Here is a 115,343-nt window from a genome sequence, read left to right as displayed (position 1 = left end):
GCTCGCGCCGGGCATGGGTCCCCGGCACATGACCCGTTTCGCGGACCACTGGTACGTGGCAGGGGAGCTCGACGGCACGGTCCGTGTCTACGACGACGCCTGGAACGAGGTGGCCGCGGCCCCGTCCAGCTCGGCGCCGGGTACGAACTATCCCTCCCACCTTGAGGTCTCCGGCGGGTTCCTCTACGTCGCCAACCGGGGCCCGGACACGGTCTCCGTCCTGTCCCCGCACACCCTGGAGCCGGTCGCCGAGGTCGCCTGCGGCGGGTCGTGGCCCAGGCACTTCGCCATCGCCGACAACCGGATGTACGTGGCCAACCAGCGTTCCGACGGCGTCGCCGTGCTGGTGCTCAAGGACGGCGTCCCGCAGCCCGACCCCGTGGTGTTCGCCACCGGGACCCCCGCGTGCGTGCTCACCCTGCCCTGAAAGTCGCCCTGAGACCGTCCTGAGGGGCCCTGGAACGTCCTGGGGCGTGTGCGGACCAAGATCCGGCCAAGTCCCCGGACGATCACGGACAGGCCTCCCCGGTGGGGAGGGTTCCCGTGATCATGCTGGATGTCATGTTCCGAGCGTTCACTCATCTGACGGTCACACTGGCTGTGATCACCACGGTCGCGGCGGTCGCCGGGTGCGCCCCGGCGACCGGCACCGTGTCCGGCACCGCGGCCGGCACCGTGTCTGGCACTGTGCCCGGCACTGCGTCCGGCACCGTGACCGTGGCCCCTGATCTCCCCGGCGCCCCGGCCGGTGGCGGGGCGCTGCCCGTGAAGGGCTCACCCGCGGCGGCCGGGGCGGCCCTGGAGGGCACGGCGCCCCCGGCGACGGCGACGGCGACGGCGACAGCGACGGCGACGGCGACGGAGCCGAACCCGACCGTGGCCGAGAACGCCAAGCCGGGCGACCCGCTCTGGCAGGCCACCCCCAGGGGCGGCGAGCACGAGATCGAGGGCTACGCCGACAAGGTGAGCGTGCTGCCCGGCCAGACCTTCCGGCTGCGCGTGTCCACCACGGCCGCCCACTACACCGCGACCGCCTTCAGGATGGGCTGGTACGGCGGCGCCGGGGCCAGGAGGGTCTGGCGGTCGGACAAGCTGCCGGGGACGGTCCAGGAGCCCGCCAGGACGATCCCCGGGACCCGCACGGTCACCGCGGCCCACTGGAGGCCCGGCCCGGTCGTCGACACCGCGGACTGGCCGGAGGGCTCCTACCTGATCCGCCTTGAGGCCTCGACCGGCGGCAGGCGGTTCGTCCCGATCACGGTGCGGTCGGCCTCGACCGAGGGACGCCTGGTCGTCGTCAACGGCGTCACCACCTGGCAGGCCTACAACCTCTGGGGCGGGCGCAGCCTCTACCAGGGGCCGGGCGGCTTCGAGGACAGGTCGACGGCCGTCAGCTTCGACCGTCCCTACGACACCTCGGGCGCCAGGCTGTTCCTCGACATGGAGCGCCCCGCGATCGAGGTGGCCGAGCACAGCGGAGCCCCGCTGGCCTACATCACCAGCCTCGAACTGGAGGACGACCCGCACATCCTCGACGGGGCCAGGGGGCTGGTCTCCCTCGGGCACGACGAGTACTGGTCGGCCGGCATGCGCCGTACGGTCGAGGACGCGCGGGACCAGGGCGTCAACCTCGCCTTCCTCGGCGCGAACGCCGTCTACTGGCGCATCCGCTTCGCCTCGACGCCGCTCGGCCCCAACCGCCTGGTCATCTGCCACAAGGACGGCAGGGTCGACCCGACCACCGACCGCTGGCGGGTGACCGAGCCGGAGAGCTCACTGACCGGCCCGATGTACACCTGCTTCCCGGCGGAGGCCACCTACGTGGTCCACACCCCCGACAGCTGGGTCTTCGAGGGGACCGGTGTACGGCGCGGCACCTCCTTCCCCGGCCTGGCGGGGGTGGAGACCGACGAGGTGCTGCCCACGATGCCGCTGCCGCGCCCGATGGAGGTCCTGTCCGTCTCCCCGGTCGACTGCAGCGGCAGGCCGACGACGGCGCACAGCGCCTACTACACCGCGCCGAGCGGCGCGGGCGTGTTCAGCACGGGCACGATGCGCTGGGTCTGCGCGATGCGCGGCTCCGCCTGCGGCCACGGCGTCACCGACCGGGCCGGGGCCTTCGTCCGCGCCGCGACGACGAACGTGCTGCGGGCCTTCGCCGAGGGCCCGGCGGCCCTCAGGCACCCGGCCAGGGACAACCTCGCCGCGCTCGGCCTGAACCCGGTACGGAGGGCCGGGGACCAGGTCCGGGACCGCGCCCGCGACGCCGCGAAGAACCGCGTGCCGATGAGCCGCTGGAAGCGCCACCGGGCCGGGCACCGCCCCGCCGCGCGCGGCGCCCGGCACGACCGGCACCGGTTCACACCCAGGAACGGGCACGGCCGACGGCCTTGAGCCAGCGGGCGTAGGCCGCCTCGGCGGCCTCGTGAGCCTTCTCGTCCCGCCCGGCGGGCTCGAAGCGCCGGTCCAGGGTCCACGTCTCGCGCAGCTCGTCCGCGCAGGACCAGACACCGGTGCCGAGCCCGGCCAGGAAGGCCGCCCCGAGCGCGGTGGTCTCCTGGACCGCGGGCCGTTCGACCGGCACACCGAGCTGGGCGGCCTGCGTCTCCATGAGCAGGTCGTTGCCGCTGGCCCCGCCGTCGGCCTTCAACGAGGGCATCAGCAGGCCCGCCGAGCCCGTCATGACCTCGACGACGTCGCGCACCTCGAACGCGATCGCCTCAAGCGTCGCCCTGGCCAGGTGGGCGGCGGTCGTGCCCCGGGTGAGGCCGAGGATCGCGCCCCGGGCGTCCGGGTCCCAGTACGGCGCGCCGAGCCCGGTCAGCGCGGGCACGAAGACCACGCCGCCGCTGTCGGGGACCGTACGGGCCAGCGCCTCCGACTCCGGCGCGTGGCCGATCAGCCCGAGCCCGTCGCGGAGCCACTGCACGGCGGCTCCGGTGACGAAGATCGAACCCTCCAGGGCGTAGGTGATCTCACCGGAGGGCGACTGCCACGCCACGGTCGTCAGCAGCCCCCCGCCCGGCCGTACCGGCTTGGAGCCGGTGTTGATCAGCACGAACGACCCCGTGCCGTAGGTGCACTTGACGTCGCCGGGGGAGAAGCACGCCTGACCGAACAGCGCCGCCTGCTGGTCGCCCGCCATGCCGCCGATCGGCAGGCGGAGACCGAGGAAGGAGTCCGGGTCGGTCACACCGATCACCCCGTGGTTGGGGACGATCTCCGGCAGGGCCTCGCGCGGCACCCCGAAGAACCCGCACAGCTCCGCCGACCACCCGCCGGCCTCCAGGTCGTACAGCAGCGTGCGGGAGGCGTTGGAGGCGTCGGTCACGTGCCGGGCGCCGCCGGTCAGCCGCGCGACCAGATAGGAGTCGACGGTGCCGACGACGGCCTCGCCGGACAGCACCCGCGCCCAGGAGCGGGGGTCGTTCTCGGCGATCCAGGTGAGCTTGGTCGCGGTGAAGTACGGGTCGAGCCGAAGCCCGGTCAACGCGCTGACGCGGGGCTCGTGCCCGGCCTGGCGCAGCCGCGCGCAGATCCCCGCGCTGCGGCGGTCCTGCCAGACGATCGCCGGGCGCGGCGCGGCGAGGGTGTCCGAATCCCACACCACCGCGGTCTCGCGCTGGTTGGTGATCCCCACACATGTCGGCCTCGTGCCCGTCCTCTCCAACGCCATACCACAGGCCGCCAGGGTCGCCCGCCAGATTTCCCCGGGATCGTGTTCGACCCATCCCGGTTCTGGGAAGTACTGAGGGAACTCCTGGTAGCCGCGGGAGTCGACCCGGCCGTCCTCGGTCACGACCAGCGCGGTGACCCCGGTCGTCCCGGCGTCGATGGCGAGAACCGACATATGAGGGACTCCTTCGATTTGGTCTAGACCATTGGCGTGTCGGCAGGCAGAATGCGTTGCGTCGGCGTCCGAAAATCCCTCGACCGCCGGCCGCGTCACCCCATTTAAGTCTGGCCGTCTTGCCTCGGAACCACCACCGGAGGATGCCATGCGTATTGGAGTGCTTACCGGGGGCGGCGACTGCCCCGGCCTCAACGCCGTTATCCGCGCCGCAGTGCGCAAGGGCGTGAGTGTCTACGGTCACGAGTTCGTCGGTTTCCGTGACGGGTGGCGAGGGCCGCTCGAAGGCGAGACCATGCCGTTGGACGTCCAGGCGGTCCGTGGCATCCTGCCACGCGGCGGGACGATCCTCGGCTCGTCGCGGACCAACCCGATCAAGATCGACGGCGGTGTCGAGCGAATCAAGGACAACCTCGCCGCCACCGGGGTCGACGCGCTCATCGCCATCGGCGGCGAGGACACCCTCGGCGTCGCCAAGCAGCTCTTCGACAAGGACGTCAACGTCGTCGGAGTGCCCAAGACCATCGACAACGACCTCAACGCGACCGACTACACCTTCGGCTTCGACACCGCGGTCAACATCGCGACCGAGGCGATCGACCGGCTGCACACCACCGCCGAGTCCCATCACCGTGCCCTGATCTGCGAGGTCATGGGCCGTCACGCGGGCTGGATCGCCCTGCACGCGGGCATGGCGGGCGGGGCGAACGTCATCCTCATCCCGGAGAAGCCCTTCGACATCGACCGGGTCTGCGCCTATGTGGAGTCACGCTTCAAGACCCGTTACGCGCCGATCATCGTGGTCGCGGAGGGCGCGCACCCGATCGAGGGGCAGATGACCCTGCAGGCGAACGAACTCGACTCCTTCGGGCACGTCCGCCTCGGCGGCATCGGCGAGATGCTCGCCAAGGAGATCGAGAAGCGCACCGGCAAGGAGGCCAGGACCACGGTCCTCGGGCACATCCAGCGCGGCGGCACACCCACGGCCTTCGACCGGGTGCTGGCCACCCGGTTCGGGCTGCACGCCATCGACGCGGTGCACGAGGGGCGCTTCGGGACCATGGTCGCGCTGCGCGGCACGGACGTGGTCACCGTCGGCCTCGACGAGGCGACCAGAGAGCTGAAGACCGTGCCGGTCAGCCGTTACGAGGAGGCCGAGGTCTTCTTCGGCTGACGGGCCGGGAAACCGGCGGGATCGACGGGCGGCGCACCGGTGACGGGGCGCCGCCCACGCCTTGTATCGGCCTGCAAACGTTCTGCAACCCCCCGGGCATACCGTCGGGCCGCGGATGCGCGACGATCCGCTACCTCTCCATGTACGGCTTGCGCCTCAGCAGCGGCCCGTCCGGGCGCAAGCCGTACATCACCTGTCCTGGGCGTCGAACAGGGAGGGACGTCGCTGCTCGGCGGGGGCGTTCTGCCCGGTGTTCTGCACGGTGTTCTGCGCGGCGGGGGCGCTCGCCGCGGTCGCGGTCGCGGCGTGACGCGCGGTGGTGCGGCGGTTCTCCAGCTGGGCCAGCAGTTCGGCGTCCGTACGCATCTCCTGCTCGGAGGGCGCCAGGATGACGGCGAGCAGCAGGCCCAGCGTCAGCAGGCTGACCGCTCCCAGGACCGGCAGCATGAAGTCGATGCCGCGCGCGCCGTCGACGGGCGTCAGGGAGATGCGGGGGCGCACCTCCATCGCGAACATCCCGACGTAGTGCATGCCGCACACCGCGACACCCATGATGAGGGCCGCGCCCGCGGTGGCGAGCGTCCCGTCCGTCTTGACGCTGAACCAGAGCGCCACGGTCGAGGCGACCATGGCGATGACGACCGACAGGGCGATCAGCGTCACGTCGTAGTAGACGGTCGCCGACATGTTCATCGCGGACACGCCGAGATAGTGCATCCCGGCCACGCCGACTCCGGTGACCATGCCGCTGACCACCAGCCGGGACGCGCTGTAGTTCTTCGAGGAGACCAGGAAGAGCCCGCCGCCGACGATGACGACCGCCAGGAGCATGGAGACGCTCGTCAGGAGCACGTCGTAGCGGATGGGGTTGCCGCCGACCGTGAAGCCCATCATGGCGACGAAGTGCATGACCCAGATGCCGGTGCCCCCGATGGAGAGGGCTCCTCCGACCAGCCAGCGCGCCCGCGCGGGCCCGGTCGCGGCCCGTGCCTTGGCGGTGAGCGCCAGGCCCAGCATGCACCCGATGGTCGAGACGATATAGGCCGCGATGGGGGTGACCAGGCCATATGAGAAGTGGTCTACGTGGGACATGTTCCAATTTCTGAGTCAGTGGGTGATTTGTTGGATTATGACAGTTGTTGGTCGTTGTGCGTAAAAGAGGGGGTTTCGTGGGAGAGAAGGGAGGGTTGCGGGTGGCGATAAGGTCCAGGAGTGACGGGGATAGAGGGTCCGTTCTGGCGGGTCATCGCGGTCTTCCGCGTCGCCTCCCTGGTCTACGCGGTCCTGTTGCTGCTGCGCGCGGGCGGATACGCCCACCCGGTGACCGGCTGGCTGGTGATCTGCGTCATGGCGCTGTGGAGCGCGGTGGCGACCTTCGCCTACTCCTCACCCGAACTGCGCGGCCGTACGCTGCTGGCCGCCGACATGGTCGTGACGCTCGGCTGCCTGCTGGCCACCCCGCTGGTCCAGGGCGCCTACCGGACGGGCAGCCTGCCGGTGACCGGCACCTGGATGGGCGGCGCCGTACTGGCCTGGGGCGTGTACGGCGGGCGCCGCGCCGGGGCGGTCGCGGCCCTGGTCGTCTCAGTGGCCGACCTGTGGCTGCACGACCTGCGCGGATCCGGTGTCGGCTTCGAGAACCTGCCGATCAACGGCAGCGTGCTGCTCTTCCTCGCCGGGGTCCTGGTGGGGCACGTCGCCCAGCTCGCCAGGAGGGCCGAGGCGCGCCTGCAACGGGCCATCGAGATCGAGGCCGCGGGGCGCGAGCGGGACAGGATCGCCAGGGACATCCACGACTCGGTGCTGCAGGTGCTGGCGCTGGTCCAGCGCAGGGGCCAGGAGATCGGCGGGGAGGCCGCCGAGCTGGGCAGGCTCGCGGGCGAGCAGGAGGCCGCGCTGCGCGAGCTCGTCAGGCTCCGCCCCGAGCCGCCCCGCGACGGCGTCGCCGACCTGCGCGTCCTGCTCCAGGCGTACGGCTCGGCCTCGGTGACCGTCTCGGTCCCCGCGACCCCCATGTCCCTGCCCGAGACCGTCGCGAGGGAGCTGGCCGCGGCGGTCGGCGCCGCCCTGGACAACGTGGCGGGGCACTGCGGCCCGCACGCCCCCGCCTGGGTCTTCGCCGAGAGTGACGACGGCCTGATCACCGTCACGGTCAGGGACGAGGGGCCGGGCATCCCCGCCGGACGCCTTGAGGAGGCCGCCGCGGCCGGGCGGCTCGGCGTCGCCCAGTCCATCAGGGGCCGCGTCACCGATTTGGGCGGCACGGTCACGATCATGTCGTCCCCCGGCGAGGGGACGGAGATCGAGATGTCCGTCCCCGTCCGGTCTAGGCTTGGCGGATGCGCGTGATGGTGGTTGACGACCACCCGATGTGGCGGGACGGCGTGGCCAGGGACCTCACCGAGGCGGGATACGAGGTCGTGGCGACGGTCGGCGAGGGCGCTCAGGCGCTCAGGGCCGCGGCCGCGGTCAGGCCCGAACTGGTCGTCCTCGACCTGCGGCTGCCGGACCTGTCCGGGGTCGAGGTGGCCAGGCGGCTGGCGGCGCACGACCCCCAGCCCCGCATCCTGGTGCTGTCGGCCAGCGGCGAGCAGGAGGACGTGCTTGAGGCGGTCAAGGCGGGAGCCTCCGGATACCTGCTCAAGTCGGCGAGCAGGCAGGAGTTCCTCGACGCGGTCAGCCGTACCGCGCAGGGCGACGCGGTCTTCACCCCGGGCCTGGCCGGGCTCGTGCTGGGGGAGTACCGCAGGCTGGCCGCCCAGCCGGTCCCCGCGGACGGCCCCCGGCTGACCGAGCGGGAGACGCAGGTGCTCCGCCTGGTCGCCAAGGGACTGTCCTACCGGCAGATCGCCGAGCGTCTGGTCCTGTCGCACAGGACCGTGCAGAACCACGTCCAGAACACCCTGAACAAGCTCCAGCTGCACAACCGGGCCCAGCTGATCCGTTACGCCATCGAGAGGGGGCTCGACGGTCCCGGGGGCGACTAAAGTGAGTTGTCTTTATCAGGTAACGCGCGACACTTGGCGTTGTGGCGCGGTCCTGAGGGCTCCCGCCGCGTGACGGCGGTGCCGTGCGCCCCTTTTCCCCTCGAAGTTCCACCGGAGGTTACGCCATGACGATGTCGGCCTTGGGCGAGCCCTGCGTTCTGCTCAAACTGGGCGAGGTCGTCCTCAAGGGAAACAACCGCGAGCTCTTCGAACGCACCCTGCAGTCCAACATCAAGGCCTCCGTCAAGGACCTGGACTTCAAGGTCGATCTGCGGCAGCGTCACGGAGTCATCGCGCTCTTCCTGCCGGAGGGCTCGGGGGTCGAACGGGCCGACGCGGTCGCCGAGCGCGTCGGGAACGTGCCCGGCCTGGTCTGGATCCACCGCGCGTGGCGGGTCGCCAAGGACCCCTCTGCGGTCACCAAGGCGGCGATCGAACTGCTCGCCGACCGGGAGGACGTCCGGCGGGGCGTCTCCTTCGCGGTCCGCTCACGCCGTCGCGACAAGCGCTTCCCGCTGACCTCGATGCAGCTCGACCGGACCGTGGGCGGCGAGCTCAACGACATCTACGGCCTGCCGGTCGACCTGAAGAACCCGCAGCTCGTGGTCTCCATCGAGGTCGACCGTGACGAGGTCTTCGTCTTCACCGGCGGGCAGCCGGGCCAGGGCGGGCTGCCGGTCGGCACCAGCGGCAGGGGCCTGGTGCTGATGTCCGGCGGCATCGACTCCCCGGTCGCGGCCTACCGGATGATGCGCCGGGGCCTGCGGGTGGACTTCCTGCACTTCTCCGGCATCCCGTTCACCACCTCGGAGTCGATCTACAAGGCGTACGCCCTGGCCAGGGCGCTGGACAAGTTCCAGGGCAGGTCCCGCCTGTGGGTCGTCCCCTTCGGCAAGGCCCAGCAGTCCATCAAGGCCTCGGGCCAGGAGCGGCTGGCGGTCATCTCCCAGCGGCGCCTGATGCTCAAGACCGCGGAGGAGGTCGCCCGCCGCCTCAGGGCCGGGGCGCTGGTCACCGGCGACTCGCTGGGGCAGGTCTCCTCCCAGACGCTGCAGAACATCACCGCCCAGGACGACGCGGTCGACATGCCGATCCTGCGCCCGCTCATCGGCCTCGACAAGACGGAGATCATGGCGGAGGCCCGCCGCATCGGCACCCTGCAGATCTCCGAGCTGCCCGACGAGGACTGCTGCACGCTCCTGGCGCCCCGCAGGGCGGAGACCGCCGCCAAGATCGCCGATCTGAAGCAGATCGAGCGGCGCCTGGACGCCGAGGAGCTCGCCGTGCAGCTGGCCGGTTCCCTGCAGGAGTACAAGCTGCAGGTGTGAGGCCTCAGACGGGCTTGAAGGGGTCGTGCTCCGTCAGGAGCTTCTCCAGCCGCGCCCGGTCGACGCGGCTGGTGACGTCGGTCAGTTCCTGACGGTCGCGCACGCACTTGGCCAGGGTGAAGGCCGAGGTGACGACGTACAGGACGCCGATGCCGAGGAAGGCGCGAACCCAGGCCTCGACCGGGAGGTAGGCGACTCCGATGGCGACCGCCGAGACGGAGACGCAGAAGGACAGGACCGACTGGATGTAGAAGGCGCCGGTGTGCCGTGGCTGGATCGTCTTGGTCATGCCCCAACGATCCCCGGCCGCCGGCCGTGACGCCTGGGTGTTCCTACTTAATTACCGGTGAGTACGATGCTACTGGCGAGTACGGCCCACGGGTCGGGCCGTACTCGCCGGTGGTCGTCAGGCGGTGGCGAGGGCGTCGCCGGTCGCCGTCTTGCCGAGCAGCGGGGGCAGGGCGCGCATCACCTCGGAGAGCTCCTCAAGATCACTCTGGACCAGTGCCTGCGGGCCGTCGCACAGGGCCAGCTCGGGCTGCGGGTGCACATCGATGATCACTCCGTCCGCCCCGACGGCGATGGCCGCGCGGGTCAGCGGGAGCACAAGGTCACGCCGTCCGCCCGAGTGGGACGGGTCGATGATGACCGGCAGGTGGGAAAGCCGCTGGGCCACCGGAACCGCGGAGACGTCAAGGGTGTTGCGGGTGGCCGTCTCGAAGGTGCGGATGCCGCGCTCGCACAGCACGATGTCGAGGTTGCCGCGCTGGGCGATGTACTCGGCCGCCATCAGCCACTCCTCGATGGTGGCGTTCATGCCGCGCTTGAGCATGACCGGCTTGCCGATCCCGCCGACCGCCTGCAGCAGCGCGAAGTTCTGCGCGTTGCGGGTGCCGATCTGCAACATGTCCGCGTAGGAGGCGACAAGTTCGACGTCGTGGGCGTCCACGACCTCGGTCACGATGGGCAGCCCGGTCTGCTCGCGCACGTCGGCGAGGATGCGCAGGCCCGCCTCGCCCAGCCCTTGGAAGGCGTAGGGGGAGGTGCGGGGCTTGTAGGCGCCACCGCGCAGCAGGGTCGCCCCCGCGGCCTTGGCCATGAGCGCCGCGTCGAGCGTCTGCTGCGGCGTCTCGACCGCGCACGGGCCGGCGATCAGGGTGACCAGGCCCGGCCCGATCGGCACGCCGCCGACCCTGACCGTGGAGCGCTCGGGGTGGTTGTCCCGGCTGACGAGCTTGTAGGGGGCCGTCACCCTCATCACCTCGGCGACTCCGCGCATGCCCTTCAGGTTGAGCGCGCCGAACTGCTCCACGTCGCCCACGAGGCCGATGATCGTACGGCTGACGCCACGGCTGACGAAGGCGTCGCCGCCCGCGGTGCCGATGATCTCCACGATCGCCTCGATGTCGCCCTGTGTGGCGTCGGGGCCCATGACGATGACCATGTCTCTCCTTCGCTGATCCGGTGGAAGTTCCGGGAAAACGAAAGGCCCCGAGTCCGTTGTCCGGACCCGGGGCCTTCACGTTCGCCTGGCTGTCTAGCGCAGCATCTGGAGGCGAACGGTCCGACCCACGGGTCCGTCGCCATACCAAAACCAGAACGCAGTACGCATCGCGGGCAATAGTAGCGCACCGCCGGGAGGCGACGGCGAGGGGCCGGGGAACCATGGCGGGCCCGTGAACGCCGGGTGACACCGGCGACGCGTTAGCGGGTGGCCGCCGCGAGGGCGGTGGACGCACGATGGCAGGATTGCCCCGAGTGATCGGGGCGCGACGGCGAGGGGAGTGATGGTGGAGCAGCCCGAACCTCCGGGGGAGGATGCGCGCCTGCCTCCCGGCCAGTACGTTCCCCGGGGCTATCCGGTGATCCACTACGGGAGGGTGCCCACCTTCCGGCCCGCCTCCTGGCGGCTGCAGGTGATGGGGGCCACGGCCTCCGGGGAGCCGCACGGCTTCACCTGGCCCGAGTTCTCCGAGCTGCCCCGCACCACCGTCGTCGCGGACTTCCACTGTGTCACCAAGTTCTCGGTCATGGGGAACGAGTGGCGCGGCGTCTCGGCCGCCACGCTGATGGAGCTGGTCCCTCCGGCCCCCGAGGTCAGGCACGTCATGATCTGGGCCGAGTACGGCTACAGCGCCAACGTGCGGATGAGCGACTTCGCCCGCGACCACACGCTGTTCGCCCTCGAACTCGGCGACAAGCCGATCACCCCGGAACGCGGCTTCCCCGTCCGCGCCCTGGTTCCCCACCTCTACGCCTGGAAGAGCGTCAAGTGGGTGCGCGCCATCGAGTACCTCGTGGAGGACAGGCGCGGCTTCTGGGAGGAGCGCGGTTACCACAACGTCGCCGATCCGTGGCGGGAGCAGCGCTACTCCTATCAGGAGGAACCGGGTGAAGGGCCGCCGTGATCGGCGTTCTTGCCTGATTGACAGGCGGGTTTGACTACGGTTTCCCGCATGTCGACCAGTGTCTGGGCGCTGCTCTGCGCCGTCAGGACTCTCCTGGGATTCGTTGTGCCGGGCCGTACCCCCGTCTTCCCCCGGCGCGCGGGCGGCTCACCGGACGAGGCCACCTTCGCGACCCTGCACGTCGCCGCGCTGGCGGCCCCCTCCCTGCGCGCGGGCCTGACGCGCGACTCGGCCCGCAAGACGATCAGGCACCTGCGCGCCCTGCTGGGCGCGGGCGCCATCGCGGTGACGGACGTGGACGGCGTGCTCGCCTGGGACGGCGAGGTGGACTGCCAGCGTGAGCACGCCCCGGGCCACGCCCGTGCGGTCCTGGCCTCGGGCAGGCCGCGTGTGGTGACCGGGCACGCCCTGTCCTGCGACGTCCCCGGATGCGCGATCAGAGGGGCGGTCGTCGTCCCGCTCACCGTGGACAGGCGGGTCGTCGGAGCGCTGGCCGCCTACGACTCGGCCGTCGGCCCCTCACTGGTCAGGACCGTCACCGAGGTCGCCCGCTGGGTGTCGTGCCAGCTCGAACTAGCCGAGCTGGACTCCTCACGGCGGCGTGCGATGGAGGCGGAGACCCGGGCCCTGCGGGCGCAGATCTCCCCGCACTTCATCTACAACTCGCTGACCACCATCGCCTCGTTCGTCCGCACGGACCCGGAGCGGGCCCGCGAGCTGCTGATGGACTTCGCCGACTTCACGAGATACGCCCTGCGCCGTGAGCGTGACTTCACCACCCTCGCCGACGAACTGCACTGCGTCGACCGCTACCTGCTGCTGGAGCGCGCCAGGTTCGGGGAACGGCTCCGTTTCACCGTCAGGGTGGCCCCGGAGGTGCTCTCGGTCCCGGTGCCGTTCCTGTGCCTGCAGCCGCTCGTCGAGAACGCCATCAAGCACGGCATGGGCGAGACCGGGGGGTGTGGTGAGGTGCGGGTGCTGGCCTCGGACGCGGGCTCAGAGGCGCACGTCAGCGTTGAGGACGACGGACTCGGCATGGACCCGGAACGGGCCAGGCTGCTGCTGGGCGACGACTCGCGGAACGAACGGGGTGAGGGCGGGATAGGTCTGGCCAACGTGGACGTACGGCTGCGCCACATCTACGGCGAGGACTACGGGCTCGTCGTGGAGACCGCGCCCGGCGCGGGCACCAAGGTGCGGCTGCGCCTTCCCAAGCTCTCCTGCCGGGCATAGCTAATTGTAGTCATCTCGTTACGCTAAGTTTCCTCTTCCCTTGCGGGAAGGCGGCCGTAGCGGGCAGCGTGGGGCCATGTTGAGAGTCCTGGCTGTCGACGACGAGGTCCCCGCGCTGGAGGAACTGGCCTACCTCCTGCGTCAGGACCCCCGCATCGAGCACGTCTTCACCGCCTCGGGAGGGGTGAACGCGCTGCAGGACATGGTCCAGATGATCGGGGCGGGCGAACGGCTCGACGGAGTCTTCCTCGACATCAGGATGCCCGGCCTCGACGGCCTCGACATGGCCCGTCTCATCGGCGGTTTCCCCAACCCGCCCCGGCTGGTGTTCGTCACGGCGCACGAGGACTGCGCCGTCCAGGCCTTCGAGCTTGAGGCGGTCGACTACCTCCTCAAGCCCGTCAGGCCCGACCGGCTGGCGGAGGCCGTACGGCGTCTCGAATGCGCCGCGCAGGCGTCGGAAGGACCGGAGATCGACGACGTCATCCCGGTCGAACTCGGTGGCAGGACCAGGTTCGTCCCCCAGCAGGCGGTCAGGTTCGCCAAGGCGAAGGGCGACTACGTGCGGCTGCACACCGTCGACGGCGACTACCTGGTGCGCATGTCGCTGGCCGCGCTCGAACGCCGCTGGGCCTCCTCCGGTTTCATACGTGTGCACCGCAGCACGCTGGTCTCCGCGCGGCACGTGAGCGAACTGCACTTCGACGGAGGCCGGGTGACACTGCGGGTGGGCGCGGAGACGCTGCCCGTCAGCCGCCGCCACACCCGCCGGGTCAGGGAGCGGCTCGTCCGTCAGCTCCAGGACCGTCCGGCCTCCCAGGGGACGCTCGGTTGATGTTTGTCAGGCGCTGCCTGACGGTATAGGCTCGCGGCGATGCTTGTCAGGGTTGGCCTGACAGCCATACGCGTGGAGGGCCGTATGCCCGTGACGTCTTTCGCCGAGCAGGAGATCCACTGCTCCTTCTGCGCCAAGCCGAAGACCGAGGTGGAGAAGGTGATCGCCGGTCCCGGCGTCTACATCTGCAACGAGTGCGTCGACCTCTGCGTCGCGATCCTCGCCGAGATCCGGACGTCCACGGCCGAGCAGGGCGAGCCGGAGAAGCCCGGCGAGGCCGGCGGGCGGGAGAAGCCGGAGGAGGAGGTCCCCGGCATCCCCTGGCCCGAGGGCATGACCGAGGAGGAGATCCTCGCCCACCTGCCCCGCGTCGCGGCGGCGAGCGCCAGGGTCGAGGGCGACCTGCGGGCCTGGATCGAACGGCTGCGCGGGCGCGGGGTCACCTGGGCCAGGATCGGTGCCGCCCTGGGCATGACGCGTCAGTCGGCCTGGGAGCGCTTCTCCGGCGAGGAGTGACCCCTCGCGGGCCGGGGTGGTCCGGCCGCGAGGTATCGTAATTGCGAAAATTCGCAATTACGTAGGTGTGTCCCCCCGGGTCGCGCCGCGATCGAAGGGATGACGTGAGTACGGCTTTCGCCGCGGCGATCAGAGAACGGGCGCGCCAGGCCTGGCAGGCCCTGCAGCAGGCCCGTGAGGACGACGACGTGCACGCCGGCCTGGCGGCCAAGAACGAGTGGGAGGACGTCCGGCGTCTGGCCCGCGAACACGGAGTGAGCCTCCTCCTCGGCCCCCAGGCCGAGGAGGAGGCGGACTCGTGATGTCGGTACCGCTGTACGAGGCCAAGGCGGAGCTGTTCCGGCTGCTGGGGCACCCGGTGCGCATCCGGGTGCTGGAACTGCTGCAGGACGGCCCCAGGCCGGTACGGCAACTGCTGGCCGAGATCGAGGTCGAGCCGACCGGCCTGTCCCAGCACCTGGCGGTGCTGCGCCGTTCCGGGCTGGTCACCGCGCAGCGCGAGGGCAGCACCGTGGTCTACGCGCTGGCCGGTGGGCGCGTCGCGGGCCTGCTGCGGGCGGCGCGCGAACTCCTGACGGAGAAGCTGACCGGGCAGAACGAACTGCTCGACGAACTGCTGCGGGACAGGGCGGGGAGCGGCACGTCGTGAACACGGTGGTTTCGCCGGGTGGCCGCCTGCGCGCGCTGCTGCCCGGCAGGGCGGACATGGCCGCGATGGCCCGCCGCCCGGGCAGGGACCTGCTGGCCGGGCTGACGGTGGCGATCGTGGCGCTGCCGCTGGCCCTCGGGTTCGGCATCTCCTCGGGACTCGGCGTGGCGGCCGGGCTGGCCACCGCGGTGATCGCGGGCACGGTCGCCGCGTTCTTCGGTGGATCCGGCCTGCAGGTGTCCGGCCCGACCGGGGCGATGACGGTGGTGCTGGTGCCGATCGTGCACGAGCACGGCGCCTCGGGAGTGCTGACCGTCGGCGTGATGGCCGGGCTGCTGCTGATCGCGCTGGCGCTGGCCCGTGCCGGACGGTACATGGCGCTGGTGCCCGCCCCGGTGGTCGAGGGCTTCACCCTCGGCATCGCCTGCGTGATCGGGCTCCAGCAGATCCCGGCGGCGCTCGGCGTCCCGACGCCCGAGGGGGAGAAGGTCACGGTCGTGGCCTGGCGGGCCGTGCTCGACTTCGCCGCCGACCCCGGGGGATGGGCCCCGGCGATCGCGGCCGGGGTGGTCGCGACGATGCTCGTGGGCGCCAGATGGCGGCCGACCGTCCCCTTCTCCCTGCTGGCCGTGGCGGGCGCGACCGTCGTGGTCGAGCTGACCGGGATCGAGGCGAGCCGGATCGGCGAACTGCCCGCCGGGCTTCCCGCCCCCTCACTGTCCTTCCTCGACCCCGCGGCCCTGGGGTCGCTCCTGGCCCCGGCCGTCGCGGTGGCCGCGCTGGCCGGGCTTGAGTCGCTGCTGTCGGCCGCGGTCGCCGACGGAATGAGCGTCAACCACCGGCACGACCCCGACCGGGAGCTGTTCGGGCAGGGACTGGCCAACGTGTTCGCGCCGATGTTCGGCGGCGTCCCGGCGACCGGCGCGATCGCCCGTACCGCCGTCAACGTCCGCTCGGGCGCCCGTTCGCGGCTGGCCGCGCTGGCGCACGCCGTGATCCTGGGCCTGATCGTGTTCACCGCCGCCGGGCTGGTCGCCAGGATCCCGCTGGCCGCGCTGGCCGGGGTGCTGCTGGCCACCGCGATCCGGATGGTCGAGGTCGGCTCGGTCGTCGCCATGCTGCGCTCGACCCGCGGCGACGCCGTGGTGCTGGCGCTGACCGCCGTCGCCACCCTGGCGCTCGACCTGGTTCAGGCGGTCATCCTCGGCCTGATCGTGGCCGGGGCACTGGCGCTGCGGGCCGTCGCCCGCGACGTCCGCCTTGAGGCCATGCCGCTGCGGCCCGACCTGCCCGGTGACCACACCGACGAGGAACACGCCCTGCTGGCCGAGCACATCGTCGCCTACCGCCTGGACGGGCCGCTGTTCTTCGCCGCGGCCCACCGTTTCCTGCTGCAGCTGTCGGAGGTCGCCGACGTCTCGGTGGTCATCCTGCGCATGTCCAGGGTCACCACCGTGGACGCCAGCGGCGCCCTGGTCCTGGCCGACGCCATCGGGCGGCTGCGACGGCGCGGCATCACCGTCTACGTCTCGGGCATCCGCGACGGCCACCACCAGCCGCTGAACGCCCTGGGTGTCATCGCGGACCTCGACGAGGCCGGACACGTCTTCGCCACCACCCCGCAGGCCATCGCCGCGGCCCGTGACCACCTCCATCGCACCGGGGTGCTGGCCGTAGGACCGGCCTGACCGGCCGGGGGAGGCGTCCCAAGGAGGGGCTACCGCTCGTCGTCCGGGCGCTGCCGCTCGTCGTCTCGGAACGCTCCGTACATCGACGACTACGCACCGTTAATCGCGCTGGTCAAAAAATGGTGAGTCGTCCTCGGAGCACCCCCTCTAGTGTTCCGTACGTCGGAGAGCCAAACCCGCGGCACCGGAGAGGGGGAGAGAGCCGAAAGGCTCGAGAACACCTGGTGCGCGGAAACCCGAGGTGACCTCCAAGCGCGGTCACCCATTGCCGGGCCCCCAACCGGGGGGAAGGGGGCCCGGCGGCCTCCGGTGTGACGGGACGCCCGCGCCGACCCGCGGGGGCGGGTCCGAGCGATCCGGTCACGCGCGGGGGCGGCCGGATTGCGGGCGGCGGCGTCCCGTCACACCCGGGGACCCGAGGGCACCGGTGCCCGGCGGAGACCCTTGAGCGTCTCGATGTCCTGGCGGGCGGCGGAACCGGGGGTCTCGACGCAGACCGGCACCCCCGCCACCACCGGATGACACAGCAGGTGACCGAAGGGCCGCACGCCGATGTGGCCCGTGCCGATGTTCGCGTGCCGGTCCTTCTTGGAACCGCACACGTCCATGGAGTCGTTGGCGTGGACCAGCCCCAGCCGTCCGGGGGCGAACCCGTGCAGGGCGTCGAGGGTCTCGGCGACCCCGGCGGCGGTGGACAGGTCGTGCCCGGCCGCGAAGGCATGACAGGTGTCCAGGCAGACACGGGCCCTCGGATGCCAGTCGAGGGCCGCGAGGTAGGGCTCCAGATCCTGGACGGTCGCGCAGAGCATCGCGCCCTGTCCCGCCATCGGCTCGAGCAACAGGTCCGGGCCGTCGTCCGGGATCTCGTCGAGCAGCGGGAGCAGACGCTCACGCAGCGTGCGCAGGGCCTTCTCACGGGGGTCGGTCACCGCGGACCCGGTGTGGACGACCACCCCCCGGGCGCCGATCGCCCGGGCCCGCCGGAGGCAGTGCCGTACGGTGTCCGCCGACCGGTCCAGAGTCTGCTGGTTGGGGGAACCCATGTTGACGAGGTAGGGCGCGTGCACGAAACACGGCATGCCGGACTCGCGCAACAGGGCGTCCTCGGCGGGGTCGCCCTCGGCGAGCGCCCAGCCGCGCGGATTGGTGACGAACACCTGGATCACCTCGGCGCCGATCTCCGAGGCCGCCCGCAGGCCGCCCGTGGCCAGGCCACCGGCGACGGAGACGTGTCCGCCGATGAGGGACACGGAACTCATGGTGGAGCCAGTCTAGGGGCGTCCCGTCCGGGGACTCGCACCCGTCACCCATGTCCCGGCGGCGTGGTGTGATGATGGGCGTCCAGCACGCGGAACGCGGCGCACGCCGTCGTCCGCCCGTTTTTCGCCGCAGGGGAGCAGGGTTGTCTCAGTCGCCGGGCCACGTCGTCGTCGCCCCGGACAAGTTCAAGGGGTCGCTGAGCGCGGCCGAGGTCGCCGCGCACGTGGCGAGGGGGCTCGGCCCCGGCGTCACCGTGGTCACGCTGCCGGTCGCGGACGGCGGCGACGGCACCGTCGAGGCCGTCGTCGCGGCCGGGTTCACCCGGGTGGAGATCCAGGTCGCGGGCCCCACGGGAGAGCCGGTGCGCGCCGCCTACGCCTGGCGGGAGGCCGCCCAGGGCGAGCCAGGGCCGACCGCGGTCGTCGAGCTGGCCGAGGCGTCCGGACTGCGCGTACTGCCCCGGCGGGGAGACGGCCCCGGCTTCGCGCCCCTCACCGCGACCACCCGCGGCACCGGCGAACTGGTCGCCGACGCCCTGCGGCGCGGAGCCCGCCGGATCGTGCTCGGCCTTGGCGGCAGCGCCTCGACCGACGGCGGGACGGGCATGATGCGGGCCCTCGGCGTCCGCTTCCTGGACGCGGAGGGAGCGGAACTGCCCGAAGGCGGCGCGGCCCTGCGCGAACTGGACAGGATCGACACCTCGGGGACCGTTCCCCTGGAGGGCGTCGAGTTCGTCGTCGCCTGTGACGTGGACAACCCCCTGCTCGGCCCGTACGGCGCCGCCGCCGTCTACGGCCCGCAGAAGGGCGCCGGTCCCGAGGAGGTGGAGCTGCTGGAACGGGCCCTGGCCAGGCTCGCCGCCGTCGCCACGCACACCCACGGCCTGGCCGGTGCCGTCGAGCACGACGGCGTCGTCCGCTCCATGGGCGTGGCGGGCATGCCGGGCGCGGGCGCGGCGGGTGGAACGGGCTTCGCGGCCCTGGCCTTCCTGCGTGCCGCCTTCAGGCCCGGCATCGAGTATCTGCTCGACCTGCTCGGCTTCGACCGGCGGCTCGACGGCGCCCGCCTCGTCATCACCGGCGAGGGCGCGCTGGACGAGCAGACCCTGCGCGGCAAGGCGCCCGCCGGGGTCGCCTCCGCGGCGGCGAAGGCGGGGGTGCCGGTCGTCGCGGTGTGCGGCCGGTGCGACCTCGGCGAGGAGGAGCTGAACGCCGCGGGCATCACGGCGGCCTATCCGCTCACCGCCGTCGAACCCGACCCGGCCGTGTGCCTGGCCGAGGCGGGTCCCCTGCTCGAACGGCTCGCGGAGACCGTCGCGCGCGAACGGCTCTGACCCCGCCCGCCCGGAGGCCTCTCAGCGTCCCCTCAGTGCCCCCTCAGCACCTCTTTCAGTGCCTCTTTCAGTGCCAGATGGTGACCTGGGTCCCGGACGGCACCTGCTGGCCGCCCGGCGGGCGCTGGGCCAGGACCCTGCCCCTGCCCAGCCCCTTGCGCACGGTCACCTTCATCCCTGCGGCGCGAAGCTCCTCGCGCGCCGCCTTGACGTCCTTGAACATCACGTTGGGGACGACGGCCAGGGGCTGGGCCACGTCTCCGCCGTCGTCTCCCGGCACGGAGTTGTTGATCTCCCAGGGCCAGTGCCACTGGGGGTTGTTGCACAGCGACACGGTGAGCCTGATGGTCGCGCCCGCGTCGATCTCCGCGTTCGGCTGCGGGTCCTGGGCGATGACCGTGCAGGGCTGGGCGGCGTCGGTCTGCTCGACGAACTCGGGCACGAAACCCGCGCCGCGCAGCAGGGCGTCGGCCTGGTCGCGGGGCATGCCCTTGAGATCAGGCGCGACCAGGCCCGCGCTCACCAGCAGGTCGATCTTGGTGCCCTCCTTGACCCGGTTGCCCACGGCGGGGACGGTCCGCATGACCTGCCCGCGGGGCACGGTGTTGCTGGGCTGCTTCTTGACGTCGTCGACGGTCAGCGTCACCCTCGCCAGGTCCGACCTCGCCTGGGCCTCGGTCATGCCGATCACGTTGGGCACCACGACCCGCTTGGGGCCGTCCGAGGGGAACAAGACGATCTTGGACTGCTTGTCCACCGTGGTGCCCGCGATCGGATCGGTCCTGATCACGTTGCCCTTCTGCACCTTCTCGTCGTTCTCCGGCTTGCCGATCTCGACGAGGAAGCCAAGAGCCCTGGCCTCGCTCTGGGCGACGTTGACGTTCTTGCCGGTGAGCACCGGGACGACGATCGTGGTGTTCTGGGAGAACAGCCAGCCGGTCACCCCGACCGCGATCACCATCACCACGGCCAGCGCGACGAGGTACCAGTTCGGCCGGAACCCCCTGCGCGCGGGCGCGGGCGGGCGCGGGTGCGGGTCGGCCGCGGGGCCGGTGAGCAGGTCACCCCGTGGCTGGATCAGCGTGTGGTTGACGCCTCCCGCCGCGGGGGCGGGGGGCTGACGGAACCCGGCGGCGGCCGTGTGCCCTCCGGTGGGCCCGGTCGGCTGCCCTCCCGCGTGCCCGGCCACGGGAGCGCTGTCCCTGGGCAGCGTCCGGTGCGCCTCGACCGCGGCGACCAGCAGCGCGGTCGCGTCCACGGGGCGCAGCGCGGGGTCGCGCGCCGTCGCCTGGGCCACCAGCGTGTCCAGCAGCGGCGGAATGTCCGGCAGCAGCGAGGAGGGCGCGGGCACGGTGTCGTGGACGTGCCGGTAGGCCACCGACATCGGCGTCTCACCCTCGTACGGCTGATGCCCCGTGACCAGCTCGAACAGCATGATCCCGGCGGAGTAGACGTCGCTGCGGGCGTCGGCGGAGCCGGAGGTCACCTGCTCGGGCGACATGTAGCCGATGGTGCCGATCATGACACCGGTGCGCGTCTGGTTCGTCGCCTCGATCGCGCGGGCCAGGCCGAAGTCCACGACCTTGACCCGCCCGTCGTCGGTGAGCAGCACGTTCTCCGGCTTGACGTCCCGGTGGATCATCCCGGCCTGGTGGGCGGCGCCCAGCGCGGCGAGGACCGGGATCATGACCTCCAGGGCCTCGCGGGCCGGCAGCCTGCCCCGCTCGCGGAGCACGTCGCGCAGGGTGCGCCCGGGGACGTACTCCATCGACAGGTAGACGTTGCCCCCGTCCGTGCCCTGGTCGAACACGTGCACCACGTTGGGGTGCGACAAACTCGCCACCGACTTGGCCTCGCCGATGAACCTGCGCACGAACGCGGGGTCCTCGGCGAGAGTGCGGTGCATCACCTTCACGGCGACCGTGCGGTCGAGCCGGACGTCCAGAGCCAGGTATACGGTCGCCATCCCGCCCCGGGCGATCCGGGACTCGACGCGGTAACGCCCGTCGAGGAGTTTCCCGACCAGGGGGTCCGTAAGCGTCGTGTCCACCCGGCAGAGTTTACGGGCGATTTGGCGCCCACAGGGTCGGCGTGTTCGAAACCGATGCGGAGAAGTTGACCGATCCCTAAGAAGTCATGGGGGATGAGGCCTCGGCGTACCTGCGGCGCGGGATACGGCCCGCGGCCCTGGCCGTACGGCCCGCGACGACCGCGGAGCGCATGGCGCGGGCCATCAGGTCGGGACGCCTCGCCCTGGTCACGGCGGTCGCGAGCAGGACGGCGTCACAGCCGAGCTCCATCGCCAGCGCCGCGTCGCTCGCGGTGCCGATCCCGGCGTCGAGGATCACCGGAACACCCGCCGCCTCCACGATGAGTTCGATGTTGTGCGGGTTCCTGACGCCCAGACCGGAACCGATCGGCGCGCCGAGCGGCATCACCGCCGCGCACCCGGCCTGTTCGAGCCTGCGGGCCAGGGCGGGGTCGTCACCGATGTAGGGCAGCACGACGAAGCCCTCGGCGACCAGCCGTTCGGCGGCGTCGAAGGTCTCGATGGGGTCGGGCAGCAGGGTGCGCTCGTCGGAGATGACCTCCAGCTTCACCCAGTTCGTCTCCAGGGCCTCCCTGGCCAGCCGCGCGGTCAGCACCGCCTCCCCCGCGGTGAAGCAGCCCGCGGTGTTCGGCAGGACCTTGATGCCGCGCCTGCGCAGCACGTCGAGCACCGAGCCCCGCGCGGACGGGTCCAGGCGCCGCATCGCGACCGTGGTCAGCTCGGTGCCCGAGGCGGCCAGCGCCTGTTCGAGGACGTCGAGCGAGGGGGCGCCCCCGGTGCCCATGATGAGCCGCGAGGAGAACTTCTCCCCGCCGATGACCAGGTCGTCGTCCGGGTTCGTCAGTGTGTCCTCAAGCATGTCCCTCAGCCTCCCTGCACCGCGGTGAGCACCTCGACCCGGTCGGCTTCGGCGAGCGTCGTGGAGTCCCACGCGCCGCGTGAGACCACCTCGTCGTTCACCGCGACGGCCACGCCGCTCCTGGCCTCGGTCAGCCGCTGTACGGCCAGCGCCACGGTCGCCCCCCTGGGCAGCTCGTGGGCGGTTCCGTTGATCGTCACGTTCATCGGTGCTCCTGGAAACGCAGTGGAGAGCAGATCGCCCGCAGTTCGTCCTCCTCGCCGGGTGGCGCGCCGGGGGAGTGCGCCTCGGACGAGGACGGTGGGAAGAGAAGGTCGGCGGTGAGCGGGGCGAGCAGGACGCCGCCTCTGTGGTGGCCGGTGGCCAGCGACAGACCGGCGGCGGCCGACGGCCCGACCAGCGGCAGGTTGTCCGGGGTGCCCGGACGCAGGCCCGCGACCACGTCGTGGACCTGGAGCTCGGTGACGCCGGGAACGAGCTCCCGCGCGTCGCGCAGCAGCTCCCACAGGCCTCCCGCGGTCACCCGGGTGTCGAAGCCCATCTCCTCCTGGGTCGCCCCGACGACCACCTCCCCGTCGCCGCGCGGCACCAGGTAGACGGGGGAGCCGTGCACCACGCCGCGCACGCACCGCCCCAGGATCGGGGCGGCCGAACGCAGCCGCATGATCTGTCCCTTGACCGGCCGCACCGGCGGCACCGCGTCGGGCGGCAGCCCCTCAAGGCCGCCCGACCAGGCGCCGGCGGCCAGGACCACCAGGTCCGCGCCGATGGTCTCGCCGGAGGCGAGCCGTACGCCGGTGACCCGCTCCGCGGCGTCGGTCGTGAGCCCGGCGACGCGGGAGCGGACCAGCGCGCCGCCGCGCCGCTGCAGCGCCGTCAGCAGCGCCTTGACGACCCTTCGCGGGTCGACCCAGGAGTCGCCGCCGGCCAGCAGGCCACCGCGCACCGACGGGGCGAGCATAGGCTCCAGGCGGCGGCACTCGCGGCCCGTGAGCCGTTCCGCGGGCAGGCCGAGCTTGTCGACGAAGGCGGCCAGCTCGTCGAGCGCGGCCAGATCGTCGGAGCCGAAGGCGACGTCGAGCGTCCCCAAGGCCCGGTAGTCCAGGTCGAGGCCGCCGTCCTCGGTCAGGTCGGCGGCGAAGGCGGGCCATCTGGCCAGGGAGGCCAGCCCGAGGCGCAGCAGGGGCTCCTCGGTGTAGGTCACCTCGCTGACCGGCGCCAGCATGCCCGCCGCCGCGTGCGAGGCCCCCGAGCCGGGGTCGGGGTCGGCCACGGCCACCCGTGACCCCCTCCTGGCCGCACGCCAGGCCACGGAGAGCCCGGCGACGCCTCCGCCGATGACGAGCACGTCGAAGTGGTGTGACATTCGTACCCTCCGCTCCCTTCGCCGGCATGACCCGGATCAGGTTCCTGGCGGTCGAGGGCCGCTGACGGTCACGCCGGGATCATCGCCGCCGGACGCGCGCCCCGTGCGCCGGCACGGTGTATCAGCACGTCAAATGGCCTTCGATGGTCCGCGTCGCCCCGTAGCCCTCCTCTCAGCCCGGTGCGCTCCGGGCTCCCGCGCGTCTGCTCGCTTCCACCTTAAGGGCTGTGGTGACGCCCTCACTGCGTTGGATGCGAGCTAAATACCGTTTTCGTTATCAAACAGCTAATGGCAGAGGATCGGGCAGGGCGCTTAGGCTCGTGAGTTGTGAATCATGTCGTGGTGGTTGGCGCCGGCCTGGCCGGCGTGCGCAGTGTCGAGGCGTTACGAGCCCGAGGGTTCGCCGGCACGATCACATTGATGGGCGAGGAGGCACACCGCCCCTACGACCGTCCCCCGCTGTCGAAGTCCGTCCTGCTGGGGGAGACGGACTCCACGGTCGTCGACTCCGATCTCGACGCGCTTGAGGTCGACTTCCGCCCGGGGGTGGCCGCGAAGGGACTGCGGCCGGGCGTGGTCGAGACCACCGAGGGCGAGGTGGCCTACGACGGACTGGTCATCGCCACCGGCGCCCGTCCCGTCCGGTTGCGCGGCGACGGCGAGCAGCACGTGCTTCGCACCATCGACGACGCGCTCGCCCTGCGCGAGCGGCTCGTCGCGGGCGTGCGCGTCGCCGTCATCGGGGCGGGCTGGATCGGCGCCGAGGTCGCCACCGCCGCCCACAGGGCGGGCTGCGAGGTGACCGTCGTCGAGGCGGCCGACCTGCCGCTCTCCCAGGCCCTGGGGGCCGTCGGCGGGCACACCGCCCGCTGGTACGAACAGGCGGGCGTCGAGCTGCGCCTGGGCGTCCAGGTCGCCTCCGTCGACCACGACGGGCTCACCCTGGCCGACGGTTCACGGGTCAGGGCGGACGTGGTCGTCACCGGCGTCGGCGTACGGCCCGCCGTCGAGTGGCTGGCGGGCTCCGGTGTCGAGCTGGACAACGGCGTCGTCACCGACGAGCACCTGCGCACCTCGCTGCCCGGGGTGGTCGCCGTCGGCGACTGCGCCGCCTGGTGGTCGCGCCGTTACGACCGTCGCCTGCGGGTGGAGCACTGGGACACCGCGCTGGGCGCCCCGGAGGTCGCGGTGGCCGCGCTCATGGGCGGCGACGCGGTCTACGACCCGGTGCCCTACTTCTGGTCGGAGCAGTTCGGCCACATGGTGCAGTACGCCGGGCACCACGACGACGGCAACGACGGCGAGCGCCTCGTCCTGCGCGGCGACCCGGAGGACGGCTCCAGGTGGGGGGCCTGCTGGGTCCGCGGCGACGGCAGGCTGGCCGCGGTCCTGGCGGTGAACCGCCCCCGCGACCTCCTGCAGGGGCGCCGTCTCATCGAGGGCGGCCAGCGGCTCGACGCCGTTCGCCTGGCCGATCCGGCGGTGGCGCTGCGCGACTGCACGGTCGCTTAACCTGCCCACCGGGTGTTTGGCGGAAGGCACGATGTGGTAGTGGTGGATTCGTGACGCTTTCTGTTGCGCAGATCGACCGGGAAACAGACCAACTGGTGGGCGAGTGGCTCACCTTGACCGAGGTCGCCAGGAGACTCAACCTCAGCGCCGGTCGCGCGAAGCAACTTCTCAAGGACCGCAAGCTCATCGGAGTGCGAAGGGGCGGGGGCGAGCCACAGGTTCCCGCCGCCTTCCTCGGCAAGGACGACGTGGTGAAGGGGCTGCCAGGCACGCTCACCGTGCTGCTCGACGCCGGATACGACGACGTCGAGTCGCTCCGGTGGCTCTTCACCCCAGACGAGACCCTCCCGGGGTCCCCGGTGGACGCGATAGTCGCGGGCCGCCACACCGAGGTCAAGAGACGTGCCCAGGCGCTCGCTTTCTGACGCCCGCCTCTACCTCTGCACCGACGGGCGCCGTGAGCGCGGAGACCTGGCCGACTTCCTCGACGCCGCCCTCGCGGGCGGGGTCGACATCGTCCAGCTACGTGAGAAGGGCCTTGAGGCCAGGGAGGAACTCGCCCTCCTTGAGGTCTTCCGCGAGGCCTGTGACCGCCACGGCAAGCTGCTCGCGGTCAACGACAGGGCCGACATCGCTCACGCCGCCCGTCCCGACGTGCTCCACCTCGGACAGGACGACCTGCCGGTGCGGGCCGCCCGCGACATCCTCGGCGACGACATCCTCATCGGGCGTTCCACTCACGCCCCGCAGGAGGCCTCAGCCGCGGCCGTCGAAGCGGGAGTCGACTACTTCTGCTGTGGTCCCATCTGGCCGACGCCGACCAAACCGGGAAGGCACGCCCCCGGCCCCGCGCTGCTCAGGCACGCCGCGGCGCTGGAGACGGAACGCCCCTGGTTCGGCATCGGCGGTGTCGACCTGTCCAACCTCGACGAGGTCATGTCGTACGGCGTGCGCCGGGTCGTGGTCGTGCGGGCCATCACCGAGGCGGACGACCCGAAGGCCGCCGCCGGGGAGTTCAGGCGGCGCCTGACCGCCGGGCTCACCTGATCCGCATCCGACCGGTCCGGGCCCGGTGGACGCCGGGCCCGGCCTCAGGTGCGACGTGACGTCGCGGCCACGGCCAGATCGGCCAGGGCCGTACGGGACCGCGGGGTGATCGGGGCGCCGTCGAGCGAGACGAGGGCGTGGTCGAGATATTCCTTGATCATGCTCTCGCACGCCGCCAGGGCCCCGGTCTCCTCGATGATCTGACGCAGCCTGGCGACCCCGGCGGCGTCCAGGTCGGGGTCGCCGAGCGTCTCCTCGACCGTCCTGGCCTGGAGCGGGGTGGCCACGGCCAGGGCACGGGCGACGAGCATCGTCCGCTTGCCCTCCCGCAGGTCGTCCCCGGCGGGCTTGCCCGTCTCCGCGGGGTCGCCGAACACGCCGAGGACGTCGTCGCGGAGCTGGAAGGCGATGCCGACGCTGCGGCCGTACTCCTCGCAGAGCCGGTCGATCCACGGCTCGACGCCCCGCGCGGCCAGCACCAGGCCGAGCCTGAGCGGCTGCTCGACGGAGTACTTGCCGCTCTTGAAGAGGGCGACCCGCAGCGCGCTGTCGAAGGTGTTCTCCTCGTGCGCCTGCTCCAGCAGGTCGAGGTACTGCCCGCACATCAGCTCGGTGCGCATGTGGTCGTGGATCCGCTGGGCAGCGGCCAGCGACTCCACGGGCAGCCCGCTGTTGCGCCACATCTCCCCGGACCAGATGAGCAGCAGGTTGCCGAGCAGGATGGCGGCGCCCTCGCCGAACTGCCCGGCGGAACCGCGCCAGCCCGCCTTCTCGTGCATCGCCTGGAACCTGCGGTGCGCCGACGGCATGCCCCTGCGCAGATCGCTGGCGTCCATGACGTCGTCGTGCACGAGGGCGCTGGCCTGGAGCAGCTCAAGGGAGGCCGCGGCGGTGAACAGCGCCGGATCGTCCTCACCGCCCGCGCCGTGCCAGCCCCAGTAGCAGAAGGCGGGCCGCAGCCGCTTGCCGCCCGCGAGGAACTCCTCGGCCGCGGTGAGCAGCGGGACCAGTTCGGGCGCGCCGACCAGGGGGCGCTGCCGGTCGACGAACTCCCTGAGGGATCGATCCACTTCGGAACGGATGGTGTCGAGAGCAGCCGCGGAAGGGGTCATACCCCGAGATTATCGGCCCGGAGGTGCGAGGTTATGCCCGCGGTGTCCCCGCCGGGGCCCGGCAGGAGGAAGGGTGTTGAACCGATCACGGTTGTGGCGCTCCGTCGGGCGGCCAGTACCCTAGGGGCATGGCTCTGGGTCGCTCGTCAGTCTTCCCCGAACGTGTGCCCACCGTCCGCGAGCTCCTCGCCGCCGGTGGCCGTTCGTTCTCGTTCGAGTTCTTCCCACCGAAGACGGACGAGGGGGAGCGTCAGCTCTGGCGGGCCATCCGGGAGCTTGAGGCCCTGCGGCCGACGTTCGTCTCGGTCACCTACGGCGCGGGCGGCGGCACCCGCGACCGGACGGTGGAGATCGTCGAGCGGCTCGCCCACGAGACGACGCTGACCCCGGTCGCCCACTTCACCGCCGTCAACCACTCCCTGCGTGAGCTGCGCCACCTGATCGGCAGGTTCGCCGGGGCGGGCGTGCGCAACATCCTCGCCGTGCGGGGCGACCCGCCCGGCGACGTGACGGGAGAGTGGATCCGCCACCCCGAGGGCGTGCAGTACGCCGAGGAGCTGGTCAGGCTCATCCGCCAGTCCGGCGACTTCTGCGTCGGCGTGGCCGCCTTCCCCTACAAGCACCCCAGGTCCACCTCCGTCGAGGCCGACACCGAGCACTTCGTGCGCAAGTGCCGGGCGGGCGCCGACTACGCGATCACGCAGATGTTCTTCCGCGCGGAGGACTATCTCAGGCTGCGCGACCGGGTGACCGCCCGTGGATGCGAGACCCCGATCATCCCCGGCATCATGCCCGTCACCCAGATGAGCACGATCGCCCGTTCCGAGCAGCTCTCCGGCGCGCCGTTCCCGCCCGAGGTCGCCGCCAGGTTCGAGGCCGTCGCCCACGACCCGGCCGCGGTGCGCGACCTGGGCATCGAGCACGCCGCCGAGCTGTGCCAGACCCTGCTCGACGAGGGCGCGCCCGGCATCCACTTCATCACCTTCAACCGGTCGAGCGCGACCCGCGAGGTCTTCCAGGCCCTCGACGTCACGACCGGGGCGGACGACCGGCTGGCGGTCTAGACGTACTGGGCCAGCGGGAGCGGGGTGCCCAGGATCGCGTAGCGCTCCTGGCCCCCCGGGAAGACGAACCCGGTCAGCAGGTCACCGAAGCCCAGGCTCCGGTAGAGATGACGTGCCGCCGTCTCCTGGTCACGGGTCGACAGTACGGCGGTGCGCTCCAGGCGCCCCGCGCACAGGCCGGTGACCATCGCCCGGCCCACGCCCTTGCCCTGGTAGTCGGGGTGGACGTGGACCTCGGCGAGTTCGAAGGCGTCGTCGAGCCACTCGCGGGTCCTGGCCTGGCCGTCGTGCTCGGTGATCGCCTGACGGACGACGCCGTGCCACCACTGGCCGGGTTCGCCGTGGAAGCCGTAGGCGAAGCCGACCGTCCTGCCGTCGGCGCGTTCGGCGAACAGGCAGGTGAACCGGGAGTAGGAGGCGTGGCCTCTCATGATCGCCCTTCGCCCGGTGAGCTGGTCGGCGGGCGGGAGCATCGCCGCGGTGTAGACGTCGAGGACCGCGTCGAGGCTCACGGCGAACTCCTCGGGGCCGACCCGTCGCAGTTCGATCACGCAACGCACCCTAGCAGGACGACCACCATGAGGATCTGAGAGGTTCGTCAGGGTTTGGCGGGTGTCCGCCTGGCGTTCAGCGCTCGACCTCGACCGGGGTCCCGCCGGTGACGCGGAGGAGTTCGGCGAAGGAGGTCGGGAAGACCGTGTGCGGGTGGCCGGCCGCGGCCCAGACCACCTCGTGCCTGTCGAGCCAGACGTCGACCAGGGTCCTGATCGGGGCGGGATGTCCCAGCGGGGCGACGCCGCCGATGACCTGACCGGTCGCCGCGCGGACGAAGTCGGGGGTCGCCCGCCGTACCCGCGCCGCGCCGACCTTCTCGGCGACCAGACCGGTGTCCACCCGGTGGGCACCGCTGGTCAGCACCAGGAGCGGCCGGTCGTCGGCGTCGAAGATCAGGCTGTTGGCGATGGCGCCGACCTCGCAGCCGAGCTGCGCCGCGGCGGTCGCCGCCGTCGGCGTCGCCTCGTCGAAGACGACGATCTCTCCGGTGACGCCGTGCTCTCTCAGAGCCGCGGCGACCTTCTCGATGTTGGGATGCAACTTTTCCGGCACCCGGTCACTCTAAACGGGTTGACCATCGATTACCTCTTCATAACCGTTGCCGGAGAGTGGATGGTTGGTGCGCTATGGTCCGTTGTTCGGGCTTGACTGACAGGAGGGGATGATGGTGATGGGGGTTGGAGGACGGCTCGGAGTGGCCGCCCTGGTGACGGCGGGGGCGATGCTGCTGGCCTCTCCCGGTGTCGCGAACGCTCAGGTCGTCACCTCCGCGGCGACCGCGGTCACGGCCCAGGCGGCGCCGGGGTTCGTCGCCCCCGGCCAGACGCTGAGGCTCGGGGCGAAGGGGACCGCGGTCAAGGCGCTGCAGACCAGGCTGCGGGAGCTGGGCTATCTGCCGGGCACGGCCGACGGGCGTTACGGCGGCACGACGCTGACCGCGCTGTGGGCCTTCCAGAAGATCAACGGCATCGCGCCGACCAGCACCGTGACCAGGAAGACCTGGAACGCTCTACAGAACCCCAGGTCGCCGAAGGTGCTGGTGCCCAACGGCAAGCCGACCAGGGTCGAGGTCAACCTCACCCAGCAGGTGATGACCCTGTACGTGGACGGCAGGGTGAAGCTGATCAGCCACATCTCCTCGGGCAGCGGGATTCCGTACTGCGAGACGGCCACCTGGGAGGGCAAGACCCAGAAGTTCTGCGGCAGCGCCCGCACGCCGACGGGCGACTACAAGACGACCTGGCGCAGGAACGGCTGGCACAGGTCATACCTTGGTCAGCTCTACAACCCGATCTTCTTCAACGGCGGTATCGCCCTGCACGGCGCACTCTCGGTGCCGTTGGCCCCGGCCTCCCACGGCTGTGTGCGGCTGCCGATGAACGTCGCCGCGGTCCTGCCCGGCATGCTCGGCACGGGAGTCCCGGTGCACGTCCGGGGCAGATTCGTTCGCTGACGGAGTGAACACGGTTCCTCGTGCCCCCGGTCCTTCAAGGGCCGGGGGCACGGTCGTTCCCAGGGTCGCCGCGGGGGCGCGGGAAAGGGCGCCGTGGCGGGCCCGTCTTGACGGCTGTTTCCCCGCCCTGTGAACACCGGGCCGTGTTCTCGTCATGGGGAACTCGTGGGCAACGCGGAACGCGCGGCGCCCACGACTCCCGGCCACCGAGATGCCGCAGAAAACCGCACAATGCTCAAACTCCACCTTGAACATTTAAAGCAGGCACAGGCCTATAAATCAGCCAATGCGACAGGGAAAGGGGTATGGAGGCGGCCGTGCGTCCGCTGGGTGAGGGAGGGAAGCCGGGGATGTCCGAAACCCCTTGGCCGTGACCGCCCCGGCTTGTCCGCGCGCGACCGGCGACTCTCCGGCGGTTCTTCCGGGGTGGGTGATTCGTATGGTTCCAGGCTGCCCGGTGGTGTCGAACTTTTGTTCGTGCGTTTACTTGACACTACCAGTGATCGAATTTATGTTCGATGTGATGACGTGGGGCTCGCGGTCCACGTCCAGGGTGGTTGGCCTTTCCGGGACCGTCGGCCACGGCGGCCCGGCCGGGCCGGGGCGGGCGGGGAGAGGGGAAGCTCCTCGTCCGGCCGCCCGGAGGATTTGTCGGTGGGGTCTGCGAGTGTTGACCTGACCGGCGGATTCGCCGGGAGCCGCTTGCGACCAAGGAGGCTGAAGCACATGACCCCTCGGCTCAGCGATTCCGATGGGCCCCGGCTCTCGTCCACGGTGCGGGCGCACCTGGCCGACGCGCGCGACTGTCTTGAGGAGGCGGGCGCCGCCCGGACCCCCGCAACCCGATACGTCGCCGCCCACCTGGCGGCGCTCAGAGCCGCGGCCGCGATCCTGGCCGCGCGGCCACGGCCCATGGACGGCCGCAGGCGCCGTCTGCGCAGCGCCTGGGAGCTGCTGCCCGAGGCCGAGCCCAGGCTGGCCGAGTGGGCCCCCTACTTCGAGACCAGCGCGACCAAACGGGCCGCCGCCGAGGCGGGCATGACCCGCATGGTCTCGGCGAGGGACGCCGAGGAGCTGATCTCCGAGGCCGAGCGGTTCGTCGTCACGGTGGAGACCCTCCTGGGCCTGCCCGCCCAGACCACCCTCCCGGCCCGCGTCCCTCTGGCCGGCTAGCGGCTCTAGGCCGCCGATGAGGCCAGCGGGCGGGCGGCGCGGTGGCGCAGCAGGAGCATGGCGGCGTCGTCGTTCAGCGGCTTGCCCACGTGACGCAGCAGGTCGGCGCGTAGCGCGTCGAGGGCCAGCTGCGGGTCGGAGCCGTTCAGCAGGTGCGCCCTGTCGGCCAGCGGATAGAACCGGCCCGTCCCGTCGCGCGCCTCGATGACCCCGTCGGTGTAGAAGAGCACCTGGTCACCGGGTTCGAAGCCGATCTGGTACGGCACGGCCTCGGCTCCCTTCAACGACGCCATGCCCAGCGGAAGGGCCTCGTCGGGCGGGTCGGCGAAGGAACGGCTGCCGTCGGCCGCCAGCACCATGGGCGGCGGATGACCGCAGTTGATGACGGTGATGGAGGTGCCCTCCTGCGCCTCGCCGAGATCGGTCAGGTCGGTGATCTCGGCGAGTACGGCGGTGACGAACTGCTCGCCCGACAGCTCCCGCGACAGCGCGTTCTCCAGGCGGGCCACGACGCCCTGCAGCTTGGCCTCGTCGTGGGCGGCCTCCCTGAAGGCGCCGAGCACCACGGCGGCGGTCTCGACGGCCTCCAGGCCCTTTCCCTGGACGTCTCCCACGATGATGCGCACCCCGTGCGGGGTGGTCACCACCTCGTACAGGTCGCCGCCGATGCGGGCCTCGGCCGTGGCGGAGGTGTAGGAGACGGCCACGCCGATCCCCGGCCCGGCGCGGCGCGGGACCGGCCGCAGCAGCACCCGCTGGGCGGCCTCCGCGACGGAGCGGACGTCGGCGAGCTGACGCTCGTGCCGCAGGCGTCCCGCGCTGGCCAGCACGCTGGCCACCGTGACACCGAGGATGGCGGCCATGGTGATGTTGGTGCGGGGCGTCCACAGGATGTCGTTGTAGACGCCGAGCGCCACGCACAGGGCCAGTGCGATGAGGCCGGAGACCGTGGTCCTGGCCAGGCCGCAGGCCACGCTGGCGAAGGCGGGGCCGAGGGCGAGCAGTGGCAGCAGCCCGGAGGTCGGCCCGGAGCCGAAGTCGATCAGCGCGACCAGGGCCATGACGACGAACGGCAGCAGCCTGAGCGTCTCCTGGGTCCTGGTCGCCCCGACGGAGGTCAGCAGCCGCAGGAACGCCCGGGTCTTGGTCGAGCCCAGGGCCGCCTTGAGTGAGGCGAGACGGCCTTCAGGGCGCGGTCGAGAGTGATCGTGACGATCCTCTCCCCGGGCCATGTCCACCACATCTCGTTAAATGCCATGTTTGCCTTTTCCTACCACAGCGATGGTGATCCGTGGCGGCGTGCGGGCCATGTTCTAACGAGAGAGGAAGACCACGGCTCGCGGGCACGCCCAGCCGCGCGTGCCCGCGACCGGACGGGTCGTCAGAAGGACTCGACGGCCCTGCGGGCCTCGGGGTCGAGCACACCCCAGGTGATGAGTTCCTCGGTGAGCTCACTGGGGGACTTGTCGTAGATCACGGCCAGGGAGCGCAGGTCCTCCTGACGGATGGACAGCACCTTGCCGTTGTAGTCACCACGCTGGCTCTGGATGGTGGCGGCGTAACGAGCCAGCGCACCCGCCTTCTCCTTGGGCAGCTGGGCAAGACGCTCAAGGTCGATCACAAGCTTCGGCGTGGGGCCAAGAGGGCTCGGCGCGCTGCCCCCGGGCAGGAGCTCATTGACCGGAACCCCGTAGAAGTCGGCCAGCTCGGCCAGCTTCTGCACCGTGACCGCACGGTCCCCACGCTCGTAGGAGCCGACGACAACGGCCTTCCAACGACCGCGGGACTTCTCTTCGACTCCGTGCAGGGACAGGCCCTGCTGAGTGCGAATCGCGCGGAGTCTTGCACCCAGCGACTTGGCGTATTCAGACGGCATCGTGTGGCCCCCCGGCTCGGTTATGTACTGCTTTCAGTTGATTGTCCTCCCTCGCAACTTATGCCCCAACCACCGGGTTGGCCTGGGGTAGGCACCTTCGGTGACTGATGCGTCGGGGTTTACCCGATAACGCCGCGAGGTGTGGTTACGGACAGTGACGGTAAAGCTGTGGGCGCCTAAGGTCAAGCTGATTGGAAAAAAGATGTCGAATCCGATCCGATGTGGTCCGCCTCAAACGCCGTGCTTGTCCCATGGCGGATAGTGAATCATCACCGTTTCCCGCGCCGTCCGGCGGACCCTCGCTTCCCGGCGGGACTCCTGGGCACCATCATCACCGGACAGGGGGCCGAACGTATGATCTTCAGCGAGACGTCGCCGGGGAAGACCCGCCGCAGGGGCCCGGTCTCGCTGGAGGCGCAGATCAACATCGCCCCCTCGCAGTCGGTGCCCGCCAGCGCGGCGGCCACGTCCCTGCCCTCAAGCACCTCCACGTCGACCCGGACGTCGTCGTGCCCCCGGACGATCTCGTCGAGGTCGGCGGTGACCTTCTCCCTGATCCTGGCGAGCATCTCGGCCTCGACCCCGCCCCGCCGTCCCCCGCCCAGCACGAGGGTGACCAGGCGCAGCGGGACGTCCATCCGCCCGGCCAGCTCGAAGGCCTGCCGTACGGCCTCGTCGGAGGCGGGGTCGCGGCGGTAGGCCACGGTCAGCCTCCGCAGGGCCGGCGGATGGCTCTCGGCGTACCCGCGGGGCGCGAGGGCGACGGGCACGGGGGAGGTGTGCAGGAGCTGGTCGGCGGTGCTGCCGACCCGGATGCGGCCCTTACCGCCGCCGGGGGCGGGGCCGATGACCACCGCGTCGGCCTCCAGCCGCCCGGCGAGCTGGACCAGCCCCCTGCCGCTGCCCCGGTGGCCGTGGGAGACGAAGTCGACCGGCACGTCCCGCACGCCGGCCAGCAGCTCGCGGGCCTGCTCCAGGACGGTCTGCGCCTGCGCGGCCACGTAGGCGCGCCACTCGGCGTCGATCTTCCCCGGTCCCGGGGTCGGCCAGGTGGGCACGTGGACGTGGGCGACGGTCAGCCGGGCCCCGGCCCGCCGGGCCAGCAGTACGGCCAGCGCCAGCCCGTCCTGGCCCCGGCCACCGGGGACGAATCCGGCGAGGATGTGCTCGATCTTCATCGGACGCTCCTGCTGAGGCGTGAGTGGCGGTAGCCGTACAGGAAGTAGGCGAGCAGGCCGACGGTCATCCAGATCGCGAAGGCGAGCCAGGTGACCCCGGCGAGCCCCAGCATCACCACCACGCAGAAGATCACCCCGAGGACCGGTGTCAGCGGGAAGAACGGGGTCCTGAAGCTGCGCGGCAGGTCCGGCCGGGTGTAGCGCAGCACCAGCACGCCGACGTTGACGATGGCGAAGGCGAACAGGGTCCCGATGCTGGTGGCCTCGGCGAGCTGGCCGAGCGGGATGAACCCGGCCAGCAGGGAGACGAACGCGGCGACGATGATCGTGTTCGCGACCGGGACCTGGCGGCGTGGATCGATCCGTTCGAAGATCCTCGGCAGCAGGCCGTCGCGGGACATCGCGAACAGGATGCGGGTCTGGCCGTACAGCACGGTCAGCACGACGCTGGCGATGGCGATGACCGCGCCGAAGGAGATGATCAGGCCCGCCCAGGTCGAGCCGGTCGCGCGGTCGGCGATCAGGGCGAGACTGGCCTCGGTCGTGTCCGGGTCGAACCGCTGCCACGGCATGGCGCCGACGGCGGTCAGCGCGACCAGTACGTAGACGACCGTGACGATGAGCAGGGACAGCAGGATCGCCAGCGGCAGGTCGCGCTTGGGGTTCCTCGCCTCCTCACCGGCGGTCGAGGCGGCGTCGAAGCCGATGTAGGAGAAGAAGACCTGCGAGGCGGCGGCGGTGATCCCGGCGACGCCCAGCGGGGCGAAGGGGGTCAGGTTGCCGCTCTCGAAGGCGGTGAAGGCCACGACGCAGAAGAACGCCAGCACCGCGATCTTGATCAGCACGAAGACCGCGTTCGCGGCCGCGCTCTCCGAGGCGCCGCGCAGCAGCAGCCAGGTGGCCAGCAGGACGATCAGGACCGCGGTGACGTTGACCACCCCTCCCTGGTCGCCGGGGGAGTGGGTGACGGCGGCGGGCAGCTGCCAGCCGAACAGGTCACGGAGGAAGTGGTTGAGGTACTCGCCCCAGCCGACCGCGACCGCCGCGACGGAGACGGCGTACTCCAGCATCAGGCACCAGCCGCACACCCAGGCGACCAGCTCGCCCAGCGTCGCGTAGGCGTAGGAGTAGGAGGAGCCGGAGACCGGGATGGTCCCGGCCAGCTCGGCGTAGGACAGCGCGGAGAACAGGGCCGTGACGGCGGCCAGGGCGAAGGAGACGACCACGGCGGGGCCCGCCTTCGGCACGGCCTGGCCGAGGATGACGAAGATGCCGGTGCCGAGTGTGGCGCCGACGCTGAAGAGGGTGAGCTGCCACAGGGTCATGGTCCGGCGCAGCTCGCCGCCCTCGCCGTGACCGCCCTCGGCGACGATCTGCTCGGTGGGTTTGGTGCGCAGCAGCCGCCGTACCACGGAGTCCACGTGATGTCCTCCTCGAAGAGACAGGTCAAAGGGTGCTGGCCAGCGGCCAGGTGGCGTTGGGGGTGACGATGGTGCCCGCCTCGCCCTCAAGGATCAGCTCCGCCTCGTCCAGCCTGCCGATCGCGGCCATGTCGCCGGTGGTCTCGACGAACCGGCAGGCGGCCTCGACCTTGGGGCCCATGGAGCCCGCAGGGAACCGTTCTGCGCGCAGCTGGTGGGGAGTGGTATGGGTGATCTCCTCCTGCCGCGGGGTGCCGAAGTGCCTGGCGACCCGCGGCACGTCGGTGAGGATCATCAGGACGTCGGCTTCGAGGGCCTCGGCCAGCACGGAGGCGGTCAGGTCCTTGTCGATGACCGCCTCGACCCCCTGGAGCTGTCCCCGGTCGTTGCGGATCACCGGTATCCCGCCACCGCCCGCGCAGATCGCCACGACGCCGTCGCGGACCAGGCGGCGCAGCAGCCGGGTCTCCACGACCCGCTGCGGGACGGGGGAGGGCACGACCCGGCGCCAGTGCCGTCCGTCCGGCTTGACGGTCCAGCCGTACTCCTCGGCCAGTCTCTCCGCCTCCGCCCGCTCGTAGACCTGGCCGACGAACTTCGTCGGGTCGTCGAAGGCGGGGTCGACCGCCGAGACGAGCGTCTGGTTGACCGTGGCGGCCACCTGCCGCCCCGGCAGCGCGTTCTGCAGGGCCTGCAGCATCCAGTATCCGATCATGCCCTGGGTCTCGGCGCCGATGGTGTCCAGGGGGTACGGCCTGGCCAGGTTGGGGTCGTTGGCGCTCTCCAGCGCCAGCACGCCGACCTGGGGGCCGTTCCCGTGCGTGATGATCAGCTCGTGCCGTTCCGCGAGCCGGGCCAGCGAGGCGGCGGCGACCCGGACGTTCTCCCGCTGGGGCAGCGCGTCGGGGCTCTGCCCCCTGCGCAGCAGCGCGTTGCCCCCCAGGGCGGCCAGGACGCGCATCCTCAGTCTCCCAAGGTGGCGACCATGACGGCCTTGATCGTGTGCAGCCGGTTCTCCGCCTGGTCGAAGACGATCGACAGCGGGGACTCGAAGACCTCGTCGGTGACCTCGAGGGCGTCGTGGCCGGTCTTCTCGAACAACTCCTCGCCGACCTTCGTCTCCCGGTCGTGGAAGGCGGGCAGGCAGTGCATGAACCTCACCCTGGGGTTGCCGGTCGCCTCGACGACCGAGGCGTTCACCTGGTACGGCATGAGCAGCTTGACGCGCTGGTCCCACACCTCGTCCGGCTCGCCCATGGACACCCACACATCGGTGTAGAGGAAGTCCACGCCCCTGACGCCCTCGGCGACCTCGTCGGTGACGGTGATCCTGGCGCCGGTCGCCTCGGCGAGGTCCCTGGCGGGCCCGGCGACCCCCGTCTCCTCCGGCCACAGCTGCCTGGGAGCCACGATCCGCACGTCCATCCCCATCAGCGCGCCGGTGACCAGCAGCGAGTGGCCCATGTTGTTGCGGGCGTCGCCCAGGTAGGCGTAGGAGATCTCGCGCAGGGGCTTGTCGCTGTGCTCCCGCATGGTGAGCAGGTCGGCGAGCATCTGGGTGGGGTGCCACTCGTCGGTGAGGCCGTTCCAGACGGGGACGCCCGAGTAGGCGGCCAGTTCCTCGGCGTAGGCCTGCCTGCTGCCGCGGTACTCGATGCCGTCGAACATCCGGCCGAGCACCCGCGCGGTGTCCCGCACCGACTCCTTGTGGCCCATCTGGGAGCCGGAGGGGTCGAGGTAGGTGACGTGCGCGCCCTGGTCGTGCGCGCCGACCTCGAAGGCGCACCGGGTGCGGGTCGAGGTCTTCTCGAAGATCAGGGCGATGTTCCTGCCCCTCAGGCGCGGCCTCTCGGTGCCCGCGTACTTGGCCGCCTTGAGGTCGGCCGCGAGGGTGAGGAGGAACCCGAACTCCTCGGGGGTGAAGTCGAGCTCCTTGAGGAAGCTGCGGTTGCGCAGGTTGAATGCCATGTGCCTGTCCCTGGTGAGAGGTCAGATGCCGTCGCGTTCGAGGGGGCAGCTCATGCACCGGGGACCGCCGCGGCCCCTGCCGAGCTCACTGCCCCTGATGGTGGTCACCTCGACGCCGTTGGCGCGCAGGTAGTTGTTGGTGGTGGTGTTGCGCTCGTAGGCGATGACCACGCCGGGACTGATCGCCAGCACGTTGCAGCCGTCGTCCCACTGCTCCCGCTCGGCCGCGTAGACGTCCTGCGTCGGGGTGAGGATCCTGATCTCGTCCAGGTCCATGGCGCGGGCGATGGCCCGGTGCATGTCCTCGGGCGCGTGATCGGTGATCTTGAGTTCCTTCTCCGTGTCGCCGGGTTCGACGGTGTAGGAGGGCAGCATCCCGAGCCCGGCGAACTTGACGAACACCCCGACGTCCACGCTGGTCATCACGGTGTCCAGGTGCATGAACGCCCGTGCCTTCGGCATGTTCAGGGCCACGATCCGTTTCGCGCCGCCCTTGGCGAACAGGCTGCGCGCGAGCATCTCGACCGCCTGCGGCTGCGTGCGCTCGCTCATCCCGACCAGTACGGCCCCGCGGCCCAGCACCAGCACGTCGCCGCCCTCGATGGTCGCGGGCGCGGCGGCCATGCCCGGCATCCACAGGTTGAAGCCGCCCTCCTGCGGCCTGTCGAAGCCCGGGGTGAACATCGGGTGGAAACGGTAGATCGCCTCGTAGTTCACGGTCTCGCGCTGGCGGGCCTTCTTGCGCATCGCGTTGACGGAGACGCCGTCGTAGATCCAGCAGGAGGTGTCGCGGGTGAACAGGTGGTTGGGCAGCGGGGGCAGGACGAAGTCGTCGGGGCCGAGGGTGTGGAAGGCCAGGCTCTTGGGGTCGGTGCCCCGTTCGACGAGTTCCTGCTTGGTGATCCCGCCGGTGAGGTAGAGCTGCAGGTCGTCGGAGTGCATGGCGTCCAGCGCGTTGCGCAGGGCGTCCACGGCCATGGGGCCGAAGAAACGCTCCTCGATGACGTGGTCGAGGATGTACTTGCGGGCCTCGGGGATGTCGATCGTCTCGCGCAGCAGGTCGCCGAGGAGGTGGACGGCGACCCCGTGCTCGCGCAGCACCCGCTGGAACTCCTCGTGTTCCTCGACCGCGCGCTGCACCCACAGCACGTCGTCGAAGAGGAAGTCGTCCTTGTTCGACGGGGTGAGCCGCTTCAGGGACAGCTCGGGCCTGTGGAGCAGGACCCGGTGGAGCCGCCCGACTTCGGAGTCGACGTGAAAGGTCATCTCTCTTCCTCCGTGCTGGCCTCGTGATGGCCGGTCGGTCAACGGTCGTGCCCGGCCGCCGGTACGGCGGCCTCACCTCCCGGGCCGTACTCGCCGCGTCTGGCCTTGGTCCAGATGTAGACGGGGATGCCCACCAGGAGCATCAGGAATCCGACGAAGATGGCCTGGGTGCCGGCGCCGTACGTCATCCAGAAGGCGAACAGGACGGCGAGGGCGGTCACGGCCAGGTCGCGGCCGAGCCTGGCCCCCTTGACCTCGCGGGCCCCGGTGACCAGCCAGAACAGCTGGGCGCAGGCGGAGAAGAAGTAGGGGATGACGGTGGTGAAGGTGGCGATGAGCAGGATCCTGTCGAAGCCGCCCTCCGAGCCGAGATAGTTGTAGAACACGACCAGCGAGGTCAGCGCGGTCCCGGCGACGATGCCGACCCAGGGCGCGCCGCGGCGCGACCGCCGGGCGAAGACGGAGGGGAACAGGCCGTCCCTGGCGGCGGCCATCGGCATCTCCGCCACGAGCATGGTCCAGCCGTTGATGGCGCCGATGCCGGAGACGATCGCGCAGGCGGCCATGACGCCGCCGCCGACGCTCCCGCCGAACATGGCGTTGATCGCGTCGGCGAAGGGGGCGGTGGAGCCGACGAGCGCCTGGTGCGGGACGACGCCGAAGACGGCGACCGTGCTGAGCATGTACATCGCGGCGCAGATCAGCACGCCGTAGACGCTGGCCCTGCCGATGTTGCGGGCCGGGTCCCTGACCTTCTCCGCGACGATGGTGACGCTCTCCACGCCCGAGTAGATGAACAGCGCCAGCGCGCCCGCGGTGGACAGGGCCGCGATCCAGGAGCCGCCGGTCGCCACGAAGGGGCCGAAGTCGGCGCCCCGCATGAAGAACAGGCCGACCACCGCGACGAAGACCAGCGGGACGAACTTCAGCACCGTGGTGACCAGCGCGAAGACGCCGATGTTCCGCACACCGCTCAGGTTGATCAGCGCGGGGACCCACAGGGCGACGAGCGCCAGGGCGATCCGGGCGGCGGGGGAGTCCCAGCGCAGGAAGTAGCCGACGTAGTTGACCCAGACGACGGCGATGGCGGCGTTGCCGATCCAGGCGGTCAGCCAGAACGACCAGGCGTTCCAGAAGCCGGAGAACTCGCCGAAGGCGTCCTTGGCGTAGGCGTACGGCCCGCCGCCCTCCGGCAGGCGCGCGCCGAGCCTGCCGAACACCACGGCGAGCGCGACGGCGCCGATCGAGACCAGGGCCATGGCCAGGATGCTGACGGTGCCGTAGGCGGCCAGCGAGGCGGGCAGCAGGAACACGCCCGTGCCCACGATGTTGCCCACGATCAGGGCGATGGCCGCGGGCAGGCCGAGTTTGCCGTGTTCCCCGGCGATCTCCTCGGCCGCCTCGTCGCGGATCACTCCTTCTTCTGCGGCGGTGCGCCCTCGCGGACGGTCGCCGAAGGAATCTCCCATCCCACGCCCCCTGGCACGCATCCCCCGCACTGCCCGTTTCGGGTGCCGATAACCAATGGGGTCCCCAACGGGGAAAGGTGCGAAACCCGTCCTACCAGGGCGGACGGCGCGCGGAGCCGGAGGTCAGCCGCGGGTCAGCGCGTGGGTGGGGGAGGGGGCGACCTCGGCGGCCGAACCCGAGATCGGGGGAAGCAGCACGGCCATGATCGCCATGATCGCGGCCAGCAGGGCGACGGGGATCAGGACGCCGGGGAAGGCGCCGCGGCGGGCGGGCAGGGGCTCGGCGGTGACCGCGCCGGTCGCGAACGACGACAGCGTCTCGGCCAGGAGGGGGTCCTCGCTGTAGATCCGGTCGGCGATCCCGTCGAGGGCGCGCTTTTCGCGAGCGGACAAGCCCATGGTTCTCGATTCCCCGGTGGCTGACGATGACCCGAAGGATTTTAATGGCACTTTGTCGGGTTTTGCCAAGCTAGGGAGGTAGATCTTCGTCCATCCAGAGATGTTGATCAATACCATGAAATATCCGGATTGTAGGCATCTGGGCTATATGTGTGGTTTGTCGTGGTTGGAGGGTCAAGGGGGCGCTTCAGGAGCATCGCCGGGCGGCTGCTAACGTGAGGACGTCAGCTTCCTTTAAGACCCGTCCCGTGAGGCGGGAAAGGTGGTGTTCGCATTGGCTGATGCCGTTTCGCATGCCCGCGGGGGCGCGCACGCGGTCCTCGAAGGACCCGACATCAATCGCGCGCTGATCCGCATCTCCCACGAGATCCTCGAACGCACCAAGGGTGCCGAGGACATCGTCCTGCTGGGGATCCCCACCAGGGGCGTTCACCTGGCCCGCCGCCTGGCCGGCTACATCAGGCAGTTCGAAGGCCGTTCCGTGCCGGTCGGGTCCCTCGACGTCACCATGTACCGCGACGACCTGCGCCTGCGGCCCGCCCGCGCGCTCGGCCGCACCGAGGTGCCCGCCGACGGCATCGACGGCAGGATCGTCGTCCTCGTCGACGACGTCCTCTACTCGGGCCGCACCGTCCGCTCCGCCCTCGACGCCCTCAACGACCTGGGCCGTCCGCAGGCCGTCCAGCTCGCCGCCCTGGTGGACCGGGGCCACAGGGAGCTGCCGATCAGGGCCGACTACGTGGGCAAGAACCTCCCGACCTCCAAGTCCGAGATCGTCAAGGTCTACCTGGAGGAGAACGACGGCCGCGACGCCGTCCTGCTGCTGAAGGAAGACGACAAGTGAAGCGGCACCTGATCTCGGCGGCCGACCTGAGCCGTGACGACGCCCTGCTGATCCTGGACACCGCCGACGAACTGGCGAAGATCTCGGAACGTTCCATCAAGAAGCTGCCGACCCTGCGGGGCCGTACGGTGGTCAACCTCTTCTTCGAGGACTCCACCCGCACCCGCATCTCCTTCGAGGCCGCGGCCAAGCGCCTGTCCGCCGACGTCATCAACTTCTCCGCCAAGGGGTCGAGCGTCTCCAAGGGGGAGTCGCTGAAGGACACCGCGCTCACCCTGGAGGCCATGGGCGCCGACGCCGTCGTCATCAGGCACGGCGCCTCGGGCGCCCCGCACCGCCTGGCGAACTGGGTGCGCGGCAGCGTCGTCAACGCCGGGGACGGCACCCACGAGCACCCGACCCAGGCCCTGCTCGACGCCTTCACCATGCGCCGCCGCCTCGGCTCGCTCGACGGCAGGAAGGTCACCATCGTCGGCGACGTCCTGCACAGCAGGGTCGCCCGCTCCAACGTGCTCCTGCTGGCCACGCTCGGCGCCGAGGTGACCCTGGTCGCCCCGCCGACCCTGCTGCCGGTGAGCGTCGGATCCTGGCCCTGTGAGGTCTCCTACGACCTCGACGCCGTGCTGCCCAAGTCCGACGTGGTGATGATGCTGCGCGTGCAGCGCGAGCGGATGAACGCCGCCTTCTTCCCCACCGAGCGGGAGTACAGCCGCCGCTACGGCCTCGACCGCGAGCGCGTCGCCCGGCTGCACGACGAGGCCGTCGTGATGCACCCCGGCCCGATGAACCGGGGCATGGAGATCGCGGCGGAGGTGGCCGACTCGCCCCGCTCGACGATCGTCGAACAGGTCACCAACGGTGTGACCACCCGCATGGCCGTCCTTTACCTGCTGCTCGGCGGCGCCGACCTCGGAGGAGAGATCCAGTGAAGACCATCGTCATCAAGGGCGCCAGGATCCTCGGCGGAGAGCCCGCCGACATCCTGATCCGCGACGGAGTCTTCGCCGAGATCGGCCAGGACCTGAGCGGGGACGAGACCGTCGACGCCACCGGGCTCATCGCGCTGCCCGGCCTGGTCGACCTGCACACCCACCTGCGCGAGCCGGGCCGCGAGGACGCCGAGACCGTGGAGAGCGGCACCCGCGCCGCCGCGCTCGGCGGTTACACCGCCGTGCACGCCATGGCCAACACCGACCCGGTCGCCGACACCGCGGGCGTCGTCGAGCAGGTCTGGCGCCTCGGCCAGGAGGCGGGCCACTGCGACGTGCGCCCGGTCGGCGCCGTCACCGTCGGGCTCGACGGCGAGCGCCTGGCCGAACTCGGCGCGATGGCCGACTCGGCCGCGCGGGTGCGCGTCTTCTCCGACGACGGCAGGTGCGTCTCCGACGCGGTGCTCATGCGCCGCGCCCTGGAGTACGTCAAGGCCTTCGACGGCGTGGTCGCCCAGCACGCCCAGGAGCCGCGCCTGACCAAGGACGCGCAGATGAACGAGGGCGCGGTCTCCGGCAGGCTCGGGCTGACCGGCTGGCCCGCGGTCGCCGAGGAGGCGATCATCGCCCGCGACTGCCTGCTCGCCGCGCACGTCGGCTCACGCCTGCACGTGTGCCACCTGTCCACCGCGGGCTCGGTCGAGATCGTCCGCTGGGCCAAGTCGAAGGGCTGGGACGTCACCGCCGAGGTGACCCCGCACCACCTGCTCCTGACCGACGACCTCGTCGAGGACTCCCCGGTCGGCTCCTACAACCCCATCTACAAGGTGAACCCGCCGCTGCGCACCCGCGCCGACGTCGAGGCGCTGCGCGCGGGCCTGGCCGACGGCACGATCGACTGCGTCGCCACCGACCACGCCCCGCACCCGGTGGAGGACAAGGAGACCGAGTGGGCCGCCGCGGCCATGGGCATGATCGGCCTGGAGACCGCGCTGTCCGTCGTGCAGGAGGCCATGGTCGAGACCGGGCTGCTCGACTGGGCGGGTGTGGCCGAGCGCATGTCGTCCGCCCCGGCCAGGATCGGCCGGGTGGCCGAGCACGGCGGGCCGATCGAGGTGGGGGCCCCGGCCAACGTCACCCTCTACGACCCGGCCGCGCGCGCCGAGGTCGACCCGGCCGGATACGCCTCCAAGAGCCGCAACACCCCCTACCAGGGCAGGAGCCTGCCCGGCAGGGTCGTGGCGACCTTCCTGCGCGGCAGGCCGACCGTCCTGGACGGAAAGATCGCGTGAGGCCCGGCCCGAGCGGGCCTGCCGTACGGCTGTGCCGTCCCGGCGTCGCCCCCGCGGCGTCAGGGCGCCGTCGCGACCCCGCAGCCGCAGGGTGTCGCCGCGGGTGGCGCGAGGCCGTCCCACATCATGGAGAGACACCTCTCAGGTGCGCCAGATATTTCATACTTTGCGGAGCAATGACCGAGATGATCGGGGTGTTCGAGTGACCGCAGTGCTAGTGCTGGAAGACGGCCGCGTCTTCCACGGGACCCCCTACGGGGCCCAAGGTGAGACCTTCGGCGAGATGGTCTTCAACACCGGGATGACCGGCTACCAGGAGACGCTCACCGACCCCTCCTACCACCGCCAGATCGTCGCGATGACCGCGCCGCACATCGGCAACACGGGGGTCAACGACGAGGACCCCGAGTCCTCGCGCGTCTGGGTCTCCGGCTACGTGGTCCGCGAACCCGCCCGCATCCCCTCCAACTGGCGTTCGAGGCGCTCCCTCGACGACTACCTGAGGGACCAGGGCGTCGTCGGCATCGCCATCCCCGGCACCCGCGCCCTCACCCGCCACCTGCGCGAACGCGGCGCCATGCGCGCGGGCGTCTTCTCCGGCGAGGCCCTCGCGCCGGTGGAGGAGCTCCTCGCCCGGGTCAGGAACAGCCCCGCCATGGAGGGCGCCGACCTCGCCGAGGCCGTCTCGACCGCCCAGCCGTACGTGGTGCCGGCGGTCGGGGCCAAGCGCTTCACGGTCGCCGCCGTCGACCTCGGCATCAAGGCGATGACCCCGCACCGGATGGCCGAGCGCGGCTGCGAGGTGCACGTCCTGCCCGCCTCCAGCACCGCAGAGGACATCCTCGCCCTCGACCCCGACGGGGTGTTCTTCTCCAACGGCCCCGGCGACCCGGCCACCGCCGACCACCAGGTCGAGGCGCTGCGCGGCGTCCTGGAGGCGGGCAAGCCGTTCTTCGGCATCTGCTTCGGCAACCAGATCTTCGGCCGCGCCCTCGGGCTCGGCACCTACAAGCTGCGCTACGGCCACCGCGGGGTCAACCAGCCCGTCCAGGACCGCCGCACCGGCAAGGTGGAGATCTCCGCGCACAACCACGGCTTCGCCGTACGGGCCCCGCTCGACGGCTCCTTCGACACGCCGTACGGCCCGGCGGAGGTCAGCCACGTCAACCTCAACGACGACTGCGTCGAGGGACTGCGGCTGATCGACAGGCCGGCCTTCAGCGTCCAGTACCACCCGGAGGCCGCGGCGGGCCCGCACGACTCCGCCGGGCTGTTCGACCGCTTCTGCGCCCTGATGGAAGCGACGCAGGAAGAGACAGGGAACACGACGAGGGGGAACAAGGGTGCCTAAGCGTACGGACATCCAGTCGGTCATGGTGATCGGCTCGGGGCCGATCGTGATCGGGCAGGCCTGCGAGTTCGACTACTCGGGCACCCAGGCCTGCCGCGTGCTGCGCGCCGAGGGCTTCCGCGTGATCCTCGTCAACAGCAACCCGGCCACGATCATGACGGACCCCGAGTTCGCCGACGCGACCTACGTCGAGCCGATCACCCCGGAGATCGTCGAGAAGATCATCGCCAAGGAGCGCCCCGACGCGCTGCTGCCCACCCTGGGCGGCCAGACCGCGCTCAACACCGCGATCGCCCTGCACGAGGCCGGTGTCCTGGCCAAGTACGAGGTCGAGCTGATCGGCGCGGACGTGGACGCCATCCAGGCGGGCGAGAACCGCGAGATGTTCAAGGACATCGTGACCAAGGTCGCCGCCGAGCACGGTCTCAACGCCGAGTCGGCCCGCTCGTTCGTCTGCCACACCATGGACGAGTGCCTGGCCGCCGCGGGCGAGCTCGGCTACCCGCTGGTCGTGCGGCCCTCCTTCACCATGGGCGGCGTCGGCTCCGGCTTCGCCCACGACGAGGAGGGCCTGCGCAGGATCGCCGGCGCCGGCCTGGACGCCTCCCCGACGACCGAGGTGCTCCTTGAGGAGTCCATCCTCGGCTGGAAGGAGTACGAGCTGGAGGTCATGCGCGACAAGGCGGACAACGTCGTCATCGTCTGCTCCATCGAGAACCTCGACCCGATGGGCGTGCACACCGGCGACAGCGTCACCGTGGCCCCCGCGCTGACCCTCACCGACCGCGAGTACCAGAACATGCGCGACGTCGCCATCGCGGTCATCCGCGAGGTCGGCGTCGACACCGGCGGCTGCAACATCCAGTTCGCGGTGAACCCGGCCACCGGGCGCATGATCGTCATCGAGATGAACCCCCGCGTCTCCCGCTCCAGCGCCCTGGCCTCCAAGGCCACCGGCTTCCCGATCGCCAAGATCGCCGCCAAGCTGGCCGTCGGCTACACCCTGGACGAGATCCCCAACGACATCACCAGGGAGACCCCGGCCTCCTTCGAGCCCTCGCTCGACTACATCGTGGTCAAGGTGCCGCGCTTCGCCTTCGAGAAGTTCGCCGGGGCCGACCAGACCCTGACGACCCACATGAAGTCGGTCGGCGAGGCCATGGCCATCGGCAGGTCCTTCCCCGAGGCCCTGCAGAAGGCCCTGCGGTCCCTGGAGAAGAAGGAGTCGACCTTCACCTGGGCCGGGGAGCCCGGCGACAAGGACGCGCTGCTGACCGCCTGCCGTACGCCGCACGACGGCAGGCTGCGGACCATGCAGCAGGCCATCCGCGCGGGCGCCACGGCCGAGGAGCTGTTCGAGGCGACCGCGGTCGACCCGTGGTTCCTCGACCAGCTCTACGCGATCGACGAGATCGCCGCCGAGGTGCGCCAGGCGGAGGACCTCACCGCCGAGATCCTCGTCAGGGCCAAGCGGTACGGCTTCAGCGACACGCAGATCGCCGAGCTGCGCGGCGCCGACGAGCCCGGGATCCGCGCCCTGCGGCACGCGCTGGGCGTACGGCCCGTCTACAACACCGTGGACACCTGCGCGGCCGAGTTCGCCGCCCAGACCCCCTACCTCTACTCCACCTACGACGAGGAGACCGAGGTCCCGCAGGGCGAGCGCCCCAAGGTCCTCATCCTCGGCTCCGGGCCCAACCGCATCGGCCAGGGCATCGAGTTCGACTACGCCTGCGTGCACGCCTCCTTCGAGCTTTCGGCCGCCGGGTACGAGACCGTCATGGTCAACTGCAACCCGGAGACCGTCTCGACCGACTACGACACCTCCGACCGGCTCTACTTCGAGCCGCTCACCCTGGAGGACGTCCTGGAGGTCGTCCACGCCGAGCAGCAGAGCGGCCCCGTCGCGGGCGTCATCGTCCAGCTCGGCGGCCAGACCCCGCTCGGCCTGGCCCAGGCGCTCAAGGACGCCGGGGTGCCGATCGTGGGCACCTCGCCCGAGTCGATCCACCTCGCCGAGGAGCGCGGCGCGTTCGGCCGGGTCCTGGCCGAGGCCGGGTTGCCCGCGCCCAAGCACGGCACCGCCGTCACGGTCGAGGAGGCGCTGGAGATCGCCGAGGAGATCGGCTACCCGGTGCTGGTCCGGCCCTCCTACGTCCTCGGCGGCGCGGGCATGGCCATCGTCTACGACGACAGCACGCTGTCCACCTACATGGCCAGGGCGGGCGCGGCCAGCGACCACCCGGTCCTGGTGGACAAGTTCCTCGACGAGGCCGTCGAGATCGACGTGGACGCCCTGTTCGACGGCGAGGAGCTCTACCTCGGCGGCGTGATGGAGCACATCGAGGAGGCCGGCATCCACTCCGGCGACTCGGCCTGCTCGCTGCCCCCCATGACGCTCGGCAGTCACGACATCAAGCGCATCCGCGCCGCGACCGAGGCGATCGCCAGGGGCGTGGGCGTGCGGGGCCTGCTGAACGTGCAGTACGCCCTGTCGGCCAACATCCTGTACGTCCTGGAGGCCAACCCCAGGGCCAGCCGTACGGTGCCGTTCGTCTCCAAGGCGACCGCGGTCCCGCTGGCCAAGGCGGCGGCCAGGGTGATGATGGGCGCCACCGTGGCCGAGCTGCGCGCCGAGGGCATGCTCCCGGCGGAGGGCGACGGCGGCACCCTGCCGCTCGACGCGCCCATCGCGGTCAAGGAGGCCGTGCTGCCGTTCAACCGGTTCAGGGGCGTCGACACCGTGCTCGGCCCCGAGATGCGCTCGACCGGCGAGGTCATGGGCATCGACGAGTTCTTCGGCACCGCCTACGCCAAGTCGCAGGCCGCCGCCTACGGCTCGCTGCCCACCAAGGGAAGGGCGTTCGTCTCGGTCGCCAACCGCGACAAGCGCGCGATGGTCTTCCCGGTCAAGGCGCTGGCCGATCTCGGCTTCGAGATCCTCGCCACCGAGGGGACCGCCGAGGTGCTGCACCGCAACGGCGTCCAGGCCAAGGTCGTGCGCAAGCAGAGCGAGGGGCCGGGGCCCGACGGGGAGCCGACCATCGGCGGGCGCATCCTGGACGGTGAGGTGGACCTCATCGTGAACACGCCCTTCGGCAGCCCCGGCCAGTCCGGACCCAGGCTGGACGGCTACGAGATCCGCACCGCGGCGGTGCTGCGGGGCGTGCCCTGCATCACGACCGTCCAGGGGCTGGCGGCGGCCGTACAGGGCATCCAGGCCATCGTCCGCGGTGATGTGGGCGTGCGGTCGCTGCAGGAGCACGCGCGGCGGCTGCGGGGCTGAGCCGGCCCGGTTCGGCCCGGTGGTCCTCCCGCGGCGGACGAGGACCGGTCCCGGGCGTGGAGAATGAGGAGCCGGACGCGGACCGCGGGCGCGTCCGGCAGGCGGGACGGGTGAGCGGCGGCAGGCCGCGGGGCCCGCTCCGCGCCGTGCGAGGGACCGGACGTCACGGAGACGAGAACACCTGCGGGGTCGACGCCTAGGCGGAGGTGAGAGAGACGGCTGTTACTCCCGTGCAGGTGACGGGCACGGTGCTGACGACGCGCCGGGTCGACGCCTACCACGCGCTGACCGTGGTCGCGCCCGGCGTCGCCGAGCGGTTCAGGCCGGGCCACTTCGTCTCGGTCGCCGTCGGCGGGCCGCAGACATCGATGCTGACGCGCCGGGTCTTCTTCGTCCACGACGTCAAACCCGACTACGGCGGCACGGTCGAGTTCGTCTTCACCGTCAGGGGGCCGGGCACGGCCTGGCTCGCCGAGCGCCGCGCCCGCGACACTCTCGACCTGGTCGGCCCGCTCGGCAGGCCGTTCCCGCTGCCCCGCGACCCCGCGACCTGCGTCCTGGTCGGCGCCGAGTACGGCTCGGCGACACTGTTCACCGTGGCCGACGCCCTCCAGCAGCGCGGCTGCCGCGTCGACTTCGTGCTCGGCGCGGCCTCGGCCGACCGGGTCTTCGGCGCGCTGCGCGCCAGGAGGATGGGAGAGACGACCACCCTGACCACGGAGGACGGTTCCCTCGGTATGCGCGGCAGAGTGGCCGACGTGCTGCCCGGTGTGATCGCCGACGTCAGGGCGGACGCGGTCTACGCGTGCGGCCCGATGGAGACGCTGCGCGGCGTCACCGCCGTCGCGGTCGAGTTCGACATCCCGGTGCAGGTGGCCGTCGAGGAACGGATGGCCTGCGGGATCGGCGTGTGCATGACGTGTGTGCTGCCGGTCATCGGAGACGACGGCGTCACCCGGATGGTGCGCTCGTGCGTCGAAGGACCGGTCTTCAGAGGCGAGCGCGTCCGCTTCGACGACGTGGGGACCATCCCGTTCGACGCGCTGGGAGCGCCGGGTGGGGGAACACGGAATGTCGGTTGACATGCGGACCTACCTGGGGCATGTGGAACTGGCCAACCCCATGACCACGGCCGCGGGGTGCGCAGCCTCGGGGGCCGAGCTGGCCCAGTTCTTCGACCTGGCCAGGATCGGCGCCCTGACGACCAGATCGATCACCATGGCCCCCAGGGCGGGCAGGCCGACCCCCAGGGTCGCCGAGACCCCCTCGGGGCTGCTCAACGCCGTCGGCCTGCAGGGGCCGGGCATGGACGCCTTCCTGGAACGCGAGCTGCCCTGGCTGGCCCAGCGGGGGATAAGGACCGTGGTCTCCATCGGGGGCGGCACCGTCGCCGAGTACACCGCGCTGGCCCGCAGGCTCACCGACGCCCCCGGGGTGACCGCCGTCGAGGTCAACCTGTCCTGCCCCAACATCGAGGACCGGGGCAGGGTCTTCGCCCGTGACGGGGCCGCCTCCGCCGAGGTGGTCGCCTCCGTCCGCTCGGTCATGCGTTACGACGTGCCGGTCGTGGCCAAGCTGTCGCCGGACGTGATGGACATCGTGAGCGTGGCCAGGGCGTGCGTCGACGGCGGCGCCGACGCCCTCTCGATGATCAACAGCCCGATCGGCATGAGCATCGACACCGAGGCCATGCGGCCCTCCCTGGCCGCGGTCACCGGCGGCCTGTCGGGACCGGCCATCAGGCCGCTGGCCGTACGCTGCGTGTGGCAGGTGCACGCGGCACTGCCCAGCGTGCCCATCATCGGCATGGGCGGCGTGCTGACCGGCAGGGACGCCTTCGAGCTCATCCTGGCGGGCGCCTGCGTCGTCGCCGTCGGCACCGCCCTGTTCCACGACCCCTACGCCTGCCTGCGTGTCCTGAGAGAGCTTGAGGAGCTCCTGGCGGCGCGCGGTTTCCACCGGCTGGCCGACGCGGTCGGGCTGGCCCATCGCCCGCCGGGCGCTTCCGCCCGGAACCGGATAGACCTGGAGGAGAGTTCCCTGTGACGCCCGCACCCATCGCCGTAGCCCTGGACGCGCCCGACCTGGAGACCGCAGCCCGCTGGGCGGGCATGGTCACCCCGCATGTCAGCACCGTGAAGGTCGGGCTCGAACTCTATCTCCGCTACGGCCCCGAGGTGATCGCCTCGGTCAGGGGCGCCAGCGGCGTCCAGATCTTCCTCGACCTCAAGCTGCACGACATCCCCAACACGGTCGCCGGCGCGGCCAGGGCCGTGGCACGGCTCAAGCCCGCCATCCTGACCGTCCACGCGGCCGGAGGCCCCGCCATGATCAGGGCGGCCGTCGAGGCGCTGCCCGACACCCGGATCGCGGCCGTGACGGTGCTCACGTCGCTGTCCGCGGCCGATCTGGAGCGCGTCGGCCTGGAGGGCTCTCCCGACGACGCCGTGCGCCGCCTGGCCTCGCTGGCCGTGGGCGCGGGTGCCCAGGCCCTCGTGTGCTCACCCCGCGAGGTCGCCGCGGTGCGGGCAGAGGTCGGCCAGGACGTCACCCTGATCACCCCCGGCGTCCGCCCCGCCGGTTCTGAGACTCAGGACCAGGCAAGAGTAGCGACTCCGGAGAGGGCTTTGGCCGACGGGGCCGATCTTCTGGTGATCGGCCGCCCGATCACCGGCGCCGCCGACCCCGGCGCGGCCGCCGCGGGAATCGCCGCCGCGCTGCGCAGAGCCCTCTCCTCGGCCGGTGGGAACGCCTGATCCGGGATGTGATCCACGCCCCCGTAAAACACGGAGTTGAGGGTTGTTTCATCGACACTCGGCGACTTTCACGCTACACAAAGTGACGAAGTAGATTTTCTAAGGGAAGAAACTGGTCTTGACGTTGCTTGAAGCGCGATGACCAGCTAGTTTCCCTTCCCGTCCGAGTACATCGACAGGAAATTCGAGGTGACCCGGCGTGGCTCTTCCTCCCCTTACCCCTGAGCAGCGCGCCGCAGCCCTAGAGAAGGCTGCCAAGGCCCGCCGAGAGCGTGCCGAGGTTAAGAACCGCCTGAAGCACGGCGCTATCTCTCTGGCTGAGGTGCTCAAAGACGGGCAGGCTGACGACGTCATCGGCAAGATGAAGGTGTCGGCTCTTCTGGAGTCGCTCCCCGGCGTGGGCAAGGTCCGCGCCAAGCAGCTGATGGAGCGGCTTGGCATCGCAGAGTCCCGCCGCGTGCGGGGCCTGGGAGCCAACCAGCGGGCGTCCCTTGAGCGTGAGTTCGGCGGGGCCGAGGGCTAGTCTCGGTCCGGTACGGACACGCTCATCCGCGCCTGGCGCGGGAACGGCATCACGGGGGGTTGTGGAGTTGACCGGAACATCGTGGTCCGACGGGAGTCGGGCTCCGGGGAAGACCGCTGAGAGCGGGTCCGGCGGCTCCGTGTCCCCGGTCGAAGGTCCGGAGGGGGCTGGAGCCTTCCCCGGGCCGACCGGCAACCGCCTGACGGTCCTCTCAGGGCCGTCAGGCGTTGGCAAGTCCACGGTCGTCGCCGAGCTTCGGCGGGCACACCCCCAGGTGTGGCTGTCGGTCTCGGTGACCACCAGGAGGCCCCGGCAGGGTGAGACCCACGGGGTCGAGTACTTCTTCGTCGACGACGCGGAGTTCGACCGCCTGGCCGCCTCGGGCGAGCTGCTCGAATGGGCGGAGTTCGCGGGCAACCGGTACGGCACGCCGCGCGGCCCCGTGCTCGCCAAGCTCGCGGCCGGGGTGCCCACGCTCCTGGAGATCGACCTGCAGGGGGCCCGTCAGGTCCGGGCGAGCATGCCGGAGGCACTGCTGGTCTTCCTCGCCCCGCCGAGCTGGCAGGAGCTGGAGAAGCGCCTGCGGGGCAGGGGCACCGAGCCCGAGGACGTCATCGCCCGCCGCCTGGCCGCGGGCCGGATCGAGATGGCCGCGGAGCAGGAGTTCGATCTCTCCCTGGTGAACACGTCCGTCCAGGAGGTATGCCACAGGCTGATAGCCTTGTTGGCTGATGCTCCCGAGGCTTCGAGCCCCGGACGTTCACCTAACTAGGGGAAAACACAACGTGGCAACGAACGCGGCCTACTCCGAAGGCATCACCAACCCGTCGATCGACGCCCTGCTGGAGATCGTCGACAGCAAGTACAGTCTGGTGATCTTCGGTTCGAAGCGCGCCCGTCAGATCAACGCCTACTACTCCCAGCTCGGCGAGGGCCTGCTGGAGTACGTCGGGCCGCTCGTGGAGACCCACGCCCAGGAGAAGCCGCTGTCCATCGCGCTGCGCGAGGTCAGTGAGGGTCTGCTGACCTCAGAGCCGATCGAGGGCTAGTCCCGCCGATGCGGACGCCTGGCGAGGGCGAGACCGCCCTCCCCTCCTCCCTCGCGGAACCATCCCGGACGGAGCCCGTCCCGGCGGAGCAGGCGGTCCCCGGCCCGCGCCGCCGACCGGCCGTCGTCCTGGGGGTCGGCGGCGGCATCGCCGCCTACAAGGCCTGTGAGCTGCTGCGCCTGTTCACCGAGTCGGGCCACGACGTGCGCGTCGTGCCCACCAGGCAGGCCCTGCGCTTCGTCGGCGAGCCCACCTGGGCCGCCCTGTCCGGAAACCCCGTCGCCGCCGACGTCTGGGAGTCGGTGCACGAGGTGCCCCACGTCAGGATCGGCCAGGGCGCCGACCTGGTCGTCGTCGCGCCCGCGACCGCGGACCTGCTGGCCAGGGCCGCCCACGGGCTGGCCGACGACCTGCTGACCAACACGCTGCTCACCGCGCGCTGCCCGGTCGTCCTCGCGCCCGCGATGCACACCGAGATGTGGGAGCACCCCGCGACCCGCGCGAACGTGGCGACCCTCCGCGAGCGCGGCACGCTCGTCGTCGAGCCCGCCGTCGGCCGCCTCACCGGCGCCGACACGGGCAGGGGACGGCTGCCCGACCCCGTGGAGATCTTCGAGTTCTGCCGGGGCGTGCTCGCGGGCAGGCCCGCCGACCTCGCGGGCCGCAGGCTGGTGGTCTCGGCGGGGGGCACCCGCGAGGCCATCGACCCGGTCCGCTTCCTGGGCAACCGCTCCTCCGGCCTGCAGGGCTACGCGCTGGCCCGTACGGCCCTGGCCCGCGGCGCGGAGGTCACCCTGGTCGCCGCCAACGTCGCACTGCCCGATCCGGCGGGGGCGACGGTCGTCCGGGTCGAGTCGGCGCTCGAACTGCGCGAGGCCGTGCTGAAGGCGGCCGAGGAGGCCGACGCCGTGGTCATGGCCGCAGCCGTCGCCGACTTCAGGCCCGCGCGGCGGAACGAGTCGAAGGTCAAGAAGACCTCGGCCGATCCCGACCCTATCCATTTGGTGAAAAATCCGGACATCCTTGCTGAGCTGGGTGAGCGCCGGAGGCAGGGGGAGGGGCCGAGCCCGCGGGTCATCGTGGGGTTCGCGGCCGAGACCGACGACGTGCTCGCCAACGGGCAGGCCAAGCTCGCCCGCAAGGGCTGTGACCTGCTGGTCGTCAACCAGGTCGGGGAGAATCTCGCCTTCGGGACACCTGACAACGCGGCGGTCGTGCTGGCCTCGGAGGGCGGCCGGGTCGAGATCCCGCGCGGCCCCAAGGAGGCCCTGGCCGACGTGGTCTGGGACCTCGTCGCCGAACGCCTGGCCTGACTCCCTTGCCGGAGATCGGCCGGCGGCGGATACTGCGTCCGGAGCGACCTGGAACGTCACGCCCGGAGGGTTCCCGACCATGCCGGTCTCCGCTGCCGTCAGGGCGCGCTGCCGCGCCCTGCTTCCGCCGGGGGAGGACATCAGTTACGTCCTGCCCGCCCTCTCCGTGAGCTCGCCGGGGACGGCGGCCTTCCTCATCGTGGTCACCGACCGGTCGATCCTGGTGATGTCCACCAAGTTCTTCGACCACGGCATGCCCAGTTCGGTCTACGCGACGCACGCGCGCCGTACCCGGCTCGGCCCGGTCGAGTTCTCCTCGAGCGCGGCCATCGAGTTCGGCGGGATGGTCTTCGAGATCGACGAGGAGTACGCGGCGGTGGTGTGCGCCGCGGACGCCGAGGTCTTCGCGCCGGAGACGCTGCCCGCCGACCCCCTGCCCGACCTCTGAACCCTGCTCTCCGGTCGCCGTCCGTAGCGTGATATCCCGGTAAATGGGTTGGTTTAGTGTGATTTTGGGCTGGTTGGACGGCAAGGCGTCAGGATTCGGGCACGCCGGATTCAGGGTGATTTCGCGGCGCCGTACCTGGTGGGGCTAGAATTCGGCGAGCGCTTCGGGTGCCGTGTGCCCCGAAGTCCCAGACGCCAGCAGCCGCTGCATGAGGAGCCACTGACTTGTCCCGTCGCCTGTTCACCTCCGAGTCGGTCACCGAGGGCCACCCGGACAAGATCGCCGACCAGATCAGTGACGCGATTCTCGACGCCATGCTCAAGGGAGACCCCCGGAGCCGTGTCGCGGTCGAGACGCTGATCACCACCGGTCAGGTCCACGTCGCCGGAGAGGTGACGACGGAGACCTACGTCGACATCCCCGGTCTCATCCGGGCGAAGATCCTCGAAATCGGTTACGACGCCTCGCACAAGGGCTTCGACGGCGCCTCCTGTGGCGTCTCGGTGTCTATCGGCGCGCAGTCGCCCGACATCGCCCAGGGCGTCGACGCCGCCTACGAGGCCCGTGAGGGCGAGGGCTCCGACGAGCTCGACCGCCAGGGCGCGGGCGACCAGGGCCTGATGTTCGGCTACGCCTCGCGTGAGACCCCCGAGCTGATGCCGCTGCCGATCCAGCTGGCCCACCGCCTGGCCGAGCGCCTGTCGGAGGTCCGTAAGAACGGCACCGTCCCCTACCTCCGCCCCGACGGCAAGACCCAGGTCACCATCGAGTACGACGGCGACAAGCCGGTCCGCCTCGACACCGTGGTCGTCTCCACCCAGCACGCGGCCGAGATCGACCTCAAGGAGATGCTCGCCCCGGACATCAAGGAGCACGTGGTCGATCCGGTGCTCGCCGGTCTTGAGATCGAGACCGAGGGCTACCGGCTGCTGGTCAACCCCACCGGCCGTTTCGAGATCGGCGGCCCGATGGGCGACGCCGGTCTGACCGGCCGCAAGATCATCGTCGACACCTACGGCGGCATGGCCCGTCACGGCGGCGGCGCCTTCTCCGGCAAGGACCCGTCCAAGGTCGACCGCTCGGCCGCCTACGCCATGCGCTGGGTCGCCAAGAACATCGTGGCCGCGGAGCTGGCGGACCGTGCCGAGGTCCAGGTCGCCTACGCCATCGGCAAGGCGCACCCGGTCGGCGTGTTCGTCGAGACCTTCGGCACCGAGAAGGTCCCGGTCGAGAAGATCCAGGAGGCCGTGCTCAGCGTCTTCGACCTGCGCCCGGCCGCGATCATCCGCGACCTCGACCTGCTCCGCCCGATCTACTCGGCGACCTCCGCCTACGGTCACTTCGGTCGTCCCGAGTTCTCCTGGGAGGCCACCGACCGCGCCGACGCCCTGCGCAAGGCCGCCGGTCTCTGACCCCGCAGGCACGGCCCCCGCGAGCATCCCTCGCGGGGGCCGTGCCGTTTTTCCCGGCCTTCTCCCCGTGTGGTCCTGACCGTGTCCGGCTCCGCGTGCGGGGCCGGAGGCGTGGCGGTGACCGGCTGCGTCCCGCCTTTCACGGGTCAAGAGCGCACATATGGAGCCTGCCCACCAACTGTGTCCCCTGAACCGTCCAATTCTGTGTAACTTCTCTTTTGGAGATCTTGGGGGAGAGACGTGATCAGGCGGTTTGGGACAGGCGAACTGCCCATGGAGGCGACAAGCTTCGTGGGCCGCAAGGAAGAGCTTCGTCAGGTCAGGCGTCTGCTCCAGGTCTCCAGGCTGGTCACCGTCACCGGGGTCGCCGGCATCGGCAAGACCCGGGTGGCGGTCAGGGCGGCCTCCGAGGTGCTCGCGACCTTCGCCGACGGCGTCAAGTTCGTCGAACTGGCCGGGGTGAGCGACCCCGACCGTCTCGAACAGGCCGTGGCGTACGCCCTCGAACTGGTCGACCTGTCCGTGAGGCCGGACACCGAGGTCCTGGTCGAGCACCTCCGCGACCGGCAGATGCTCCTGGTCCTCGACACCTGCGAGCACCTCGTGGACGCCTGCGCCCGGTTGGCCCAGACCCTCCTGGAGAGCAGCCCCAACCTGCGCATCCTGGCCACCAGCAGGCAGTCGCTCGGGGTGCCCGGCGAGCACATCGTCGCCCTGCCGCCGATGGCCCTGCCGGGGCCGCGCGCCATGAAGTCGGTCGGCGCGCTCTCCCGGTGCGAGTCGGTCACGCTGTTCCTCGAACGTGTCGCCGCCGTCAAGCCGGACTACGCCCTCACCGGGGAGAACGCCGAGGAGATCGCGGAGATCTGCACCAAACTCGACGGGATCCCGCTGGCCATCGAACTGGTCGCCGTCCGGATGCGCGCCTTCACCCTCGGCCGGGTCCGCGACCTGCTGGACGACCGGCTCTGGCTGCTGTCCGGCCGGGTGACGGCCAGCAGGCACCCGACGGTCGGCGCGACCGTCGACTGGAGCCACGACCTGTGCACCCCCGACGAACGGCTGCTGTGGTCGCGGCTGCCGGTCTTCGTCTCCGACTTCGACGCCGCGGCGGCGGAGGGGGTCTGCGCCGACGAGGCGCTGCCCGCGGAACGGATCCTGCCCACCCTGCTGGGCCTGGTGGACAAGTCGATCGTGATCCCGGTCAAACGCGAGGAGGGCACGGCCTACCGGCTTCTGGACATCATCAGGGAGTACGGCGCGGCCAGGCTGGCCGAGACCGGGGACGAGGGATGGCTGCGCCGCAGGCACCTGCGCTACCACTTCGAGCTGGCGCTCAGGGGCAAGGAGTCGGGCCGGCACGGCGACCAGGTCGAGTCGTGGAGCCGGGTCCGCAAGCAGTGGCCCAACATCCGCGCCGCCCTGGACCTGTGCGTCCAGGACCCCGAACTGCGTGAGACGGGCCTGATGATGGCCGCGGGCCTGTGGTACCTCTGGGTGGCCTGCGGGATGCTCAGGGAGGGCCGCGACCAGCTCGAAAGGCTGCTCGCCCAGCCCATGCCGGGCAGTCAGGCCTGGTCGTGGGGGCTGCTCACCCTCGTCTACATCGCCAACGCCAGAGGCGACCTGGACGAGGCGCGGCTGCTGCTGGAACGGTGCAGGGCGCACAGCCCGCCGGGGACGCCGGGCGCCGAGCTGGTCGAGCTGGTCCAGCTCAAGATGAACGGCACACTGGCCTCGGTCGAGGGCGACCCCCGGGCCGCGGAGGACATGCTCGGCACGGTGATCGAACGGCTTCGCCCCAACCGGGAGCTGCCCGAGGTGCTCCTGCCCGCGATGGTCGAGCTGGGCACCTGCCTGGTGCTCGGCGGCGAGCCCGAGGCGGCGGGCCGGATCCTGCTCGAATGCCGTGAGCTGTGCGACGAGCTGGGAGAGGTCTGGGCGAACGCGCACGCCGACTACGTCCTCGGCCTGGTGGCGCGGACGGAGGGCGACGCCGCCAGGGCGGTCGGGCACGCCCGCGACTCCCTGCGGGTCAAGACACGCTTCTCCGACACCATGGGCGTCGTCTCCTGCCTTGAGCTGCTGGCCTGCGCCGCGGCCGACGAGGGCGACCTGGCCAGGGCAGGGCGGCTGTTCGCCGCGGCGCGCGCGGAACGGCTCGACAAGGGGCTGATCGAGCAGGGCTATCCGGTGGTGATCGAGGAGAGCGCCCGCTGCGCCCAGCGTGTCGCCGCGGAGCTGCCTCGAAGGGAGGCCGAGCAGGCGGTCAGGGAGGGGGCCGCGCTCGGCTCGGAACGGGCGATCGCCTACGCGCTCGGCGAGGACGTGGCCACGGGGCCCGCCGTACGGGACTCCCGCTGGGCGCCGCTGACCCGCAGGGAGCGCGAGGTCGCGGAACTGGTCGCCGAGGGGCTGACCAACCGGCAGATCGCCCACCGGCTGGTGGTCGTCCAGCGCACGGTCGACTCCCACGTCGAGCACATCCTCGCCAAGCTCGGTTTCTCCGCGCGCACCCAGATCGCGGCCTGGGCGATCAGGCAGCGCAGGGGACACGTGTGAGGTCCGGCCGCACGGACGGCTGACCGGACATCAAGTACAGGTGGGCATGAAGTGTCCGCGTGTACAGGTATGCCTTGAGAGCCGGCGATTTTGCTGGACGTGAATGTTCTGGTCGGCGTGAATTTTTTGCCGTAGACGGATGTTCCAGAAGAGCACGGCCGATTCGGCGCCAAGGGCGTTCGCCTTTCGCCGGGCACGGCACCAAGCGGAAGCGGAGGATGAACATGGTGCGGGGGCCGGGAAACCTGCCGGTTGACCTGTCCAGTTTCGTGGGACGGGCGGAGGAGCTGGCCGAGGGCCTGCGCCACCTCACAGAGGCCAGGATCATGACCGTCACAGGACCCGCGGGCGTCGGCAAGACCCGTACGGCCCTGCGCCTGGCCGCCAGGCTGCGCCGCCGCTTCCCGGGCGGGACCTGGCGGGCCGAACTGTCCGGTACAGCCGACCCGGTGACCACACTGGCCGAGGCGCTCGAACTGCCCCGGACGTCGTCCGCCAGGGAGATCGGGGCCGCCCTGCGCGAACGGCGCCCGCTCGTCGTCCTCGACACCTGCGAGCACATTCCCGGTGAGGTCGCCGCGCTGGCGGAGGACCTGCTGGCCGAGGCGCCCAGGGCCGCGATCGTCGTCACCGGGCGCAGGCCGCTCGGCCTGCCGGGGGAGCGGGTGCTGCAGCTCGCGCCGTTACCGCTCACCTCGGCCGTGCGACTGTTCGAGGACCGGGCGATGGCGGTCGACCCCCGGTTCGCGCTGACGCCGGCCACGGCGCCGATCGTGGCGGAGATCTGCGGCAGGCTCGACGGGCTGCCGCTGGCGATCGAGCTGGCCGCGACCCTGGTGCGGTCCATGCTGGCCAGGGACCTGCTTGAGGAGCTCAGGCACCGTTTCACCCTGCTGACCGGGGTCAGCAGGACCGTGCTGCCGCGCCACCGTGACCTGCGGGCGGCCGTCATGTGGAGCTACGACCTCTGCGACGCCGAGCAGCGCGAGCTGTGGGCCCTGCTGTCGGCGCTGCCGGGCTCCTTCGGCCTGGCGGACGCGCGCGCGGCGTGCCGGGGACACCTCCCCGGGGAACGGGTGGCGCCCGTCCTGGCGAAGCTGGTCGAGGGGTCCGTCGTACTCCGCGAACCAGGCGAGAGGTACCGGATGCTGGAGGCCTACAGAAGGGTCGGCCTCGAACCCTCGGGAAGCCCGTGGCGGCCCGCCGTACAGCGTCCGCTGCGGGGCGGGGGACGGCTGCCCTCCCCCCGGCAGCCGGGCGGGACGGCCAGGCCCGCGGGCACACTGAGCGCCAGGGAGCTCCAGGTGGCCAAACTGATCACCGAGGGGCTCTCGAACCCGGAGATCGCCGTACGGCTTGACATCGCCAAACGCACCGTGGACGCCCACGTCCGCAACATCCTCGCCAAGGGCGGCCTCGCCTCCCGCACCCAGGTCGCCGCCTGGGTCGCGGAAAGCGATTATCAGTCCTCGACATAGGCACATCGCCCGATGCGGAAGGGGGGTGGTGGCGGTCATCATGGTGGTGGCCAGTGGGACACCGTGTGCTCCAGCGTTCCGCAGCGTCGGGTGGTCTTGAGGGAGGGGTCCCCTTCCACCTGAAGTATGTTGGGGTTTTCCCTGTGTCGGGCGTGACCCACTGGCCGAACCCCTCCCACGTCTGGCGGGACGGTCCCCGCGCATCTGGTAGGACAAGTGGGTGACCCACACCAGCCTCCCCGCGGACGACGGCGCCCTGCTTCCGCTCGACGCCGTGCGTCGCGGGCCCGTCCCCGCCGCCAGGTCCGCCAGGGGGGTGCCGGAGCCGGCCGCGACGCTGCCGGTCGCACGGGTCGTCGTGGACACGCCGCTGCCGCACCTGGACCGGCCGTTCGACTATCTCGTGCCCGCGTCCATGGACGCCGAGGCGGTCCCGGGCGCGCGGGTCAGGGTCAGGTTCGCGGGCAAGCTCGTGGACGGCTTCCTGCTCGAACGGGCCGAGAACACCGAGCACGAGGGCGGACTGGCCAGGCTTGAGCGGGTCGTCTCGCCGGAGCCGGTGCTCGCCCCGGAGATCGCCCTGCTGGCCAGGATCGTGGCCGACCGCTACGCGGGGACCATGGCCGACGTGCTCAGGCTCGCCGTCCCGCCCCGCCACGCCAGGGTCGAGGCCGAGCCGCAACCCCAGCGGGAACCGGCAGAGAAGCCGTCCGGGGAGAAGACCGGCGGAGACCTGGGGCCGTGGGCCGGCTATCCGGAGGGGGCGGCCTTCCTCACGGCCCTGGCCCAGGGCCGCTCACCCCGCGCGGTGTGGAGCGCGCTGCCCGGGACGGGACGGGACGGCCTCGAATGGCCGAGGGCGGTCGCGGTCGCCGTGCGGGAGACCCTCCGGGGGGACAGGGGCGCCCTCGTCGTCCTCCCCGACGGCAAGGACGTCGCGATGGCCGACGCCGCGCTCGGCGCGGTCCTGGACCCCGGGACGCACGTCGCGCTCACCTCGGACCTGGGCCCCGCGGAGCGCTACCGGCGCTGGCTGCGTGTCCGCAGGGGCCACGTGCGCGTCGTCGTGGGCACCAGGGCCGCCGTCTTCGCCCCGGTCAGGGATCTGGGCCTGGTGGTGATCTGGGACGACGGCGACGATCTGCACGCCGAACGGCTCGCGCCTTACCCGCACGCCAGGGAGGTCCTCGCGCTGCGCGCCCACCACGGCAGGGCGGGACTGCTCATCGGCGGGCACGCCCGTACGGCCGAGGCCACCAGGCTCGTCGCCACCGGCTGGGCCGGTGCCATCGTCGCGGACCGGGAGACGATCAGGGCCAGGGCGCCCAGGGTCCGCCCCGCGGGGGACGACGCGGAACTGGCCAGGGACGAGGCGGCGCGGGCGGCCAGGCTGCCCAGCCTCGCCTGGCGGGCGCTGCGCGCGGGCCTGGAGACGGGGCCGGTGCTGATCCAGGTCCCCCGGCGGGGATACCTGCCCGGCCTGGCCTGCCAGAGTTGCCGGACCACGGCCAGGTGCGGGCACTGCGGAGGGCCGCTCGCGCTGCGCGGGGGACACGCCATGCCGTACTGCCGCTGGTGCGGCCGGATCGCGGGACAGTGGCGCTGCCAGTCCTGCGGCGCGGCGCGGATGCGGGCGCAGGTGGTCGGCGCCCGCCGTACGGCCGAGGAACTGGGCAGGGCCTTTCCCTCGGTGCCGGTCAGGACCTCGGGCAGGGACGGGGTGCTCGCCGCGGTCGGTGACACGCGTGCCCTGGTCGTGGCGACCCCGGGGGCCGAGCCCGTCGCGGAGGGCGGCTACGCGGCGGCGGTGCTGCTGGACGGCTGGGCCATGCTGGGCAGGCCCGACCTGCGGGCCGCCGAGGAGACGCTGCGCCGGTGGATGAACGCGGCCGCGCTGCTGCGGCCACGGGCGGAGCTGGTGGTGCTCGCCGACTCCTCGGTGCCCGCCGTGCAGGCGCTGCTGCGCTGGGACCCGGCCACCCACGCCGAACGTGAACTGGCCGACAGGACAGAACTCCGTTTTCCCCCGGCGGTAAGGATCGCCACCCTTACCGGGTCCCCCGGCGCGGTACGGGAAATGCTCGGCGACGTCGAACTGCCCGGGCAGGCGCAGGTGCTCGGGCCCGTCCCCCTCGACACGCCAAGGGGCGACCAGGTGCGGGAACGTGCCATGGTACGGGTCCCGCAGGCGGCGGGGGCGGCGCTGTCCGCGGCGCTGAAGGGGGCGGCGGGAGTACGCTCCGCCCGTAAGTCACCGGAGGTGGTCCGGGTGTGCATTGACCCCCTGGACGTCATTTGAGTTGTTTCCCCGATTCGCGGTGCTGACAGTAAGCCGTTAATTTTCCTCTGTGTCGATCGAATGGGTGAATCAGGCCGTAGACGATCTGCGCGCGTGGGGGCGTGCGCACGGCCTGGCCGTTGACGTGGACGAGGTACGTCTGCTCTGCGACTACGCGAGCGACTATCTGGACGTGAACGAGCTGGGCGACTTCACCCCGGGCACCTTCGAGGAACTGCTGCTCAACATCTACCCGCGGAAGGTCATCGCCCCGCCGGAGAGTGCCCCAGAGACCGTCGCCGCCGCCCGTACCCTGGTCGACTTCCTTCTCGCGACCGAGGAGATCGGCGGCAAGATGGCGACCAGAATGCGATCCGTACTGGACCGAATCGAACCGGAGATGCCGATCGCGCTCGCCGACACCTCCCGGTTCGGCATGGCCAAGAGCCTGTTCAGCGCGATGGGCGCCGAAGCCCTCGAACAGGGCTTCTCCCTCACCCCGGCCGAACGGCCCGCGGCGCAGGCCGTCCGGGAGGAGAGCGAGGACGGGCCGTGCGACTGCCCGGGATGCGCCCCCCTGCCCCCCGTACGGCTCGCCGCCCGCGAGGCACTGGCCGAGGCGGCGCTACGGGTCCCCATGGTGACCGACGCCCGGCGGCTGGTGCAGTGGATGCTCGCCGGAGGCCGCACTCCGACCGTCAAGGGGCGCCTCAGAGTCCGCGACGCCGCCGAGGCCACCGCCCAGCTCTCGGTCGCGGAACCCGCCCTGCTGTGGGACCTGGCGGTCTACGCGGGCCTGGTCGAGATCGAGGGCACCGCCGTCTTCGACGCCGACGACCTCGACCCGCTCGACGTCTGGGCCTCGGTGGTCGAGTTCGTCGTGGAGAAGGAGACCGGCGGCGCCGTCACCGGCAATCCGGCCCTCGACGAGGAGCTCTACGGCCTGTGCGACGTGCTCTACCGGCTGCAGACGCCGATGCCGGTCCCGCTGCTGATGGAGTACGCCCAGGAGGCCGGGCTGACCGACGAGGCCGAACTCGACCCTGAGGAGGCCATCGGGCGCCTGGCCTACTGCGGCGTCGTCGAACCGGACCGGATGGAGCTCGCACTGACCCCGCAGGCCGTGTGGGCCCTGCGGGAGCTCTACACCGGGCTCGGCATCGACGCCCCCGAGGCCGCCGACCTGGCCGCCGTGGACGCCTCCGAACTCATCGAGGGACTGCTGTCCGGCATCCCCACGGAACTGGCCGAGGCCGAGATCGAGGAGTGGCTGCGGAGCAGAAGCGCGGCCGAGGCCGCGGCCGAGCTCCTCGGCGCCGTCACCGGCGCCCCCTCCGTCGCCAGGGGGATCGCCGTGACGATCGTCGACAGGCTCGGCCCCGAGGCCGAACGGGCGGTCAGAGGGCATCTGCAGGAGGCGGAGCTGCGCCCCCACGTCATCCACTGGCTGTCGGCGCGCGGCCTGCCCGCCCCGGCGCTCACCCAGGAGGAGGTCCTGTGGATGAGCGTGGACACCCTCGCCCTGGCCGTCTCCGCGGCCGAGGACGACCCCGAGACGTTCGCCGAGAACATGGCGGCGTCCGGTCCGCCCGCCCATATGATCGACGAGATGTGGCGGGTCGACCACCCGGACGTCGTGCAGGTCCTCGAACTGCTCGGCCGCTCCCTGCACGACCAGAACGTCGCCAAGGCCGCGCGCAAGGCCGCCTTCAAGGCCAGATCGCGCGCGATCGGCTAGCCGTACACCCGTGGGGCCTGAGTGCAGTAAGTTTCACGAGTGGCAAAGAGCGGGAACACGGGCAACGTCTTCGACCTCGGCGAGTTGCGCAGGCTCGTCGGCGAGCTCGGGGCGGCACCCGGAGAGCTGCGCGCGGCCGTGCTCGACGCGGTCGGCGCCACCGAGGCGGACGGCGACTGCGACTGCTCCGACTGCGGCACCGAGGTGCTGAGCTTCCCACCGGTCGAGCTGGCCGCCGACGGCGAGCTGGCCGAGGCCGTGCTGAGGGTCCCCCTGGTGCTGGACGCCCAGCGGCTGGCCGTCTGGACCGGCACCAGGCCGGTGACCCCGGAGGGCCTGCTGCCCGACCCCTTCCTGGCGTGCGCCGAGCTCGGCCTGCCCGGCCCGGCGCGGTTGCACCTGCTGTGGGTCGTCGCGGTCAACACCGGCATGCTCCGCATCTCCAGGGGCATGGCGACGGAGGGCCCGCTGGCGCTGTCGGCAGAGCTGCCGCACCGGGCGATGCTGGAGTTCTGGGACGGCGTGGTCATGGACGTGCTCGACCGGGCGGACGAGGGCCTCACCGGCTCCGCCGTGGTCGACGACCACCTGGCCGAGATGCTCGCCACGATGTACGCCGTGAGCGACGGCCTGTCCGCCGCCACCCTCGTCAAGGGCATCCTCCAGTCGCACGAGGTGGCCTGCCAGGCCCGCCCCGCCGAGATGCGGGCGCTGAGCGCCTCCCTGCCCGGCGAACTGGACGCCGCGCTGTCCCTGCTCGGCTACTGCGGTCTCATCGAGCCGTCCGAGACGGGCAGGCCGAGGCTGACCCCCCTGGGCGTCTGGGCCGTCCGCCAGGACCTCATCCGTGAGGGCCACGACGCGCCGACGGGGGCCGAGGTCGCCGTCTTCGCCGACCTGGGCGCCACCGAGCTGGTCGACGCCATCATCAAGCGCTCCGCGGCCCCCAGCGCCGTCACCGTCTGGCTTGAGTCCCGCACCCCGGAGACCGCCGCCCGTGAACTGGTCAGGGTCGCCGCCTCGGGTACGGCCGGCCAGCGCGGCACCGTCGGCACGATCCTCGAAGAGCTGGGCCCCGAGGCGGAGGCCCCCCTCAGGGAGGCGCTCCAGGAGCCGTCCCTGTGGCGTTACGCCGCCTCCTGGCTGCACATCCGCGACCTCCCGGCCCCGGCCCTCGCCCAGGAGGACCGCACCTGGATCGCCGTCGACACGCTCGCCTCGCTGGCCCAGCTCGGCAGGACGGCCGAGGCGATCCGCGAGTTCGACGCGCTCGAACCCGGTGAGGACCTGGTCAGGCTGGCCGAGGAGATGGCCGCGGCCGACCACCCCGACACCATCGCCGTGCTCGACCTGCTGGGTGCCCGTCACCCGGACCCCACGGTCGCCAAGGCGGCCCGCAAGGCGGCGATGAAAACCCGCTCCCGTTAGTCCGGCGGCGCCCGAGGGGCGCCGCCGGACTAACGGGGTGCCTTTTTGCGCCGCCTTCGGCGTCGCGGGCTTGGGCGAGCCGACGCTTTCCCTCGTCGCTCATCCGCTTCGCTCCTTCGCTCCTCAGTCCAAGCGCCGGCGCGCCCAAGCCGAGACCCCTCACTCCCGGCACCGGTAAAGCACAAGATCAAACCCCTCACTCCCGGCACCGGGGCGTCGGAACCGACTCTGAACGGGACGGCCGACAACGTCCGAGAGCGAGGAGTCCAGCGTGGACTTACCGGCACCGGGCGCGAGGAGTTGGCCTGTGCCTTACCGGTGCCGTGTGTGAGGAGTGTCCGGCTTGGGCGCGTCGGTGCTTGGACTGAGGAACGCAGGAGCGAAGCGACGGAGTGACGAGGGAAAGCACCGACTCGGAGGCGCCCAAGCCCGCGACGCCGCAAGGCGTCGCAAAGAGACACAGCGCCCGAGCCCGCGACGCCGCCAGGCGGAGCAAGGAGACACAGATACACTGAGGCTTCCGAAAAGCACTGAGGAGATCCCTGTTGGCCATTCAGCCGATCCGTCTTTTCGGCGACCCGGTGTTGCGTACGCCGGCGGAGCCGGTGAAGGACTTCGACAAGGAGCTGCGCAGGCTCGTCAAGGACCTCACGGACACGATGATGGACGCGCCGGGGGCCGGGCTCGCGGCGCCGCAGATCGGGGTCGGCCTGCGGGTGTTCACCTACTACGTCGACAACCAGCTCGGTCATCTGATCAATCCCGACCTCGACCTGTCCGAGGAGAAGGACGAGGAGGGTGAGGAGGGCTGCCTGTCCTTCCCCGGTCTGTCGTTCCCGACCCCCAGGGCGATCAGGGCCGTGGCGACGGGGTTCAACATGCACGGTGACCCCGTCACGCTTGAGGGCACCGACCTCATGGCGCGCTGTTTCCAGCATGAGACCGACCACCTCGACGGGGTGCTCTTCATCGACCGGATGGACCTCAAGCAGCGCAAGCTCGCGATGAGGGAGATCCGCGCGGCCGAGTGGAGCGGTCTGTCCGCCCCCGCGTTCAAGTTCTCCCCGCACGCGACTCACGGGAAGGCTCTGTAGGAACCTTGCGTCTGGTCTTCGCCGGAACTCCGGAAACCGCCCTGCCCTCGTTGAGGGCCCTGCTCGACTCGCCGCGCCACGAGGTCGCCGCCGTCGTCACCCGCCCGGACGCCCAGTCGGGCCGGGGCCGCAAGCTTCAGCCGAGTCCGGTCGCCGAACTGGCGCAGGAGGCGGGGGTGGAGATCCTCAGACCGGTCAGGGCGGGGGACCCCGAGTTCCTCGACCGGCTGCGGCTGATCGCCCCCGACTGCTGTCCCGTCGTCGCCTACGGGGCTCTGCTGCCGCAGAGCGCCCTGGACATCCCGCCTCGCGGGTGGGTCAACCTCCACTTCTCGCTGCTGCCCGCCTGGCGGGGCGCCGCGCCCGTGCAGCACGCCGTACTGCACGGTGACGAGATCACCGGTGCGGCCACCTTCCAGATCGTCAGGGAGCTGGACGCGGGACCGGTCTACGGCGTGGTCACCGAGGAGGTCAGGCCCGCCGACACCAGCGGGGAGCTGCTGGCCAGGCTCGCCGAGTCGGGCGCCGGGCTGCTGGCCGCGACCCTTGACGGCATCGAGGACGGCACGCTGGAGGCGGTGCCCCAGCCCGCTGAGGGGGTGAGCCTCGCCCCGAAGATCACTGTGGACGACGCCAGGGTCGACTGGTCGGCGCCGGCCATGCGGGTCGACCGGCTGATCCGGGCCTGTTCCCCCGCTCCCGGCGCCTGGACGGAGTTCCGCGGCCTGCGGGTCAAGCTCGGCCCGGTGCGGCCCGCGCCCGGGGCGCCCTCGCTCGCCCCGGGGCGGATCGCGGCCTCGAAGAACACGGTGCTGGTCGGCACCGCGACGCACCCGGTCGAGCTGGGTGAGGTGCGGCCACAGGGCAAGCGCGCGATGAGCGCGGGGGAGTGGGCCCGCGGCGTGCGGCTCACCGAAGACGATCGGCTGGGCTAGGACATGAACGAGCGGGGGAGCGGTGGCCGCCGTGCGGCGGGCCACTCACGGGACGATCAGACCGCCTCTCGCGGCGGAGAGCGGCGGGGGGCGGGTCGTGGAAGTAGGCGCCCGCGCCCGCCGAAGCCGGTCCGTGACGAGGCCAGGAACGTCGCCTACGACCTGTTGCGCGCGGTGGACGAGCGGGACGCCTACGCCAACCTGCTGATGCCCGCCCTGCTGAGAGAGCGCCGCCTCTCCGGGCGTGACGCGGGCCTGGCGACCGAGCTGGCCTACGGGACGCTGCGCGGGCTGGGCACCTACGACGAGGTCATCGCCGCCTGCAGTGACCGTCCCCCCGAGGACCTCGATCCGCCGCTGCTCGACGCGATCCGGCTCGGTGTGCACCAGTTGCTCAAGACGCGTGTCCCGCCGCACGCCGCCGTCGGCACGACCGTCGACCTGGTGCGGCTGCGGGTGGGGACAGGCGCGTCGAAATACGCCAACGCGGTGCTCAGGAAGGTCGCGGGCCGTTCGCTCGACCAGTGGGTCCCGATCGTGGCTCCCGATCCCGGGCAGGATCCGGTCGGCCACCTGGCGGTCGCCCACAGCCACCCCCGGTGGATCGTCAACGCGCTGCGCGACGCCGTCGGCGGTGGTTTCGACGAGACCGCCGCCCTGCTGGCCGCCGACAACGAGCGTCCCCGCGTCACCCTGGTCGCCCGTCCCGGACGGGCCTCGGTCGAGGAGCTCCTGGCCTCGGGCGCCGAGCCCGGCGAGTACTCCCCGTACGCGGCCTACCTGAAGGAGGGTGATCCGGGCTCCATCCTGGCGGTGGCCGAGGGGCGCGCCGCCGTACAGGACGAGGCGAGTCAGCTGGTCGCGCTGGCGCTGACGCGGGTCCCGGTCGAGGGCGGGGACAGCCGCTGGTTCGACATGTGCGCCGGTCCCGGCGGGAAGGCGGGCCTGCTGGACGCGCTGGCCGTACGGGGCGGGGCGAGGCTGCTGGCGGCCGAGCTGCAGTATCACCGCGCCCGTCTGGTCAGGCAGGCCACCCGTCAGGCCGCGGTGGTCGCCGCGGACGGTACGGTGCCCGCCTGGCGGCCGGGTGTCTTCGACCGGGTCATGGTCGACGCGCCCTGCACCGGTCTCGGCGCGCTGCGCCGTCGCCCCGAGGCGCGCTGGCGCCGTGATCCCCGTAGCCTTCCCGAGCTGGGCGCGCTCCAGCGGGAGCTGCTCTCGCACGCCCTGGAGGCCGTCCGTCCCGGAGGGGTCGTCGCCTACGTGACCTGTTCGCCGCATCTGGCGGAGACGGTGGCCGTCGTGGGTGACGCGCTGCGCAGCCGTGCGGACGCCGAGGCGCTGGACGCCCGTGCCTTCCTGCCCGGCGTCGAGGGGCTGGGTGAGGGGCCGTACGCGCAGTTCTGGCCGCACCGCCACGGTACGGACGCGATGTTCCTCGCCCTGCTGCGCCGCCGGTAACGGGATTTGAACTCTTTGTGAAGATAGGTTAAGGAAGTCCGAATCTTGCCCCCACGTTGAGATGAATATCGGTTCTGCGGACAATGCAGGAAATCGCCGATAGGACGTGGGGATTTACTGATGTGTGGAATCTCCGGGTGGGTGGACTTCGAGCGTGACCTTGGGCCGTCCCGGGACGTCGCGCAGGCCATGACCGACACGATGGCCTGCCGGGGGCCCGACGACGAGGGGTTGTGGACGGCCCCGCACGTCGCGCTCGGCCACCGCAGGCTGGCCGTCATCGACGTCGAGGGCGGGCGTCAGCCGATGGTCGCCGACCAGGACGGTGAGCCGCTCGCCGTCCTGGTCTACAGCGGGGAGCTGTACGACTTTCCCGAGCTACGCGCCGAGCTGGCCGCGCGGGGCCACCGCTTCCGCACCCGGAGCGACACCGAGGTCCTGCTGCGGGCCTACCTGGAGTGGGACGAGGACCTTCTCGACCGCCTGAACGGCATGTTCGCCTTCGCGATCTGGGACGTCCGGCGTCAGGAGCTGCTGCTGGCGCGCGACCGGATGGGCGTCAAGCCGCTGTACTACCACCCGACCCCCTCGGGGGTGCTGTTCGGTTCGGAGCCTAAGGCGATCCTCGCCAACCCGCTCGCCCAGCCCGCCGTGGTCGACCTCGACGGCCTGCGGGAGATCTACGCGTTCAGCAAGACGCCCGGACACGCCGTCTACCGGGGAATGCACGAGGTGCGGCCAGGCCAGGTGATCCGGGTGAGCCGTGCGGGCCTGAGCAGGCGGTTCTACTGGCGGCTTGAGGCCCGCGAGCACCCCCACGACCTCGGGACGACCGTACGGACGGTGCGCGGGATGCTGGAGGACGTCGTCGGGCGCCAGCTGGTCTCCGACGTGCCGTTGTGCACCCTGCTGTCCGGCGGCCTCGATTCGAGCACGGTCACCGCGCTGGCCATGGACCGGCTGCGGAAGGACGGCAAGGAGGGGGTCCGCTCCTTCTCCGTCGACTTCGCCGGCTACGACGAGAACTTCACCCCGGACGCGATTCGCTCGACCCCGGACACGCCGTACGTCCTCGACGTCGTCCGGCACGTCGGCTCCGACCACACCTCCATCGTCCTGGACCCGGCCGACCTCATGGACCCCGCCGCGCGCGCCGCCGTACTGCGGGCGCGGGATCTGCCGCTTGGGCTCGGCGACATGGACACCTCGCTCTACCTGCTGTTCAGGGCGATCAGGGAGCACTCGACGGTCGCGTTGTCCGGGGAGTCGGCCGACGAGGTCTTCGGCGGCTACCGCTGGTTCCACGAACCGGCCGCGGTCGGCGGCGACACCTTCCCGTGGCTGGCGATGCCGGGCGTCGAGCGGTTCAACGGGGTGGTCGGGATCCTCGGCGAGGAGCTGCTGCGGGAACTCGACCTGCCCGCCTACCGCGCCAGGCGCTACCGGGAGGCGCTCGACGAGGTGCCCAGGCTGCCGGGGGAGGGCGGGCTGGAGCGGCGGATGCGGGAGATCGGCTACCTGAACCTGACCCGCTTCGTGCAGAACCTCCTCGACCGCAAGGACCGGATGAGCATGGCCGTCGGCCTTGAGGTCCGGGTGCCGTTCTGCGACCACCGGCTGGTCGAGTACGTCTTCAACATCCCCTGGTCGATCAAGAGCTTCGACGGGCGCGAGAAGAGCGTGCTGCGCGCCGCGGCGGCGGACATCCTGCCCGGTTCGGTGCTCGAACGCCGAAAGAGTCCCTACCCCACGACCCAGGACCCCGCCTACGACCAGGCCCTCAGCAAGCAGGTCGCCGGGCTGCTCGACCGGGGTGGGGTCGCGGCCGCGCAGCTGGCCGACCTCGGCAGGGTGCGAGCCGTCCTCGACCGGCAGGAGGGGGAGGCGGACCTGGACGGCAGGGCGGCGCTGGACGGCTTCCTCGGGCTCAACGCCTGGCTTGAGGAGTACGATGTGCGGCTCAAACTCTGAGCGCGCGCGGGGGCTCCGCCCGCCCGGTGACCGGAGGGCGGCGCCCAATAGACTCGGCCGCACTATGGCCGTACAGATCTCGCCCAGCATCCTGTCCGCCGACTTCGCCCGCCTCGCGGAGGCGGCCGCGGCGGTGCCCAACGCCGACTGGTTGCACGTGGACGTCATGGACAACCATTTCGTGCCCAACCTGACTCTTGGCCTGCCCGTCGTCGAGTCGCTGCTCAAGGCGACCTCGACGCCGCTCGACTGCCACCTGATGATCGAGGACCCCGACCGCTGGGCACCTGCCTACGCCGAGGCGGGGGCGGGCAGCGTGACGATCCACGTGGAGGCCGCCAAGGCCCCGGTGCGCACCCTGCGGCAGATCCGCGCCGCCGGGGCCCGCGCCGGGCTCGCGCTGAACCCCGCCACGGCGGTCGAGCCGTACGAGGACCTGCTCGGCGAGGTCGACATGCTGCTGATGATGACCGTGGAGCCCGGCTTCGGCGGCCAGCGGTTCCTGGACATCGTGCTGCCCAAGATCCGCCGGGCCCGCGGGCTGATCGACGGGCACGGCGGCCAGATCTGGCTGCAGGTCGACGGCGGGGTCTCGGCCGAGACGATCGAGCGCTGCGCGGAGGCCGGGGCCGACGTGTTCGTCGCGGGCAGCGCCGTCTACGGCGCCGCCGACCCGGCCCGTGCGATCGACGAATTGCGGTCGGCGGCGGAGAAGGCCTGACGGCCTCCAGACGTTCGAAGGCCCCGGGACGCCATTGGGCGCCCCGGGGCCTTCGAGAAGCCGCGAGAGTGCGTGGAGCGGGCGGGCTAGCCCTGCAGGGCCGGGTCGAGGATCACGCCCTCGCCGCTGACGGTCGGCTCCTCGGGGAAGTGGCAGGCGGTCAGATGCCCCTCCTTGTTGCCCTCCAGCCGGACCAGGGGCGGCTCCTCGGTCGCGCACTTGTCCTGTGCCTTCCAGCAGCGGGTGCGGAAACGGCAGCCGGACGGCGGGTCGATGGGGGAGGGCACGTCCCCGGCGAGGCGGATGCGCTCGCGGGCACCCGCCTCCGTGGTCGCCTCGGGCACCGCCGACAGCAACGCGTGGGTGTAGGGGTGCCGGGGGCGCTCGTAGAGGGAGGACCTGTCGGCTATCTCGACGATCTTGCCGAGGTACATGACCGCGACCCGCTGCGAGAAGTGCCTGACGATGGCCAGGTCGTGCGCGATGAACAGGAACGCGATCCCCAGGTCCCTCTGGAGCTGCTGGAGCAGGTTGACGACCTGCGCCTGGATCGAGACGTCAAGCGCGGAGACCGGCTCGTCGGCGATGATCAGCTTGGGGTTGAGGGCCAGCGCGCGGGCGACCCCGATGCGCTGGCGCTGACCGCCGGAGAACTCGTGCGGGAAGCGGTTGTAGTGCTCGGGGTTGAGACCGACGGTCTCCAGAAGCTCCTTGACGCGCTTCTCCCTGCCACCGGGCGGCTCGATGCCGTTGATCTCCATCGGGCCACTGATGATCGTGCCCACGGTGTGGCGGGGGTTGAGCGACGAGTACGGGTCCTGGAAGATCATCTGGATCTCGGACCTGATCGGCTTGAGCTCCTTGCGGCCTGCGTGCGTGATGTCGTGGCCCCGGTAGCGGATGGAGCCCCCGGTGGGTTCGAGCAACCGGGCGGCGAGCCGTCCCGTGGTCGACTTCCCGCAGCCGGACTCGCCGACCAGGCCGAGGGCCTCACCGGTGTGCACGGTCAGGTCGAGCCCGTCGACCGCGTGCACCTTGCCGACCTGCCGCTTGAAGATCAGCCCGCCCGTCACCGGGAAGTGCTTCTCCAGCCCGGACAGCTCCAGCAGTTCCTCGCTCACGCGTCCTCCCTCGCAGACGGCGTCCGCGAGCCGCCAAGCCCGTTCACTGGCCGTCCTTGCTTCACTTGTGGATCTCCCGCTTCTGGGCGAGGGTCAGATAGCACGCGTCGCCGTGGCCGCGGTGCGGGGACAGTTCGGGCCGCTCACCCTTGCACAGCTCGGGTCCCGCCTGGTCCATGTAGTCGCACCTGGGGTGGAACGGGCAGCCGGAGGGAACGTTGAGCAGGCTCGGCGGGGTGCCGCGGACCGGCTTGAGCGGGATGTCGACCGAGGAGCTCAGCCGCGGCATCGAGCCGAGCAGACCCCAGGTGTAGGGGTGACGCGGGGTGTCGAGGACCTCCTTGACCGTGCCGCGCTCGACGGCCCGGCCCGCGTACATCACCAGCACGTTGTGCGCGGTGTTGGCGACCACGCCCAGGTCGTGCGTGATCATGATGATGGAGGTGCCGGTCTGGTCCTGGAGCTCCTTGAGCAGGTCCAGGATCTGGGCCTGCACGGTCACGTCAAGCGCGGTGGTCGGCTCGTCGGCGATCAGCAGGTCCGGGTCGCAGACCAGGGCCATCGCGATCATCGCGCGCTGCCGCATGCCGCCGGAGAACTGGTGCGGGTAGTCGTCCACACGGGTCTTCGGCTGCGGGATGCCGACCCGGGTCAGCATCTCGATCGCGCGGGCCCTGGACTCGGACTTGCTCGCGCCGGTGTGCTTGCGGTAGACCTCGCCGATCTGCCTGCCGATCGTGTGGTACGGCGAGAGCGCGGTCAGCGGGTCCTGGAAGATCATCGCGACCTTGTTGCCGCGAAGCTTCTCCATGGTGGACCGGGAGGCGCCGATCAGCTCCTGACCGTCGAGGTGGATCTCACCGCTGATCTTGGTGGTCTCCGGGTTGTGCAGGCCGAGCACGGTCAGGTTGGTCACCGATTTGCCGGATCCCGACTCGCCCACGATCCCCAGGGTGGTGCCCTTCTCCACGTCGAAGGAGAGCCCGTCCACCGCGTGGACGAGGCCGTCCTCGGTGTGGAAGTCGACGGTCAGGTCACGGACCGACAGGAACGGGTTCGACACTTCTTCCAGCTCCTAGCTCAGCCGCACGCGGGGGTCGATGACGGCGTACAAGACGTCCACGATGATGTTGAACACGACGATGGCGCCTGCGGCCACCATCACCGTCGCCATCAGCATAGGCAGGTCCGAGCTCCAGACGGCCCTGATGGACAGCTGCCCGATTCCCTGCAGGCCGAAGGTCTGCTCGGTGATGATCGCGCCGCCGATCAGGGTGCCCAGGTCGACGCCGAGGATGGTGACGATGGTGATCAGGGTGCCGCGCAGCGCGAACCTCATCACGACCGAGCGGTTCTGCATGCCCTTGGCCCGAGCCGTCCTGACGTAGTCCTCGGAGAGCTGCTCCACCATCGTCGAACGGGTCATACGGGTGTAGTTGGCGGTGAAGATGATCGCCAGCACCACCCAGGGCAGCATCAGCCCCATCGCCCAGTCCAGCGGGTTCTCGGTGATGGGGACGTAGCTCGGCTGCCGCAGGATGTGGTTGTGGTAGACGAGGAAGTACAGCGCCAGCGTGCCGACGAAGTAGATCTGCAGCGAGGCGCCGATCAGGGAGGAGACGCTGGCGATCTTGTCCAGCGCCTTGCCCTGCCTGAGCGCCGCGACGATACCGGTCGCCACTCCGAACAGGAGGAAGACGATGGCCGCGCCGATCGTCAGCGAGACGGTCAACGGCATGCGGTCGAGGATCGTGTCCAGCACCGGGGCCTTGTTGACGAAGGAGAACCCCAGGCAGGGGGCGGCGCAGTTGCCCAGGCCCTCGTAGTCGCGGCCGACGAAGATGCCGGCGACCCAGGTCAGGAACTGTACGAACAGCGGCTGGTCCAGTCCCAGGTTGTGCCGCGCCTGCTCCAGCAGCTCGGGCGGGCAGACCTTGCCGCAGGCGAGCCGGGCGGGGTCGGCTGGAACGGCGAAGAAAAGGAAGAACGTGCACGCGGCGATGATCAGCAGGGTGACCACGGCGCCGAGGGTGCGGCGAGTGATGAATCGAAACATGGCCCGTTTCCCGACGGTTGCTGGGAGACCGCCGCGGGGGCCGTGAAGCCCCCGCGGGCCGTGGCCCCGCCTGTCAGCGGGGCCACGGCCTTTGCCGTCTCTACGGCTTCACGAAGATGGTGTCCGGCTGAACGATCCACTGCTGCGGGTCGATCTCGGCACCGCCCACCTTGGAACCGTGGAGCATGGTGGCGATCCGGTTCTCCGCGACGACCAGCGGGGTGATCGTCTCCTGGATCTTCTTGTCGAGCGCCATCCACGCGGCGTTGGCCGCGTCGATGTCCGTCATGGCGGTGATCTTGTCCATCTCGGCGGTGAGCGCCGGGTCCTTCAGGTGCGAGTAGTTGGGCGCACCCTCGGCGACCGGGCCGAAGATGATCGGGAGCACCGTGGAGCCGGACGGCCAGTCGGCGCCCCAGCCGCCCCAGTACATGTCGAACTGGTTGCCGAGCTTGCCGATCGAGTCGTAGTAGGTCTTGCGGTCGAGCGGCTTGGCCACGACGTTGATGCCGGCCTTCGCCAGGGCGCTCTTGATCGCGACGGTCACCTGCTCCTGGACCGGCGTCTGGTTGTAGGCGTAGACGATGGTCGGCGTCGGGGTGCTGGTCTGAGCCAGCAGCTCCTTGGCCTTCTCGACGTCACCCTCGGGCTTGGTCTCCTTGTTGAACAGGTCGTAGGACTGGTAGCCGACCGTGGTGTTCTCGTTGAGAATCGTGGTCGGCAGCGCCGCGGCGGCCGGGCCGCCCATGACCTGCTGGATCTGCTTGGACGGCCAGGCGTAGTTGATGGCCTGACGGACCTTGGGGTCCTTCACCCGGTCAAGGTTGAAGTAGTAGTAGTTGCCGTACGGCGAGGGGCTGTTCATCCGGCGGGAGGCCAGGTTGGGGTCGCTCAGCACCTGCTGCAGACGCTCCGGCGGCGTCGAGGCGTAGAAGGTGAAGGCGGTCTGGTCGGCGCCGGAGTCCGCCATGAGGCGGTCGGTCACCTGCAGGGCCTCGAAGCCGAACTCAAGGTGCCACTTGTCCGGGTAGGCGCCGCGGATCGGGTCGGTCGCCGGGTCCCAGTTCGGGTTGCGCTCAAGGTCCATGGTCTTGTCGACCACGTGCGACTTGATGATGTACGGCCCGCTGGAGACAGGCTCCTTGTCGTACTGCTCCTTGGTGTCCTTGGCCTTGGGCACGATGCCGTAACCGGCCATGGCGAAGGCGTAGGCCGCGTCGGCGTGCGGCGTCTTGAACTTGTAGATGATCGTCTTGTCGTCCGGCGTCTCGATCGCGTCGAGTTCCTTGCCGTCGTACGGGCCGGGGTAGGCCTTCTTGAAGTCGACGTCGGTCAGCCACTGCTGGATGTAGGTGGGGCCCTGGGTGACGAACGGCGCGAAGGTCCGCTCCATGCTCCACTTGACGTCCGCGGAGGTGATCGGCGTGCCGTCCTGCCACTTCACGCCGTCCTTCAGCGTGAACTTCCAGGTCTTGCCGCCGTCGGACTGGGTGCCGGTGTCGGTGGCCAGGTCGCCGACCAGCTTGAACTCGCCCTTGGCGACGCGCTTGTAGCCGGTCAGGGTGCGGGAGATCAGCCGGGCGAAGTTCGCCTCGGTGTTGACGTAGATCTGCGCGGGGTCGAGGTGGGAGAAGTCGTCACGGTCGATCATCGTGACCGTTCCGCCCTTGACGACGCCCTCCGGCGGGATCGCGGGGCCCTTGGAGTCCTCCGCGGTGCCCTGGGTGATGACCGCGGGCTTGTAGGCGGCGGCGGGGGCCGAGGAGGCACCGTTGGAGCTGCCGGACGGCTGGGCGGCCGGAGCCCCCTGGTTGCCCTCGGCGCAGGCGCTGGTGACGGCCAGCACACCGATGGCCAGGACGGCCACGGCTGACCGCTTTCTGACTGTCATCTCTCTCCTATCTGTTCAGCGCTTGAGCTGGGGCTAGCGCTTGAGCTTGGGGTCGAAGGCGTCGCGGACGGAGTCGCCGAGAAGGTTGAAGGCGATCACGAAGATCACCAGCGCGACGCCCGGGAAGATCAGGTACGTGATGTCGTTCTGGTAGACCTCGGTACCGCGCCGGAACATCCTGCCCCAGTCGGGGATCGGCTCGATCATGCCGACGCCGAGGAAGGACAGGGCGGCCTCCGAGGTGACCAGCGCGGGCAGCAGCAGCGTCGCCTGGATCAGGATCGGCGTCCACAGGTTGGGCAGCAGTTCCTTGAACACGATCCGCGCGGGGGAGGCGCCGGTCACCCGGGCGGCCTCGATGAACTCGCGTTCGCGGAGCGTGAGGACCTGGCCGCGCAACAGGCGGGCCAGACCGGCCCAGCCGAACAACGTCAGCACGAGCACCAGCGTCACGGCGCGCAGCCAGACCGGCGTCTCCTGGTCGGGACTGACGAAGAGGTTCTCCACCACGGGCATGAACGCGATGATGAACAGCACCGAGGGGAAGGACAGCACCGTGTCGATCACGCGGCCGATGACGTAGTCCGTCTTGCCGCCGGAGTATCCGGCCACGATGCCGATCACGATGCCGATCAGCGTGGTGAGGATCGTCGTGATGAGCGCGATCAGCAGCGAGGTCCTGATTCCGTAGACCAGCTGGGTGAACACGTCACGGCCGAGGTTCGGCTCGATGCCGAACCAGAACTCCGAGCTGATGCCGCCGTTCGGGGCGATCGGATAGCCGAAGTCATTGAGCAGGCCCGGGGTGTCCTGGCCGTAGAGGGTGTACGGGTCCTTGCCGTACAGCCAGGAGATCACCGGTGCGAGTATCGCCACCAGGATGAAGAAAATCACCACGATGGCCGAGGCGACCCCGGTCCGGTCACGGCGGAAGCGGAGCCACATCAGCTGCCCTGGTGAGCGGCCCACCGTTTCCGGTGCCTTCACCACGGGCGCCTCATCGGCGGTGGTCGCGGCAGGTGCAGGGATGGTCATCGTGCGGGAGCCCCCAACGAGCATGACTGAGCGGGATCTGGGGGAACCATTGCAAAACAGTCAGGGGCAAATCAATGGCCTAGCTGTTACTTGTTTTTTTGTTGTGCAATATAGATCAGGTTGTGGCTGCAATTCCATTGACCTGGGTGGGGGGTCGGATGGAATGATGAGATTCCCCACCGTCTCTTATTCACGGATTTGTGACATACCTATGACACGACCATGACGGTCTGTGTGGTCGTCGTGTCACCTCTCGTCGTGTGGTGTCCGCAGGTGGGGCGGAAGGCGGTCCGGCCGCCGGGTGAGTGCGTGAACGCGTGTTGACTACGGGTGACCCGTCCGGGTCCCGCTCGGCCCCCTGTGGCCCCCCGCCCCCTTCGTCCCTGTTCCCTTCGTACCACCGTGCCCGGCCCGGGCGCGAGGGTGCGCGGCGTGCCTCTCCCCGATGTCCGGTTGTTCCATCTGGTGGGAGGGGGACACGTCATCTTTTGCCGGACGTGGCACACTGGAGGGAGAGCAGCGTGCTCCGGGGTCGGTGAAATTCCGAGCCGGCGGTTACAGTCCGCGACCCGTCCGAAGCCATCGGCCGGTTGACCTGGTGAAACTCCAGGACCGACGGTCAAAGTCCGGATGGGAGGAAGCGCGCGGGCGGCAGGGACGTCCCTTGGCGGGGCGCCTCGCCGCCAATGGGTGTACGTGCCTGTGATCCCCCGGGGCCCGCCGTGGCAGAAAGCTACCGGCGAGTAGGAGTCCCGGATGTGTGGTCGGGCGCACCCGCGTCAGCCGACCGGCCTGCCCGCGCGTGGTCGCGGCGCCGCCGGTCCCCTCTTCCGTCTCGCCCGCCGTGTCCCCGCGATCTCCACGGCCTCTCCCGGTGAGCCCCTACGGCCTGGCCGGCTTCCACGTGCCCACGTCCTGGGAAACGCCCGCCGTACCGGCTCCCCGGTCCCGGCAGGCCCCGTGAGGCCAGGAAGACGGGCGGCCCCGCGCGGGTTCACTCCCGATGTCATCTACGCACGCCCTGCGAAGGAGCTGTGAATGTTCACCGGAATCGTTGAGGAACTCGGCGAGATCGCGGAGATCGAGACGCTGCGCGACGCCGCCAGGCTGTCGATCCGCGGCGGGGTCGTCACCGGCGACGCCGGGCACGGCGACTCGATCGCCGTCAACGGGGTCTGCCTGACGGTGGTCGACGTCGAGGGGGAGGTCTTCACCGCCGACGTGATGAAGGAGACCCTGGACCGCAGCAGCCTGGGGGCCCTGCGCCCCGGCTCCAGGGTCAACCTGGAGCGCGCGGTCCGCGCCGACCAGCGCCTCGGCGGCCACATCGTGCAGGGCCACGTGGACGGTACCGGCGTGCTGCTCGCGCGTGAGCCGGACGAGCACTGGGAGGTCGTGCGGATCTCCCTGCCCGCCGCGCTGAACCGCTACGTGGTGGAGAAGGGCTCGATCGCCGTCGACGGGGTCAGCCTGACCGTGGTCGGCGTGGACGACGAGGGCTTCTCCGTCAGCCTCATCCCCACCACGCTGCGGCTGACCACCCTCGGCGCCAAGCAGCCGGGCGACCCGGTGAACCTCGAAGTCGACGTGATCGCCAAGCACGTGGAGCGGCTCGTCGGCGCCTACGCCCCCGGGAACGGGTCATGAACTGGGTGAACGAGGGCTTCCAGCTTCTCGGGGTCAAGGTCCTGTGGACCGACCTGGTCGGCAACGTGGCCGCGCTGGCCACCGTGCTGCTGGCGATCCGCAGATCGATATGGACCTGGCCGGTGCAGCTCACCGCCGCGGTCCTGCTGTTCGTCACCTCCCTCAGCGCCCACATCACCGGCAACGCCCTCAAACAGCTCATGTTCGGCGGCCTGGCCGTCTACGGCTGGTGGCGCTGGACCCGCGGCACCCGGGCGGGCCAGGGCCTGGCCGTACGGCCCGCGACCGGCTGGGAACGGCTGGCGATGGCCGCCACGATGCTGCTGGGCACGGCCGTCGTCGGCGTGCTGTTCTTCGTGACCAAGCTCTCCTGGGGCGCGCTGGTGCCGCCGCCGAGGGGCTACCTGCTGGTCGCGGCGGACGCCTACATCTTCGTCGGCAGCGCCGTCGCCACCTGGGCCCAGGGGCGCGCGCTGGTGGACTTCTGGATCATCTGGGTGGCCGTGGACCTGGTCGGCGTGCCACTGGCCTTCAGCTCGGGTCTCGTCGTCTCGGGGGCCGTCTACGGGGTCTTCTTCGTCCTTGTCCTCATCGGACTCTTCAACTGGCTCAAGGAGTACCGGTCCAGGACCGTGCTCGTCCCCAAGGAGGCTGTGTGACCGAGCTTGACCCCATAGAGCGGGCGATCGCCGACATTCGCGAGGGCAGGCCCGTCGTGGTGGTCGACGACGAGAACCGTGAGAACGAGGGTGACATCATCTTCGCCTCGGCCAAGGCGACACCGGAGCTGCTGGCCTTCACCATCAGGCACACCAGCGGCGTGATCTGCGTCTCGCTGCCCGGTGAGGACCTCGACCGGCTCGGCCTGCCGTTGATGGTGCACGAGAACAGGGAACGCCTGCGCACCGCCTACACGATCAGCGTCGACGCCCGCGACGGGGTGACCACCGGCATCTCCGCCTCCGACCGCGCCAGGACGATCCGCACCCTGTGCGACTCGGCCACCGAGCCCGACGATCTGGTACGGCCCGGCCACGTCTTCCCACTGCGCTACCGCGAGGGCGGCGTGCTGGTCAGGCGCGGCCACACCGAGGCGGCCGTGGACCTGGCCAGGCTGGCGGGGCTGCGGCCCTCCGGAGCCCTCGCCGAGGTCGTCAACGACGACGGGACCATGAAGCGGCTGCCCGAGCTGCGCGAGTTCTGCGACGAGCACGACCTGGCGCTGGTCTCCATCGAGCAGCTGGTCGAGTTCCGGCGCCGCACGGAACGGATGGTGAGCAGGGTCGCGGAGACCCGCCTGCCCAACGCGTACGGGATGTGGCGCGCCTACGGCTACGCCAGCGCCCTGGACGGCGGCGAGCACGTCGCCCTGGTCTACGGTGATCTGGAGGACGGGGAGAACATCCTGGTCAGGGCGCACTCCGAGTGCCTGACCGGGGACGTGTTCGGCTCCCTGCGGTGTGACTGCGGGGTCCAGCTCGACCACGCGATGTCGGAGATCGCCGCCGAGGGCCGTGGTGTCGTGGTGTACCTGCGCGGGCACGAGGGCCGTGGTATCGGGCTGCTGGCCAAGCTGCGGGCCTACGGCCTGCAGGACGCGGGCAGCGACACCGTGGACGCCAACCTGGAGCTCGGCCTGCCGGTCGACGCCAGGGAGTTCTCCAACGCCGGCCAGATCCTCGCCGACCTGGGGGTGAAGTCGGTCAGGCTGCTGACGAACAACCCCGCCAAGCTGCGGGGCATGGACGGCTACGGGGTCAAGGTCCTCGGCCGTGAGCCGATGCCCGTGGCGATGAACCCCCACAACGAGAGGTACCTGACGGCCAAGCGCGACCGTCTGGGCCACGAGATCAACAAGGAGAACGTATGAGCGGCGCGGGACGTCCCCAGGCCGAGGCCGTCGAAGCGGCCGGGCTGACCGTCGGCATCGTGGCCGCCCGCTGGCACGAGAAGATCACCGATCAGCTCGTGGCGCGGGCGGTGCTGGCCAGCGCGGACAGCGGGGCGAGCGCGACGGTGATCCGCGTCGCCGGGTCCCTGGAGATCCCGGTCGTCGCCCAGGCGCTGGCCAGGCGCTGCGACGCCGTGGTCGCCCTGGGCGCGGTGATCCGCGGGGAGACCGCCCACTTCGACTACGTCTGCGAGTCGGTCACCTCGGGGCTCACCCGTGTCTCGCTCGACGAGGGAACGCCGGTCGGCAACGGGGTGCTGACGTGTGACTCCCTCGACCAGGCCCTCGACCGCTCCGGACTGCCCGGCAGCCACGAGGACAAGGGCTACGAGGCCACCGTCGCGGCCCTGGAGACGGCGCTGCTGCTGCGGGACCTCAGGGACGCCTGAGGTCCCCGAGCGTCTTGGACGCGGGGCCGGCCGGGGCGTGCGGTAGGTTTCCTATCGCCGTGACCGGTGCTTTTCCCGAAGGAACGTGATCTCCAGGTGAGTCAAGAGAACGTCTCGCCCCCCGAGCTGCCCGTCGTGTGGCGGCCGAGGAAGGGACGCGTCGTGGCGTACGGCTTCGCCGGTTTGATCATCGTTGGAGCCGTGGTCCTGGCGATCCTCCTGCCGCCGCCGTTCACCGTGGTCGACAAGGTCGCGATGGTGGTGCTCGGCGCCGCCGTCGCCGGGGTGCTGCACCTGCTCGGCCGCTGCCGGGTCGAGGCGGACGAGACGGGCGTCACCCTGGTCAACGCGCTGCGGGTGCACCGCTACGAGTGGCCGGAGGTGCTCGCGGTGACGCTGACCGACAGCGAGCCCTGGGCGAAGATCGACTTCACCGACGGCGCGACGATCGGCGCCATGGGGCTGCAGGGCTCGGAGAAGGAACGGACCGTCCAGCAGGTCCGTCAGCTCGCCGCGCTCATCAGGGAACGCGGCGAGGCCAGGGACGAGGGCGGCAACGGCGGACGGGCCGGGGACGACGACTGAGGCCCGGCCTGCGCGGCCGGGCCGGAGACGACGCCGGGCGTCTCAGGTCTCCTCGGCGAAACGCTCGGCCATACCCGTCTCGCCCGCGACCAGCAGAACCGTGTTCCCGTGGATGGCCGTGTCGGAGGTGGCGTAGGTGAACCTGCCGCCGGGGCTCTTGATCCCGACCACGGTCACGCCGTACTTCGTGCGGATGCCCAGCTCGCCCAGCGTCCTGCCAACCGCCCAGCCCGGCGCCTTGGTCTTGACCAGGGCGTAGCCCTCGTCGATCTCGACGTAGTCGAGCATCCGCCCGGTCACCAGGTGCGCGACCCGCTCTCCCATGTCGTACTCGGGCTGCACCACGTGGTGCGCGCCGACCCGGTCCAGGATCCGGCTGTGCTGGCGGCTGATCGACTTGGCCCAGATGTCCGGCACACCGAAGTCGGCCAGGATCGAGGTGGTCAGGATGCTCGCCTCGATGTCGCCGCCGATGCCGACCACGACCCTGCCGAACTCCTCGACGCCCAGCTGGGTCAGCGCGTCCGGGTCGGTCGAGTCCGCGCAGGCCACGTGCGTGAGCTGCCCGGACAGCTGCTGCACGATCTTGGGGTCGCTGTCCACGCCGAGCACCTCGACGCCGCGCTCGGCCAGTTCGAGCGCCAGCGCGCTGCCGAACCGGCCGAGGCCGATCACCGCGACCGCGTCGCCGCGGTCCTTCCTGTCAGCCAACGAGAGGGCCCTCCTCCGGATAACGGAACCTGCGGGTCTGGACGTGCAGCGCCAGCGCCGCGCCGAGTGTCACGGGCCCCAGTCTGCCGACGAACATCAGGACCGTCAGCACCAGGTGTCCCGGGGCGCCGAGATCGCCGGTTATCCCGGTGGACAGGCCGACCGTGCCGAACGCCGAGACCACCTCGAACAGCACCCGGTCGAGCTTGAACGGGGTGAGGGCCATCAGGACGAACGTGCCCAGCGCCACCGAGGCCACACTGAGCAGGGCGATGGTCAGCGCCTGGCGCTGGAGTTGCTCGGGCAGGCGGCGGCGGCCGACCGTGACGTCGGGCTCACCGCGCAGCTCGGCCAGGATGACGTAGCCGAGGAGCGCGAACGTCGTCACCTTGATGCCGCCGCCGGTGCTCGCGCTGCCCGCTCCGACGAACATCAGCACGTCGCTGATCAGCCAGGTGGTCTCGTGCATCTGCGAGACGTCCACGGAGTTCATGCCGCCGCTGCGGGTCATGGAGCTGTGGAAGAACGCCGCCATGATCCGCTGCCAGGGCGGCAGCCCGCCCAGGGTCGCGGAGTTCTCCCACTCGGTGAGGGCGACGGCCAGCGCCCCGCCGAACAGCAGGACCGCGGTCATCCCCACGGTGATCCTGGCGTGCAGCGACCAGAGCCTGGGACTGTGCCAGCTGCGGCGGAGCGCGGTGTAGACGGGGAAGCCGAGCCCCCCGACGACCACGGAGATCGCCAGCGGCAGGCAGATCCACGGGTCGTGGACGAAGCGCACGACGCCGTCCGGCCACAGGGTGAAGCCGGCGTTGGTGAAGGAGGAGACCGCGTGGAAGAGCCCCTGGTACAGGGCGTGGCCGGGCGACTCGCCGTATCCGATGAGGAAGCGGGCGGCCAGCACGGCCGTGGTCAGCGCCTCGACGGCCAGCGTCACCTTGGCGACGCCCGCGATCAGGCGGCGCACCTCGCCGGGACCCAGGGTCCGGGTCTCGGCCTGGGCGTTGAGCCTGGCGCGCAGGCCGAGCTTGCCGGAGACGACCAGCGCCAGGATGGAGGCCATCGTCATGATCCCGAACCCGCCGATCTGCATCAGCGCCAGGATCACCAGCTCACCGAAGACCGACCAGTGCGTCGCGGTGTCCTGTACGGCCAGGCCGGTCACGCAGACCGCCGACGTCGCGGTGAAGAGCGCGGACGTCCACGACGCCGCCCGCCCGGCCTCGACCGCGACGGGCAGCGACAGCAGCGCCGAGCCCGACATGACCACGACCAGGAAGGCGGCCACGACGACCCTCGACGGCGTGTTGATCCGCCGCAGAACGTTCTTCACGAGGGGTGAGAATACGCCGGGGAGACGACCGCCACGTCCGCCCCACGTGCCCTGTCCCGTCAGTGGCCCCCGCGGCGTAGCCTGAGGTGATGCTGAGGGGGACGGTCAAGACCTCTGACGTGGAGTCACCGGGACATCTGGGGGAACTCCTCGACCGGTGCGCCTACCTCGCGGACGAGGGGCTGGCCACGGCGGCGTTCCTGGCGCTGCGGATGGGCCGCCCGCTGCTGCTCGAAGGTGAGGCCGGGGTCGGCAAGACCGAGCTGGCCAGGACGCTCGCCACGGTGCTCGGCGCGCCGCTGATCAGGTTGCAGTGCTACGAGGGGCTCGACGGCCCCCAGGTGCTCTACGACTGGGACTTCGCCCGCCAGCTGCTGCACCTCAAGGCCGCGGAGGCGAGCGGGATCACCGACGCGGCGCGGCTTGAGGGGGAGGTCTACGACCGGCGCTTCCTGATCGCCAGGCCGTTGCTCAAGGCGGTGGAGACCCAGCCGAGCGTGCTGCTCGTCGACGAGGTCGACCGGGCCGACGTGGAGTTCGAGGCGATCCTGCTTGAGGTGCTGTCCGACTTCGCGATCTCCATCCCCGAGCTCGGCACGGTCCGGGCGCAGAGCCCGCCGGTCGTCGTGCTGACCTCCAACCGCACCCGCGAGCTGCACGACGCGCTGAGACGCCGCTGCCTCTACCACTGGCTCGAACACCCCTCCTTCGAGCGGGAGGTGACGATCCTGCTGCGCAGACTCCCGGGCTGCTCCAGGGCCCTGGCCGAGCAGGTGGCCGGGGCCGCGGGGCGGCTGCGCGAGGCCGGTCTGGTCAAGCCGCCGGGCGTCGCCGAGAGCCTCGACTGGGCCGAGGCACTGCTGACCCTGGGCGCCAGGGAGCTGGACCCCGGCCTGGCCGCGGCGACGCTGGGCGCCCTGCTCAAGCACCGCGAGGACCACGAGACGGTCCTCGGGAACGGATTCTTCGATGTCTCCCGTGGCTGAGGGCCCCCTGGAGGAGCCGGTGGACACAGTGGAGGACGCGGTGGAGGACGCGGGGCGCGACCTGGTCGCGGTCATGACCGGGTTCGCCAGGACGCTGCGCGCCGCCGGGGTGCCCGCCGACCACGAGCGGACCCAGGCCCTGTTGCGCGCGCTGGCCGTCCTCGGCGCGGCCGTCCCGCGCGGGGTCTACTGGGCGGGCAGACTCACCCTGTGCGCCTGTCCCGACGACCTGCCCCGCTACGACCGTGTCTTCGACGCCTACTTCGGCGGCACGCGGGCACGTCCGGTTCCCCCGCCCACGGTCAACGTCACCCGGGGCGTCACGACCCTGACCGGCACCCGGGGACAGGCGGGGGACGGTGAGGAGCGGGCGGCGGCCGCCAGCCCGGCGGAGGTCCTGCGCAACAGGGACGTGGCCGCGATGACCGGTGCCGAGCTGGCCGAGGTACGACGCCTGCTCGCCCTGCTGCGGGTGGATCGCGAGCGGCGCGGGTCACGACGGTTCGGCCCCTCCCGCAGGGGGCGCCTCGACGGCGGGGCGACGATCCGCGAGACCCTGCGGCACGGCGGCCAGACCGTACGGCTGCGCCACCGCGCCCACCGCACCAGGCCCCGCGGGGTCGTGCTGCTCGTCGACGTCAGCGGCTCCATGGCCCCCTACGCCGACACACTGCTGCGCCTGGGACACGCCCTGGTGCGCGCGGAGCCGAGGGCGACCGAGGTGTTCAGCGTGGGCACCCGCCTGACCAGGATCACCGCCGAGCTGCGCCCGCGCGACCCGGCGGCGGCGATGGAGGCCGTCTCCGCCGCCATCCCCGACTGGAACGGCGGAACCCGCCTCGGTGAGGAACTGCGGAGCCTCCTGCGGCTGCACGACGCGGCGGGCGCGACCGTCGTCATCGCCTCCGACGGGTGGGAGCGGGGCGACGCCTCGCTGCTCGGCGCGCAGATGGCCAGGCTGTCCAGGACCGCCCACCGGGTGATCTGGGTGAACCCGCACAAGGGGCAGGAGGGCTACCGCCCGCTCACCGCCGGGATGCGGGCGGCGCTGCCGTACGTGGACGACTTCGTGGCCGGGCACAGCCTGGCGGCCTTCGAGGCGCTGGCCCGGCTGCTGGGAGGGCGGAATGCGTGACATCCTCTCGCAGATCACGCGCTGGTGGGAGGCGGGTGAGACGTTCGGCCTGGCGACCGTGGTCGAGACCTTCCGCAGCGCGCCCCGGCCACCGGGAGCCTCGATGGCCGTCCTCGGGGAGGAGGCGGCGGGCAGCGTGTCCGGTGGCTGCGTCGAGGGAGCCGTCTACGAGCTGGCCCGTGAGGTGGCCGCCTCGGGGACCCCGGTGCTGCGGCGCTACGGGGTGAGCGACGACGACGCCTTCTCCGTCGGGCTGACCTGCGGGGGGATTCTGGACGTCTTCGTCGAGCCGGTCTCGCGCGGGACGTTCCCCGAGCTGGGGGAGGTCGCCGCGGCGGTGCGGGAACACGAGCCGGTCGCGGTCGCGACCGTGCTGTCCGGCCCGGGCGCCGTCGGGGCCCGCCGGGTGGTCGGCCCTGAGCGCGCCTCCGGCTCGCTGGGCCCGGCCAGGCTGGACGACGCGGTCGACGACGACGCCCGCGGCATGCTCGCCCAGGGTCTCACCGGGATCCGCCGGTACGGCCCGCACGGTGAGCGGCGCCTCGACGACCTGGCGGTCTTCGTGCACTCCTTCGCCCCGCCGCCCAGGATGCTGGTCTTCGGCGCCATCGACTTCGCCGCCGCGGTCGCCAGGATCGGCAGGTTCCTCGGCTACCACGTGGTGGTGTGCGACGCGCGTCCCGTCTTCGCCACGGCCAGGCGCTTCCCCGAGGCCGACGAGGTGGTCGTCAAGTGGCCGCACGACTACCTCAGCTCGGTCACCGTGGACGAGCGGACCGTGATCTGCGTGCTCACCCACGACCCCCGCTTCGACGTCCCGCTGCTGGAGGTGGCGCTGCGCACCCCGGCCATCTACGTCGGGGCGATGGGCTCACGCCGTACGCACGAGGACCGGCTGGCGCGGCTGCGCGAGGCGGGCCTGGGGGAGGAGGAGCTCGGGCGGCTGCGCTCGCCGATCGGCCTCGACCTGGGCGCGCGGACACCGGAGGAGACCGCGGTCTCCATCGCCGCCGAGCTGATCCAGCTGCGCTGGGGCGGCTCGGGACGGCCGCTGAGCGACGGCTCGGGCCGCATCCACGCGCCCGGCCGCCGGACATGACGCGGGCGGCGAGCGCGGGGCTGCTGCTGGCCGCAGGCGGCGGTTCCCGGCTCGGCACCCCCAAGGCGCTGGTCGAGCTGGACGGTGAGCGGCTGGTCGACCGGGGGGTCAGGCTGCTGCGTGAGGGCGGCTGCCATCCCGTGGTCGTCGTGCTCGGGGCCGCGGACGCTCAGGTGCGCGGGGCGGTCGTCGTGCGCAACCCGGACTGGCGGAGCGGCATGGGCTCCTCACTCAGGACCGGCCTGGCGGCGCTTCCCGGTGACGCGGAGCGGGTGGTGATCGCCCTGGCCGACCAGCCGTCCATCGGGCCGCGGGCCGTGCTCCGGCTGGTCGAGGCCGCGCGCCTGGGGGCCTCCGTGGCCGTCGCGACCTACGCGGGCAGGCGGCGGAACCCGGTGCTGGTCGCCAGGGAGCACTTCGCCGAGGTCGCCGGGCTCGCGGCCGGTGACGTGGGCGCCAGGGCCTTCCTCAGGGCGCACCCCGAACTGGTCGTCGAGGTGCCCTGCGACGACGTGGGCGACCCGGCTGACATCGACACCCCCGGCGACCTGGCGGCCTGGCGACGGCGGGGCTGAGATCAGGGGGTCTCCCGGTGCAGCCGGAAGGAGGCGACGGCGGCGCGGTGGTCACTGCCCGCCGCGGCCTCGACGCCCGCGGTGGCCGCGGTGAGGCCCCGGTAGAGGATGTGGTCGGGCCTGGTCACGGGGAAGGAGGCGGGCCAGGTGAAGCCGAACCCGGTCCCGGCCTCCTGCTGGGCGTCCAGGAGCGGCGGCACCAGGCCGGAGCGCTTACGGTCGGTCGTGGCGGTGTTGAGGTCGCCGAGCAGGAGAAGGCGCCGGCTGCCGTCGCGCTCGACGAGCCTTCCCGCCTGGGTGAGGGTCTCGTCCCGCTGGGCGGTCTGGCCGGGACGGGCCGAGGCCAGGTGCATCACGTAGACGGTCAGCCTGCCCTTCGGCGTCTGGACGACCGCCCGCAGCGCCCTGGCCCAGCCGAGGCCGATGTCCACCCGGCGAGCCTGCAGGATCGGGAACCTGCTCCACAGGCCGACCGTGTTCACCTGGTAGCGGTGCGGGAAGCGGTTGTCGAGCTCCTTGGCCGCGGGACCTCCCTCGGTCAGCTCCTGCACGGCGACCAGGTCCCGTCCGCCGGAGACGGTCCGTACGGCCTGCGCCGAGTCGCCGTTGGCCGCCCCCACGTTGATCGTGGCGACCGAGACGTCGCTCGGGCCGCCGGGGACGGCGCGCAGCAGCGTGGGGCCGAACATGATCCCCCAGACGGTCGCGGGCAGCAGCGCGGCGACGATCACCGGCCACGACCGGGTGACCAGGGCGCCGAGCAGCAGGAAGGGGACGGTGACGCCGAGCCAGGGCAGCAGGCTCTCCAGCACCGGGGTGAACCCTCCCAGGTCGGGCAGGAGTCCGTGGCCGCCGAGAACGAGGGCGAGCGCCCCCGCAAGCACCATGATCGCCCGCCTCAGCACACCGCTCCTCGTCCGCGCCACCATCGCGGGCCGTCCACCCCCGCCCGCACGGGCCTCCCGAGCCCGAGACCCGTACGCTACCGGCCTCGTGCGGGCGGCGCGGGTCTTGGAGCGGGCCGGAGGGAGTCGATAGCCTTCTGGGCAGAGAGAACGGAATAACATTCGGTTCCTGTGGCGCGGGAAGGACGATCCTGACGATGCGTATCGGTATGGCCCTGAGTTACGCGGGGGGCTTCAAGGAGACCGTGGACGAGCTGGTCGACTACGAGAGGGCGGGGCTGGACATCGTCTTCGTCGCCGAGGCGTACAGCTTCGACGCGGTCAGCCAGATGGGCTACATCGCGGCCAGGACCGAGCGGCTGCAGATCGCCTCGGGCATCCTGCCCATCTACTCGCGCACCCCCGCCCTGCTGGCCATGACCGCGGCCGGCATGGACTACGTCTCGGGCGGCCGTTTCACCCTGGGCATCGGCGCCTCGGGGCCGCAGGTGATCGAGGGCTTCCACGGCGTGCCGTACACCGCGCCGCTCGGCCGCACGCGGGAGGTCGTCGAGATCTGCAGGCAGGTGTGGCGGCGCGAGCGCCTGGAGTACGAGGGAAGGCACTACACCCTTCCGCTGCCCGAGGGGGAGGGGACGGGGCTGGGCAAGTCGCTGAAGCTCATCAACCACCCCGTCCGCGAGCGCATCCCCATCGTGATCGCGGCCATCGGCCCGAAGAACGTCGAGCTGTGCGCCGAGCTGGCCGAGGGCTGGGAGCCGATCTTCTACATGCCGGAGAAGGCCGCCGAGGTCTGGGGGGCCTCCCTGGCCGCGGGAGGGGCCAGGCGCGACCCCTCGCTGGGAGCCCTCGACGTCATCGCCCAGGCCCCGCTGGCCATCGGCGACGACGTGTCCGGCCTGGTCGACCTCGGACGTCCCGTCGCGGCCCTCTACATCGGCGGCATGGGCGCCAAGGGCAGGAACTTCTACAACGACCTGGCCCGCCGCTACGGCTACGAGAAGGAGGCCGAGGAGATCCAGGACCTCTACCTCGCGGGCAAGAAGGAGGAGGCGGCCGCGCTGGTCCCCAGGGAGCTGCTTGAGGCCGTCTCGCTGATCGGGCCGGAGGGTCATGTGCGCGACCGCCTGCAGGCGATGCGCGACTCCGGCGTCACGACCGTCAACGTCACCCCGCTCGGCCGTACCCACGCCGAGCGCGTCCGGCTCGTCGAGAAGGTCGGGGAACTCGCCTCCTGAGCCCTGTCCGGGCCTTCTCTGGCCGGGGAGAACGTGATACTGATCACAGGTATAGATGAAATTTCCTACCAGAATAGGTGGTTTCACGCCCTGTGAGGTTCTCCCCGGTGACCCCTCTGCTCGTCGGGCGGCCGTATGTGGATCTGTGCCGCCTGAACGGCCAGCTCTGTCACTGAACGCATTTCCCGCTCCCCTCCCGCCCCGCGCGGGCACGTTCTCACGTCGGAGTCGCGTTCATGAAGAAAGTCTCCTTCTCCCTGCAGTTGCTGCTCGGCCTGGTGGCCGGTGCCGCACTCGGCTTCCTCGCCCGCGCGGGCGAGATCGCCTGGCTGACCACCACCCTGACCGAGGTCGGCAGGCTCTTCGTCCAGCTCCTCAAACTCGCCGTCCCGCCGCTCGTCCTCACCGCGGTCGTGGTCAGTGTCGCCAACCTGCGCAACGTCGGCGGAGCCGCCAGGCTCGCGGGCAAGACACTGCTGTGGTTCCTGGTCACCTCGCTGATCGCGGTGGTCATCGGCCTCGGCCTCGGCCTGGTCATCAACCCCGGCGAGGGCGTCACGATCTCCACCGCCGGGGCCAAGGCCCCCGACCTCGACGGCGCGGGGACCTGGCTCGACTTCGTGACCGGGATCATCCCGACCAACGTCGTCACGGCCTTCACCGAGCTCAACGTCCTGCAGATCGTCTTCATCGGGGTCGTCCTCGGCGCGGCGGCCCTGGCGGTCGGCGAGGCGGCCGAGCCGTTCCTCGTCCTCAGCCGCTCGGTGCTCGAACTGGTGCAGAAGGCCCTGTGGTGGGTCATCAGACTGGCCCCGATCGGCACCGCGGGCCTGATCGGCAAGTCCGTCGCCGCCTACGGATGGGACCTGCTGGCCCCGCTGGCCAAGCTCGGAGCGGGCGTCTACGTCGGCTGCCTGCTGGTGCTGCTGGTGAGCTACCCGCTGCTGCTCGCCCTCGTCGGCCGGGTCAGCCCGCTGACCTTCTACCGCAACGCCTGGCCCGCGATCGAGCTGGCCTTCGTCTCCCGCTCCTCGATCGGGACCCTGCCGCTGACCCAGCGGGTCACCGTCGAACGCCTGGGCGTCGACCGCGACTACGCCTCCTTCGCGGTGCCCTTCGGGGCGACCACCAAGATGGACGGCTGCGCCGCGATCTATCCCGCCCTCGCCGCGATCTTCGTGGCCCAGGTGTACGACGTCCCGCTCGGCCTCGGCCAGTACCTGCTGATCGCGTTCGTCTCGGTGGTCGGCTCCGCCGCGACCGCGGGCCTGACCGGCGCGGTCGTGATGCTCACCCTCACCCTGAGCACGCTCGGCCTGCCCCTTGAGGGCGTCGGCCTGCTCCTGGCCGTCGACCCGATCCTCGACATGATCCGTACGGCGACGAACGTGGCCGGGCAGATCGTGGTGCCCGTGCTCGTCGCCCGTTCCGAGGGCCGTCTCGACGAGGCGGTGCTGAACGCCCCGCCGCTGCCCCTGGACGAGACGTCCGCCAGACCGCTGGTCACCGGGGGCGCCCCCGCCCCCGCCTGACGCCCCGAGATGGCGGGCGGCACCTGCGGCCCGCCACCGCCTCTCCCGCCCGCCGCCGCCCAAGGTGTGGCGGGCGGGGGTGGAGACAGGGGCGGAGGAGGTCAATAGCATGCGAGGCATGACCGCCACCCACGCCACGCGCCGTACGCGTCTGGCGGAGCTGCTGCCCGCCCACGACGTGGACGCCGTCCTGGTCACCCGGGGGGTGAACGTGCGCTACCTGACCGGCCTGGCGAGCTCGAACGCCGCGGTGCTGGTCACGGCGGACGGCACCGCCACGCTGGCCACCGACTCCCGCTACACGGAGACCGCCAGGCGCCTGTGCCCGGATGTCGAGGTGCGCCAGGAACGCGACGTCGCGGGAAGCCTGGTCGCGACGGCGGCGGGCCGGGTCGGCGTCGAGGCGCACCACATGTCCGTGGCCGACTACTTCCGTCTCGGCGGGGACCTGCCGCGGCTGAGCGGGCTGGTCGAGTCGGTGCGCAGGGTCAAGGACGAGGAGGAGATCGACCTCATCCGCACCGCCTGCGCGCTCACCGACCAGGCCTTCGGCGACGTGCTGCCCAGGCTGCGGCCCGGAGTGACCGAACGGGAGGTCGCCAGGGCGCTGGAGACCCGGATGATCGAGCTGGGCGCGGACAAGCCCGCCTTCGACTCGATCGTCGCCTCGGGCCCGAACGGCTCGATCCCGCACCACTCGCCCTCGGAGCGTCCCCTGCAACGGGGAGACCTCGTGACCATGGACTTCGGGGCGCTGTACGACGGCTACCACGCCGACATGACCAGGACCGTGGCGATCGGGGAGCCCGCCGCCTGGCAGCGGGAGCTCTACGACCTGGTCAGGGCCGCCCAGCGGGCCGGCCGCCACGCCGTACGGCCGGGCGCGCTCACCCACGAGGTGGACGCCGCGGCCCGCGACCTGATCACCGCGGCCGGGCACGGTGAGCGCTTCGGGCACGGCCTGGGACACGGCGTCGGGCTGGAGATCCACGAGGTGCCGTTCCTGGCTCCGCCGAAGCCAGACAGCGATGCCGGGCACGCTAGACTAGAGGATCGAGTTCCGGTCACCGTCGAGCCTGGTGTCTACCTGCCGGGTATGGGCGGCGTCCGCATCGAGGACACGCTCGTGACGCGTGATGCCGGACCGGAGCTTCTCACACGGACGACCAAAGAGCTGCTTGTCCTTTAAAGAGCGGCCGTACGCAGGAGAAACTAGTGGCGACGACGAACGACCTCAAGAACGGCCTGGTGCTCAAGCTCGACGGCGGTGAGCTCTGGACGGTTGTGGAGTTCCAGCACGTCAAGCCCGGCAAGGGCGGTGCGTTCGTCCGCACCAAGCTGAAGAACATCAAGTCGGGCAAGGTCGTCGACAGGACCTTCAACGCGGGCGTCAAGGTCGAGGTGGCCAACGTCGACAAGCGCGAGATGCAGTTCTCCTACATGGACGGCGAAGAGTTCGTCTTCATGGACACCGAGACCTACGACATGCTCAACGTCTCCCGGGTGGCCGTCGGCGACAGCGCCAACTACCTGCTGGAGAACATGCTCGCCACCGTCGCGGTCAACGAGGGCAACGTGCTCTACGTCGAGCTGCCCGCGGCCGTCGACCTGATCATCGCCGAGACCGAGCCGGGCCTGCAGGGCGACCGCTCCACCGGCGGCACCAAGCCCGCCAAGCTGGAGACCGGCGCCGAGATCAAGGTGCCGCTGTTCATCACGACCGGTGAGAAGGTCAAGGTCGACACCCGCACCGGCGAATACCTCGGCCGCGCCTGATGTCCGCACGGGGTAAGGCGCGCAGGCGCGCGCTGGACATCCTCTTCGAGGCCGAGGCGCGCAGCCAGGACCCGCTCGCGGTTCTGGCCGAGCGTCTCGAAAGGGCGGAGCCGCCCGTCAACGAGTACACCGCGACCCTCGTCGAGGGCGTGTGCAGGCACCGCGCGCGCATCGACGAGCTGATCACCACCTACGCCGAGGGATGGACGCTCGACCGCATGCCCGCGGTCGACCGCAACCTCCTGCGCGGCGGCACCTACGAGCTGCTGTGGATGCCCGACGTGCCCGAGGGCGTCGTCATCAGCGAGTGGGTCGGGCTGGCCTCCGAGCTGTCGACCGACGAGTCCCCGCAGTTCGTCAACGGCCTCATGGCCCGGTTCAAGCAGCTCAAGCCGTCCCTGGCGCTGTAGGTCACATCCGTGGGGAGGACCCCTCTCCGGTCCTCTCCACGGACGCGCCCGCGGGAGCCGTGAACGGACCTTTCCGTTCCGACCTCCTGAACCACGCGGCCCCGGTCCGAACTCCTTCCACGCCGGGGAAAGAGCAGATCGAGCCCGGCCCCGGTTCCTCCCCGGACGGCACCGGGTACGGCCCGGCGTAGGCTGGGGCTCGTACCGCGAAAGAGGAGGCGATCTTAAGTTGCGCGCCGTAGGCATCTCACGCCCGTCGGCCACTCCGGCGGTCCGCACCGCCGTCGTGTGGGACGTGTTGCGGGCAGTGCTCGCCGACCGGGTGGCCGCGACCGGCAGGGATCGGCTCGACATCGTCGACGCCGGAGGGGGCACGGGCGGCTTCGCCGTACCGCTGGCCGGGCTCGGGCACGCCGTCACCGTCGTCGATCCCAGTCCCGACTCGCTGGCCGCGCTCGAACGCCGGGCCGCCGAGGCCGGGGTCGGCGTTCGCGCCCTGCAGGGGGACGCGGCCGACCTGAAGGAGATCCTCCCCACGGACGGGGCGGACCTGGTGCTGTGCCACAGCGTCCTGGAGTACGTCGAGGACCCGGCGGGCGCCCTGGGCGCCATCGCGGGCCTGCTGCGCGAGGGGGGCGCCATCAGCGTGCTGGCCGCCAATCCGCTCGCCGCGGCCCTGCATCGTTCCATCGCGGGCCGGTTCGAGGAGGCACTGCAGGTCCTGGACGACCCGCAGGGGCGCTGGGGCGACCGCGACCCCACGCCGCGGCGGTTCACCCGCGAGACCCTGGCCGTGCTCCTGTCCGCCGCCGGGCTCACCCCCGGTGAGGTCCACGGTGTGCGGATCTTCGCCGACCTGGTGCCCAGCCGCCTGCTGGACGGGGAGCCGGGGGCCGCGCGCGCCCTGGTGGCCCTCGAACAGGCCGCCGCGGCCCACCCCGTGCTCAGGGACATCGCCACCCAGCTCCACGTCCTCGGCAGAAAGTGAGTTCTCGCCGAACGTGTGTTCCCATGTGTCTCGTACAATGGCCTCGTGTCGAGGAAACAGCAGGTGCCGCGTCCGGTCTCGGCGCTGGGCACGGACGACACCGGTTGTCCGATCCTCCACGTCGACATGGACGCCTTCTTCGCCAGCGTCGAGTTGCGTGAACGCCCCGAACTGCGCGGCCTGCCCGTCATCGTGGGCGCCCCCGGCCCGCGGGGGGTGGTGCTCAGCGCCACCTACGAGGCCAGGCGGTTCGGGGTGCACTCGGCCATGCCCATGATCCGCGCCCGGCGCCTGTGCCCCAGGGCCGTGATCATCCCGCCGAGCCGGGGAAAGTACTCCGAGGTCTCCAGGGGCGTCATGGAGATCTTCCGGACCTTCACCCCCGAGGTCGAGCCGATCGCCTCCGACGAGGCCTTCATGGACGTCGGCGGAGCGCGCAGAAGGCTCGGCCCGCCCGCCGCGATCGCCGCCATGATCCGTGAACGGGTCGCCGGCGAGCACGGGATCACCTGCTCCGTCGGGGTCGCCAACAGCAAGTTCGTGGCCAAGCTCGCCTCACAGCACTGCAAGCCGGACGGCCTGATGGTCGTTCCCGCGGACCAGGTCGTCGACTTCCTCCACCCGCTGCCCATCGCGGCGCTGTGGGGCGTGGGGGAGCGCACCGAGCGCTCCCTGGCGCGCCTGGGCGTCAGGACGGTCGGCGACCTCGCCAGGATCCCCGTCGAGACCCTCCAGCACGAGCTCGGCCAGGCCGTGGGAACCCACCTGGCGGCGCTGGCCTGGGGCCGTGACGAGCGCCGGGTCACCCCGCACACGCCGGACAAGAGCATCGGCGCCGAGGAGACATTCGCCACAGACGTCGACGACCCGGAGCGGATCCACCGGGAGCTGCTGCGCCTGTCGGAGCGGGTCGCGGCCAGGCTCAGACAGGCCGGTCACGCGGGCCGCACGGTCAGCGTCAAGCTCCGCAGGGCCGACTTCACCACCATCTCCAGGTCCCGCACCCTCAGAGAGCCGACCGACGTCGCCCGCGTCCTGTACGCCACGGCCCGCGACCTCTACGGCGCCTCCGGCCTGCTGGGAGTGCGGTTGCGCCTGGTTGGGGTGCGGGTCGAGAACCTCGTGCCGGCGGCCGGGGTGACCAGGCAACTCGGCCTGGGGGAGCGCGAGACGGGCTGGCGGGAGGCCGAGCAGGCGATGGACAGGGCGGCCCGCAGGTTCGGTCAGGATGCGGTGCTCCCGGCGTCGCTTGTTCGCCCGTCGTTTGGTGAAATAGATCTATGACACCGCCTCCGGTTTGGACTACGTTGGACGTTTTCTTTCGTCTACGTCTACAGCCTCGTATTCTGGGGATAACCGACCGCGAGGTTCGGACACCCCGTGTCGTCCGTCACCGTCTTCCCCGTACTGGGGCTGTCCTTGGGAGGCGCCGTGCCGCTCTCTGAGCACGAGCAGCGCTTGCTCGACCAGATCGAGCAGGCCCTCTACGCCGAGGACCCGAAGTGGGCCAATACCGTAAGGATCAGTGATCCACGCAGCCATTACAAGCGCCGCCTGGTGAAGGCCTCCATCGGCTTCGTCCTGGGCGTCGTCCTGTTGATGGTCGGCGTCGTGAACTACATCCCGCTCGGAGTCGGCGGTTTCGTGGTCATGCTCGCCGCGTGTCTGTGGGGTCTGTCCAGCTGGAAGCGCATGAACGGCTTCGGTGAGACCTCAGGGGCCGGCGGCCCCTCCCGCCAGACGGGCAGGGCGGGCCGCAGGAGTGGTCCCAAACCGAGTTTCATGGAGCGGATGGAGGAGCGCTGGCGCCGTCGTAACGACGAGCGCTGAGCCTCTCCCCGCACCCTCTGGGACGGCACGCCCTCGGGGCACGGAGTTCGGCCGGGTCCCGTGCCGGCTGGACCGTGCCACCTGGGTCATGCCGTCCGGACGTCTCCCCGAACCGTCCCCCGTGACCGCCTCCCTGTGACCGGTCCCCGGCCGGTGCCGCCGAACGGACCACGCCCGCGCCCGGATCTGTCCGGACGCGGGCGTGTGGGCGCTTCGCGGTGGGGTCAGGCCTTCCTGCCGGTGAGGCGGAGGTTCTCCAGCCGGTCGAAGACGTCCAGCAGACGTGTGCCCAGGGTCCGCATCCCGGTCAGCGTCGAGGGCGGCAGCAGCACCGCGCGGATCCTCCTGCCCCGGGGCGCGGAGACCGCCAGCGCCCGCCGTACCACGCGCAGGTCCTCACGCGGGGAGCCGGTCTCGCCGGGGGTCCTGGCGAAGAGCATCCGCTCGGCCGAGGCGGCGATCCGCGTCACGGCGGCCTCCGCGTCCGCGTCGAACCCGTGCTGGGCGCTCAGCCGTACGGCCAGTGCCCTGGGGGTCTCGCTGGGCGCGCGAGACACCCCGTAGTCGTACAGCGTGTCACCGAGCTCCGCCCAGACGGCCGTCGTCGCCTGCTTCCACAGTCCCGTCCTGACCGTGACGGTTCCCGGCGCCTCCGCCAGAACGACGGCCGGTCGTGCCGCGCGGGAGCAGATCCGGCGGCGGTGCCCGCGCAGCCGCAGCCGCAGCATCGCCGGGATCAGCACGACGAACGCCACGGCCGCGACACCGAGGCCGATCCTGACCGCGAGAGGGGTCTCCTCCTCGACCACGATGGGCCCGCTGCCGCCGTAGTCAAGCTCGGGCCTGCGGTTGCGGGGGTTGCTCGCCGACCCGTTGGCCAGGTCGGAGGAGCCGGAACCGATCGCGGGAGCGGCCGAAGGCTGGTCGCCGGGCTCGTTCGCCGCCCGCGCGCGGCTGTAGGAGGGAACCGTGGCGCTGCCCTGCCCGGTGAGACCGGTGGGGGTCGGCTCGAAGCGCAGCCACCCCGTCCCCTCGAAGTAGAGCTCGGGCCAGGCGTGGGAGTCGTGCGTGCCCACCTGCCAGTGGTCTCCGACCCTGCTGCCGCCGGTGTAGCCGACGGCCACCCTGGCCGGGATGTGGAGCACCCTGGCCAGCACCGCCATCGCGGCGGCGAACTGCTCGCAGTATCCGGCCTTGTTGCGGATCAGGAAGTCCGTCAGCGCCTGCCCGCCGTGTCCCTGAGCGGCCAGGGTGTAGACGAAGCCGCCCTTGCTGGTGAAGAACTCCTGCAGCCGGACCGCCCGGTCGTAGGGCGTCCTCGCGTCCTTGGTCTCCCTCGCCGCCAGTTCCTTGACCTCCCTGGGCAGGTCCCTGGGCAGCTGCAGGTAACGGTCGGTGATCTGCTGGGGCGCGGCCGCGGCCGACCTCAGCCTCTCCGCGGTCGGCCTGGGCTCGTCGCTGACGACCGTGTAGGTCATCCCCTCCGCGGTGTCCTCGGTGGAGAAGACCATCAGGGAGTCACGGTCCGGCCGCCAGTCGCCCTCGATCCCGATGCGGCTCGGCGGGTACGGCAGCGGCAGGAACTCCAGCCCCTTGAGGGTCTTGCTCACCGTGATCCTGGTCGTCACGGTCGCGACGGGCGTCTCACGGCTCTGACCGGGAGGCGGGGGCAGCGGCCCGCGTGAGATCCGGTCCTCGGGAAGGCCGCTGGGCCCCGCCATCGTCCACTGCTGGCCGTCGAAGATGTCCAGCGAGTACATCCGCAGGTAGCGCGGCAGGTTGTCACTGGTGGTGTAGCTGAGGACGTCGGCGTTGGCCGGCAGCGACAGCGAACCCCGCAGGCCGACGATCGGGTTGGAGATGCTGATCGAGTTGTTGCCCTTCCCCCTGCCGTTGCCGACGCCGAAGCCGAACAGCGGGGAGGGTTCGAGTGTGGGCAGCAGCGCGGGCAGCAGGACGGCCAGCACCACCGCGGTGAGCCCGATGCGCTTGCCGGACAGGCGCAGCGGGCCGACGTCGGCGACGGTCCGCGCCGTCACCGAGGCACGGCGCACCAGTACGGCCCTGCCCCAGTGACCCACGCGTTCCCTGCCGTCGGCGACCAGCAGCCCGAGGTAGCCGGCGGCCGCGACGATGAACGCGGGCCAGCTGACCGGCTCGGTCGCCACCGCGGCGGGGACGGTGAACAGCGCCAGCAGCGGCAGCCCGCACAGCGCCGCCCTGCGCGCGCGGGAGGCGAGCAGGTCCACCAGGACGGCGATCAGGGCGACGCCCCCGCAGGTCAGCAGGGTGATGGAGGTCGTCGCGGGCACGGGCGCCGCGAAGCGCTGGATGTCGGCGAAGCCGCCGACCAGCATCCTGGCCAGCGCGACGACCGACTCCCTGGTCGGGACGACCCTGCCCCACGCCTTCTCCGGGGTGAAGACGGCCGTCAGATAGATCCAGATGGCGACGACCTGGCCGAGCGGCGCCAGCCAGCCCGGCAGGCTGTAGCGGCTGGCCGGTACGCCGACCGCCGTCACGACGACGACGGCCCCCAGACTCGCCCAGAACCAGGCGCCCCCCTGGAAGAGGGGGTAGAGCGAGACGGTGACCGCCATGGTCGCCGCGCCCGCCGCGATCGGAAGTCTCATGAGCCGCCCCCACTGAGTACGAATCGCCCGCCCTGCGCCGCCTTCGGCCACACGTTCGCGATCGTCGCGCCAGAGGGCAGTGGCACGACACGCCATCCGGCCCCGGCCAGCACGGCCTGGGCCGCCTGGTGGCCCTCATCGTCGCCGAGTTCCGGCCGTTCCCAGCCGGCGACGTCCAGCAGCACGGCGACCCCGGTCATGTTGCCGTGCCTGAGCCGGGCCAATTCCCGGGCCTGCTCGGCGTCGACCGTGCCGAGCACGGCGACGATCAGGCCCTCGCCGCCGCCCTGCCGGAGAGCGGCCACGCCGTACTCCAGGGAGCGGGCGGAACTGGTGCGCATCTCGGCGAGGGTGTCGAGCAGCGCCCAGCTCAGCCCGGTCTCCGGAAGCCGTTCCGCGCCCTGGTCGGTGACCAGGCGCAGGCCGAGCCCCTCGTGCGCCAGATGGAGCCCGATGGAGGCCGCGGCGGAGACCGCGACCTCGAAGGAGGAGCGGGGTCCCTCACCCCGGTGGGCGTACCTGCGGGTGTCCAGCAGCAGCGCGCCCCTGCTCTGCCACTGCTGCTCCTCACGCCGCACCATCAGCTCGCCGTACCTGGCGGTCGAGCGCCAGTGCACCCGCCGCAGGTCGTCGCCCTGCCGGTACTCGCGCGGCGCGACGTCGTCGTCACCGGCCGCCGCCACACTCCTGGTACGGCTCTCGCCCCCGCCCGCGAGCTCCCCGGAGAGGCGGACCCGGGGCAGCGGGACGACCTGGGGCGTCACCACGAGCGTGTCGCTGATGGTGAAGGACCTGGTCAGCTCGACGAGGCCGAACGGGTCGGTGATCCGCACGGTGAGCGGGCCGATGCCGAACCGGCCGCGCAGGTCGGACCTGACCCGGTAGTCGATCTCGCGGATTCCCAGCGCCTCCACCCGGTCCAGGACGAACCTTGGACGGGCGCCCAGGGCGTACGGGACGGTGTCCTCGATCATCAGCAGACCGGTGGGCAGCCGGGTGACGTTCTCCAGGCGCAGCGTCACGGTGGTCTCGCCGCCGACCGGGACCCGGGGCGGGTCAAGGCGGCGCGCGCAGCTCAGCCGGTAGCGGGTGCGGCTGACCACCATCGCCGCGAGCAGCGGCAGCGAGATGATCAGCACCCCGATCCTGAGCAGGTCGTGCTCGCCGAGGAAGAAGGCGCACAGCAGCGCCGCGGCGCCGGAGGCGAGAAATGACCAGCCGCGGGCGGTGAGCGCTCTGAGGCCCGAGGTCACTTCGTCTGGACCTCGGGCACGGGCACCCGGCGAACCAGGTCTGCCACCACCTGCTCCGGCATGCGTCGCTGCCCCTGGGCCTCGACACTGGGCAGCAGCCGGTGCGCCAGCACCGGCACGCACAGGTCCTGCAGGTCGTCGGGAATGACGTAGTCACGCCCGGCCAGCGCGGCGTGCGCCCTGGCCGCCCTGACCAGCTGCAGGGTCGAGCGCGGGGAGGCGCCCAGCCGCAGCTCGGGGCTCTGCCGGGTCGCGGTCACCAGGTCGACGGCGTACTTCTTGATCGGCTGCGAGACGTAGACCGCGCGCACCGCCTCGATGAGCGCCCGCACCTCCGCGGTCGTGGCGACCGGCTCCAGCTTGTCCAGCGGCGAGGCCGCCCCGTGAACGTCGAGCATCTCCAGCTCGGCGCCGGGTTCGGGGTAGCCCATCGCGATCCTGGCGGTGAAGCGGTCGCGCTGCGCCTCGGGGAGGGGGTAGGTGCCCTCCATCTCGATGGGGTTCTGCGTCGCGATCACCATGAAGGGGCTCTCCAGCGCGTAGGTCGCGCCGTCCACGGTGACCTGGTGCTCCTCCATGCATTCGAGCAGCGCGGACTGCGTCTTCGGCGAGGCGCGGTTGATCTCGTCCCCGACCACGATGCTGGCGAAGACCGGGCCGGGCTTGAACTCGAACTCCCGGGTCTGCTGGTTGTAGGCGCTGACCCCCGTGATGTCGCTCGGCAGCAGGTCGGGGGTGAACTGGATACGGCGGACCGGACAGTCGATGGAACGGGCCAGGGCCTTGGCGAGCATCGTCTTGCCGACACCGGGCACGTCCTCGATGAGGAGGTGCCCTTCCGCGAGGAGAACGGTCAAGGTCAGGCGGACGGCGTCCCCCTTGCCCTCGATCACCGACTCGATCGCCTGGCGGATGCGATGCGCCGTGACGACCAGATCATCGAGCCGAGGTGAGATGTCATGGGTTACTGCCACCAGGCCTCCATGAAGCTGCGGCGGTTTCACGCCGGGGGTTGGTATTTGGGGGTCTTTATAGGCCCTTTTCCATTGTGCGTACCGACACTACGACGCCCGAGGTTCCAGAGCGACTCTATGTGGGTATTAGGGCTGTTTCCGGGTGGACAGCCACAGTGTGTGAGCTGAGCGTTCTGTTCGTGTGGAGGACGTGTCCGGATCTTGTGACGGGCCGTGGGGCAAGGCCTTCCGGCGGTCGCGCGCTCCACTTTCCCTCTGCGGTGCCGCCGATTGGTTCATTCCTCGATTGTCCGACTATCGCTTACCTTCTCGACACGCCCGTGACATACCGGAGGCGCCTTGCCCCTCCACTCCGCTCCACCTGTTCTGAGCTGGGAAAATGGCGGCGAAACCCATCGTTAAGAGCCGCGGAATCAGTTGACGGTGGAGAGAAGTGGAGTATGGTGGTGCGCAGTGGAGGGCAGGGGCCACAGCGCCAGGTGCTCCGCTAGGCACGGGAGGTGAGGCCGATGTTCCTCGGCACCCACTACCCGCGCCTCGATGACAAGGGACGGCTGTTCCTGCCGGCGAAGTACCGTGAGGAGCTGGCGGAGGGTCTGGTGATCACCAAAGGCCAGGAGCGCTGCCTCTACGTTTTCCCCGTAGAGGAGTTCCAGCGCATAACCGAGGCTCTGCGCACAGCGCCGGTGACCGCCAAGGCGGTCCGTGACTACAGCCGCGTCTTCTTCGCGAGCGCCTCCGACGAGGTCGCCGACAAACAGGGTCGGGTCACCGTCCCGCAGGCCCTGCGCGACTACGCCGGACTCAGCCGTGACTGCGCCGTCATCGGCGCCAACACCCGGCTGGAGATCTGGGACGCCCAGGCCTGGGACAAGTACCTGGCCGACCAGGAGCAGGCATTCTCCGACCTGTCGGAGGAGGTGCTGCCAGGGATTCTGTGACTGCACGGTCGACTCATCGGTGAAAACGTCGTTCGGCGAGGTCTCCACCCGCAACCACATGTTCGTCAGCTGATGCACCTTCCCCGGTGTCAGGTGGCGACGGAAAGCGGGTGCGGATGGGGACCTGGCCGGACGGCCCCCGGGGGTGGGAGCCAGGAGAAAGACACCGATGGGCGTCCGCCGCGTGACCGCGCGGGAGACGCGGCGAGAGGGGGGTTGGCGCTTCATGCGCGCCGAAGACGACAAGAGGGATTCCCAGGGCCGGGGCGGCCATGTTCCCGTGATGCTCGACCGGGTGCTTGAGCTGCTGGCGCCCGCGCTCTCCGGACCCGGCTCCGTCGTGGTCGACGCCAACCTCGGCCTCGGCGGTCACGCGGAGGCACTGCTCGCGGCCCACCCCGCGCTGCACCTGGTCGGAATCGACCGGGACCCCACCGCCATCGAACGCTCCACCGCCAGGCTCGCGCCGTACGCCGACAGGATCACACTGGTCAAGGCCGTCTCCGACGAGCTGGCCGAGGTGCTGGCCGACCTCGGGCGCCCCCGGGTCAACGGGGTGCTGTTCGACCTGGGTGTCTCCTCTCCTCAGCTCGACGAGGCCGAGCGCGGCTTCGCCTACTCCTACGACGCGCCGCTGGACATGCGGATGGACGGGGGGCAGGAGCTGACCGCGGAGATCGTGGTCAACACCTACCCGATCCCCGAGCTGATCCGGATTCTCCGGGATTACGGCGAGGAGCGATTCGCCCCGCGTGTCGCGCACCTAATCGGCAAGGAACGGGCCAAGGAGGCCATAACGTCGACTAAGCGGCTTGCGGAGATTGTCCGTGAGGCCATCCCCGCCGCCACTCGACGAACCGGGGGCAACCCCGCCAAAAGGACCTTCCAAGCGTTGCGGATCGAGGTGAACGCGGAGTTGACGGCACTGGAACGCGCCCTCCCCGCGTCGCTCGACGCGCTGACGCTCGGCGGGCGCGTGGTCGTGCTCGCCTACCACTCCCTTGAGGACCGGCTGACCAAACGGGTCCTCGCGGCGCGGACCAAGGAGACGGGCCCTCCAGGGCTGCCCGTCCCGCTGCCGGCTCACCAGCCGCGGTTCGCCCTCCTGACAAGGGGAGCCGAGCTCCCGAGCGAAGAGGAGGTCGCCCGCAACCCGCGGGCCGCCTCCGCCCGGTGCCGGGCGGCAGAGAGGATTCGTGAGGCAGTTGACGAGGAGTGAGCAAGACGTCCGCCGCGGTGCACCGGTCCGCGGCGGGCGGCCCACGCGCGTCCCCCGCACGATGCCCCAGGTGCGCAGGACGCGTCCGGCCAGGAACGTTCCCGCGACGGCAGCGGCGGGGGCGGCCAAACCGTCCGCGGCCCGCGGGCGGAAGGCGCCGCGCACGCCGTTCGTGCTGCTCGTCATCGGCCTGCTCTGCGGTGGCCTGGTCAGCCTCCAGCTGCTGAACACGATCCTCAACCAGGACTCCTTCAGGGCCACCGAGCTGCGTAACGGCAACAACCAGCTCCGCCAGAAGAAGGAGTCGCTCAAGCACCAGAACGCCCTGATGGACACCCCGGAGTGGCTCGCGGGCAACGCCGAGAAGCAGGGACTCGAACCCGACTGGGACAACCCGAACGTCATGGTCCCCGGCCGCCCCACTCCGGGAACGCCCAAGGAGGGCGCCCCGGTGGGGGCCGCGGGGGAGAGCCCCGTGGGCGCCGCCGGAAACGACGGCCAGACGCCCGCGGGGCAGGAGCGAGCGCCGGGCACGGGCCGGTGAGAGAGGCCGGCGGGCGGGGTCCGAGACCCGGCAGAGGCGGCTCGGGCGGCGGTTCCGCCGGAAACCCGGGCCGCAGGGGACCGGGCGGGCCGGGCCGTACCGGCAGACCCTCGGGCCAGGACGGCGCGGGGAAGCCGGGGCCGCAGGGCCGCCCTCCCCGCCAGGACGGGCAGGGTGAGCCCGGCCGCCCCCGGCGCCCGGAGGGACAGGGCGGCCACGACGGCGGCAGGCAGCAGGGCTCAGGACGGCCAGGCGCCCCCGGCCGTAAGGACGGTACGGGCAGGCCACGCCCCGACGGCTCGACCGGCAGGCCGGGCGGTACGGCACGGCAGGGCGGGCAGGGAGCCCAGGGTGGCTCCGGCAGGCAGGGCCGCCCGGAGGGCGCATCGGGCAGGCCGGGTGTTCCCGGTAAGCAGGGCGGTTCCAAGGGCGCTTCCCCGAACAGGGGTACCGGGTCCCAGCCGGCGGGCAGGCCGCGTCAGGAACGGCCGGCGGCCGGCCGGGGCGGACCTCAGAGCGGGTCTGCGGGCAGGCCCGCGAACGGGCAGCCGGGCCGTCCGCGCCAGGCAACCCCCCAGGACGGCTCCACGCGGGGCGGCAGGCCGGCGGGCCCCAGAACGACCGGGTCACGGGCGGAGGCCCCTCCCCCCGGGCAGGCGCGCCGGACGCCGGCGTCCGGGCCGGCGGGCGGCGGCCCCCCGCGACCGAGGGCGGCGGGGCAGGCACGCGCGGAGGCACCGGGCAGACCGGGCCCGCCGCGAGGCCCCAGGCCTCCGCGGCCCTCGCCCTTCTCCCAGATGGTCCAGGGGCTCGTCTCCAGAGCCGGCTGGACGGGTGATCCCGGCTCCGGCAGGGGCAGGCCTCCGGCGCGTCCGCCGGCCGTACTGCGCCTGGGCAACCCGGGACGGCGGATCAGCATCGGCCTGATCGGGATGACCTTCGTGCTGTCCATCTTCGCCGGGCGGCTGATCCAGCTCCAGGGCCTCGACTCCAAGGTCTACGCGGCCAAGGCGGCCGAGCGGATCAGGCCGGAGAAGCTGCCCGCACGGCGTGGGGCGATCACCGATGTCAACGGCCACGAACTCGCGCTGACCCTGGAGGCGCGCGAGATCTTCGTCGACCCCGGCGTGGTGACCACCCCGCAGCAGCGCGACCGGGTGGCCACGGCCCTGGCCGCGGAACTCAGTGTGCCCAAAGAGCAGATCATGGCGAAGTTCGCCGCGGGCGGCCGCTACCAGCAGGTGGCGGCGGCGGTCGACCCCGTCGTCGCCCAGCGGATCATGGACCGTGACTTCAAGGGCGTCGGCAGCAAGCACCGTTACCGGCGCGACTACCCAGGCGGTAACCTCGCGGGCACCCTGCTGGGCTTCATCGGCGCCGACGGCAGCGGCCTGAGCGGGCTGGAGAGCACCTACAACAAACTGCTCGCGGGCCGTGACGGGGAGCAACTCGTCGAGACGGGCGCCGGGGGGCAGCGCATCCCGATGACCGGCAGCACGCTGCAGACGCCGGTGGACGGCGGGAGCGTGCGCCTGACCATCGACCGCGACATCCAGTGGGCCGCGCAGAAGGCCATCGCCGACCAGGTCAAGGCCGTCGGCGCGCGCACGGGCAGCGCCATCGTCCTGGACGCGCAGAGCGGGCACGTGCTCGCCATGGCCAACGCGCCCGAGCTCGACCTGAAGAACTGGCAGAAGACCGCTCCGGAGGACTGGGTCAACCGCTCGGTGACGGACGTGTTCGAGCCGGGCAGCACCAACAAGGTCATCACGGCCGCGGCCGCCCTGGAGTCCGGGGCGGTCAACCCGGACAGCGTGTTCTCGGTCAGGGACAACATCCGCTGCGCCGACCAGGTGCTCAGGGACTCCCATCCGCACCCGGTCGAGCGGCTGACCTTCTCCGGTGTCGTGGCCACTTCGAGCAACGTCGGCACGATCCTGGCCGCGCAGAAGGTCGGCGACCAGAAGCTCTACGAGATGCTGAAGCGCTTCGGCTTCGGCACCAGGCCGGGCACCGGCCTGCCGGGCGAGGAGGCGGGACTGCTGCCCGACTGGCGCAAGTGGTCGGGCAGCCAGCGCTGCACGGTCGCCTACGGCCAGGGCGTCTCGGTGACCGCGCTGCAGACCGCCAGCGTCTACCAGACCATCGCCAACGGCGGGGTACGCGTGACCCCGCAGATCGTGGCGGGGACGACCGGCGCAGAGGGTGCCTTCACCCCCGCCGCGCCCGCCGGGCGGACCCGGGTGATCGGGCAGGACACCGCGGCGCAGATCTCGGGCATGCTCGAGGCCGCCGTGAGCGAGGAGGGCACCGGTAACCTCGCCGCCATCGACGGTTACCGTGTGGCCGGTAAGACCGGTACCGCGATGCGCTATGACGCCAAATGTCAGGGCTACTGTGGATACACTGCGACATTCGTGGGCTTCGCCCCCGCGGACAAGCCCCGCCTGGTCGTTCTCGCGGTGGTCCAGGACCCCCACAGGGGGTACTACGGTGGGGAGATCGCCGCTCCCGTCTTCAAGAAAGTGATGACGTTCGCGTTGAAGAGCAAGAAGATCCCGCCGACCGGAACCAAGCCGCCCGCGGTGCGGATACGCGCCGGGGAATGAGCAGGGAAGGTACGCTCTCGCCGTGCGTTTCCCGTCGTCCATGCGACCTTCGAACAACTCATCCCGCCCGCTCTCGGGACTGGCGAGCCTGCTCGGCGTGCCCTCGGGCGCGTCACGGGCGCCGCTGGCCCCGGTCTCCGGGGTCACCATCGACTCGCGTCAGGTCCAGCGCGGCGATCTCTACGTGGCCCTGCCGGGAAACACCTCCCACGGCGCGGACTTCTCCGCGCAGGCTCTGGCCGCGGGAGCCTGCGCGATCCTGACCGACCCCGACGGGCGTGAGGCGGCGGCCGCGACCGGCCTGCCCGTCCTCGTCGTGCCGGACCCGCGCGCCGTCCTCGGCAGGGTCGCCGCCTGGGTGTACGGCAGGCCCGCCGACGCCGTGACGGTCATCGGTGTGACCGGGACAAGCGGCAAGTCCACGATCGCCTTCATGCTGGAGGCGGGGCTGCGGGCCGCGGGCCACCGGGCGGGCCTGATCGGCGGCGTCGAGATCCACGCGGGCGAGCTGTGCCTCACTCCGAAGCTCACCACTCCCGAGGCCAGCGACCTGCAGGGATTGTTCGCCCTCATGCGGGAGCAGGGCGTGACGGCGGCGGCGATGGAGGTCTCGAGCCACGCCTTGGCGCTGGGCCGCGTCGACGGGGTCTTCTACGACGTCGCGCTGTTCACCAACCTGTCGCAGGACCACCTCGACTTCCACAAGGACCTCGACGACTACTTCGCCGCCAAGACCCGGCTCTTCACCCCGGAGATGAGCCGGGTGGGCGTCGTCAACATCGACGACGCCCACGGGCGGGAGCTCCTGGCCGTCGGCAAGATCCCGATGACCACCTTCTCCGCGTCGGGCGCGGCCGAGGCCGACTGGCGGGCCGTGGACGTCCGCCTGGACGCCGAGGGCAGCGCCTTCCGCGTGGTGGGCCCGGGAGGTGTCGAGGAGGAGGCGACGGTGGCCCTGCCGGGGCCGTTCAACGTCGCCAACGCGCTGGGCGCGATCGTCGCCCTCGTCGAGTCGGGGGCGCCGCTGCGCGCCGCGATCGCGGGCGTCGCGACGCTGACCGGGGTGCCGGGCCGGATGGAACGGGTGCCGGGCGGCGACGGTTTCCAGGCGATCGTCGACTACTCCCACAAACCCGGCGCGGTCGAGTCGGTGCTGAACGCCCTGCGCGAGGTCACCACGGGCAGGCTGACCGTGGTGCTCGGCTGCGGCGGTGACCGCGACAAGGGTAAACGGCCGATGATGGGGGAGGCGGCGGCCAGGCTCTCGGACGTGGCCATCCTCACCAGTGACAACCCGCGCTCCGAGGACCCGCTGCGGATCCTCGCCGAGATGCTGGACGGGGTCCTCGCCGTGTCCCCGCACGAACGCGCACATGTGATCATTGAGCCGGACCGGGCCGCCGCCATCGACCTCGCCGTCGCCGGGGCGGGCCACGGCGACGTCGTCGTCGTGGCGGGCAAGGGGCACGAACAGGGCCAGTACGTCGGGGACCAGGTGCTCCCGTTCGACGACAGGCGGGTCGTCGCCGACGCGATCGTCAGGCGACGCGACCGGCCCGGGCACGCAAGCACGTATGGAGAGTAGGGAAGACTCATCATGATCCCGTTGCCGCTGGCCAGGATCGCCGAGATCACCTCGGGCGCCCTCGCCGGCATGGCCGATCCCCGTGCCGTGGTGCGCGGCCCGGTCGTCATCGACTCCCGGGCCGTGGAGCCGGGGTCGCTGTTCGTGGCAATCAAGGGCACGCGGGCGGACGGGCACGACTTCGCAGCCGGGGCCGTCGAGGCGGGAGCCACCGCGGTTCTGGCCTCCAGGCCCGTCGACGCCCCCGCGGTCGTCGTCGGCGACATCCTGGCGGCGCTCGCCGCGCTGGCCAGCGCCGTGGCCGCCGAGCTGCCGCTGGCCACCGTCATCGGCGTGACCGGGTCGGCGGGCAAGACCACGACCAAGGACCTGCTGGCCCGGCTCGCCGCCAGGCTCGGTCCGACGATCGCCCCCGTCGAGTCGTTCAACAACGAGATCGGCCACCCCCTGACCGTCATGAGGGCCGATGAGGAGACCCGTTACCTGGTGCTCGAACTCAGCGCCAGGCACGCGGGTCACATCGCGGACCTCGCTCGCATCGCGCCGCCCAGGATCGGTGTCGTCCTCAACGTCGGAACCGCCCACCTGGGCGTCTTCGGCGGCAAGGAGGCCATCGCGCAGGCCAAGGGTGAGCTGGTCGAGGCACTGCCCGCGGACGGCGTGGCCGTACTGAACGCCGACGACCCGCTGGTCGCCGGGATGGCCGGGCGCACCGCCGCCCGCGTCACCTGGTTCGGCAGGGGGCCGCGGGCGGCGGTGCGCGCCGAGGAGGTGACCCTCGACGAGCGGGGCCGTGCCCGTTTCACGCTGCGCACCCCGTCGGGGACCGCGCCGGTCGCCCTGCGTCTGTACGGCGAGCACGCCGTGGAGAACGCGCTGGCCGCCGCGGCCGTCGCCCACGAGCTCGGCCTGCCGGTCGCCGCCATCGCCGAGGAACTGTCAGAGGCCGAGCCGCGCAGCCGCTGGCGGATGGCGGTCAGCGACAGGCCGGACGGCGTCACCGTGATCAACGACGCCTACAACGCCAACCCCGACTCCATGCGCGCGGCCTTCGGCGCCCTGGACGCCCTGGCGGGCGGCAGGCGCAGGTTCGCGGTCATCGCCGCCCTGCGGGAGCTCGGTGAGGACGGCGACGCGCTGAACGCCGAGGTCGGGCGGATGGCCGCGAGCTCGGGCCTGGAGGCCCTGTTCGTGGTCGGCTCCGACGCCGCCCCGGTCCTGGCGGGCGCGGCGTCCGTCACGGACGCGCCCGAGGCGGGGGCACCACCGGGGGCACCTCGGCAGGCGCTGCCGGGAAGACCGACCAGAGTCGTTCACGTGGCCGACGTCGAGGAGGCCTCGGCCGGGCTCGAGGCGCTGCTCGCCCCAGGGGACGTGGTGCTGATCAAGGGGCCGCGCGTCACCGGCCTCGAACGCGTCGCGCAGGCCCTGACCGGGGGTGAGCGCCAATGATGGAGATCCTCATCGCGGCGGCGGTCGGACTGCTGCTGTCGATGTTCGGCACTCCGCTGGCGATCCGTCTGTTCTCCAGGCGAGGCTACGGCCAGAGCATCCGTGAGGAGGGGCCCTCCGGCCACCACGACAAGCGCGGCACGCCGACCATGGGCGGAACCGTCATCGTGATCGCGGCGCTGCTCGGCTTCACCTGCGCCCACCTGTACAGCAGGACCCTGCCGACCCCCTCCGCGAGCCTGGTGCTGTTCCTGATGACGGGCCTGGGCGCGGTCGGTTTCCTCGACGACTTCATCAAGATCTACAAGCAGCGCAGCCTCGGCCTGCGCAGCGGCGCCAAGGCCCTGGGCCAGCTCATCGTCGGCGCCGTCTTCGCGATCCTGGTGACCCGCTTCCCCGACGGCCACCTGATCACCCCGGCCGACACCCGCGTGTCGTTCCTGCGGGACTTCGGGCCCTCCATCGGCATCGTCGGGTTCACGATCTGGGTGCTCATCATGATCGTGGGCTTCTCGAACGCGGTGAACCTCACCGACGGCCTGGACGGCCTGGCCAGCGGCGCGACCGGCGTCGTGCTCGCCTCCTACGTCCTGATCGGCAACTGGCAGCTGCGCAACAACTGCACCACCCAGCTCGGTCCCAACTGCTACTGGGTCCGTGATCCGCTGGACGTGGCCGTCGTCGCGGCGGCCGTGCTCGGCGCGTTGCTGGGCTTCCTGTGGTGGAACGCCCCGCCCGCCAAGATCTTCATGGGCGACACCGGGTCGCTGGCGCTGGGCGGTGTGATCGCGGGCCTGGCCATCACCACCCGCACCCAGCTCCTGCTGATCATCCTGGCCGGTATGTGCGTGCTCATCACCCTGTCGGTGATCATCCAGGTGGGCTCGTTCAAGATGACGGGTAAACGCGTCTTCAGAATGGCCCCCCTCCAGCACCACTTCGAGTTGTCCGGCTGGGCCGAGACGACCATCGTGGTCCGTTTCTGGCTCATCGCGGCCCTGTGCGCCGCCGCCGGTCTCGGGCTGTTCTACGTGGAATGGATGCCGAAGCAGTGATGATCTGCGTCGCCGGACTCGGCGTCTCGGGCGCCGCCGCCGCCCGTGCCATGGCCGCCAGGGGAGAGAAGGTGGTCGTCGTCGAGAGCGGCGACGGCGAACGGGTCAGGAAGACCGCGGCCGAGCTGGCCGAGGCGGGCGTCGAGGTCCGCCTCGGCGCCTCCACGCAGGAGCTTCCCGAAGGCACCGGCCTGGTGGTCACCACCGGCTGGCCGCCGGGTCACCCGTTGATGCTCGCCGCGGCGCGGGCGGGCGTCGAGGTCGTCAGCGAGGTCGAGCTGGCCTGGCGGCTGCGGCCCGAGGGCGCCGCGCCGTGGCTGGCGCTGACCGGCACCAACGGCAAGACCACCGCGGTCAGGATGCTCACCTCGATGCTGAAGGCCGCCGGGCGCCGGGCGCTGGCCGTCGGCAACGTCGGCACCCCCGTCGTCGAGGCGGTCACCGGCCCCTGGGACGTACTGGCGGTCGAGTTGTCCAGCTTCCAGCTGCACCGCTCGCCGGGTCTGGCCCCGCACGCCGCGGCCCTGCTCAACGTCGCCCCCGACCACATCGACTGGCACGGCTCCCTTGAGGAGTACGCCCGGGTCAAGGGGGAGATCTTCGCCAGGGCGGGCACGGTCGTCTACAACGCCGACGACGACTGGCCCGCCCGGCTGGCGCTGCCGTACCTGGGGGAGGGGCGGGCGGTGGGGTTCACCCTCGGCGTGCCGGGGCCGGGACAGGTCGGGGTGGTCGAGGACCTGCTCGTCGACCGGGCCTTCGTGGCCGACCCGGTCCGTGCGGCCGAGGAACTCGCCTCCCTGTCCGACGTCAGGCCCTTCGCGCCGCACAACGTGGCCAACGCCCTGGCCGCCGCGGCGCTGGCCAGGTCCTACGGGGTCCCCCCCGAGGCCGTACGGCGGGGCCTGCTGGACTTCGTCCCCGACCCGCACAGGATCGCGCACGTCGCCCGGATCGGCGAGGTCGACTACGTGGACGACTCCAAGGCGACCAACCCGCACGCCGCCGCGGCCTCCCTGGCCGCCTACCCGTCGATCGTCTGGGTCGCCGGAGGGCAGCTCAAGGGCGCCGAGGTGGACGACCTGGTACGGCGGGCCGCCCCCCGCCTGCGTGGCGCGGTGCTGCTGGGTGCCGACCGTGAGCGAATTCGTCAGGCTCTGGCGCGACACGCCGAGAATGTTCCGGTGGTTGAGGTGGCGGGGCAAGACACTGGGGTCATGGACCGCGTCGTCACCGAAGCCGCCAGGCTCGCAGCCCCCGGGGACACCGTGCTGCTGGCTCCGGCGGGAGCCTCCCTCGACATGTTCGCCGGCTACCCAGCGAGGGGGGAGGCGTTCGCGCGGGCCGTACACCGGCTCGCGGACGGACGTGACGGCGGGCCGGAGTGAGCACCGCGGCGCAGGAGGACGTCGGTCGCCGCAGGACCGCGCGCCGCGCGGAGGCCGGGGGGACGGCGAGGACACACGAACACCTGACCGCCTTCCGTGAGCTGCTCAACCGTCCCCTGACCTCCTACTATCTGATCCTCGGCTGCAGTGCGCTGCTGCTGGCCCTGGGTCTGATGATGGTGCTCTCCGCGTCGAGCATCGAGGCCATGCAGGAGATGGGGAGCCCGTTTTACTGGTTCTTCAAGCAGTCGATCTCGGTCGGCCTCGGCATCCCGCTCATGTGGATCTGCTCGCTGCTGCCCCAGCGGTTCTTCAGGCTCGCCGGATACCCGTTGATGGTCCTGTCGGTGCTCGCGCTGGTCCTGGTGCTGTTCGTCGGCACCTCCCAGCTCGGCGCACAGCGCTGGATCGACCTGGGCCCCGTCTATCTGCAGCCCTCGGAGCCGGCCAAGCTGGGGCTGCTGCTGTGGGGCGCCGACCTGCTGGCCCGCAAGGCGCGGGGCGGGATGATCGAGTGGCGCAACCTGTTCATCCCGCTGATGCCGGGCACCGTGATCCTGGCCGTCATGGTCATGCTGGGCAGCGACCTCGGCACCACGCTGGTGCTGCTGTTGATCTTCCTGTCGCTGCTGTGGGTGGTCGGCGCCCCGCTGCGGCTGTTCGGCGGCGTACTGGCGGTCGCCTCGCTCGCGACCGTCATCATGATCAGCACCGAGGGCTACCGCTCGGACCGCATCGAGGGCTGGCTCAACCCGTGGGCCAACGCGCAGACGACCGGCTACCAGGCGGTCCAGGGACAGATCGCGATCGGCAGCGGCGGCTGGTTCGGGCTGGGACTCGGGTCGAGCAGGGCGAAGTGGGGCAGACTCCCGCACGCGGAGAGCGACTTCATCTTCTCCATCCTCGGTGAGGAACTCGGCCTGATGGGCACCCTCGTGGTGATCGCCCTGTTCGGTCTGCTCGGCTACGCGGGACTGCGGGTGGCGACCAGGGTCAAGGACCCCTTCGTCCGTCTGGCCTCCGCGGCCGCCGTCGCCTGGATCGCCGGGCAGGCGATCGTGAACATCGGGGCGGTCATCGGGGTGCTGCCCATCACCGGCATCCCGTTGCCCCTGGTGTCCTACGGAGGGTCGGCGCTTCTGCCGACCCTGGCCGCCCTCGGCATGCTGCTCTCCTTCGCCAAACAGGAACCCGGAGCGCGCGAGGCTCTCGCCCTGCGTGGCCCCGGACCGGTTGCGCGGGGCCTAAGCTGGCTTGGCCTGGGTGGTCCGGCGCGGAAACGACGGCCGGCCCGAGAGAGACGATAAGTGAAAGGACCGACATGAGGGTGGTCCTCGCAGGCGGCGGGACGGCCGGTCACATCGAACCGGCGCTGGCTCTGGCCGACGCGCTGCGCCAACTGGACCCGAACATCGGGATCACCTGCCTCGGCACCGAGCGCGGCCTGGAGACCAGGCTGGTGCCCGCCCGGGGCTACGAGCTACAGCTCGTGCCCGCCGTCCCGCTGCCCAGGGCCCTCACGCCCCAGCTGCTCACCGTGCCGGGACGCCTGGCCGGGGCCATCAACACGGCCGCGAGCATCATGGAGCGGGTCCAGGCCGACGTGCTGGTCGGCTTCGGCGGTTACGTGGCGACCCCCGCCTACCTGGGGGCGCGCAGACGTGGTGTGCCGATCGTGGTCCACGAGGCCAACCCGAGGCCGGGCCTGGCCAACCGGCTGGGCGCCCGGCTCACCGACCACGTGTTCACCGGGCACCCGAACACGCCGCTGCCCAAGGCGCAGCACGTGGGCATCCCGCTTCGCCGGGAGATCGTGGGGCTGGACCGGCTCTCCATGGGGGACAAGGCGCGTTCCTGGTTCGGTCTTGAGGCCGACCTGCCGACGCTGCTGGTCACCGGCGGCTCGCAGGGCGCGCGGTCCCTCAACGGGGCCGCCCTGGGCGCCGCCGCCGCGCTGCGCCGGGCGGGGGTGCAGGTGCTGCACGTCATCGGCCCGAAGAACACACTGGAGTACGAGCCGCCTCGCGGTGACCCGCAGTACGTCGTGCTGCAGTACGTCGACCGGATGGACCTGGCCTACGCGGCGGCCGACTTCGCGCTGTGCCGGAGCGGCGCGATGACCTGCGCCGAGCTGACCGCCGTCGGCCTGCCCGCGGCCTACATCCCGCTTCCGCACGGCAACGGCGAGCAGCGGCTCAACGCCGAGCCGATCGTGCAGGCGGGCGGCGGTCTCATGGTCGACGACGCGGACCTGTCGCCGGAGTGGATCATCCAGAACGTGCTGCCGATCCTGTCCGACCCCGAGCGCGTGGTCGCCATGTCGGAGGCCGCGGTGCGGATGGGCCGCAAGGACGCCGACGTGACGCTCGCCCGCAGGGTGCTGCAGATCGCGGCAGAGGCGAAGCGGTGAGCCGGGAGCGAGCCCGGCGGAGTGAGTGGAGTGGTCGGCTGAGGGACGAGGCCGGCCGCGGAGTGAGCGAGCGGGGGGAGTGACCCATGGGCGGGGAGCGAGCCCGGCGGAGTGAGTGGAGTGGTCGGCTGAGGGACGAGGCCGGCCGCGGAGTGAGCGAGCGGGGGGAGTGACCCATGGGCGGGGAGC

Annotated in this window: 102 protein-coding genes, 1 pseudogene and 1 riboswitch (1 of these 104 cut by a window edge); of the genes and pseudogenes, 71 read left to right on the top strand and 32 right to left on the bottom strand. The window is 71.3% G+C overall.

What is annotated here, in order from left to right:
- Together ABZ463_RS22870 and ABZ463_RS22865 are read left to right on the top strand one after the other, a co-directional pair.
- Positions 1-427, top strand: the 3' portion of a protein-coding gene (locus tag ABZ463_RS22870) for a beta-propeller fold lactonase family protein (protein WP_362778673.1). It extends 524 nt beyond the left edge of the window; 427 of the gene's 951 nt are visible here — the last part of the coding sequence; its start codon lies beyond the left edge, outside the window; the stop codon is at positions 425-427.
- A gap of 134 nt (positions 428-561) precedes the next feature.
- Positions 562-2,394 (top strand): N,N-dimethylformamidase beta subunit family domain-containing protein, encoded by a 1,833-nt coding sequence (locus ABZ463_RS22865; protein ID WP_362778670.1) that lies wholly within the window; start codon positions 562-564, stop codon positions 2,392-2,394.
- Here ABZ463_RS22865 and glpK read toward each other — a convergent pair.
- Positions 2,360-3,850 (bottom strand): glycerol kinase GlpK, encoded by a 1,491-nt coding sequence (glpK, locus tag ABZ463_RS22860; protein ID WP_352008911.1) that lies wholly within the window; start codon positions 3,848-3,850, stop codon positions 2,360-2,362. The genes ABZ463_RS22865 and glpK overlap by 35 nt on opposite strands.
- A gap of 148 nt (positions 3,851-3,998) precedes the next feature.
- On the opposite strand from glpK, the gene ABZ463_RS22855 reads away from it, so the two are divergent.
- Positions 3,999-5,024: a 6-phosphofructokinase gene (locus tag ABZ463_RS22855; protein ID WP_352008912.1), complete on the top strand. Its 1,026-nt coding sequence runs from the start codon at positions 3,999-4,001 to the stop codon at positions 5,022-5,024.
- A 189-nt stretch (positions 5,025-5,213) separates the two neighbouring features.
- On the opposite strand, the gene ABZ463_RS22850 is transcribed toward ABZ463_RS22855, so the two are convergent.
- Positions 5,214-6,116 carry an MHYT domain-containing protein gene (locus ABZ463_RS22850; RefSeq protein ID WP_362778667.1) on the bottom strand — a complete coding sequence of 301 codons (903 nt, stop codon included), beginning with the start codon at positions 6,114-6,116 and terminating at the stop codon, positions 5,214-5,216.
- Between the two features lie 120 nt (positions 6,117-6,236).
- On the opposite strand from ABZ463_RS22850, the gene ABZ463_RS22845 reads away from it, so the two are divergent.
- The 3 genes from ABZ463_RS22845 (at position 6,237) to thiI (ending at position 9,339) form a co-directional block, all read left to right on the top strand.
- Complete coding sequence (locus ABZ463_RS22845) at positions 6,237-7,373, top strand: DUF5931 domain-containing protein (RefSeq protein ID WP_352008914.1); 1,137 nt, start codon at positions 6,237-6,239, stop codon at positions 7,371-7,373.
- On the top strand, positions 7,373-8,011 hold the full coding sequence (locus ABZ463_RS22840) for a response regulator transcription factor (RefSeq protein ID WP_352009455.1): 639 nt from the start codon (positions 7,373-7,375) through the stop codon (positions 8,009-8,011). Before ABZ463_RS22845 ends, ABZ463_RS22840 begins: the two co-directional genes overlap by 1 nt.
- 125 nt (positions 8,012-8,136) lie before the next feature.
- A complete protein-coding gene (thiI, locus tag ABZ463_RS22835; RefSeq protein WP_352008915.1) occupies positions 8,137-9,339 on the top strand; it encodes a tRNA uracil 4-sulfurtransferase ThiI in 1,203 nt (400 codons plus the stop codon).
- A gap of 4 nt (positions 9,340-9,343) precedes the next feature.
- Here the strand turns inward: thiI and ABZ463_RS22830 are convergent, their stop codons facing one another.
- Both ABZ463_RS22830 and aroF read right to left on the bottom strand, forming a co-directional pair.
- Positions 9,344-9,628, bottom strand: coding sequence for a YiaA/YiaB family inner membrane protein (locus ABZ463_RS22830; RefSeq protein WP_184714681.1), 285 nt, complete (start codon positions 9,626-9,628; stop codon positions 9,344-9,346).
- A gap of 117 nt (positions 9,629-9,745) precedes the next feature.
- Entirely contained in the window at positions 9,746-10,783 is a 1,038-nt protein-coding gene (aroF, locus tag ABZ463_RS22825) for a 3-deoxy-7-phosphoheptulonate synthase (RefSeq protein WP_352008916.1), read from the bottom strand.
- 343 nt (positions 10,784-11,126) lie between these two features.
- Between aroF and ABZ463_RS22820 the strand changes: the two genes are divergently transcribed.
- The 7 genes and pseudogenes from ABZ463_RS22820 to ABZ463_RS22790 all read left to right on the top strand — a co-directional run bounded on the left by ABZ463_RS22820 (position 11,127) and on the right by ABZ463_RS22790 (position 16,668).
- Complete coding sequence (locus ABZ463_RS22820; RefSeq protein WP_352008917.1) at positions 11,127-11,747, top strand: molybdopterin-dependent oxidoreductase; 621 nt, start codon at positions 11,127-11,129, stop codon at positions 11,745-11,747.
- Between the two features lie 48 nt (positions 11,748-11,795).
- Positions 11,796-12,980: a histidine kinase gene (locus ABZ463_RS22815; protein WP_352008918.1), complete on the top strand. Its 1,185-nt coding sequence runs from the start codon at positions 11,796-11,798 to the stop codon at positions 12,978-12,980.
- A 76-nt stretch (positions 12,981-13,056) separates the two neighbouring features.
- Complete coding sequence (locus ABZ463_RS22810) at positions 13,057-13,815, top strand: LytTR family DNA-binding domain-containing protein (RefSeq protein ID WP_352008919.1); 759 nt, start codon at positions 13,057-13,059, stop codon at positions 13,813-13,815.
- Between the two features lie 84 nt (positions 13,816-13,899).
- Positions 13,900-14,043, top strand: a pseudogene (locus tag ABZ463_RS22805) (ClpX C4-type zinc finger protein); the annotation flags it as partial.
- 392 nt (positions 14,044-14,435) lie between these two features.
- A complete protein-coding gene (locus ABZ463_RS22800) occupies positions 14,436-14,633 on the top strand; it encodes a hypothetical protein (RefSeq protein ID WP_362778662.1) in 198 nt (65 codons plus the stop codon).
- On the top strand, positions 14,633-14,980 hold the full coding sequence (locus tag ABZ463_RS22795) for a metalloregulator ArsR/SmtB family transcription factor (RefSeq protein WP_352008921.1): 348 nt from the start codon (positions 14,633-14,635) through the stop codon (positions 14,978-14,980). The genes ABZ463_RS22800 and ABZ463_RS22795 overlap by 1 nt, the downstream gene beginning before the upstream one ends.
- A 56-nt stretch (positions 14,981-15,036) precedes the next feature.
- Entirely contained in the window at positions 15,037-16,668 is a 1,632-nt protein-coding gene (locus ABZ463_RS22790; protein ID WP_362778749.1) for a SulP family inorganic anion transporter, read from the top strand.
- Positions 16,669-17,069: 401 nt separating this feature from the next.
- Here ABZ463_RS22790 and ABZ463_RS22785 read toward each other — a convergent pair whose 3' ends face one another.
- Complete coding sequence (locus tag ABZ463_RS22785; RefSeq protein WP_362778659.1) at positions 17,070-17,927, bottom strand: deoxyribonuclease IV; 858 nt, start codon at positions 17,925-17,927, stop codon at positions 17,070-17,072.
- A 143-nt stretch (positions 17,928-18,070) separates the two neighbouring features.
- Here ABZ463_RS22785 and ABZ463_RS22780 point away from each other — a divergent pair, with 143 nt between their 5' ends.
- Complete coding sequence (locus ABZ463_RS22780) at positions 18,071-19,261, top strand: glycerate kinase (protein ID WP_352008923.1); 1,191 nt, start codon at positions 18,071-18,073, stop codon at positions 19,259-19,261.
- 67 nt (positions 19,262-19,328) lie between these two features.
- On the opposite strand, the gene pknB is transcribed toward ABZ463_RS22780, so the two are convergent.
- The 4 genes from pknB to thiO form a co-directional block, all read right to left on the bottom strand.
- The gene (gene pknB / locus ABZ463_RS22775) at positions 19,329-21,311 is read right to left on the bottom strand and encodes a Stk1 family PASTA domain-containing Ser/Thr kinase (protein WP_362778655.1); all 1,983 of its coding nucleotides are present in this window, start codon (positions 21,309-21,311) and stop codon (positions 19,329-19,331) included.
- Between the two features lie 76 nt (positions 21,312-21,387).
- Positions 21,388-22,170 (bottom strand): thiazole synthase, encoded by a 783-nt coding sequence (locus tag ABZ463_RS22770; RefSeq protein WP_362778652.1) that lies wholly within the window; start codon positions 22,168-22,170, stop codon positions 21,388-21,390.
- Positions 22,171-22,175: 5 nt separating this feature from the next.
- Entirely contained in the window at positions 22,176-22,376 is a 201-nt protein-coding gene (gene thiS, locus ABZ463_RS22765; protein WP_352008926.1) for a sulfur carrier protein ThiS, read from the bottom strand.
- Positions 22,373-23,536: a glycine oxidase ThiO gene (gene thiO / locus ABZ463_RS22760; protein ID WP_362778649.1), complete on the bottom strand. Its 1,164-nt coding sequence runs from the start codon at positions 23,534-23,536 to the stop codon at positions 22,373-22,375. Before thiO ends, thiS begins: the two co-directional genes overlap by 4 nt.
- 327 nt (positions 23,537-23,863) lie before the next feature.
- On the opposite strand from thiO, the gene ABZ463_RS22755 reads away from it, so the two are divergent.
- Genes ABZ463_RS22755 through thiE form a run of 3 tightly spaced genes read left to right on the top strand, consistent with a single transcriptional unit; the run spans position 23,864 to position 26,095 of the window.
- Complete coding sequence (locus ABZ463_RS22755) at positions 23,864-25,048, top strand: FAD-dependent oxidoreductase (RefSeq protein WP_362778646.1); 1,185 nt, start codon at positions 23,864-23,866, stop codon at positions 25,046-25,048.
- 50 nt (positions 25,049-25,098) lie between these two features.
- A complete protein-coding gene (locus tag ABZ463_RS22750; RefSeq protein ID WP_352008929.1) occupies positions 25,099-25,473 on the top strand; it encodes an Rv2175c family DNA-binding protein in 375 nt (124 codons plus the stop codon).
- Positions 25,451-26,095, top strand: coding sequence for a thiamine phosphate synthase (thiE, locus tag ABZ463_RS22745; protein WP_362778643.1), 645 nt, complete (start codon positions 25,451-25,453; stop codon positions 26,093-26,095). The genes ABZ463_RS22750 and thiE overlap by 23 nt, the downstream gene beginning before the upstream one ends.
- Before the next feature lie 44 nt (positions 26,096-26,139).
- On the opposite strand, the gene ABZ463_RS22740 is transcribed toward thiE, so the two are convergent.
- On the bottom strand, positions 26,140-27,207 hold the full coding sequence (locus ABZ463_RS22740; protein ID WP_352008931.1) for a polyprenyl synthetase family protein: 1,068 nt from the start codon (positions 27,205-27,207) through the stop codon (positions 26,140-26,142).
- Between the two features lie 128 nt (positions 27,208-27,335).
- Here ABZ463_RS22740 and metF point away from each other — a divergent pair, with 128 nt between their 5' ends.
- Positions 27,336-28,271, top strand: coding sequence for a methylenetetrahydrofolate reductase [NAD(P)H] (gene metF / locus ABZ463_RS22735; protein ID WP_352008932.1), 936 nt, complete (start codon positions 27,336-27,338; stop codon positions 28,269-28,271).
- Here metF and ABZ463_RS22730 read toward each other — a convergent pair.
- Together ABZ463_RS22730 and ABZ463_RS22725 are read right to left on the bottom strand one after the other, a co-directional pair.
- Entirely contained in the window at positions 28,268-28,822 is a 555-nt protein-coding gene (locus ABZ463_RS22730) for a GNAT family N-acetyltransferase (protein WP_362778639.1), read from the bottom strand. The genes metF and ABZ463_RS22730 overlap by 4 nt on opposite strands.
- A gap of 76 nt (positions 28,823-28,898) precedes the next feature.
- A complete protein-coding gene (locus ABZ463_RS22725; protein WP_352008934.1) occupies positions 28,899-29,378 on the bottom strand; it encodes a YbaK/EbsC family protein in 480 nt (159 codons plus the stop codon).
- Between the two features lie 112 nt (positions 29,379-29,490).
- On the opposite strand from ABZ463_RS22725, the gene ABZ463_RS22720 reads away from it, so the two are divergent.
- Both ABZ463_RS22720 and ABZ463_RS22715 read left to right on the top strand, forming a co-directional pair.
- Positions 29,491-30,279, top strand: coding sequence for a L,D-transpeptidase family protein (locus ABZ463_RS22720; RefSeq protein ID WP_362778636.1), 789 nt, complete (start codon positions 29,491-29,493; stop codon positions 30,277-30,279).
- A gap of 726 nt (positions 30,280-31,005) precedes the next feature.
- Positions 31,006-31,452 carry an SAV_6107 family HEPN domain-containing protein gene (locus ABZ463_RS22715; protein ID WP_352008936.1) on the top strand — a complete coding sequence of 149 codons (447 nt, stop codon included), beginning with the start codon at positions 31,006-31,008 and terminating at the stop codon, positions 31,450-31,452.
- A 5-nt stretch (positions 31,453-31,457) separates the two neighbouring features.
- On the opposite strand, the gene ABZ463_RS22710 is transcribed toward ABZ463_RS22715, so the two are convergent.
- From ABZ463_RS22710 to ABZ463_RS22670, 9 genes are all read right to left on the bottom strand, one after another.
- Positions 31,458-32,684: a PP2C family protein-serine/threonine phosphatase gene (locus ABZ463_RS22710; RefSeq protein ID WP_352008937.1), complete on the bottom strand. Its 1,227-nt coding sequence runs from the start codon at positions 32,682-32,684 to the stop codon at positions 31,458-31,460.
- Between the two features lie 149 nt (positions 32,685-32,833).
- Positions 32,834-33,328, bottom strand: a complete 495-nt coding sequence (locus ABZ463_RS22705) for a transcriptional regulator (protein ID WP_271219163.1) — start codon at positions 33,326-33,328, stop codon at positions 32,834-32,836.
- Positions 33,329-33,597: 269 nt separating this feature from the next.
- The gene (locus ABZ463_RS22700) at positions 33,598-34,506 is read right to left on the bottom strand and encodes a universal stress protein (protein ID WP_362778631.1); all 909 of its coding nucleotides are present in this window, start codon (positions 34,504-34,506) and stop codon (positions 33,598-33,600) included.
- The gene (locus tag ABZ463_RS22695; protein WP_352008939.1) at positions 34,503-35,927 is read right to left on the bottom strand and encodes an amino acid permease; all 1,425 of its coding nucleotides are present in this window, start codon (positions 35,925-35,927) and stop codon (positions 34,503-34,505) included. Before ABZ463_RS22695 ends, ABZ463_RS22700 begins: the two co-directional genes overlap by 4 nt.
- Before the next feature lie 25 nt (positions 35,928-35,952).
- On the bottom strand, positions 35,953-36,888 hold the full coding sequence (arcC, locus tag ABZ463_RS22690; RefSeq protein ID WP_352008940.1) for a carbamate kinase: 936 nt from the start codon (positions 36,886-36,888) through the stop codon (positions 35,953-35,955).
- Positions 36,889-36,890: 2 nt separating this feature from the next.
- Positions 36,891-37,895, bottom strand: a complete 1,005-nt coding sequence (gene argF, locus ABZ463_RS22685) for an ornithine carbamoyltransferase (protein ID WP_352008941.1) — start codon at positions 37,893-37,895, stop codon at positions 36,891-36,893.
- A gap of 21 nt (positions 37,896-37,916) precedes the next feature.
- Positions 37,917-39,161 (bottom strand): arginine deiminase, encoded by a 1,245-nt coding sequence (locus ABZ463_RS22680; RefSeq protein ID WP_362778626.1) that lies wholly within the window; start codon positions 39,159-39,161, stop codon positions 37,917-37,919.
- A gap of 38 nt (positions 39,162-39,199) precedes the next feature.
- Positions 39,200-40,630: an amino acid permease gene (locus ABZ463_RS22675; RefSeq protein ID WP_362778624.1), complete on the bottom strand. Its 1,431-nt coding sequence runs from the start codon at positions 40,628-40,630 to the stop codon at positions 39,200-39,202.
- 123 nt (positions 40,631-40,753) lie between these two features.
- On the bottom strand, positions 40,754-41,023 hold the full coding sequence (locus ABZ463_RS22670; RefSeq protein WP_352008944.1) for a DUF3040 domain-containing protein: 270 nt from the start codon (positions 41,021-41,023) through the stop codon (positions 40,754-40,756).
- Between the two features lie 280 nt (positions 41,024-41,303).
- Here ABZ463_RS22670 and pyrR point away from each other — a divergent pair, with 280 nt between their 5' ends.
- The 24 genes from pyrR (at position 41,304) to rpe (ending at position 71,898) form a co-directional block, all read left to right on the top strand.
- Positions 41,304-41,873: a bifunctional pyr operon transcriptional regulator/uracil phosphoribosyltransferase PyrR gene (gene pyrR / locus ABZ463_RS22665; RefSeq protein ID WP_352008945.1), complete on the top strand. Its 570-nt coding sequence runs from the start codon at positions 41,304-41,306 to the stop codon at positions 41,871-41,873.
- Complete coding sequence (locus ABZ463_RS22660; protein ID WP_352008946.1) at positions 41,870-42,802, top strand: aspartate carbamoyltransferase catalytic subunit; 933 nt, start codon at positions 41,870-41,872, stop codon at positions 42,800-42,802. The genes pyrR and ABZ463_RS22660 overlap by 4 nt, the downstream gene beginning before the upstream one ends.
- On the top strand, positions 42,799-44,094 hold the full coding sequence (locus ABZ463_RS22655; protein ID WP_352008947.1) for a dihydroorotase: 1,296 nt from the start codon (positions 42,799-42,801) through the stop codon (positions 44,092-44,094). Before ABZ463_RS22660 ends, ABZ463_RS22655 begins: the two co-directional genes overlap by 4 nt.
- 202 nt (positions 44,095-44,296) lie before the next feature.
- Positions 44,297-45,445: a glutamine-hydrolyzing carbamoyl-phosphate synthase small subunit gene (gene carA, locus ABZ463_RS22650; RefSeq protein ID WP_352008948.1), complete on the top strand. Its 1,149-nt coding sequence runs from the start codon at positions 44,297-44,299 to the stop codon at positions 45,443-45,445.
- The gene (gene carB / locus ABZ463_RS22645) at positions 45,438-48,731 is read left to right on the top strand and encodes a carbamoyl-phosphate synthase large subunit (protein ID WP_352008949.1); all 3,294 of its coding nucleotides are present in this window, start codon (positions 45,438-45,440) and stop codon (positions 48,729-48,731) included. Before carA ends, carB begins: the two co-directional genes overlap by 8 nt.
- A 230-nt stretch (positions 48,732-48,961) precedes the next feature.
- Positions 48,962-49,813, top strand: a complete 852-nt coding sequence (locus ABZ463_RS22640; protein WP_352006960.1) for a dihydroorotate dehydrogenase electron transfer subunit — start codon at positions 48,962-48,964, stop codon at positions 49,811-49,813.
- Entirely contained in the window at positions 49,803-50,777 is a 975-nt protein-coding gene (locus ABZ463_RS22635; protein ID WP_352008950.1) for a dihydroorotate dehydrogenase, read from the top strand. The genes ABZ463_RS22640 and ABZ463_RS22635 overlap by 11 nt, the downstream gene beginning before the upstream one ends.
- A complete protein-coding gene (pyrF, locus tag ABZ463_RS22630) occupies positions 50,774-51,487 on the top strand; it encodes an orotidine-5'-phosphate decarboxylase (RefSeq protein WP_352008951.1) in 714 nt (237 codons plus the stop codon). Before ABZ463_RS22635 ends, pyrF begins: the two co-directional genes overlap by 4 nt.
- Before the next feature lie 199 nt (positions 51,488-51,686).
- Entirely contained in the window at positions 51,687-52,010 is a 324-nt protein-coding gene (gene mihF, locus ABZ463_RS22625; RefSeq protein ID WP_184714603.1) for an integration host factor, actinobacterial type, read from the top strand.
- A 139-nt stretch (positions 52,011-52,149) separates the two neighbouring features.
- Positions 52,150-52,782, top strand: coding sequence for a guanylate kinase (gene gmk / locus ABZ463_RS22620; protein WP_362778614.1), 633 nt, complete (start codon positions 52,150-52,152; stop codon positions 52,780-52,782).
- Positions 52,783-52,795: 13 nt separating this feature from the next.
- Entirely contained in the window at positions 52,796-53,059 is a 264-nt protein-coding gene (gene rpoZ / locus ABZ463_RS22615) for a DNA-directed RNA polymerase subunit omega (RefSeq protein WP_352008953.1), read from the top strand.
- An 8-nt stretch (positions 53,060-53,067) separates the two neighbouring features.
- Positions 53,068-54,372: a bifunctional phosphopantothenoylcysteine decarboxylase/phosphopantothenate--cysteine ligase CoaBC gene (gene coaBC, locus ABZ463_RS22610; RefSeq protein WP_352008954.1), complete on the top strand. Its 1,305-nt coding sequence runs from the start codon at positions 53,068-53,070 to the stop codon at positions 54,370-54,372.
- 79 nt (positions 54,373-54,451) lie between these two features.
- Positions 54,452-54,820 carry a hypothetical protein gene (locus tag ABZ463_RS22605; protein WP_352008955.1) on the top strand — a complete coding sequence of 123 codons (369 nt, stop codon included), beginning with the start codon at positions 54,452-54,454 and terminating at the stop codon, positions 54,818-54,820.
- 224 nt (positions 54,821-55,044) lie between these two features.
- Complete coding sequence (gene metK / locus ABZ463_RS22600; RefSeq protein WP_352008956.1) at positions 55,045-56,232, top strand: methionine adenosyltransferase; 1,188 nt, start codon at positions 55,045-55,047, stop codon at positions 56,230-56,232.
- A gap of 240 nt (positions 56,233-56,472) precedes the next feature.
- The gene (locus tag ABZ463_RS22595) at positions 56,473-58,794 is read left to right on the top strand and encodes a LuxR C-terminal-related transcriptional regulator (RefSeq protein WP_362778610.1); all 2,322 of its coding nucleotides are present in this window, start codon (positions 56,473-56,475) and stop codon (positions 58,792-58,794) included.
- Between the two features lie 218 nt (positions 58,795-59,012).
- A complete protein-coding gene (locus ABZ463_RS22590; RefSeq protein ID WP_362778608.1) occupies positions 59,013-60,272 on the top strand; it encodes a LuxR C-terminal-related transcriptional regulator in 1,260 nt (419 codons plus the stop codon).
- Between the two features lie 274 nt (positions 60,273-60,546).
- Positions 60,547-62,571 carry a primosomal protein N' gene (locus ABZ463_RS22585; protein WP_362778746.1) on the top strand — a complete coding sequence of 675 codons (2,025 nt, stop codon included), beginning with the start codon at positions 60,547-60,549 and terminating at the stop codon, positions 62,569-62,571.
- 64 nt (positions 62,572-62,635) lie between these two features.
- Positions 62,636-64,288, top strand: coding sequence for a hypothetical protein (locus ABZ463_RS22580; RefSeq protein ID WP_362778606.1), 1,653 nt, complete (start codon positions 62,636-62,638; stop codon positions 64,286-64,288).
- 39 nt (positions 64,289-64,327) lie between these two features.
- Positions 64,328-65,716, top strand: a complete 1,389-nt coding sequence (locus ABZ463_RS22575; RefSeq protein ID WP_352008960.1) for a hypothetical protein — start codon at positions 64,328-64,330, stop codon at positions 65,714-65,716.
- 545 nt (positions 65,717-66,261) lie between these two features.
- Positions 66,262-66,810: a peptide deformylase gene (gene def, locus ABZ463_RS22570; protein WP_352008961.1), complete on the top strand. Its 549-nt coding sequence runs from the start codon at positions 66,262-66,264 to the stop codon at positions 66,808-66,810.
- A 5-nt stretch (positions 66,811-66,815) separates the two neighbouring features.
- Positions 66,816-67,745 carry a methionyl-tRNA formyltransferase gene (gene fmt, locus ABZ463_RS22565; RefSeq protein ID WP_352008962.1) on the top strand — a complete coding sequence of 310 codons (930 nt, stop codon included), beginning with the start codon at positions 66,816-66,818 and terminating at the stop codon, positions 67,743-67,745.
- Positions 67,746-67,748: 3 nt separating this feature from the next.
- Entirely contained in the window at positions 67,749-69,206 is a 1,458-nt protein-coding gene (locus tag ABZ463_RS22560) for a transcription antitermination factor NusB (RefSeq protein ID WP_362778603.1), read from the top strand.
- 120 nt (positions 69,207-69,326) lie between these two features.
- The gene (gene asnB, locus ABZ463_RS22555) at positions 69,327-71,177 is read left to right on the top strand and encodes an asparagine synthase (glutamine-hydrolyzing) (protein WP_352008964.1); all 1,851 of its coding nucleotides are present in this window, start codon (positions 69,327-69,329) and stop codon (positions 71,175-71,177) included.
- Between the two features lie 64 nt (positions 71,178-71,241).
- The gene (rpe, locus tag ABZ463_RS22550) at positions 71,242-71,898 is read left to right on the top strand and encodes a ribulose-phosphate 3-epimerase (protein ID WP_352008965.1); all 657 of its coding nucleotides are present in this window, start codon (positions 71,242-71,244) and stop codon (positions 71,896-71,898) included.
- Positions 71,899-71,984: 86 nt separating this feature from the next.
- Here rpe and ABZ463_RS22545 read toward each other — a convergent pair whose 3' ends face one another.
- The 5 genes from ABZ463_RS22545 to ABZ463_RS22525 form a co-directional block, all read right to left on the bottom strand.
- The gene (locus ABZ463_RS22545; RefSeq protein ID WP_352008966.1) at positions 71,985-73,019 is read right to left on the bottom strand and encodes an oligopeptide/dipeptide ABC transporter ATP-binding protein; all 1,035 of its coding nucleotides are present in this window, start codon (positions 73,017-73,019) and stop codon (positions 71,985-71,987) included.
- Between the two features lie 61 nt (positions 73,020-73,080).
- Positions 73,081-74,082, bottom strand: a complete 1,002-nt coding sequence (locus tag ABZ463_RS22540; protein WP_352008967.1) for an ABC transporter ATP-binding protein — start codon at positions 74,080-74,082, stop codon at positions 73,081-73,083.
- 12 nt (positions 74,083-74,094) lie between these two features.
- Positions 74,095-75,075: an ABC transporter permease gene (locus tag ABZ463_RS22535; protein ID WP_362778598.1), complete on the bottom strand. Its 981-nt coding sequence runs from the start codon at positions 75,073-75,075 to the stop codon at positions 74,095-74,097.
- 100 nt (positions 75,076-75,175) lie between these two features.
- Entirely contained in the window at positions 75,176-76,966 is a 1,791-nt protein-coding gene (locus tag ABZ463_RS22530) for an ABC transporter substrate-binding protein (protein WP_352008969.1), read from the bottom strand.
- 33 nt (positions 76,967-76,999) lie between these two features.
- A complete protein-coding gene (locus ABZ463_RS22525) occupies positions 77,000-77,953 on the bottom strand; it encodes an ABC transporter permease (RefSeq protein ID WP_362778594.1) in 954 nt (317 codons plus the stop codon).
- Between the two features lie 565 nt (positions 77,954-78,518).
- Positions 78,519-78,649: riboswitch (FMN riboswitch) on the top strand.
- Positions 78,650-79,039: 390 nt separating this feature from the next.
- Here ABZ463_RS22525 and ABZ463_RS22520 point away from each other — a divergent pair.
- The 5 genes from ABZ463_RS22520 (at position 79,040) to ABZ463_RS22500 (ending at position 82,573) form a co-directional block, all read left to right on the top strand.
- Complete coding sequence (locus tag ABZ463_RS22520) at positions 79,040-79,648, top strand: riboflavin synthase (RefSeq protein ID WP_352008971.1); 609 nt, start codon at positions 79,040-79,042, stop codon at positions 79,646-79,648.
- Entirely contained in the window at positions 79,645-80,307 is a 663-nt protein-coding gene (locus tag ABZ463_RS22515) for a nicotinamide mononucleotide transporter family protein (protein WP_352008972.1), read from the top strand. Before ABZ463_RS22520 ends, ABZ463_RS22515 begins: the two co-directional genes overlap by 4 nt.
- Positions 80,304-81,518, top strand: a complete 1,215-nt coding sequence (locus ABZ463_RS22510; protein ID WP_352008973.1) for a bifunctional 3,4-dihydroxy-2-butanone-4-phosphate synthase/GTP cyclohydrolase II — start codon at positions 80,304-80,306, stop codon at positions 81,516-81,518. Before ABZ463_RS22515 ends, ABZ463_RS22510 begins: the two co-directional genes overlap by 4 nt.
- Positions 81,515-81,988 (top strand): 6,7-dimethyl-8-ribityllumazine synthase, encoded by a 474-nt coding sequence (gene ribH, locus ABZ463_RS22505; protein WP_352008974.1) that lies wholly within the window; start codon positions 81,515-81,517, stop codon positions 81,986-81,988. Before ABZ463_RS22510 ends, ribH begins: the two co-directional genes overlap by 4 nt.
- 96 nt (positions 81,989-82,084) lie before the next feature.
- On the top strand, positions 82,085-82,573 hold the full coding sequence (locus tag ABZ463_RS22500) for a PH domain-containing protein (RefSeq protein ID WP_352008975.1): 489 nt from the start codon (positions 82,085-82,087) through the stop codon (positions 82,571-82,573).
- Between the two features lie 42 nt (positions 82,574-82,615).
- On the opposite strand, the gene ABZ463_RS22495 is transcribed toward ABZ463_RS22500, so the two are convergent.
- Positions 82,616-83,284 carry a TrkA family potassium uptake protein gene (locus ABZ463_RS22495; protein ID WP_352008976.1) on the bottom strand — a complete coding sequence of 223 codons (669 nt, stop codon included), beginning with the start codon at positions 83,282-83,284 and terminating at the stop codon, positions 82,616-82,618.
- The gene (locus ABZ463_RS22490) at positions 83,277-84,617 is read right to left on the bottom strand and encodes a potassium transporter TrkG (protein ID WP_362778588.1); all 1,341 of its coding nucleotides are present in this window, start codon (positions 84,615-84,617) and stop codon (positions 83,277-83,279) included. Before ABZ463_RS22490 ends, ABZ463_RS22495 begins: the two co-directional genes overlap by 8 nt.
- An 89-nt stretch (positions 84,618-84,706) precedes the next feature.
- On the opposite strand from ABZ463_RS22490, the gene ABZ463_RS22485 reads away from it, so the two are divergent.
- Genes ABZ463_RS22485 through ABZ463_RS22470 form a run of 4 tightly spaced genes read left to right on the top strand, consistent with a single transcriptional unit; the run spans position 84,707 to position 88,412 of the window.
- A complete protein-coding gene (locus ABZ463_RS22485) occupies positions 84,707-85,603 on the top strand; it encodes a MoxR family ATPase (protein WP_352008978.1) in 897 nt (298 codons plus the stop codon).
- Positions 85,604-85,622: 19 nt separating this feature from the next.
- Positions 85,623-86,738, top strand: a complete 1,116-nt coding sequence (locus ABZ463_RS22480; RefSeq protein WP_362778587.1) for a VWA domain-containing protein — start codon at positions 85,623-85,625, stop codon at positions 86,736-86,738.
- On the top strand, positions 86,731-87,837 hold the full coding sequence (locus tag ABZ463_RS22475) for an XdhC/CoxI family protein (RefSeq protein WP_352008980.1): 1,107 nt from the start codon (positions 86,731-86,733) through the stop codon (positions 87,835-87,837). Before ABZ463_RS22480 ends, ABZ463_RS22475 begins: the two co-directional genes overlap by 8 nt.
- Positions 87,834-88,412 carry a nucleotidyltransferase family protein gene (locus tag ABZ463_RS22470; protein ID WP_362778585.1) on the top strand — a complete coding sequence of 193 codons (579 nt, stop codon included), beginning with the start codon at positions 87,834-87,836 and terminating at the stop codon, positions 88,410-88,412. The genes ABZ463_RS22475 and ABZ463_RS22470 overlap by 4 nt, the downstream gene beginning before the upstream one ends.
- Positions 88,413-88,414: 2 nt before the next feature.
- Here the strand turns inward: ABZ463_RS22470 and ABZ463_RS22465 are convergent, their stop codons facing one another.
- A complete protein-coding gene (locus ABZ463_RS22465; RefSeq protein WP_352008982.1) occupies positions 88,415-89,317 on the bottom strand; it encodes an endonuclease/exonuclease/phosphatase family protein in 903 nt (300 codons plus the stop codon).
- A 197-nt stretch (positions 89,318-89,514) separates the two neighbouring features.
- On the opposite strand from ABZ463_RS22465, the gene ABZ463_RS22460 reads away from it, so the two are divergent.
- From ABZ463_RS22460 to ABZ463_RS22425, 8 genes are all read left to right on the top strand, one after another.
- Positions 89,515-90,555, top strand: a complete 1,041-nt coding sequence (locus ABZ463_RS22460; protein WP_362778582.1) for an LLM class F420-dependent oxidoreductase — start codon at positions 89,515-89,517, stop codon at positions 90,553-90,555.
- A 236-nt stretch (positions 90,556-90,791) separates the two neighbouring features.
- Positions 90,792-92,087 carry a dicarboxylate/amino acid:cation symporter gene (locus ABZ463_RS22455; RefSeq protein WP_352008984.1) on the top strand — a complete coding sequence of 432 codons (1,296 nt, stop codon included), beginning with the start codon at positions 90,792-90,794 and terminating at the stop codon, positions 92,085-92,087.
- Positions 92,088-92,205: 118 nt separating this feature from the next.
- A complete protein-coding gene (locus ABZ463_RS22450; protein WP_352008985.1) occupies positions 92,206-93,276 on the top strand; it encodes a Xaa-Pro peptidase family protein in 1,071 nt (356 codons plus the stop codon).
- A 26-nt stretch (positions 93,277-93,302) separates the two neighbouring features.
- Entirely contained in the window at positions 93,303-93,863 is a 561-nt protein-coding gene (efp, locus tag ABZ463_RS22445; protein WP_352008986.1) for an elongation factor P, read from the top strand.
- Complete coding sequence (nusB, locus tag ABZ463_RS22440; protein ID WP_362778579.1) at positions 93,863-94,273, top strand: transcription antitermination factor NusB; 411 nt, start codon at positions 93,863-93,865, stop codon at positions 94,271-94,273. The genes efp and nusB overlap by 1 nt, the downstream gene beginning before the upstream one ends.
- A 229-nt stretch (positions 94,274-94,502) precedes the next feature.
- Entirely contained in the window at positions 94,503-95,261 is a 759-nt protein-coding gene (locus ABZ463_RS22435) for a methyltransferase domain-containing protein (protein WP_352008988.1), read from the top strand.
- Positions 95,262-95,306: 45 nt separating this feature from the next.
- A complete protein-coding gene (locus ABZ463_RS22430; RefSeq protein WP_362778577.1) occupies positions 95,307-96,545 on the top strand; it encodes a DNA polymerase IV in 1,239 nt (412 codons plus the stop codon).
- 147 nt (positions 96,546-96,692) lie between these two features.
- On the top strand, positions 96,693-97,091 hold the full coding sequence (locus tag ABZ463_RS22425) for a DUF3040 domain-containing protein (protein WP_352008990.1): 399 nt from the start codon (positions 96,693-96,695) through the stop codon (positions 97,089-97,091).
- 224 nt (positions 97,092-97,315) lie between these two features.
- Here the strand turns inward: ABZ463_RS22425 and ABZ463_RS22420 are convergent, their stop codons facing one another.
- The 3 genes from ABZ463_RS22420 to ABZ463_RS22410 are packed head-to-tail and all read right to left on the bottom strand — an operon-like array spanning position 97,316 to position 101,951.
- Positions 97,316-99,724 carry a DUF3488 and transglutaminase-like domain-containing protein gene (locus tag ABZ463_RS22420; RefSeq protein WP_362778574.1) on the bottom strand — a complete coding sequence of 803 codons (2,409 nt, stop codon included), beginning with the start codon at positions 99,722-99,724 and terminating at the stop codon, positions 97,316-97,318.
- Entirely contained in the window at positions 99,721-100,977 is a 1,257-nt protein-coding gene (locus ABZ463_RS22415; RefSeq protein WP_352008992.1) for a DUF58 domain-containing protein, read from the bottom strand. Before ABZ463_RS22415 ends, ABZ463_RS22420 begins: the two co-directional genes overlap by 4 nt.
- Positions 100,974-101,951, bottom strand: coding sequence for a MoxR family ATPase (locus tag ABZ463_RS22410; RefSeq protein WP_352008993.1), 978 nt, complete (start codon positions 101,949-101,951; stop codon positions 100,974-100,976). The genes ABZ463_RS22415 and ABZ463_RS22410 overlap by 4 nt, the downstream gene beginning before the upstream one ends.
- Positions 101,952-102,460: 509 nt before the next feature.
- Here ABZ463_RS22410 and mraZ point away from each other — a divergent pair.
- The 10 genes from mraZ to murG all read left to right on the top strand — a co-directional run bounded on the left by mraZ (position 102,461) and on the right by murG (position 115,154).
- A complete protein-coding gene (gene mraZ, locus ABZ463_RS22405; RefSeq protein WP_352008994.1) occupies positions 102,461-102,892 on the top strand; it encodes a division/cell wall cluster transcriptional repressor MraZ in 432 nt (143 codons plus the stop codon).
- 226 nt (positions 102,893-103,118) lie between these two features.
- Entirely contained in the window at positions 103,119-104,111 is a 993-nt protein-coding gene (gene rsmH / locus ABZ463_RS22400; protein ID WP_352008995.1) for a 16S rRNA (cytosine(1402)-N(4))-methyltransferase RsmH, read from the top strand.
- Between the two features lie 70 nt (positions 104,112-104,181).
- Positions 104,182-104,655, top strand: coding sequence for a hypothetical protein (locus ABZ463_RS22395; protein ID WP_352008996.1), 474 nt, complete (start codon positions 104,182-104,184; stop codon positions 104,653-104,655).
- A 797-nt stretch (positions 104,656-105,452) separates the two neighbouring features.
- Positions 105,453-107,264 (top strand): penicillin-binding protein 2, encoded by a 1,812-nt coding sequence (locus ABZ463_RS22390; protein WP_352008997.1) that lies wholly within the window; start codon positions 105,453-105,455, stop codon positions 107,262-107,264.
- Positions 107,265-107,304: 40 nt separating this feature from the next.
- Positions 107,305-108,849, top strand: a complete 1,545-nt coding sequence (locus tag ABZ463_RS22385; RefSeq protein ID WP_362778744.1) for a UDP-N-acetylmuramoyl-L-alanyl-D-glutamate--2,6-diaminopimelate ligase — start codon at positions 107,305-107,307, stop codon at positions 108,847-108,849.
- A 12-nt stretch (positions 108,850-108,861) separates the two neighbouring features.
- Positions 108,862-110,301, top strand: a complete 1,440-nt coding sequence (gene murF / locus ABZ463_RS22380) for a UDP-N-acetylmuramoyl-tripeptide--D-alanyl-D-alanine ligase (RefSeq protein WP_362778568.1) — start codon at positions 108,862-108,864, stop codon at positions 110,299-110,301.
- On the top strand, positions 110,298-111,356 hold the full coding sequence (mraY, locus tag ABZ463_RS22375; protein ID WP_352008999.1) for a phospho-N-acetylmuramoyl-pentapeptide-transferase: 1,059 nt from the start codon (positions 110,298-110,300) through the stop codon (positions 111,354-111,356). Before murF ends, mraY begins: the two co-directional genes overlap by 4 nt.
- Positions 111,338-112,744 carry a UDP-N-acetylmuramoyl-L-alanine--D-glutamate ligase gene (murD, locus tag ABZ463_RS22370; protein ID WP_362778565.1) on the top strand — a complete coding sequence of 469 codons (1,407 nt, stop codon included), beginning with the start codon at positions 111,338-111,340 and terminating at the stop codon, positions 112,742-112,744. The genes mraY and murD overlap by 19 nt, the downstream gene beginning before the upstream one ends.
- The gene (ftsW, locus tag ABZ463_RS22365; protein ID WP_352009001.1) at positions 112,741-114,051 is read left to right on the top strand and encodes a putative lipid II flippase FtsW; all 1,311 of its coding nucleotides are present in this window, start codon (positions 112,741-112,743) and stop codon (positions 114,049-114,051) included. The genes murD and ftsW overlap by 4 nt, the downstream gene beginning before the upstream one ends.
- A gap of 14 nt (positions 114,052-114,065) precedes the next feature.
- Complete coding sequence (murG, locus tag ABZ463_RS22360; protein WP_352009002.1) at positions 114,066-115,154, top strand: undecaprenyldiphospho-muramoylpentapeptide beta-N-acetylglucosaminyltransferase; 1,089 nt, start codon at positions 114,066-114,068, stop codon at positions 115,152-115,154.
- Positions 115,155-115,343: the final 189 nt, after the last annotated feature.

Origin of the sequence: Streptosporangium sp. NPDC020145, from assembly GCF_040631275.1 — a bacterium.
GTDB lineage: Bacteria > Actinomycetota > Actinomycetes > Streptosporangiales > Streptosporangiaceae > Streptosporangium.
The sequence above is the reverse complement of the archived record's forward strand: the minus strand, read 5'-3'. Positions and strand labels throughout refer to the sequence as shown.

Coding starts and splice junctions, on each gene's coding strand:
- ABZ463_RS22715 (WP_352008936.1), top strand. CDS start 31,006: ATGACCCCTCGGCTCAGCGATTCCGATGGGCCCCGGCTCTCGTCCACG.
- ABZ463_RS22460 (WP_362778582.1), top strand. CDS start 89,515: ATGCGTATCGGTATGGCCCTGAGTTACGCGGGGGGCTTCAAGGAGACC.
- ABZ463_RS22420 (WP_362778574.1), bottom strand. CDS start 99,724: ATGAGACTTCCGATCGCGGCGGGCGCGGCGACCATGGCGGTCACCGTC.
- ribH (WP_352008974.1), top strand. CDS start 81,515: ATGAGCGGCGCGGGACGTCCCCAGGCCGAGGCCGTCGAAGCGGCCGGG.
- glpK (WP_352008911.1), bottom strand. CDS start 3,850: ATGTCGGTTCTCGCCATCGACGCCGGGACGACCGGGGTCACCGCGCTG.
- mraZ (WP_352008994.1), top strand. CDS start 102,461: ATGTTCCTCGGCACCCACTACCCGCGCCTCGATGACAAGGGACGGCTG.
- ABZ463_RS22820 (WP_352008917.1), top strand. CDS start 11,127: ATGGTGGAGCAGCCCGAACCTCCGGGGGAGGATGCGCGCCTGCCTCCC.
- ABZ463_RS22740 (WP_352008931.1), bottom strand. CDS start 27,207: ATGACCCCTTCCGCGGCTGCTCTCGACACCATCCGTTCCGAAGTGGAT.
- ABZ463_RS22700 (WP_362778631.1), bottom strand. CDS start 34,506: ATGAAGATCGAGCACATCCTCGCCGGATTCGTCCCCGGTGGCCGGGGC.
- ABZ463_RS22560 (WP_362778603.1), top strand. CDS start 67,749: ATGAACGAGCGGGGGAGCGGTGGCCGCCGTGCGGCGGGCCACTCACGG.
- ABZ463_RS22815 (WP_352008918.1), top strand. CDS start 11,796: ATGTCGACCAGTGTCTGGGCGCTGCTCTGCGCCGTCAGGACTCTCCTG.
- ABZ463_RS22470 (WP_362778585.1), top strand. CDS start 87,834: ATGACGCGGGCGGCGAGCGCGGGGCTGCTGCTGGCCGCAGGCGGCGGT.
- ABZ463_RS22535 (WP_362778598.1), bottom strand. CDS start 75,075: ATGTTTCGATTCATCACTCGCCGCACCCTCGGCGCCGTGGTCACCCTG.
- ABZ463_RS22790 (WP_362778749.1), top strand. CDS start 15,037: ATGGCCGCGATGGCCCGCCGCCCGGGCAGGGACCTGCTGGCCGGGCTG.
- ABZ463_RS22450 (WP_352008985.1), top strand. CDS start 92,206: ATGACCGCCACCCACGCCACGCGCCGTACGCGTCTGGCGGAGCTGCTG.
- ABZ463_RS22810 (WP_352008919.1), top strand. CDS start 13,057: ATGTTGAGAGTCCTGGCTGTCGACGACGAGGTCCCCGCGCTGGAGGAA.
- ABZ463_RS22830 (WP_184714681.1), bottom strand. CDS start 9,628: ATGACCAAGACGATCCAGCCACGGCACACCGGCGCCTTCTACATCCAG.
- ABZ463_RS22515 (WP_352008972.1), top strand. CDS start 79,645: ATGAACTGGGTGAACGAGGGCTTCCAGCTTCTCGGGGTCAAGGTCCTG.
- ABZ463_RS22710 (WP_352008937.1), bottom strand. CDS start 32,684: ATGGCCCGGGGAGAGGATCGTCACGATCACTCTCGACCGCGCCCTGAA.
- murF (WP_362778568.1), top strand. CDS start 108,862: ATGATCCCGTTGCCGCTGGCCAGGATCGCCGAGATCACCTCGGGCGCC.
- ABZ463_RS22390 (WP_352008997.1), top strand. CDS start 105,453: ATGGTCCAGGGGCTCGTCTCCAGAGCCGGCTGGACGGGTGATCCCGGC.
- ABZ463_RS22605 (WP_352008955.1), top strand. CDS start 54,452: ATGCCGGTCTCCGCTGCCGTCAGGGCGCGCTGCCGCGCCCTGCTTCCG.
- ABZ463_RS22795 (WP_352008921.1), top strand. CDS start 14,633: ATGTCGGTACCGCTGTACGAGGCCAAGGCGGAGCTGTTCCGGCTGCTG.
- argF (WP_352008941.1), bottom strand. CDS start 37,895: ATGGCATTCAACCTGCGCAACCGCAGCTTCCTCAAGGAGCTCGACTTC.
- ABZ463_RS22455 (WP_352008984.1), top strand. CDS start 90,792: ATGAAGAAAGTCTCCTTCTCCCTGCAGTTGCTGCTCGGCCTGGTGGCC.
- ABZ463_RS22385 (WP_362778744.1), top strand. CDS start 107,305: ATGCGACCTTCGAACAACTCATCCCGCCCGCTCTCGGGACTGGCGAGC.
- ABZ463_RS22675 (WP_362778624.1), bottom strand. CDS start 40,630: ATGGGAGATTCCTTCGGCGACCGTCCGCGAGGGCGCACCGCCGCAGAA.
- ABZ463_RS22475 (WP_352008980.1), top strand. CDS start 86,731: ATGCGTGACATCCTCTCGCAGATCACGCGCTGGTGGGAGGCGGGTGAG.
- ABZ463_RS22785 (WP_362778659.1), bottom strand. CDS start 17,927: ATGAGTTCCGTGTCCCTCATCGGCGGACACGTCTCCGTCGCCGGTGGC.
- murG (WP_352009002.1), top strand. CDS start 114,066: ATGAGGGTGGTCCTCGCAGGCGGCGGGACGGCCGGTCACATCGAACCG.
- ABZ463_RS22850 (WP_362778667.1), bottom strand. CDS start 6,116: ATGTCCCACGTAGACCACTTCTCATATGGCCTGGTCACCCCCATCGCG.
- ABZ463_RS22705 (WP_271219163.1), bottom strand. CDS start 33,328: ATGCCGTCTGAATACGCCAAGTCGCTGGGTGCAAGACTCCGCGCGATT.
- nusB (WP_362778579.1), top strand. CDS start 93,863: ATGTCCGCACGGGGTAAGGCGCGCAGGCGCGCGCTGGACATCCTCTTC.
- ABZ463_RS22770 (WP_362778652.1), bottom strand. CDS start 22,170: ATGCTTGAGGACACACTGACGAACCCGGACGACGACCTGGTCATCGGC.
- ABZ463_RS22590 (WP_362778608.1), top strand. CDS start 59,013: ATGAACATGGTGCGGGGGCCGGGAAACCTGCCGGTTGACCTGTCCAGT.
- thiO (WP_362778649.1), bottom strand. CDS start 23,536: ATGTCACACCACTTCGACGTGCTCGTCATCGGCGGAGGCGTCGCCGGG.
- mraY (WP_352008999.1), top strand. CDS start 110,298: ATGATGGAGATCCTCATCGCGGCGGCGGTCGGACTGCTGCTGTCGATG.
- murD (WP_362778565.1), top strand. CDS start 111,338: ATGGATGCCGAAGCAGTGATGATCTGCGTCGCCGGACTCGGCGTCTCG.
- coaBC (WP_352008954.1), top strand. CDS start 53,068: ATGCGGACGCCTGGCGAGGGCGAGACCGCCCTCCCCTCCTCCCTCGCG.
- ABZ463_RS22530 (WP_352008969.1), bottom strand. CDS start 76,966: ATGACAGTCAGAAAGCGGTCAGCCGTGGCCGTCCTGGCCATCGGTGTG.
- ABZ463_RS22485 (WP_352008978.1), top strand. CDS start 84,707: ATGCTGAGGGGGACGGTCAAGACCTCTGACGTGGAGTCACCGGGACAT.
- ABZ463_RS22840 (WP_352009455.1), top strand. CDS start 7,373: ATGGTGGTTGACGACCACCCGATGTGGCGGGACGGCGTGGCCAGGGAC.
- thiS (WP_352008926.1), bottom strand. CDS start 22,376: ATGAACGTGACGATCAACGGAACCGCCCACGAGCTGCCCAGGGGGGCG.
- ABZ463_RS22865 (WP_362778670.1), top strand. CDS start 562: ATGTTCCGAGCGTTCACTCATCTGACGGTCACACTGGCTGTGATCACC.
- asnB (WP_352008964.1), top strand. CDS start 69,327: ATGTGTGGAATCTCCGGGTGGGTGGACTTCGAGCGTGACCTTGGGCCG.
- aroF (WP_352008916.1), bottom strand. CDS start 10,783: ATGGTCATCGTCATGGGCCCCGACGCCACACAGGGCGACATCGAGGCG.
- ABZ463_RS22520 (WP_352008971.1), top strand. CDS start 79,040: ATGTTCACCGGAATCGTTGAGGAACTCGGCGAGATCGCGGAGATCGAG.
- arcC (WP_352008940.1), bottom strand. CDS start 36,888: ATGCGCGTCCTGGCCGCCCTGGGGGGCAACGCGCTGCTGCGCAGGGGG.
- ABZ463_RS22855 (WP_352008912.1), top strand. CDS start 3,999: ATGCGTATTGGAGTGCTTACCGGGGGCGGCGACTGCCCCGGCCTCAAC.
- metF (WP_352008932.1), top strand. CDS start 27,336: ATGGCTCTGGGTCGCTCGTCAGTCTTCCCCGAACGTGTGCCCACCGTC.
- ABZ463_RS22720 (WP_362778636.1), top strand. CDS start 29,491: ATGGTGATGGGGGTTGGAGGACGGCTCGGAGTGGCCGCCCTGGTGACG.
- ABZ463_RS22635 (WP_352008950.1), top strand. CDS start 49,803: ATGTCGGTTGACATGCGGACCTACCTGGGGCATGTGGAACTGGCCAAC.
- ABZ463_RS22680 (WP_362778626.1), bottom strand. CDS start 39,161: ATGACCTTTCACGTCGACTCCGAAGTCGGGCGGCTCCACCGGGTCCTG.
- rsmH (WP_352008995.1), top strand. CDS start 103,119: ATGCGCGCCGAAGACGACAAGAGGGATTCCCAGGGCCGGGGCGGCCAT.
- thiI (WP_352008915.1), top strand. CDS start 8,137: ATGACGATGTCGGCCTTGGGCGAGCCCTGCGTTCTGCTCAAACTGGGC.
- rpe (WP_352008965.1), top strand. CDS start 71,242: ATGGCCGTACAGATCTCGCCCAGCATCCTGTCCGCCGACTTCGCCCGC.